Source organism: Larkinella humicola, assembly GCF_008727875.1.
Taxonomy (GTDB): domain Bacteria; phylum Bacteroidota; class Bacteroidia; order Cytophagales; family Spirosomataceae; genus Larkinella; species Larkinella humicola.
Window position 1 is genome coordinate 173,014 of record NZ_VTWS01000007.1, and the last position, 115,343, is coordinate 288,356.

Annotated in this window: 97 protein-coding genes (1 of these 97 running past the window's edge); 55 read left to right on the forward strand and 42 right to left on the reverse strand. The window is 51.6% G+C overall.

All coding sequences use genetic code 11. The annotated features are described in order from the left end of the window. Window positions 1-146 precede the first annotated feature (146 nt). The 3 genes from F0P93_RS24775 to F0P93_RS24785 all read left to right on the forward strand — a co-directional run bounded on the left by F0P93_RS24775 (window position 147) and on the right by F0P93_RS24785 (window position 4,955). Complete coding sequence (locus F0P93_RS24775; RefSeq protein WP_150880423.1) at window positions 147-1,469, forward strand: cryptochrome/photolyase family protein; 1,323 nt, start codon at window positions 147-149, stop codon at window positions 1,467-1,469. Window positions 1,470-1,560: 91 nt separating this feature from the next. Continuing rightward, window positions 1,561-3,918, forward strand: a complete 2,358-nt coding sequence (locus F0P93_RS24780; RefSeq protein ID WP_225309629.1) for a TonB-dependent receptor — start codon at window positions 1,561-1,563, stop codon at window positions 3,916-3,918. Next, window positions 3,918-4,955, forward strand: coding sequence for a DUF4249 domain-containing protein (locus F0P93_RS24785; protein ID WP_150880424.1), 1,038 nt, complete (start codon window positions 3,918-3,920; stop codon window positions 4,953-4,955). The genes F0P93_RS24780 and F0P93_RS24785 overlap by 1 nt, the downstream gene beginning before the upstream one ends. Here the strand turns inward: F0P93_RS24785 and F0P93_RS24790 are convergent, their stop codons facing one another. Further along, window positions 4,956-6,200, reverse strand: a complete 1,245-nt coding sequence (locus F0P93_RS24790; RefSeq protein ID WP_225309630.1) for a lytic transglycosylase domain-containing protein — start codon at window positions 6,198-6,200, stop codon at window positions 4,956-4,958. Between the two features lie 461 nt (window positions 6,201-6,661). Then, window positions 6,662-6,871 carry an alkylphosphonate utilization protein gene (locus F0P93_RS24795; protein WP_150880425.1) on the reverse strand — a complete coding sequence of 70 codons (210 nt, stop codon included), beginning with the start codon at window positions 6,869-6,871 and terminating at the stop codon, window positions 6,662-6,664. Window positions 6,872-7,036: 165 nt separating this feature from the next. On the opposite strand from F0P93_RS24795, the gene F0P93_RS24800 reads away from it, so the two are divergent. The 3 genes from F0P93_RS24800 to F0P93_RS24810 all read left to right on the forward strand — a co-directional run bounded on the left by F0P93_RS24800 (window position 7,037) and on the right by F0P93_RS24810 (window position 11,018). Beyond that, window positions 7,037-9,532, forward strand: a complete 2,496-nt coding sequence (locus F0P93_RS24800) for a glutaminase family protein (protein ID WP_150880426.1) — start codon at window positions 7,037-7,039, stop codon at window positions 9,530-9,532. A 20-nt stretch (window positions 9,533-9,552) separates the two neighbouring features. Continuing rightward, on the forward strand, window positions 9,553-10,410 hold the full coding sequence (locus F0P93_RS24805; protein WP_150880427.1) for a sugar phosphate isomerase/epimerase family protein: 858 nt from the start codon (window positions 9,553-9,555) through the stop codon (window positions 10,408-10,410). A gap of 383 nt (window positions 10,411-10,793) precedes the next feature. After that, window positions 10,794-11,018: a hypothetical protein gene (locus tag F0P93_RS24810; protein WP_150880428.1), complete on the forward strand. Its 225-nt coding sequence runs from the start codon at window positions 10,794-10,796 to the stop codon at window positions 11,016-11,018. 48 nt (window positions 11,019-11,066) lie between these two features. Here the strand turns inward: F0P93_RS24810 and F0P93_RS24815 are convergent, their stop codons facing one another. Both F0P93_RS24815 and F0P93_RS24820 read right to left on the reverse strand, forming a co-directional pair. Next, window positions 11,067-13,049, reverse strand: coding sequence for an adenylate/guanylate cyclase domain-containing protein (locus tag F0P93_RS24815; protein WP_150880429.1), 1,983 nt, complete (start codon window positions 13,047-13,049; stop codon window positions 11,067-11,069). An 18-nt stretch (window positions 13,050-13,067) separates the two neighbouring features. Beyond that, entirely contained in the window at window positions 13,068-15,044 is a 1,977-nt protein-coding gene (locus F0P93_RS24820; protein ID WP_150880430.1) for a DUF5995 family protein, read from the reverse strand. Window positions 15,045-15,187: 143 nt separating this feature from the next. On the opposite strand from F0P93_RS24820, the gene F0P93_RS24825 reads away from it, so the two are divergent. Together F0P93_RS24825 and F0P93_RS24830 are read left to right on the forward strand one after the other, a co-directional pair. Further along, the gene (locus F0P93_RS24825) at window positions 15,188-16,246 is read left to right on the forward strand and encodes a sensor histidine kinase (protein ID WP_150880431.1); all 1,059 of its coding nucleotides are present in this window, start codon (window positions 15,188-15,190) and stop codon (window positions 16,244-16,246) included. Continuing rightward, window positions 16,243-16,953 carry a LytR/AlgR family response regulator transcription factor gene (locus F0P93_RS24830; protein WP_150880432.1) on the forward strand — a complete coding sequence of 237 codons (711 nt, stop codon included), beginning with the start codon at window positions 16,243-16,245 and terminating at the stop codon, window positions 16,951-16,953. Before F0P93_RS24825 ends, F0P93_RS24830 begins: the two co-directional genes overlap by 4 nt. Before the next feature lies 1 nt (window position 16,954). Here F0P93_RS24830 and F0P93_RS24835 read toward each other — a convergent pair whose 3' ends face one another. Continuing rightward, the gene (locus F0P93_RS24835) at window positions 16,955-19,996 is read right to left on the reverse strand and encodes a caspase family protein (RefSeq protein ID WP_150880433.1); all 3,042 of its coding nucleotides are present in this window, start codon (window positions 19,994-19,996) and stop codon (window positions 16,955-16,957) included. Window positions 19,997-20,196: 200 nt separating this feature from the next. Continuing rightward, window positions 20,197-21,399, reverse strand: a complete 1,203-nt coding sequence (locus F0P93_RS24840; protein WP_225309640.1) for a PQQ-dependent sugar dehydrogenase — start codon at window positions 21,397-21,399, stop codon at window positions 20,197-20,199. Between the two features lie 534 nt (window positions 21,400-21,933). Between F0P93_RS24840 and F0P93_RS24845 the strand changes: the two genes are divergently transcribed. The 4 genes from F0P93_RS24845 to F0P93_RS24860 all read left to right on the forward strand — a co-directional run bounded on the left by F0P93_RS24845 (window position 21,934) and on the right by F0P93_RS24860 (window position 26,177). Further along, window positions 21,934-22,236 carry a nuclear transport factor 2 family protein gene (locus tag F0P93_RS24845; RefSeq protein WP_445482308.1) on the forward strand — a complete coding sequence of 101 codons (303 nt, stop codon included), beginning with the start codon at window positions 21,934-21,936 and terminating at the stop codon, window positions 22,234-22,236. 73 nt (window positions 22,237-22,309) lie between these two features. Continuing rightward, on the forward strand, window positions 22,310-23,296 hold the full coding sequence (locus F0P93_RS24850; protein WP_150880557.1) for an aldo/keto reductase: 987 nt from the start codon (window positions 22,310-22,312) through the stop codon (window positions 23,294-23,296). Window positions 23,297-23,432: 136 nt separating this feature from the next. Next, window positions 23,433-23,888, forward strand: coding sequence for a (2Fe-2S)-binding protein (locus F0P93_RS24855; protein ID WP_150880435.1), 456 nt, complete (start codon window positions 23,433-23,435; stop codon window positions 23,886-23,888). A 36-nt stretch (window positions 23,889-23,924) separates the two neighbouring features. Next, window positions 23,925-26,177, forward strand: a complete 2,253-nt coding sequence (locus F0P93_RS24860) for a xanthine dehydrogenase family protein molybdopterin-binding subunit (RefSeq protein WP_150880436.1) — start codon at window positions 23,925-23,927, stop codon at window positions 26,175-26,177. A gap of 13 nt (window positions 26,178-26,190) precedes the next feature. Here F0P93_RS24860 and F0P93_RS24865 read toward each other — a convergent pair whose 3' ends face one another. After that, complete coding sequence (locus F0P93_RS24865; RefSeq protein WP_150880437.1) at window positions 26,191-27,093, reverse strand: helix-turn-helix domain-containing protein; 903 nt, start codon at window positions 27,091-27,093, stop codon at window positions 26,191-26,193. A 130-nt stretch (window positions 27,094-27,223) separates the two neighbouring features. On the opposite strand from F0P93_RS24865, the gene F0P93_RS24870 reads away from it, so the two are divergent. Together F0P93_RS24870 and mnmA are read left to right on the forward strand one after the other, a co-directional pair. Next, window positions 27,224-27,670 (forward strand): putative quinol monooxygenase, encoded by a 447-nt coding sequence (locus F0P93_RS24870; protein ID WP_150880438.1) that lies wholly within the window; start codon window positions 27,224-27,226, stop codon window positions 27,668-27,670. 192 nt (window positions 27,671-27,862) lie between these two features. Then, on the forward strand, window positions 27,863-29,044 hold the full coding sequence (gene mnmA / locus F0P93_RS24875) for a tRNA 2-thiouridine(34) synthase MnmA (protein WP_150880439.1): 1,182 nt from the start codon (window positions 27,863-27,865) through the stop codon (window positions 29,042-29,044). 64 nt (window positions 29,045-29,108) lie between these two features. Here the strand turns inward: mnmA and F0P93_RS24880 are convergent, their stop codons facing one another. Further along, on the reverse strand, window positions 29,109-30,179 hold the full coding sequence (locus F0P93_RS24880) for a hypothetical protein (RefSeq protein WP_150880440.1): 1,071 nt from the start codon (window positions 30,177-30,179) through the stop codon (window positions 29,109-29,111). 362 nt (window positions 30,180-30,541) lie between these two features. Between F0P93_RS24880 and F0P93_RS24885 the strand changes: the two genes are divergently transcribed. From F0P93_RS24885 to F0P93_RS24895, 3 genes are read left to right on the forward strand one after another with little or no spacing between them, the layout of a single operon-like run. Further along, complete coding sequence (locus tag F0P93_RS24885; RefSeq protein ID WP_150880441.1) at window positions 30,542-31,066, forward strand: hypothetical protein; 525 nt, start codon at window positions 30,542-30,544, stop codon at window positions 31,064-31,066. Window positions 31,067-31,124: 58 nt separating this feature from the next. Beyond that, window positions 31,125-32,747, forward strand: coding sequence for a S8 family serine peptidase (locus F0P93_RS24890; protein ID WP_150880442.1), 1,623 nt, complete (start codon window positions 31,125-31,127; stop codon window positions 32,745-32,747). Window positions 32,748-32,750: 3 nt separating this feature from the next. Continuing rightward, on the forward strand, window positions 32,751-33,251 hold the full coding sequence (locus F0P93_RS24895; protein ID WP_150880443.1) for an O-acetyl-ADP-ribose deacetylase: 501 nt from the start codon (window positions 32,751-32,753) through the stop codon (window positions 33,249-33,251). 3 nt (window positions 33,252-33,254) lie between these two features. Here the strand turns inward: F0P93_RS24895 and F0P93_RS24900 are convergent, their stop codons facing one another. The 3 genes from F0P93_RS24900 to F0P93_RS24910 all read right to left on the reverse strand — a co-directional run bounded on the left by F0P93_RS24900 (window position 33,255) and on the right by F0P93_RS24910 (window position 35,602). Further along, window positions 33,255-34,457 (reverse strand): NAD(P)/FAD-dependent oxidoreductase, encoded by a 1,203-nt coding sequence (locus F0P93_RS24900; protein ID WP_150880444.1) that lies wholly within the window; start codon window positions 34,455-34,457, stop codon window positions 33,255-33,257. Between the two features lie 154 nt (window positions 34,458-34,611). Continuing rightward, on the reverse strand, window positions 34,612-34,992 hold the full coding sequence (locus tag F0P93_RS24905) for a hypothetical protein (RefSeq protein ID WP_150880445.1): 381 nt from the start codon (window positions 34,990-34,992) through the stop codon (window positions 34,612-34,614). A 91-nt stretch (window positions 34,993-35,083) separates the two neighbouring features. Beyond that, window positions 35,084-35,602: an NUDIX hydrolase gene (locus F0P93_RS24910; protein WP_310588016.1), complete on the reverse strand. Its 519-nt coding sequence runs from the start codon at window positions 35,600-35,602 to the stop codon at window positions 35,084-35,086. A gap of 96 nt (window positions 35,603-35,698) precedes the next feature. Between F0P93_RS24910 and F0P93_RS24915 the strand changes: the two genes are divergently transcribed. After that, window positions 35,699-36,616, forward strand: a complete 918-nt coding sequence (locus F0P93_RS24915; protein ID WP_150880447.1) for a DUF2911 domain-containing protein — start codon at window positions 35,699-35,701, stop codon at window positions 36,614-36,616. A gap of 280 nt (window positions 36,617-36,896) precedes the next feature. Next, on the forward strand, window positions 36,897-37,052 hold the full coding sequence (locus F0P93_RS31590; protein WP_191908914.1) for a hypothetical protein: 156 nt from the start codon (window positions 36,897-36,899) through the stop codon (window positions 37,050-37,052). A 9-nt stretch (window positions 37,053-37,061) separates the two neighbouring features. On the opposite strand, the gene F0P93_RS24920 is transcribed toward F0P93_RS31590, so the two are convergent. Beyond that, on the reverse strand, window positions 37,062-38,765 hold the full coding sequence (locus F0P93_RS24920) for a sodium:solute symporter family protein (protein ID WP_150880448.1): 1,704 nt from the start codon (window positions 38,763-38,765) through the stop codon (window positions 37,062-37,064). After that, window positions 38,762-38,887, reverse strand: coding sequence for a hypothetical protein (locus tag F0P93_RS31915; RefSeq protein ID WP_255472417.1), 126 nt, complete (start codon window positions 38,885-38,887; stop codon window positions 38,762-38,764). The genes F0P93_RS24920 and F0P93_RS31915 overlap by 4 nt, the downstream gene beginning before the upstream one ends. A 173-nt stretch (window positions 38,888-39,060) precedes the next feature. Between F0P93_RS31915 and F0P93_RS24925 the strand changes: the two genes are divergently transcribed. Then, window positions 39,061-39,849 (forward strand): SDR family NAD(P)-dependent oxidoreductase, encoded by a 789-nt coding sequence (locus tag F0P93_RS24925; protein WP_150880449.1) that lies wholly within the window; start codon window positions 39,061-39,063, stop codon window positions 39,847-39,849. Between the two features lie 66 nt (window positions 39,850-39,915). On the opposite strand, the gene F0P93_RS24930 is transcribed toward F0P93_RS24925, so the two are convergent. Next, entirely contained in the window at window positions 39,916-42,195 is a 2,280-nt protein-coding gene (locus F0P93_RS24930) for an OmpA family protein (RefSeq protein WP_150880450.1), read from the reverse strand. A 143-nt stretch (window positions 42,196-42,338) separates the two neighbouring features. Then, window positions 42,339-43,706, reverse strand: a complete 1,368-nt coding sequence (tilS, locus tag F0P93_RS24935) for a tRNA lysidine(34) synthetase TilS (protein WP_150880451.1) — start codon at window positions 43,704-43,706, stop codon at window positions 42,339-42,341. Between the two features lie 130 nt (window positions 43,707-43,836). Between tilS and F0P93_RS24940 the strand changes: the two genes are divergently transcribed. The 11 genes from F0P93_RS24940 (at window position 43,837) to F0P93_RS24990 (ending at window position 53,990) form a co-directional block, all read left to right on the forward strand. Further along, window positions 43,837-45,957 carry an OstA-like protein gene (locus F0P93_RS24940; RefSeq protein ID WP_225309631.1) on the forward strand — a complete coding sequence of 707 codons (2,121 nt, stop codon included), beginning with the start codon at window positions 43,837-43,839 and terminating at the stop codon, window positions 45,955-45,957. 188 nt (window positions 45,958-46,145) lie between these two features. Further along, the gene (locus F0P93_RS24945; protein WP_150880453.1) at window positions 46,146-46,787 is read left to right on the forward strand and encodes a T9SS type A sorting domain-containing protein; all 642 of its coding nucleotides are present in this window, start codon (window positions 46,146-46,148) and stop codon (window positions 46,785-46,787) included. Window positions 46,788-46,929: 142 nt separating this feature from the next. Continuing rightward, window positions 46,930-47,814, forward strand: a complete 885-nt coding sequence (locus F0P93_RS24950) for an outer membrane protein assembly factor BamD (RefSeq protein WP_150880454.1) — start codon at window positions 46,930-46,932, stop codon at window positions 47,812-47,814. 69 nt (window positions 47,815-47,883) lie between these two features. Then, entirely contained in the window at window positions 47,884-48,204 is a 321-nt protein-coding gene (locus F0P93_RS24955) for a DNA-directed RNA polymerase subunit omega (protein WP_150880455.1), read from the forward strand. A gap of 124 nt (window positions 48,205-48,328) precedes the next feature. Continuing rightward, window positions 48,329-49,549: a bifunctional phosphopantothenoylcysteine decarboxylase/phosphopantothenate--cysteine ligase CoaBC gene (coaBC, locus tag F0P93_RS24960; RefSeq protein WP_150880456.1), complete on the forward strand. Its 1,221-nt coding sequence runs from the start codon at window positions 48,329-48,331 to the stop codon at window positions 49,547-49,549. After that, window positions 49,546-50,466 carry a type IX secretion system protein PorD gene (gene porD / locus F0P93_RS24965; RefSeq protein ID WP_150880457.1) on the forward strand — a complete coding sequence of 307 codons (921 nt, stop codon included), beginning with the start codon at window positions 49,546-49,548 and terminating at the stop codon, window positions 50,464-50,466. Before coaBC ends, porD begins: the two co-directional genes overlap by 4 nt. A gap of 3 nt (window positions 50,467-50,469) precedes the next feature. Next, the gene (locus tag F0P93_RS24970; RefSeq protein WP_150880458.1) at window positions 50,470-50,712 is read left to right on the forward strand and encodes a hypothetical protein; all 243 of its coding nucleotides are present in this window, start codon (window positions 50,470-50,472) and stop codon (window positions 50,710-50,712) included. A gap of 9 nt (window positions 50,713-50,721) precedes the next feature. Then, window positions 50,722-52,386: a DNA repair protein RecN gene (gene recN / locus F0P93_RS24975; protein ID WP_150880459.1), complete on the forward strand. Its 1,665-nt coding sequence runs from the start codon at window positions 50,722-50,724 to the stop codon at window positions 52,384-52,386. A 37-nt stretch (window positions 52,387-52,423) separates the two neighbouring features. Next, window positions 52,424-52,846, forward strand: a complete 423-nt coding sequence (locus F0P93_RS24980; protein WP_150880460.1) for a viral A-type inclusion protein — start codon at window positions 52,424-52,426, stop codon at window positions 52,844-52,846. A gap of 71 nt (window positions 52,847-52,917) precedes the next feature. Continuing rightward, a complete protein-coding gene (locus tag F0P93_RS24985) occupies window positions 52,918-53,565 on the forward strand; it encodes an SCO family protein (RefSeq protein WP_150880461.1) in 648 nt (215 codons plus the stop codon). Beyond that, complete coding sequence (locus F0P93_RS24990) at window positions 53,562-53,990, forward strand: c-type cytochrome (protein WP_150880462.1); 429 nt, start codon at window positions 53,562-53,564, stop codon at window positions 53,988-53,990. Before F0P93_RS24985 ends, F0P93_RS24990 begins: the two co-directional genes overlap by 4 nt. Before the next feature lie 15 nt (window positions 53,991-54,005). Here F0P93_RS24990 and lptC read toward each other — a convergent pair whose 3' ends face one another. From lptC to F0P93_RS25005, 3 genes are all read right to left on the reverse strand, one after another. After that, window positions 54,006-54,560, reverse strand: coding sequence for an LPS export ABC transporter periplasmic protein LptC (lptC, locus tag F0P93_RS24995; protein WP_225309632.1), 555 nt, complete (start codon window positions 54,558-54,560; stop codon window positions 54,006-54,008). Window positions 54,561-54,661: 101 nt separating this feature from the next. After that, window positions 54,662-55,948: a BamG family beta-barrel-assembly machinery protein gene (gene bamG / locus F0P93_RS25000; protein ID WP_225309633.1), complete on the reverse strand. Its 1,287-nt coding sequence runs from the start codon at window positions 55,946-55,948 to the stop codon at window positions 54,662-54,664. After that, complete coding sequence (locus tag F0P93_RS25005; protein WP_150880463.1) at window positions 55,932-56,663, reverse strand: type III pantothenate kinase; 732 nt, start codon at window positions 56,661-56,663, stop codon at window positions 55,932-55,934. The genes bamG and F0P93_RS25005 overlap by 17 nt, the downstream gene beginning before the upstream one ends. A gap of 68 nt (window positions 56,664-56,731) precedes the next feature. Between F0P93_RS25005 and F0P93_RS25010 the strand changes: the two genes are divergently transcribed. The 5 genes from F0P93_RS25010 (at window position 56,732) to F0P93_RS25030 (ending at window position 62,606) form a co-directional block, all read left to right on the forward strand. After that, window positions 56,732-57,877 (forward strand): mechanosensitive ion channel family protein, encoded by a 1,146-nt coding sequence (locus F0P93_RS25010; RefSeq protein WP_150880464.1) that lies wholly within the window; start codon window positions 56,732-56,734, stop codon window positions 57,875-57,877. Window positions 57,878-58,267: 390 nt separating this feature from the next. Then, the gene (rho, locus tag F0P93_RS25015) at window positions 58,268-60,319 is read left to right on the forward strand and encodes a transcription termination factor Rho (RefSeq protein WP_150880465.1); all 2,052 of its coding nucleotides are present in this window, start codon (window positions 58,268-58,270) and stop codon (window positions 60,317-60,319) included. A 214-nt stretch (window positions 60,320-60,533) separates the two neighbouring features. Continuing rightward, on the forward strand, window positions 60,534-61,466 hold the full coding sequence (locus F0P93_RS25020) for an OmpA family protein (RefSeq protein ID WP_150880466.1): 933 nt from the start codon (window positions 60,534-60,536) through the stop codon (window positions 61,464-61,466). A gap of 31 nt (window positions 61,467-61,497) precedes the next feature. Continuing rightward, entirely contained in the window at window positions 61,498-61,983 is a 486-nt protein-coding gene (locus F0P93_RS25025; protein WP_150880467.1) for a helix-hairpin-helix domain-containing protein, read from the forward strand. A 35-nt stretch (window positions 61,984-62,018) separates the two neighbouring features. Then, entirely contained in the window at window positions 62,019-62,606 is a 588-nt protein-coding gene (locus F0P93_RS25030; protein ID WP_150880468.1) for a helix-hairpin-helix domain-containing protein, read from the forward strand. Between the two features lie 107 nt (window positions 62,607-62,713). Here the strand turns inward: F0P93_RS25030 and htpG are convergent, their stop codons facing one another. After that, complete coding sequence (gene htpG, locus F0P93_RS25035; RefSeq protein WP_150880469.1) at window positions 62,714-64,543, reverse strand: molecular chaperone HtpG; 1,830 nt, start codon at window positions 64,541-64,543, stop codon at window positions 62,714-62,716. Window positions 64,544-64,770: 227 nt separating this feature from the next. Here htpG and F0P93_RS25040 point away from each other — a divergent pair, with 227 nt between their 5' ends. Further along, window positions 64,771-65,079 (forward strand): rhodanese-like domain-containing protein, encoded by a 309-nt coding sequence (locus F0P93_RS25040; protein ID WP_138992170.1) that lies wholly within the window; start codon window positions 64,771-64,773, stop codon window positions 65,077-65,079. A 4-nt stretch (window positions 65,080-65,083) separates the two neighbouring features. Here F0P93_RS25040 and dapF read toward each other — a convergent pair whose 3' ends face one another. After that, window positions 65,084-65,854 carry a diaminopimelate epimerase gene (gene dapF, locus F0P93_RS25045; RefSeq protein WP_150880560.1) on the reverse strand — a complete coding sequence of 257 codons (771 nt, stop codon included), beginning with the start codon at window positions 65,852-65,854 and terminating at the stop codon, window positions 65,084-65,086. 167 nt (window positions 65,855-66,021) lie between these two features. Next, entirely contained in the window at window positions 66,022-66,399 is a 378-nt protein-coding gene (rplS, locus tag F0P93_RS25050; RefSeq protein ID WP_150880470.1) for a 50S ribosomal protein L19, read from the reverse strand. 185 nt (window positions 66,400-66,584) lie between these two features. Between rplS and F0P93_RS25055 the strand changes: the two genes are divergently transcribed. Continuing rightward, entirely contained in the window at window positions 66,585-68,084 is a 1,500-nt protein-coding gene (locus tag F0P93_RS25055; protein WP_150880471.1) for an NAD(P)H-hydrate dehydratase, read from the forward strand. Between the two features lie 700 nt (window positions 68,085-68,784). Here F0P93_RS25055 and feoB read toward each other — a convergent pair. Both feoB and F0P93_RS25065 read right to left on the reverse strand, forming a co-directional pair. Continuing rightward, window positions 68,785-70,923 (reverse strand): ferrous iron transport protein B, encoded by a 2,139-nt coding sequence (gene feoB, locus F0P93_RS25060; protein WP_150880472.1) that lies wholly within the window; start codon window positions 70,921-70,923, stop codon window positions 68,785-68,787. Window positions 70,924-70,982: 59 nt separating this feature from the next. Then, on the reverse strand, window positions 70,983-71,210 hold the full coding sequence (locus F0P93_RS25065; RefSeq protein ID WP_150880561.1) for a FeoA family protein: 228 nt from the start codon (window positions 71,208-71,210) through the stop codon (window positions 70,983-70,985). 325 nt (window positions 71,211-71,535) lie between these two features. Here F0P93_RS25065 and F0P93_RS25070 point away from each other — a divergent pair, with 325 nt between their 5' ends. The 7 genes from F0P93_RS25070 to F0P93_RS25100 all read left to right on the forward strand — a co-directional run bounded on the left by F0P93_RS25070 (window position 71,536) and on the right by F0P93_RS25100 (window position 78,098). Further along, window positions 71,536-72,204 (forward strand): heme exporter protein CcmB, encoded by a 669-nt coding sequence (locus F0P93_RS25070; RefSeq protein WP_150880473.1) that lies wholly within the window; start codon window positions 71,536-71,538, stop codon window positions 72,202-72,204. Window position 72,205: 1 nt separating this feature from the next. Further along, the gene (gene ccsA / locus F0P93_RS25075) at window positions 72,206-72,910 is read left to right on the forward strand and encodes a cytochrome c biogenesis protein CcsA (RefSeq protein WP_510186274.1); all 705 of its coding nucleotides are present in this window, start codon (window positions 72,206-72,208) and stop codon (window positions 72,908-72,910) included. Between the two features lie 42 nt (window positions 72,911-72,952). Next, window positions 72,953-73,162 (forward strand): CcmD family protein, encoded by a 210-nt coding sequence (locus tag F0P93_RS25080; protein WP_150880475.1) that lies wholly within the window; start codon window positions 72,953-72,955, stop codon window positions 73,160-73,162. Between the two features lie 84 nt (window positions 73,163-73,246). Then, on the forward strand, window positions 73,247-73,687 hold the full coding sequence (locus F0P93_RS25085; protein ID WP_138992176.1) for a cytochrome c maturation protein CcmE domain-containing protein: 441 nt from the start codon (window positions 73,247-73,249) through the stop codon (window positions 73,685-73,687). Between the two features lie 162 nt (window positions 73,688-73,849). Then, window positions 73,850-76,486 (forward strand): cytochrome c biogenesis protein CcsA, encoded by a 2,637-nt coding sequence (ccsA, locus tag F0P93_RS25090; protein WP_150880476.1) that lies wholly within the window; start codon window positions 73,850-73,852, stop codon window positions 76,484-76,486. Between the two features lie 7 nt (window positions 76,487-76,493). Further along, window positions 76,494-76,721, forward strand: a complete 228-nt coding sequence (locus F0P93_RS25095; protein WP_114406247.1) for a hypothetical protein — start codon at window positions 76,494-76,496, stop codon at window positions 76,719-76,721. An 81-nt stretch (window positions 76,722-76,802) separates the two neighbouring features. Next, window positions 76,803-78,098, forward strand: coding sequence for a hemolysin family protein (locus F0P93_RS25100; protein WP_150880477.1), 1,296 nt, complete (start codon window positions 76,803-76,805; stop codon window positions 78,096-78,098). Between the two features lie 184 nt (window positions 78,099-78,282). On the opposite strand, the gene F0P93_RS25105 is transcribed toward F0P93_RS25100, so the two are convergent. Beyond that, complete coding sequence (locus F0P93_RS25105; RefSeq protein WP_150880478.1) at window positions 78,283-79,068, reverse strand: LytR/AlgR family response regulator transcription factor; 786 nt, start codon at window positions 79,066-79,068, stop codon at window positions 78,283-78,285. Window positions 79,069-79,155: 87 nt separating this feature from the next. Between F0P93_RS25105 and F0P93_RS25110 the strand changes: the two genes are divergently transcribed. Further along, window positions 79,156-79,608, forward strand: coding sequence for a ferritin-like domain-containing protein (locus F0P93_RS25110; protein WP_310588017.1), 453 nt, complete (start codon window positions 79,156-79,158; stop codon window positions 79,606-79,608). 102 nt (window positions 79,609-79,710) lie between these two features. Here the strand turns inward: F0P93_RS25110 and F0P93_RS25115 are convergent, their stop codons facing one another. The 7 genes from F0P93_RS25115 to F0P93_RS25145 all read right to left on the reverse strand — a co-directional run bounded on the left by F0P93_RS25115 (window position 79,711) and on the right by F0P93_RS25145 (window position 86,638). Continuing rightward, on the reverse strand, window positions 79,711-80,073 hold the full coding sequence (locus tag F0P93_RS25115) for a hypothetical protein (RefSeq protein ID WP_150880480.1): 363 nt from the start codon (window positions 80,071-80,073) through the stop codon (window positions 79,711-79,713). 79 nt (window positions 80,074-80,152) lie between these two features. After that, window positions 80,153-81,178, reverse strand: a complete 1,026-nt coding sequence (locus F0P93_RS25120) for a sensor histidine kinase (protein ID WP_150880481.1) — start codon at window positions 81,176-81,178, stop codon at window positions 80,153-80,155. Further along, on the reverse strand, window positions 81,162-81,854 hold the full coding sequence (locus F0P93_RS25125; protein WP_150880482.1) for an ABC transporter ATP-binding protein: 693 nt from the start codon (window positions 81,852-81,854) through the stop codon (window positions 81,162-81,164). Before F0P93_RS25125 ends, F0P93_RS25120 begins: the two co-directional genes overlap by 17 nt. Window positions 81,855-81,856: 2 nt before the next feature. After that, window positions 81,857-83,113: an ABC transporter permease gene (locus F0P93_RS25130; protein ID WP_150880483.1), complete on the reverse strand. Its 1,257-nt coding sequence runs from the start codon at window positions 83,111-83,113 to the stop codon at window positions 81,857-81,859. A 120-nt stretch (window positions 83,114-83,233) separates the two neighbouring features. Further along, a complete protein-coding gene (locus tag F0P93_RS25135) occupies window positions 83,234-84,385 on the reverse strand; it encodes an efflux RND transporter periplasmic adaptor subunit (RefSeq protein WP_374756785.1) in 1,152 nt (383 codons plus the stop codon). Beyond that, on the reverse strand, window positions 84,375-85,688 hold the full coding sequence (locus F0P93_RS25140) for a TolC family protein (protein ID WP_150880484.1): 1,314 nt from the start codon (window positions 85,686-85,688) through the stop codon (window positions 84,375-84,377). The genes F0P93_RS25135 and F0P93_RS25140 overlap by 11 nt, the downstream gene beginning before the upstream one ends. A 173-nt stretch (window positions 85,689-85,861) precedes the next feature. Next, a complete protein-coding gene (locus F0P93_RS25145; protein WP_150880485.1) occupies window positions 85,862-86,638 on the reverse strand; it encodes a hypothetical protein in 777 nt (258 codons plus the stop codon). A 332-nt stretch (window positions 86,639-86,970) separates the two neighbouring features. Here F0P93_RS25145 and F0P93_RS25150 point away from each other — a divergent pair, with 332 nt between their 5' ends. Then, a complete protein-coding gene (locus F0P93_RS25150; protein ID WP_191908915.1) occupies window positions 86,971-88,215 on the forward strand; it encodes a GTPase family protein in 1,245 nt (414 codons plus the stop codon). 81 nt (window positions 88,216-88,296) lie between these two features. Here the strand turns inward: F0P93_RS25150 and F0P93_RS25155 are convergent, their stop codons facing one another. The 9 genes from F0P93_RS25155 to F0P93_RS25195 all read right to left on the reverse strand — a co-directional run bounded on the left by F0P93_RS25155 (window position 88,297) and on the right by F0P93_RS25195 (window position 103,724). Then, window positions 88,297-89,154 carry a prephenate dehydrogenase gene (locus F0P93_RS25155; RefSeq protein WP_150880487.1) on the reverse strand — a complete coding sequence of 286 codons (858 nt, stop codon included), beginning with the start codon at window positions 89,152-89,154 and terminating at the stop codon, window positions 88,297-88,299. A gap of 106 nt (window positions 89,155-89,260) precedes the next feature. Next, window positions 89,261-90,418, reverse strand: coding sequence for a pyridoxal phosphate-dependent aminotransferase (locus F0P93_RS25160; protein ID WP_150880488.1), 1,158 nt, complete (start codon window positions 90,416-90,418; stop codon window positions 89,261-89,263). A 77-nt stretch (window positions 90,419-90,495) separates the two neighbouring features. Then, window positions 90,496-93,168 (reverse strand): permease prefix domain 2-containing transporter, encoded by a 2,673-nt coding sequence (locus F0P93_RS25165; protein ID WP_150880489.1) that lies wholly within the window; start codon window positions 93,166-93,168, stop codon window positions 90,496-90,498. Window positions 93,169-93,279: 111 nt separating this feature from the next. Continuing rightward, window positions 93,280-95,889 carry an ABC transporter permease gene (locus F0P93_RS25170; protein WP_225309634.1) on the reverse strand — a complete coding sequence of 870 codons (2,610 nt, stop codon included), beginning with the start codon at window positions 95,887-95,889 and terminating at the stop codon, window positions 93,280-93,282. A gap of 109 nt (window positions 95,890-95,998) precedes the next feature. Further along, window positions 95,999-98,629: an ABC transporter permease gene (locus F0P93_RS25175; protein ID WP_225309635.1), complete on the reverse strand. Its 2,631-nt coding sequence runs from the start codon at window positions 98,627-98,629 to the stop codon at window positions 95,999-96,001. Window positions 98,630-98,740: 111 nt separating this feature from the next. Continuing rightward, entirely contained in the window at window positions 98,741-101,323 is a 2,583-nt protein-coding gene (locus F0P93_RS25180) for an ABC transporter permease (RefSeq protein ID WP_225309636.1), read from the reverse strand. Window positions 101,324-101,455: 132 nt separating this feature from the next. After that, entirely contained in the window at window positions 101,456-101,794 is a 339-nt protein-coding gene (locus F0P93_RS25185; RefSeq protein WP_114407927.1) for a PadR family transcriptional regulator, read from the reverse strand. A gap of 231 nt (window positions 101,795-102,025) precedes the next feature. After that, window positions 102,026-102,724 (reverse strand): hypothetical protein, encoded by a 699-nt coding sequence (locus F0P93_RS25190; RefSeq protein WP_150880490.1) that lies wholly within the window; start codon window positions 102,722-102,724, stop codon window positions 102,026-102,028. Between the two features lie 286 nt (window positions 102,725-103,010). Continuing rightward, window positions 103,011-103,724, reverse strand: coding sequence for a hypothetical protein (locus tag F0P93_RS25195; protein WP_150880491.1), 714 nt, complete (start codon window positions 103,722-103,724; stop codon window positions 103,011-103,013). A 293-nt stretch (window positions 103,725-104,017) separates the two neighbouring features. Between F0P93_RS25195 and F0P93_RS25200 the strand changes: the two genes are divergently transcribed. Next, entirely contained in the window at window positions 104,018-104,884 is an 867-nt protein-coding gene (locus tag F0P93_RS25200) for a GNAT family N-acetyltransferase (RefSeq protein ID WP_150880492.1), read from the forward strand. 112 nt (window positions 104,885-104,996) lie between these two features. Here F0P93_RS25200 and F0P93_RS25205 read toward each other — a convergent pair whose 3' ends face one another. Then, a complete protein-coding gene (locus F0P93_RS25205) occupies window positions 104,997-106,109 on the reverse strand; it encodes a DUF2911 domain-containing protein (protein ID WP_150880493.1) in 1,113 nt (370 codons plus the stop codon). 200 nt (window positions 106,110-106,309) lie between these two features. Beyond that, window positions 106,310-107,047 (reverse strand): hypothetical protein, encoded by a 738-nt coding sequence (locus tag F0P93_RS25210; protein WP_150880494.1) that lies wholly within the window; start codon window positions 107,045-107,047, stop codon window positions 106,310-106,312. Between the two features lie 277 nt (window positions 107,048-107,324). Here F0P93_RS25210 and F0P93_RS25215 point away from each other — a divergent pair, with 277 nt between their 5' ends. From F0P93_RS25215 to F0P93_RS25245, 7 genes are all read left to right on the forward strand, one after another. Further along, a complete protein-coding gene (locus F0P93_RS25215) occupies window positions 107,325-107,618 on the forward strand; it encodes a co-chaperone GroES (RefSeq protein ID WP_114407921.1) in 294 nt (97 codons plus the stop codon). Between the two features lie 95 nt (window positions 107,619-107,713). After that, complete coding sequence (groL, locus tag F0P93_RS25220) at window positions 107,714-109,348, forward strand: chaperonin GroEL (RefSeq protein ID WP_114407920.1); 1,635 nt, start codon at window positions 107,714-107,716, stop codon at window positions 109,346-109,348. Between the two features lie 306 nt (window positions 109,349-109,654). Continuing rightward, window positions 109,655-111,073 (forward strand): L-fucose/L-arabinose isomerase family protein, encoded by a 1,419-nt coding sequence (locus F0P93_RS25225; protein ID WP_150880495.1) that lies wholly within the window; start codon window positions 109,655-109,657, stop codon window positions 111,071-111,073. A 6-nt stretch (window positions 111,074-111,079) separates the two neighbouring features. Continuing rightward, window positions 111,080-111,907 carry a transketolase gene (locus tag F0P93_RS25230; protein WP_150880496.1) on the forward strand — a complete coding sequence of 276 codons (828 nt, stop codon included), beginning with the start codon at window positions 111,080-111,082 and terminating at the stop codon, window positions 111,905-111,907. A gap of 21 nt (window positions 111,908-111,928) precedes the next feature. Then, window positions 111,929-112,903, forward strand: a complete 975-nt coding sequence (locus tag F0P93_RS25235; RefSeq protein ID WP_150880497.1) for a transketolase family protein — start codon at window positions 111,929-111,931, stop codon at window positions 112,901-112,903. 12 nt (window positions 112,904-112,915) lie between these two features. Further along, window positions 112,916-114,325, forward strand: a complete 1,410-nt coding sequence (locus F0P93_RS25240; RefSeq protein ID WP_150880498.1) for a DUF1593 domain-containing protein — start codon at window positions 112,916-112,918, stop codon at window positions 114,323-114,325. 81 nt (window positions 114,326-114,406) lie between these two features. Continuing rightward, window positions 114,407-115,343: the 5' portion of a D-ribose ABC transporter substrate-binding protein gene (locus F0P93_RS25245; protein WP_150880499.1), read on the forward strand. Its footprint extends 35 nt past the window's final position; only the first 937 of its 972 coding nucleotides appear in the window; its start codon is at window positions 114,407-114,409; its stop codon lies beyond the right edge, outside the window.

Below are 115,343 nucleotides of genomic sequence, written 5' to 3' on the forward strand. Positions count from 1 at the left end.
CTGAGCATTAAAGATTACTCCGTTTGAAGTCGGAAAACCGTATTAATTTTCAAATATAGGCATGACTGGGTTATTATTCCCGGCTAAATTCCGCGGCTCCGGTAAACATTTCCGTTCAACCGACCGTTGCCAAAAAAAACCATCGTATGTCAAAACCTTCTTCTGAACCCGTCGCCCTGTTCTGGTACCGCCGGGATTTGCGCCTGAACGACAATGCCGGCCTCTATCACGCCCTCCGCAGCGGTTTTCCGGTTTTGCCCGTTTTCATTTTCGACCAAACCATTCTGGACGCGCTCGACGACAAGCACGATCGCAGGCTTGAATTCATTCACAATGCTGTTCTGGAAATGCAGCGGGAGTTTCGCGAAATCGGGACGTCACTGCTGGTTCGGTACGGAAAACCGCTGGACGTCTACCGCGATTTGCTGAAAGAATTTGACATTCAGGCGGTCTATACCAATTATGATTACGAAGTCTACGCGAAGGACCGCGACAAAGCCGTGACCGATCTGCTCTCTGAAAACGGGGCGGAGTTCCATGCCTATAAGGACCAGACCATCTTCGACCGCGACGAGATACTAACCGGCAGCGGGTCGCCCTACACGGTTTTTACGCCCTACAGCCGCAACTGGCACCACAAACTGACCGACTTTTACCTCAAATCGTATCCTACCAAAAAATACTACGCCAACTTCCTGAAAACCGCTGCGCTGCCCATCCCGACACTGGAAGAACTGGGGTTCAAACCGGTGAATGAGCCCTTTCCGGGGAAAACCGTGCGAGCCTTCCTGCTGGACCACTACAAGGAAACCCGCGATTTTCCGGCCCTAAAGGGAACCAGCGAGTTGAGCATTCACCTCCGGTTTGGCACCATCAGCATCCGCGAACTGGCCCGGAAAGCGAAAGAACACAACTTCACGTTTTTGAACGAACTGGTCTGGCGGGATTTCTATTTTCAGGTGCTCGACCATTTTCCGCACGTCGAAAAACACTCGTTTCGCCGGGAATATGACCGTATTCCGTGGCGTAATCATGAAGACGAATTTCAACGGTGGTGCGAGGGCCGAACGGGCTACCCGATTGTGGATGCCGGGATGCGCCAACTGAACGAAATTGGCTGGATGCACAACCGCGTCCGGATGATTACGGCCAGTTTTCTGTGTAAACACCTGCTAATCGACTGGCGGTGGGGTGAAGCCTATTTTGCCAAAAAACTGCGGGATTACGACCTGTCGGCCAACAACGGCGGCTGGCAATGGGCCGCCGGATCGGGAACGGATGCCGCGCCGTATTTCCGAGTTTTCAATCCCACACTCCAGGCCCAGAAGTTCGACCCGAAAGGCGAATACATCCGCCGGTGGGTGCCCGAATTCAATTCACTGGACTATGTCGAACCGATGGTGGAGCACACGATGGCGCGAAACCGGGCCATTGAAAGCTATAAAAAAGGGTTGGCGGCTGCGAAATAGCGCGAAAATTGCATTTACAAAATTGTATCTTGGATGATTACAACCTAATACGTGGTTTTGGTGTCTATACGACTACAACTTTTTGCTGTGCATGCCGAACCGTTTTCTTTTCAGTTTCGCGTTCTTTCTGCTTGTTTTTCAGGAACTTATTGCTCAACGGGTGTTGCTCAATGCCACCGTCATGCGAGCCGATACGGCGCTGCCCATTGTGGGAGTCAGTGTGTTCGTGACCGAATCCGGTGCAGGAACGACCACGGATGAGCAGGGCCGGTTTTCCGTTTCTTTACGACCCGGTTCCTACCACATCAGCCTTTCTGCCGTCGGTTTTAAATCGGATCGTCCGTTCATCGTCGTCAATGCGAACCGGACGGCGGTTTTCCGGCTGATTTCCCAAACGTTTGAACTCGATGAAGTGGAAGTCCGCGACCGGCGCGCCGATCAGAACGTAAAAGACGTCCGCATGAGCCAGATTCAACTGGATGTCCGGCAATTGAAGAAAATGCCGGTGGTGCTGGGCGAACCGGACATCCTGAAAGCCCTGACCCTGCAAGCCGGTGTTTCAACGGCGGGCGAAGGCGCGGGCGGTTTCAACGTGCGCGGGGGTCGAACCGATCAGAATCTGGTGCTGCTCGACGGTGCGCCGATGTACAACACTTCCCATTTGCTCGGTTTTTACGCCAACGTCAGTTCGGATGTGGTGCAGGACGTGAATCTCTACAAAGGCAGTTTTTCATCGCAGTACGGCGGTCGAATTTCGTCCCTGCTGCTCGTCAACACCAGAGCCGGCAACAGCGAACGCTGGCGGCTTTCGGGCGGCATCAGTCCCATCAGCGGACGCGTGGTGATCGACGGGCCGATTGCCAAAGGGCTGACGCTGATGGCCGCCGGGCGCGTGGCCTATCCCAACTGGATTCTGCAATCATTTCCGGAACGCAGTGCAGCCAAAGAAAGCCGGGCTTTTTTTTACGATGGAAACCTGAAACTCAACTACGCGCCCAATGCCGCCAATACGGTTTCGCTGTCGGCCTACCGCAGTGCGGATCGCTTCAAATTTCCGGGCGACACCACCTACGGCTGGCAGTCGAACGTGGTGTCGGGCCGCTGGAGCAGCTTGCTGCGCCGGAACCTGCAACTGAATATCAATGCGTTATACAGCGGTTATCAATACCATGTCGATGGCGATACCGAGGGCTACACCTTTCGGCTGACGTCCTACATCCAGCACCGTGAAGCCAAAGCCGATCTGTTTTACACCCTCTTCGATAAACACAAGTTGCAGGTAGGCGCGAACGGAATTCTGTACCGGATTCAAAAAGGCGACCTGGAGCCGACCGGCACTTCTTCGAGCATTAACCCGAAAACGCTGGAACCCGAAAACGCCCGCGAACTGGGTGTTTATGCCAACAGTGAATGGATTCTGACACCGGCGATCACGCTCCAGGCCGGTTTGCGATATTCATCGTTCAGCCAACTAGGCCAGCAAACGGTGTATCGTTATGCCGAACAGACTCCCCGAACGCCCGAAACCGTGGTTGATTCGACGGTTTTTGCCGGTGGAAAGCCCATTCAGACCTACGGGGGTTTTGAACCCCGTCTGGGTTTGCGGGTGCAACTTTCGTCCAGCATGTCTCTGAAGCTTAATTACAGCCGAAACCGCCAGTACATCCACCTGATTTCGAATACCACCGCCATCACACCCTCGGATTTCTGGAAAGTCAGTGATTCATACGTACCCGCTCAGGTCGCCGATCAACTGGCCATAGGCTTATTTAAAAACCTGAACGACGACGCCATCGAACTGGCCCTGGAAGGCTATTACAAAACCATCGACAACCTGGTGGAATACCGCAACGGGGCTACCCTCCTGCTGAACGAACGGCTGGAAACCGATCTGCTGCAGGCCCGGGGTAAGGCGTATGGTGTAGAGGTAAGCATTGCCAAAAACAAGGGAAAACTGACGGGCCAGTTCAACTATTCCTACGCCCGGTCACTCGTAGCGGTTCAGACAGCGTTCAGCGAGTTGCAGGTCAATCAGGGAAGCTACTATCCGTCGAATTTTGATAAACCGCACAACCTGAACGTACAAACCCGGCTGGCGATGCGTTACAACTGGACGTTTACGACCAATTTCGTTTACAGTACCGGCGTTCCGGCGACCTACCCCGACGGACAATACGTGTTTGCCAATCAGCCGACACTCAATTATTCGAAACGCAACGCCGACCGGATTCAGGATTACCACCGGCTGGATGTTGCCTTCTCGAAAGACACCCGGTTGAGCAACCGCCAGACCCGTTACAGCATCTGGACCATCGGAATTTACAACGTGTACGCCCGCAAAAATCCGTATTCGGTGTATTTCAACCGTTCCAATTCCCGGACGGACGCCTACCGGCTGGCCGTGTTTGGCACCCTGATTCCGTCGATCACCTATAATTTCAATTTCTGATGAAACGGTTGGCCTTTGTGTTGGTGATTTTGAGCGGGTTGTGGTCCTGCATCGATCAGGTTTCGTTGCCCATCCGCAATGAACCTCCGCAACTGGTGGTCGATGGGCTGATTACCAATGAAAAACCGCCTTACAGTGTCCGGCTGTCGTATTCGGGCAGCTTTGCATTCGATCAGGAAAATCCGCAGGACCAAAAAGTGACGGATGCGGTCGTGACGCTCAACGATGATGCCGGGCATTCGACCCCGATGGCACACGATGTACTGAATGCGGGTTTTTACCGAACAACCGACGCTGCCTTTGTGGGGCAACCGGGCCGCAGTTACACCCTGACGATTCGGCTGTCAAACGGAAAAACGTTCGTTTCGGCTCCCGAAAAAATGCCTGCCGTTCCCGGTATCGACAGCGTTTACGCCCGGTTTACGCCCACCGAAAGCATTGCGTTGCCTTATCAATATTATTTCTACCTCGACGCCACCGATCCGTCGGCACAGAAAAATTACTACCGCTGGACGGCTTATGCCTATACCGCCCGGCGGTCGACCGGGGTACCGTGTTGCCTGGGGTGTCCAAGCATTTGTTATGATCGCTGCTGGGTGTCGTATTCCAGTCAAGATATTAACATTCTGGCCGACAATGGCATCGACGGAAACCGCCTGCGTCAACAACTCGTCATGCGCACCCCCATCTACACGCCCGGCCCTACGCTGGTCGAAGTGCAGCAATACAGCCTGACGCCGGCGGCTTTTCAGTTCTGGAAACTGTTCAGAGAGCAGCAATCCCGAACCGGCACCATTTTCGATCCATTACCCGCTTCGGTAATCGGTAACATTTCCAATGCCAGCCATTCTGAAGAGAAGGCGCTGGGCTATTTTGGCGCGTCGGCAGTGGTTCGGAAGCGGTTTCGGGAGCGCGGGGATGCGACCTACGGCACGGCCATTTACGGGTATATCAGTTCCGTTATCGTTCCGCAGGGCGATTGCCGCCAAACCTACGGCTGGCTTTCCCCCGTGACGGAACCCACTGGCTGGCAATAATTACAGGACTTTCCAGCTTACCGCCCAGGTGCGGCCACCCGGTTTGAGCTGGTCGGCTTTCGGGAGCGGCACCCCCGCCAGGCCGGTTTGCGGGTTAAGGCAAATCAGTGTGAGTTTATAGCTTTTTTTGTCAACATCAGCCACCAGTTTGGTCGAGCGCAGGAAAATCTGGCCCGACTGGCGGTCCACATCATCCACTGTCGCATAGAGCACATCGTTTTTGCCCAGTTTCTGATCACCGATCACCACGTCTTTTGTCAGTTTAAATTCCCAGGTTTGCCCGACCGCTACTTTGCCCGGTTTGATCAGTTCTGCTTCAACTTCGCCCTTGAACAAAACCGCATTGGACGCCTTCAACTTTGACAAAGTTCCCAGCAAACTATCGACCGAAGCGGTTTCAAACCGCAATTCCAGGCTTTCTTTCGGCTCGATGGCCAGCCCAACCGGTTCCGGTTCTTCGGCCGGAATCAATCCTTTCGCGATGGCTTCGGCCCGCTCCCGTTCGTACGAATTGCCCGTTGATGCCATCAGATTATTGGTCAGGTATTGACCCGGGAACTGAAAAAACTCCTTGACGGCCACGATTTTGTAGAGGTAATCGCTCGTCTCGGCGTTCATCGACAGAAAATAGTAATTACTCTGCTGCTGTTTTTTCATGTGCGATTGCATCCGGCCAATTCCGCCGTTGTAGGCAGCCGCCACCATCGTCCACGAGCCCAGATTTCGGTACAGAATCCGCAAATAGCGACAAGCCGCGTCGGTCGATTTGAGCAGGTCTTTGCGCTCATCCACCTTGTCGTTCCGTTTCAAACCCAGTTCATCGGCGGTTTCGGGCATGAGTTGCCAGTAGCCCGTCGCGCCCTTGTGGGAAACCGCATCGGCTTTGAGGCCACTTTCCACCACGGCCAGGTATTTGAAATCGTCGGGAATGCGGTGTTTTTTCAGAATCGGCTCGATGATCGGGAAATACTGGGCAATGGCCCGACGGCGGAAATTGATCAGGTGATTTTGCGACGCCACATTCCGCATCAGCGCCATCGACAGGTTGTGCGCCACGGCTCCGCTTTCCACCGGAACCGGCTCCCCGCAAAAGTTTACGCCCATCGGTTTGGGTACGGCCACCGACCGGGCGGGCAATTTACGAGCCATTTTGCGGGAAGACCGTTGGGCAAAAACCGTCGTGGCAACGGTGATGCTGAAGAGACTAATCAGGGTAATCGAAAAAAAGAATCGTTGTTGATGCACGCCTATAACCTTGGTTGTCAATGAGTAAAACGATCACACAGGCTTTTGTGTTCATTTTAGACGCGGTTTTTAGGAAAAGGTTACGGTCTGCTGCTCGAGATTTGCAATTGCCGGGCGACTGATGCTGGTCGAGACCGGGCGGCCGGCGCCGTTGCAATCCCGACCCACTCTGTTGCGGATTATTTGATTTAAACAAAATAACTACTGTACTGAATGTTGATCAGCCCACTGCTTTAGCTGTGGGATATTGAAACGAAATCGAATCCGTTCCGGAACCGTTTTAACGGTTTTATAGGCCAGAAAACCGTTAAAACGGTTCCGGAAGCGAGGGGGACTTTTCGCTTTACCCACTGCTAAAGCAGTGGGCTGATAAGCCAAATATGAATCCGGCGGTTATTTTACCCGCAGCGCACGGAGGCCATTTCAACCGGAATAAGGTCAATGTCTCAACCCATCGCTCATCACACCTTCTGCAAAAACTGCGTTTTCAATACCATCACCGTCCGATCCACTTTCCCTTCAATTTCCTTCGCATCGTCCGTAAGCCGGATGTTTTTCACGACCGTTCCTCGTTTTAGCGTCGTTGAACTGCCCTTCACTTTGAGATCTTTGATCAACTTCACCGAATCGCCTTCGGCGAGCGTTGTGCCATTGCTGTCTTTTACGTCCATTTCGTTTCCGTTTTGAATTGTGGCCGCGAAGATAGGACTTCTCCTTTTCAATCATTTCCCAACCAAGTAGAAAAAGACCATCCAATGATTTTTAATACATTCGTGCGTTCCCGCAGTTTTGAACGTTTTCACGCCGGAATCGCACTCAACCAATCCTTCGTTCTAATGAAGAATCGATTTACCGCTCTTTTTTTTCTCAGCCTGTTTCTTTCCATTGCCAAATATTCGGTACTGGCTCAACGACCTCCCGCCTACCCGTTGGTCAGCATCGATCCGTATACGAGTATCTGGGCATTTGCCGACAAGCTCAATGAATCGCCGACCCGCCACTGGACGGGCAAAAACCAGCCGCTCGACGGTCTGGTCCGCGTCGATGGCCGAGCCTACCGGTTTATGGGTGCCGAAATGACTACGCTCAAAACCGTTGTTCCCACGGCCCAAACGATGGGCTACGAATTGCTGTATACTTTTCAAAAACCGGGTGACGGCTGGGAAAAGCCGGGTTTCAAACCTTCCGGTGACTGGAAAACCGGACAGGCACCCATCGGCGATGGAGCCTCCAGCAACCCCGTCAAACCCGCTACGCTCTGGAAAACCAAAGAGGTGTGGTACCGCCGAACGGTGTCGGTGTCGGATCTGAACTTCGAAAACCTGGTTCTGTATTTGAGTCATGACAACGATGTGGTCGTGTCCATCAATGGCGTGAAGGCGTTTGAAAGTGGTCCTGGCTACATCGGTGATTACAAGACCTTCCCCCTGTCTCCGGCGGCCAAAGCAGCGTTGAAAAAAGGTGACAACCTGTTGGCGGTAAGTTGCATCAACCCCGTGGGCGGTGGGTATGTCGATGTGGGTTTGGTGGATCAGCGGAAAGTGAATCTGGGCGCGCCGGTCGTGCTCGCTCAGCAACAGAACGTGACGGTTCGGGCGACCCAAACGGAATACCGGTTTGCCGCCGGGCCCGTCAGCCTTACCGTCAACTTTACAACGCCCTTGTTGCTGGACGACCTGGAAGTGGCCACCCGCCCGGCTTCGTACCTGACCTACACCGCCCAATCAACCGACGGGAAACCGCATACCGTCGAAGTCTACACGGCGGCTTCGGGCCTGTTGAGTGTAAACCAGCCCCATCAGGAAGTGGTCGGCAAACGTTCATCGGCCGAAGGGCTGACGGTTTTGTCGATCGGCACGACGGAGCAGAACATTCTGGGGCGCAAAGGCGATGATGTCCGGATCGACTGGGGCTATGCGCTTCTGGCGACTCCAACGGGGTCAACCGCGCAAACCGGCATCGGCCAACCGGCGGCCCTGTTCCGCAGTTTTGTCCGTACCGGAAAAGTGATTGATGAAGCCAACCAGCCGACCGCAGCCGACAACCGATCGCTGGCGGTTTCGCAATCGCTGGGAACCGTGACGCAAACGCCCAAAACCGCTCACGTGATTTTGGGGTACGACGACCTCTATTCCGTTCAATACTTTGGCAAAAATCTGCGGGCATGGTGGCGCTGGGACGAAACCATGACGGCCGAAAAAATGCTGGCTGCGGTGGAGAAGAATTATGCCCAACTCACCGAAAAATGCCGCCAGTTTGATCTGAAATTGCACGCCGAAGCTGAAAAATCGGGCGGAAAGCCGTATGCCGATCTGTGCCAGTTAGCCTACCGTCAGGCGATTGCGGCCCACAAAACCGTAGCGGGTCCGAAAGGTGAAGTGCTGTTTCTGTCCAAAGAAAATTTCAGCAACGGCTCCATCGGAACCGTAGACGTGACCTATCCATCGGCTCCGCTTTTCCTGATTTATAATCCAACCTTGCTGAAAGGCATGATGGAACCGATTTTCCAGTATTCGGAAAGTGGGAAATGGACCAAGCCGTTTGCCGCCCACGATGTAGGGACGTATCCGCTCGCCAACGGCCAGACCTACGGCGAGGACATGCCGGTGGAAGAAAGTGGCAACATGCTGATTCTGACGGCCGCCATTGCCGCAGCCGAAAAAAATGCCGACTATGCCAAGCAACACTGGCAAACGCTGACCACCTGGGTCGATTACCTGAAAAAAGACGGTTTCGATCCCGCCAACCAGCTTTGTACTGACGATTTTGCCGGACACCTCGCCCGCAACGCCAACCTGAGCATCAAAGCCATCATGGGCATTGCGTCCTACGGGCATCTGGCGAAGCAACTGGGGCAGGCAGAAGTCGGCGAACAACACCTGAAGCTGGCCCGCGAGCTGGCGCAAAAATGGGTTCAAATGGCGCAGGATGGCGATCATTACGCCCTGACATTCGATAAGCCGCAGGGAAGCTGGAGTCAGAAATACAACCTGGTATGGGATAAACTCCTGGATCTGAACATCTTCCCGAAGGACGTGGCCGAAAAAGAAATCCGGTATTACCTGACCAAACAGCAGCCTTTCGGCTTGCCGTTGGACAGCCGCAAAACCTACACCAAATCCGACTGGATCATCTGGACGGCCACCATCGCCGACAAACCGCAGGATTTCCAGCAACTGGTGCTGCCGGTTTTCAAGTATGCCGACCAGACCCCCAGCCGGGTGCCGCTGGGCGACTGGCATGAAACCACCAACGGTAAGCAGGTCGGGTTTCAGGCCCGTTCGGTGGTGGGCGGTTATTTCATTAAACTGTTACACGATAAACTCCATTAATTCACTTTTCAACCAGACCCATGATGAAAACCCGATTATCCCTCGTCCTGAGTACGGCCCTGCTGCTACATTTCAGCAGTGGTTTTGCCCAAAAGAAAGTGTATACCTTCCCGATTGGTATTCAGTCGTATACGTACCGGAACAGCTTCCCGAAAGGTGTGGCCGCCACCTTGGACACGATTCAGTCGCTAGGCATTACGGAGATGGAAGGCGGCACTCCGAAAGGCGTGACTACCGAAGAGTTCAAGAAGATGTTGAAAGACCGGAATATTTCGATTCCGGGCACCGGCGCGGGCTACGAACTTCTGGTGAAAGATCCGATGGCGGTGGTTCAGAGCGCCAAAGAACTGGGTTCCCAGTTCGTTATGTGCGCCTGGATTCCACATCAAAAAGGGAATTTTACGCTGGAAAACGCGAAGAAAGCGGTAGAAGATTTTAACCGGGTGGGCAAAGTACTGAAAGAAAACGGCCTGACGTTCTGTTACCACAACCACGGTTTTGAATTTCAGCCGTATGAAGACGGAACGCTGTTCGATTACATGGTGAAAAACACCGACCCCCGGTATGTTTCGTTCGAGATGGACATTTTGTGGGCTACCCACGGCGGTGCCGATCCGGTCAAATTACTGAACAAATACGGCAATCGCTGGAAACTCATGCACTTAAAAGACCTCAAAAAAGGTGTAAAAGGCGATTTCACCGGCAACACCCCTCAGGAAAACGACGTGATTCTGGGAACGGGCCAGATCGATATGCCGATGGTGCTGAAAACCGCTAAAAAAGTCGGTATCAAGCATTATTTTATCGAAGACGAAAGCAACATCTGGAGTTATCAGGTTCCAAAAAGCATTGCGTATTTGAAAAACCTGACGGAGTAACGTTTTTTGGAAGAGCGAAATTTGAAGGACAGGACGAGGTGGCGCAGGCGACTTCATCCTGTCCTTTTTTTAGCCTTTCATCCCACTTCCTGGCACTCACCTATTTACTGACCGGTAACCGCTTGTTATTTATTGGTGACAATAACATCAGAATTGCCTTTACTTTTGCCTTCGGCATCGACTATATCAATCAGAGGTTGTTCAATAGAAAGAGCCCTAAACCGCCCAAACAGGCATGTAACAGCCCTGACCCCACTTTGAGCACGGGAACGCAGGCAAGATATGTTACTAAAATCGGAAGGCCGGGAAACAAATGGCACAAAGTTTGAGATTAACTGGCTATCAGTCTATAGAACGGTATAATCTATAACGGGAACGATTTTATGATTACGAAAGCTGTTTTCAACGAAGCCTTTAACCAAATCGGGGTAAACCGAGTTGACGCTATACCGGGTACTCATAAAATGGCAAAATACCGTAAAAAAACGCCTTATAGACTCAACATTCAGAAAGCAGCCCTCTGGTTTGTGATTCTTTCTGTTGCCGTGGGTTTTGCGTTTTTGTGGTATAAATTGATTGCTAAGCTGATTATGGCAATTTTGGAATAAACTGACGTTTCTGGCCTGAATCTTGCTAGGCCGCATGGATCTGTCGGTTCAGTCGATTTCACGCAAAGTCTCCCGTTCTTCTTCTCCCACCAGTTCCTCCGCGTAATACATATCCAACGCTTCTTTATTCTTCACCGCAATTTTCCCGCGGTAACTGCACCGAATCTGCTCTTTCACCAGCCGAAACGTAGTTTCGGAAATGTTGACTCTCCCCGCTTCCCCGTATTGCTCCATTCGGGCCGCGGTATTGACCGTGTCACCCCAGATGTCGTAGGCAAACTTGCGGTCGCCCACAATGCCCGCCACTACCGGACCAGTGTGAACCCCGATCCTAAATTCGAAATGCTGCTGTCCGTTGGTTTGCCGCTCGCGCTGGTTTCGGAGCAGGAACGTCCGCATTTCCAGAGCCGCCCGAACCACCTCGACCGGATTTTCGGGATACACCACCGGCAATCCCCCGGCGCATAAATAGGCATCCCCGATGGTCTTGATTTTTTCGATGCGGTACTGGTTCAGAATCGCATCGAATGAGCGGTAGTAATAGTCGATCTCGTTGACCAGTTCTTCCGGGGAAAGCCGCTCGCCCATGCTCGTAAAATTGACGATGTCGGTGAACAACACGGTTACCCGCTCAAACCGGCGCGGCTTCGAACGTCCGGTTTGTTTCAACTCTTCGACCACCTCCGCCGGCAAAATGTTGAGCAACAGCTCTTCCGACCGCTGTTTGGCCACCTGGAGTTCTTCGGTGCGCTGCTGCACTTTTTGCTCCAGCATCGCATTTTGCTCACTCACGAGCCGTTTGTTTTCGACCAGCAACCGGATTTGCTCCTGTTCGGCTTCCTGACGTCGTTTTTTCAGCAGATTCACTTTGTAGGTAAGCGCCACTGCGAAGAACAGTATTTCGACCCCAACGCCCAGGTGAATGCTTTCGTAGGTCCAGAAACTGAACGGGAGCTGACCGTAGGTATACATCAGGAAAACGAAGATGCCGATGTAGAAAAACAGGTTGCCGGCGATGTAAAACAAGGCCGGTCGAAAACCCTTGCGCAGCGTCACAAGACCGGCCACGATACTGAACGTCCCCTCCAGCAGGACCACCACCGGTACGATGTCGATCTGACGCCCCAGTTGATAATTCAGACTGACGTTCACTACGTTCAGAACGAAACTAAGCAAGTAAAGAACCACGATGCCAATACCGATTTTATAAAACCGGGGGGCCTGCAAACGCAGCCGGAGAAAGGTCAGCGTGAAAAGAATATGCAGAACACCGGTGACGGAAGACAGGGCGGCCGAATACCGTTCGATGGACGGATTGGCAGGCCAGAAAAACTCGCTGGTATGTCCCCGGAACAGGGCCATCAGGAGTCCGATAAAAAACACCCAGATCGCATACCTTAAATTCCCCTGTTCGCGCAGACGCATGTAAAGCACCAGGCTGTAAACGATGATAATCAGAATGAATCCGTAATAAATTCCGTAAAATAGATCGGAATAGTGCTGGCTTTCAATCAGCCGGGTAGTCGATAGGGCATAGATCGGCAAAACGCCCGTATAAACCCCTTCCATGTAGACATAGAAGGTGTGGGTCTGACCATTACGGGCCTGAATCGGGCAGAACTGAATGCTTTTGCGAAAGGGAGCAGCCGGTTCGGGCTGAAGCGATCCCAGCTTATGAAGGGTCAGAATCCGGTTATCCACCGTTTCATACACGCGGATGAATTCGGTCCCGGCATAGATAAACTGCATGAACACCTCGCGATCCGTTTCGTTCGTAATCTGAAACCGGAACCAGTAGCCAAACTGGTGGTCATAGGGCTTGATCAGGCGGTTTTCGGTGGGAACAAACCGGTATCGACCCGGGTTCTGGAGTAATTCATCGATGGAAACACGACCGGCCCTGACCTCCAGCAGCTCACTGGCCTTATACAAATCGTAGGGCTCGGTCAGGTCGCTGATGCGAATGGGTCCGGCTCCCGCCCGACCGCCAACCAACAGACTTATCAGCAAAATCAGTACAAGTCGGTTCATAGAATGGGGGTTTACCGTTTATGAAATCGTCGGAAGCAGGGCCGTTCGCAGCATCACGTCGACCTTGTGAGCCGTTGTACCAAATTCTTTTCGGGCTACATAGGCCAATGGCAGCCGCAAAAGCCAGGGAGGACGGGCCACCAGACTGCCCATTTTAGCCGAACTGGCTTCTAATAAAGCCAATCGCTCTTTCCATTCGGTTTCGGACCGAGACTGGTGAAATCCGACGGTGTTGGCCCAGGCCTGTTCGCGCCCCATCTTCATCACCGCCTTCTCAACGTTTTTAATTTTGTCCGAGAAATAGGTTACAAACGTTCCAAAGGGCCGAAAAATCCGGCCAATGTCGTCGTTCATCTGGTCGTACATATCTTCAAATAACCCATTCATTTTATCAAAGTCATTCTTAAATAACTCCAGGTCTTTTCCTTTATAAACTTCCGCCACCACAATCGGCAGATCGTAGGAAATGTGGGCGTTAGCTGCCGAAAAAATGTACTGGTTGGTGGTGATCACCGTTTTGGCAGCATCGAACGACAACTGCCAGGGAGCAGACGCCGGTTTGCCATCGAAATACTGATTGAGAGCCTCAAAATACCGGTTGCCAAAACCGACATCAACCTGCTCCATTTCTACCAGATTTTCGAAGATACCCGCCTTCAAACCGTCCTGGACGCGCAGCGTTACCAGTTTATAAACGGCAGCAAACAACCCGATCGGATTGTTCTGTGACCGCAGGTGCCGGGCTACTTTATCCAAGTAAAAAATCACTTCTTCAATGGTCTGTGCGGGCGGGATCCGGAAGTCCGGAGCCTCAGACTGCCAGGTGTCGGTGAGGGCCGAGGGCAGGTAAAACTGCTCGCTTTTGGCCCCGTTGTGATACGACATCACGAGATCGATCATCTGGTTGCTGAACGCCCGGCCCACCGCACCCATCAGCAAATGACGGTCGCCGACGGAGCGAAACCCTTTGTCGAGCCACTGAATGGCGTTCATCACCGGCGAATCATCCTTGTCGTCGTCTTTGGGAACCTCCAGCAGATCGGCGTATTGATCACCAATAAAAAACCGTACAAACAGGGGTGACAGATTTTTGAGCGGCCCGAACGACAGCCGGGAGTTCATGAGGTCGATGCAGGCATCGGTCAGTTCGGCACCTTCCCGACCGCCATCGGGCGACCGGCCGGCCTGCTGCTCCAGAATGGCGTTCATCAGATGCCGACAGTCGTCTTCGTTTTCCGAATTCAGGTCATCATCGACGCCGATCATGAACCCCACCACTTTCCAGAGGTGCAGATAGGCCTCCCGTTCCTCGGGCGTCAGTTCGATGTCCATCTGCTTCAGCCCGTCGATGATCACGACGCCAAACGACAGCAAGGTGCCAACCAGATCCTGCTGATTGATCGGAATGCCAAAATTCTCAACGTCCCAGCGGTGTTGCTGGGCGTGATACCGGATCACGGCGTGAATCAGCCGAACTTTCTGGATGGAAACAACGGCCAGGCCATCGTGTTCAAAACTATTCAGGGTCAGGATGTTGACTACAAACTGGGCGGTTTCCATCAGCCGCCGGGTAAACGAATCGAGCGAACCATCGTGAACGCGCAGACGGCCGGTTCGGTACAACACCTTGGCCCCCCGCCAACAGGTGTAGCACAGTGGCAGCGATTTACAAAGCAGCAGCAGCAGAATTTTGGGGCCATATTGCTTGAAAACATCGGCCGCCACCATGAGTTTAAACGGTTCGGCACAGTCGGGAAGCTGGCGGGTTTTGACAAAATACTCTTCCACAATCTGCTTCAACCGATCCGGCAACACGTCGAAAGCCGGGTTGGGGAAGTTGCGGTTTTGCACCAGCATCTGGAAAATCTGATCGACCTCCCCTTTCTGATTGTCCAGCAAAATGGCGGCAATGGTTCCGTCGGCGAGCGGGTCGCCCATCCGTCGTTTGCTCCACAGAAAATCATCAGTCCAGGTAGCAAGGGAAGGGGTATTCATCGGGAGGAAGGACAAACGTTAACGTTACCACAAATAACTATTTTAGTAACTCATTTCCAATTTCTCCGGCACATTCGCGCTTTCTACCGCAATCGTTTTCACCGGGTTACGGCATTTTGTAGTTTACGGTGAAAATCAATTCTATGAAACGAACCATTCCGCCCATCCTGATTCATATTCTGCTTAGTCTGGCCTTTTTGTCTCTTCCTTATCTTTTTGCGCCCGACGGTTTTTCGGGCCTCACCAAACTGACCAGCAACCCGCACGAACGAACTAATTTTCTGTCGTACCTCTTCATGCTGGTTTTCTTTTACGCCAACTATTATTACCTGATTCCAAAATTGTATTTAGAAGGAAAGTATATCCTTTATGTTACCAGCCTTGCGGGGAGTTTTTTGCTTCTGATCGGGGCCGTTGTGCTGGTCGATCGCGGGGATCTGGTTGCTGTTCCCATACCTGCGTTGCCCCATCCTCCCCGCCCCCAGGGGCCGGTTCCGGGCGGTCCGCAGGCCAAACCGCCTTTTGGGTTTGAGTTGAGTCATGCGCTGTTCCTGTATCTGGTAGGCATTTTCGTTTCCCTGTATCTCCAGATCAAAAACCGCTGGCGACAAACCGAACAGGAAAAACTATCGACCGAATTGTCGTACCTGAAAGCCCAGATTAATCCGCATTTTCTGTTCAACACGCTCAACAGCATCTATTCGCTGGCCATTGAAAAATCGGACAAAACCGCCGACGCTGTCGTAAAGCTCTCGTCGTTAATGCGTTACGTCATTCGGGATGCCGGAAGCCACGAGGTTCCTCTGGCGAAAGAAGTGGCCTACATCAGCGATTACATCGCCTTGCAGCAGTTGCGGCTGGACGATACGGTTCAGATTGAGTACGCCGTCAGCGGCTTCTTTAATGGGAAACAGATTGCACCCCTCATTTTGATTTCGTTTATTGAAAACGCGTTCAAGTACGGCGTCAATCCGGAAGAAAAATCGATCATTCACATCACGATTTCGCTGAATGAGAACACCTTGCGGTTGTATGTGTTTAACAAAAAAGTGCGGTTGTATCACAATGACGAAGCGTCGGGCGGTATTGGCATCGACAACACCAAAGCCCGGTTGAAACTGGTGTATCCCAACCAACATGTCCTGACCATCAACGACAACCCCACCGGGTTCGCCGTTGACCTAACCCTGAACCTGGCATGATCCGAGCCATTGCATTAGACGATGAACCCCCTGCGCTGCGGGTACTGACCCATTTTTGCCGCCAGCTCAACACCATCGACTTGCAAAAGACGTTTTTGCGACCCGACGAAGCCCTTTCGCACCTGCACAAAGTACCCACCGATCTGCTTTTTCTCGACATCAATATGCCGTCGGTATCCGGCATTGAATTTCACAAAGCGATTCCGGAACCCATACTGGTGATTTTCACCACGGCCTACGCCGAATACGCCGTGGAAGGCTTCACGCTCAATGCAGTCGATTACCTGTTGAAACCGTTTACCTTCGAGCGGTTTCAGCAAGCGGTTCAAAAAGCAAACACACAGCACAAATTCCGGCAGACAACCGATCCGGCGATGGAAGCGTACCTCTATATCCGCGCCGATTATACGCTGCACAAAATTGCGTTGTCGGACATTCTGTTCATCGAAGGGTTGGACGACTACCTTAAGATTCACATCCACCAGGTCAACCGCCCGATTGTGGCCCGCATGACGATGAAAACCATGTTGCAAAAACTCCGGGAAGCCGACGGGGGAAGCGAGCGGTTTATTCGCGTTCATCGCTCCTACATCGTGGCTTTCAACCGGATCGAGACCGTTCGAAACCGGATGATCACCCTCGCCGGGGAGGAAATACCGGTCGGCATGAGCTACGAAGCCGAGTTTTTCAAGCGGTTTCAGGGCTAACTCAGACGCGTTCCTTTTCCATTTTTCCGATCAGTTGGGCGTATTTGGTGGCAATGCTCAGAAACCCTTTGTCGTTCGGGTGAAATTCATCGTACCAGTATTTCAACTGGCTGGTGGCCGGTCGGATACTCCCCCGCAAGTCGATGTAAATCACGTTGTCATACGCCGATGCGGCCCGTTGCAGTCGCTCGTTAAACCCGTCGATCATAAACCGGATCAGATTTTTCCGTTCCACAGCATCTGTTATTCCCTTCTCGGTCAGGCATTTTTCCAAATTCCCCGGCTTCCCGGATTGCGTTTCGCTGGCGTCGGGCAGGAGGTAATCGTAGCCGTGGACCAGCACCCGGACTTTGGCATTTTGCAACCGGATCAGGCGAAAAAGGCGTTGAAAATCCGTTTCCAGTTCGTCCAGCGCAGCCGTGAATCCATCGGCTACATACCGCTGTGGCGCGGGCAGGCTTTCCGCTGTTTGATCCCGGATATAGGTCGGAAATTCATCCCCAAAAAAATGCGTTCCTCCGCCACTCAGCAAAAAATAACGCGGACTGACCTGCGCAAGGATTTCCAGAAACTTCGATTTCTCGATGTAATTCTTCAGTGATTTCCCCACCGCCGGGGTGCTATTTACGGAGTAGACCCGCGCCAGGTAATCTACAATATCGCTCAGCAAGGGGTATTGAAACCACGAATCCCCACCCGCCACCAGCCGAACCCGATCCGGGTATTTGATCAGATTTTGCATGTACTGCCGGTTTCGGATCTGGTAGGCGATCTGGTTGCTCACGAACGTTTTCACATCGCCCCACAGCCCGCGCTGTTCTTCGCCCGTCACGGCCAGATCGTCCCGCAGCACCAGCTCCGCATCGATCGGGTCCGGCTGAAAATATAGCCCGAGCGCAAAATCAGCCATCGGATTGGCCACCGGCACGCCCTCGACCAGCACCGGTTCCAGCATCCGGTTCAGTTCGCCCAGATCGACCCGGTTGAAAACCGGATTCGGAATGCGGAGCGTGACCAGTTGCGTACTCCAGTCCGGAAACTCCTCCTCGTCTTCTTCGGTGTCGAAGGCCGACGCGCGGTTCTCGTCAGCGTCCAATTTCTCATCCAGCGTGTGGGGCGATGGCAAGACATCCAGTGCCAGCATCGCCAGCGTCGATTCGGAGAGGGGATTCACGGAAACGATCACTTTAAAGTATTCCGTCACTTCCGGCCAGTTGTATTGCCGGACGGTTTCTTCCAGGCTCATCCGCACAAAATCATTCCGCCCCGTCAGCGATTTCCGGCTGGGCAATCCCAGCAGTTCCGATTTTCCGGGTTCGAGTCGGTAGTTTCCCGCCTGAAGACGCTCGTTCACCGGCAGAAAATCCTTCATTGCTATGAAATCCCGGGAAAGGTATAACACCGTGCAATACAGCACCTGAGCCGTTGGATTGATCAGTTGGATGCTGACTTTATTGGCCCAGACGGTTTTGCCGGACGGCGTTGTGCTCTCCTGCAACGGGATCGTGACCGGCGTCGGTTGCGCGCCTTTCAAGACTACCGTTGGTGCGACTTCGGGCGTAACGGCAATGGTCAGAATCGGCTCCGGGGCTTCGGGATTGCGCAGTTCCTTGAGGTATTGCCAGGCAGCCAGATGCCGCAGATACTGGGTCAACTGCTCATACGCCCGCTCCAGATTGTCTGCCGGTACGGTGCGGATAAGTGGACGGTTTTCGTCACCGGGCCGGGAAAAGTACAACAGACCGTTGCGAACGTGCAGTGTGTAATCCGCCGTTTGTTCGTCTTCTTCCGGGATGAAAAACGCCCCAGCTTTTTCGGTCAGGGTTTTCAACAAGAGCGCCTGTTCGGCCACATCGCCGTTGTGGTTGATGAAATGGAGTTTGATGGGTTCGGTGAGCAGGCCCTCCACTTCGGCCCGGTAGGCCTTGCCCCGGTCGAGTCCGGCTTCCTGCTCCGCCCCGATTTTCAACAGCGTGTAATCGGCCCCGATTTTCAGCGGTGTCACCGAAAAAGACGGTTTTCCGCTATCGTCCAGTAATTGAATGGATTTCGTCGTCCGCCCTACCCCGTGAATGGCTCCGACATCGAGCAGCCACTGCCGTTTGTTCGGATTGAAGTTAATTTCGGCAACGGCGGTTTGGGTGTCGATCGGCCGGTTTAAAAAACCGGTCAGCAAGAGCTTGTCGGAAGCGTCGCCCGCTGCCGAAATGCGGGGGCGTTGTTCGTAGGCAAACCGCATGTATTGCCGCACACGGTTGTGCAGGGCCTGGTACGAAATGGCGGAGTTGGCCGCTTTCAAAACCGCTACCAGATTTTTGGTAAAAACGCCCTCCTTGTTCTCCCGGTCTTCCACAGCCGCTTCGTCCGATTCGCAGGCCGCCAGCTGGATGTGGGTTCCCAGCGGAATGAGCTGATCGAGTCCCTGCTGCCGAAAATCGTCTTCCGTAAACTGTTCCTGAAAAATAAAACCGGCGTACGGCCGCATGGGAGCCGATTGCGACAACCGACGCTCCTGCATTTTCTGCCCTTCGGGTGTTGCCGCGAGCAGATCAAAAAACCGGGTGTTATCCCCGGAATGGCAACAATCGAAGATCGTAACAACGTGCGCCCCGGTCTGGCTCAGTTCCGCAATCAGGCACCTTAACTCCTTGTCGGTCAGCAAATAATCCCAGGTATGGACCGCGTCGCCATCGAAACAGACGATGCTTTCGAGTTTGCCGTCGGCTTCGGTCGGCCAGAGCGTAGGGTCGGCGGCTTCCTGAGCACCGTGGCCCGCGAAATAGAACAAGGCCGTATCGTTCGGTCCGGCCTGTTTCAGGTGCGTTCGGAAGCCCGCGACGATGGCGGTTTTGGTAGCTTCCCGGTCGCTGAGGTGGAGCGAATGGTGCTCCACATCGGTCAGGCTTTCGAGATAATGTTCGATCGTGGCCGCGTCCTGCACGGCTCCGTTCAACGAGCGTACCTGCTGATAGGCGTTGATGCCTACCACAAAGGAATATAGTTTCGGAAGAGTTGCGGGAGGCACAGAGGTTGAAGGGTTCATCGTCAGAGTTTGGAGGAATTTCGTGGTACCACGGCCTAAACCGGTGATCGCCAGAAATATAGGAAAATAATCACAAATCCCGTCTTCCCTGAAAAAACCGGCTGGTATTCAAGCGGTTTTTCAGGAAAAACGGGATTCGGCCAAACGATGCCTTCCGTTTTAAAGGCAGGATGCTCGGGTCAAAAGCAGAACCTGGAAGCTTATTTTTTGTCGATCCGGTACAGCTTTCCCTGGTCGGTAATCGCGTACAAAGCACCATCTTTGCCCTGCGTCACATCCCGAAAACGCTGAGATTCGCCCGAGAGCAGCCGTTCTTCGCCCACAACTTTGTTGTTCTCAATCTTTAACCGGACGATGTGCATGCCACTCAGCGAACCCACAAAAAGGTTGTTCTTCCATTCCGGAATGCGATCACTGCTGTAGAACGTCATCCCGCTTGGCGACACGGACGGGTCCCAGTAATACACCGGTTGTTGCAGGCCGTCTTTCTGTTGAATGGCCTCACCGACTTGCTTTCCACTGTACTCGATGCCGTAGGTGATGGTTGGCCAGCCGTAGTTTTTGCCGGGCTCAATCCGGTTGATTTCATCCCCTCCTCTGGGGCCGAATTCAGCCTCCCACAGATCGCCGGTAACCGGATGGAAAGCCAGCCCCTGCACGTTGCGGTGTCCGTAGGAATACAATTCGGGCCGGGCATCGGCCTGTTTTGCAAACGGATTGCCGGCAGCGGGTTTGCCGTCTTTCGTGATGCGAATGACTTTTCCCAATCCCGAATTGACCGACTGGGCCTGCGGGCGGGTTACCAGATCCGACCGTTCGCCGGTGCTGATCACCAGATTACCGGCTTTATCGATCAAAATCCGGCCACCGTAGTGCAGATTTCCTTTGTAAGCGGGAGTGGCGCGGTAAATAACCGTTGCTCCCTCCACCGTTTTTTCATCGGCAGAGAGTTTCCCCTTGCCAACCGCTGTCAAATTCCCCTCGTCCAACGGTTCGGCAAATACCCAGTAGATCATGCGGTTGGTCGCAAAGGCGGGATCGACCCGAATGCCCAGCAGCCCACCCTGGCCCGCAGAATTTACCTTCGGCAGACCCGTGATCGGTTCGCTCAGCTTTCCGTCGACGGTGGCGATGCGCAACGTACCTTTCTTTTCCGTGATGAGCAGCCTTCCATCGGGCAGGCTGGTAATTCCCCAGGGGCTCTTAAGGTCTTCCGTCAAGACCTTGCCTTCATAAGGGGTAGCGGATTTGATCCCGGCAACCCGGGTTTGTCCGGCAAAAGCCGATTTGTAGGCCGAATTGGGTTCTTTGGTTTCTACCGGCGCCTGTGCAGACGATGCGGTTTGAGCGGATACACTTGGACCACCCGCTAAAAAAGCGAGTGAAGTACCCGTCAGGATCATGATAAATCGATTGCTCATGTTGGTTCAGCCCCAAGGCTTCTTTCAGTTCGAATGTAATTTACTACAATATTAAACCTGGTAACGCTAAACACCTAATTTGGTTTCTTTCCGCTGAAATACTTCCTACAGACTTGGGCTCACAGGCGTTAAAAATTCTATTTGGTAATCACAGTGGCGGCTTATGTAAACCCAAATCAATCCGAGTGGAGCATCCGGTATTCGTGGGGTGATTGCCCAACCCGCTGTTTGAACAAGCGGTTAAATTGCACGAGAATTGTTGAACAACGATGGCCTTAAACCGGCGCAGCGTATCCATTTCATGATTGGTTTCGTTACCAAAATTACCGCGTTATTCACCCTTACCCAATCGATATCTCCTTATCAGGAATATTGGTAGACAAAACCGTAATCTGTATACCATCCGATAGAAGAAATGCAGAGACCTTTGCAAGACCACCTTCGTTGCAAACGATGCAAAAGGCTCGATTGACGAATGGATGACTTACCCGTTAAATCACGAAAACGATGAACGCAATGAACAACTCTAAACGGATCAATACCGGCATGAAAGCGTCAATTTTCGGACTGTTTTTCTGTGGCATTGGCCTCCTGTCGTCCTTCGCTCAAATTAGTAAAGCCACTTCTTCAACAACAAAGACCTCAAAAGCTGAGCAGGAAATCATTGACCTCTCGAAGCAAAAGTGGCAATGGATGGCCGACAAGAATGTGGACAAACTGGCTGTTCTCTTCCACGATGAGTCAAAATTCGTCCACATGAGTGGTACCTGGAAAAAGGACGAAGAACTCGATATCATTAAAACCGGAAGAAATGGTTGAATTTCGTTGTTTACCAATCGATCGATTCGGTAGTTTAACCCTGTAATTCACGCACAGAATGATGAGCACAATCATGCAAAAACGCCAACTGGGAAACAATGGACTTACTGTGTCAGCCCTCGGGCTGGGCTGTATGGGCATGAACTTTGGCTACGGCCCCGCCCGGGACAAGCAGGAAATGATTACGCTGATTCGGGCGGCTGTCGAACAAGGCGTCACGTTCTTTGACACCGCCGAAGTCTATGGCCCCTTCACCAACGAAGAACTGGTCGGCGAAGCGCTGGAACCGTTTCGGGGCGAAGTCGTTATCGCCACCAAATTCGGGTTCAACATCGAGGATGGTAAAATGAATGGCGTCAACAGCCGCCCGGAGAACATTCGACGGGTAGTCGAAGCCTCGCTGAAACGCCTGCGACTGGAAGTGATTGACCTGCTTTACCAACACCGGGTTGACCCCAACGTTCCCATTGAAGACGTGGCGGGAACGGTAAAAGAACTGATTCAGGAAGGCAAGGTGACGCATTTCGGCCTCTCGGAAGCCGGGGCGCAGACGATCCGCCGGGCGCACGTCGTTCAGCCGGTCACCGCCCTGCAGAGTGAATATTCGCTCTGGACCCGGCAGCACGAAATCGAAATCATTCCGACCATCGAGGAATTGGGCATCGGTCTGGTGGCGTTTAGCCCGCTGGGAAAGGGGTTTCTGGCTGGTAAGATCGATGAAACCACCCGATTTGCCGAAGGAGACATTCGGAATATTCTGCCGAGATACACCGAAGAAGCCCGGATTGCCAACAAAGCCCTGCTCGATTTGCTGCATCAGTTTGCCGACCAACGCGGGGCCACACCCGCCCAGATTGCGCTAGCCTGGGTGCTGGCGCAGAAGCCCTGGATTGTGCCGATCCCCGGTACGACGAAATTACACCGCCTGGCCGAAAACAACGGAGCCACAGCAATTCAGCTCACGGCGGAAGAACTGCAAAAGATCGAGGATGCCTCGGCACAAATTGAAGTGGTCGGCAACCGATACACCGAACAGATGGAAAAGTCGACGGGCTTGTGAGGTAACCGCAACAAATCAGTGAAAATGGTAGGAAAATCCGTAATTTGTATATCGATCTTTTCCAGCGTAAACGAGACCTTTGCAGGGATACGATCCCTGCTTAAGCGTTTACTGTCATCCCTGAATCCCATTCACTGTGGCCACCTATAACCTAAAAATCAACGGAAAAATCAGGCAGGTGAACGTCGACCCTTCGACGCCCCTGCTTTGGGTACTACGCGATCACCTGGACTTGCCCGGAACCAAATACGGATGCGGTGTCGCCCAGTGCGGGGCCTGCACCGTGCATTTGGATGGAACGGCAGTTCGCTCCTGTCAACTGCCTGCTTCGGCGATTGGTAAACAGGCCGTCACCACGATTGAAGGGTTGTCGGCCAAAGGCGACCATCCCGTCCAGAAGGCGTGGCTGGAACACGACGTGGCCCAGTGCGGTTACTGTCAGGCCGGGCAAATGATGAGTGCGGCCTCCCTGCTGAAAACCAATCCGAAACCCACCGACGAGGAGATTGATGCGTACATGAGCGGAAACATCTGCCGCTGCGGCACCTACCTGCGCATCAAAGAAGCTATCAAATCAACGGCGAAGAAGTAATCCCGTTGCTCTCCACGCGTTAACCAGACCTTGACCATGAACACGACCAAAACAACCCATAACCGGCGTTCTTTCTTAAAAACTTCCCTGCTTTCGGGTGGCGGCATGATGCTCAGTGTTAGCTGGTTATCCAGCTTCAAGTCCGCGGACAAACGACAGGTCCTGAACCTGCCGGAGCAATGGGCCATGCTCAATGGCTATATTCAGATTACCGCCGACAACGTGGTCAAACTCCTGTGCCCCAATCCTGAATTCGGGCAGAATGTGATGACGGCGCTGCCCATGATTGTCGCCGAGGAGTTGGATGTGGACTGGAAAAACGTGGTCGTTGAAATGGGTCCGCACGACAACACGAAGTTAGGTCCCCAGTTTACGGGAGGCAGTAATTCGATCCGCATGTACTGGAAACCGCTCCGGGAGGCCGGGGCAGCCGCCCGACACCTATTGCGACAGGCAGCCGCCCAAACGTGGAACGTGCCGGTGGAAGAGGTCGCGACCAAAGCAGGTGTGTTGAGTCATGCGAACGGAAAATCGGCGAACTACGGCGAAATGGCCGACAAAGCCGCTACCCTGGAGGTGCCGAAAGACCTGAAACTGAAGGCCCCGAAGGATTTTGCGATCGTTAGAAAATCGAAGAAAAATGTTGAGGGCCAAAAAATAATAACCGGCAAGCCGCTCTTCGGATTGGATTATCGGGTCGACGGAATGTTGATTGCCATGATTCAGCATCCGCCGGCCTTCGGCATGAAACTGAAATCGTTCGATGCGTCGCAAACCCTCAAAATGCCGGGCATCAAAGAGGTTTTCAGCCTGAAGTTATACGAAGACGGTTTTGAGCAGGGCGGTTTTGATACGCGGACGTTTAACGATTTGCTGGTCGTCGTGGGCAAAACGACCTGGGAGGTGATGAATGCCCGCAAAAAGTTACTTGCCCAGTGGGAACCGGTGGGCGACACCAAAGATACGATGAGTGGTCGGGGTGGAAAACGGGAGGTTGTGGTTCCGGGCGGGTTGGAAAGCACCAGCACCCAGCTTGAAAAAATGCAGGAACTGTCCCAAAAACCGGCACAGCAATTACGAAAAGACGGCGACCCCGAAACGGCTTTCCAGCATGCGGCTCAGGTGATCGAACGTACCTACAATGCGCCTTTTCTGGCCCATAACTGCATGGAGCCGATGAATTTCTTTGCCCATGTGACGGACGAAAAAGCGGTATTGGCAGGCCCTTTGCAGGCTCCCGGCTGGATCGAACCGACGCTCTCAAAAATCTTAAATCTGCCTGCCGACAAGATTGAAATCCAGATGACACGGATGGGTGGGGGCTTTGGTCGCCGGGCGTATGGCCATTACCTGACCGAAGCGGCCCTGATCTCTAAAAAAGCGAAAGCACCCGTTAAGCTCATCTACACCCGCGAGGATGACATGACCTACGGCATCTATCGCCCGATGTACACGGCAACGTATCGCGCGGCTCTGGATGCCAATAAAAACCTGATTGCGTTTCATGTGAAAGGGGGCGGCATCCCGGAACATGCGATCCATGCCAACCGGTTTCCGGCCGGGGCCGTGGAGAACTACCTGGCCGAAGGCTGGCAGATTCCGTCCAATATCACCATTGGGGCTTTCCGGGCTCCCCGCTCCAACTTTAACGCAGCCGCCGAACAATCCTTTCTGGACGAAGTGGCTGAGGTCATGGGCAAAGACCCCATTGCGTTCAGGCTGGAACTTTTGAAGCGTGCCAAGGAAAATCCGGTTGGCAAAAACAACGAGTATGACCCCGACCGGTATGCGGGCGTGCTCACGTTGGTACGGGACAAGTCGGGCTGGAACAAGCCGGGAAATGAGAAGTACAACCGGGGCGTGGCCGCTTATTTCTGCCATAATTCCTACGCGGCCCATGTGGTCGACATCGTTACCAGGGATGGCCAGCCGTATGTCGAGCGGGTCTTCAGTGCGATGGACTGTGGCATTGTCATCAACCCCGATGCCGCCACCAACATGGTGCAGGGAGCGGTGGTTGACGGAATTGGCAATGCGTTTTATGGGGCTTTAACCCATAAAAACGGGGCCGCCGAGCAAAGCAATTTCCACAATTACCGCCTGATTCGCCATAACGAAGCACCGAAATCAATTGACGTTCACTTTGTCGAAAATGACCTCGACCCGACCGGCCTGGGCGAACCGCCCTTCCCACCGGTGTTTGGTGCCGTGGCAAATGCGTTGTATAAAAACAAGGGAAAACGGTTTTACAACCAACCCTTTCAGAATGAGATGGATAAACGGATGTAGCACCACACCGCAATCAATTGTAATGGAGCATCCGGTATTCGTTGGGTGATTGACCAACACGCTGTTTGAACAAGCGGTTGAAGTGCTGGGGATATTTGAAGCCTAGTTCATAGGCAATTTGACAAATGGATTTGGTAGGGTCAAAGACGCGTTCTTTGGCCACATCGATCACCTTCGACTGGATGTATTCCTGCGCGGTTTTGCCGGTTTCTTTCTTGATTAAATCGCCAAAATAGTTGGCCGACAAATTTAATTCACTGGCACAATAGGCGACCGAAGGCAAGCCAATGGTCTGGGGTTTGTCGGACTGGTAATAGGCATTCAGCAAATTCTCAAACCGTTCGAAAACGCCTTTGTGCGCATAGTCCCGGGTAATGAACTGGCGTTCGTAAAAACGGACGCAATAGTTCAGAAACAGCTCAATATTGGATACAATCAACCGCTTGCTGTGTTTGTCGATGGCATGCTCCAATTCGTAGTCGATTTTGGAAAAGCAATCCAGCACAATTTCCCGTTCCCGTTTCGATAAATGCAGGGCTTCGTAGGATTGGTAGCCAAAGAAGGTATACTCCTGAATGTGTCGTCCCAGGGCCGTGCCGTGGATGATATCCGGGTGAAAAACCAGCGCATAGCCTTTTGGCTGATACATTTCGCCATTGCTGTTCACCCCGGCGACCTGTCCCGGTGCCAGAAAAACCAGCGTTCCTTCCTGGTAATCATACGTATGCCGTCCATACACCAGATCACCGCATTTGACATCTTTCAGGAAAATGGTGTAAAAACCAAAAAACATCCGGGAACCTGGTCGGGGATCGGCCTTGGACAAGTCAACCACACTCACCAGCGGATGACGGGTTTCATTGTTATTGAAGACATTGTAGTCATTGATGGTTTCAAACCGGCGCAGCGTGTCCATATCACGATTGGTTTAGTTACCCTAAAATTACCGCTTTATTCACCCTTCACCAATGGGCATACCTCAATCAGGAATTTTGGTACATAAAACCGTAATCTGTATACTAGACCTGAATTTACCTGAAAAAACCATGGACAAGCAAAAAACCGGTTTAAGAGCCAAAGCTCCAAAGTCAGTCATCTCTTTTTTAGTCGCTGTATTCGTGTTGGTTAGCTACCATACCGCTTTTGCGCAGCAACAGGAAAGGATGGTACGGATTTCAGAAATTGAAATAGATCCGGCTTTTCTGGAAGCGTATAAAACCATCCTGGCCGAAGAATCGGCGGCATCGGTGAAATTGGAGCCGGGAGTCATTGCCATCTTTCCGATGTACCAGAAAGAAAATCCCACATCGGTACGGATTTTGGAACTGTATGCCAGCAAAACCGCCTACGAGCAACACTTGAAAACAGCACACTTCCTAAAGTACAAAACCGCGACACTTAACATGGTAAAATCATTAAAGTTGGTGGATATGGGCGTGATCGACGTGGCAACCATGCCCCTGTTGTTCAGAAAACTGAAGGAAGATAAATGATGAAGATCCATTAACCCATCGTAACCCGATACGACAGCCTCGTTGAGCGTAATTCCCGCAAAAGTGGTCAGAACCGGGTAAGGCCGTCTCCAATGAATGGAATGGATTTCAATAAAACCGTGTTAAGCTGTATCTTTGCAGTCAACCAATAAAACCAGTTATCGCAAGGCTTTGAACCTTGTCAGATACATCATGAGCAAACACGGACGCATTTTAGTCGCCATGAGTGGCGGCATCGACTCCTCCCTGGCAGCGGTTCTGCTGCACGAAGAAGGCTACGAAGTCATCGGCATGACCATGAAAACATGGGATTATGCCTCTTCCGGCGGCAGTAAAAAAGAAACCGGCTGTTGCAGCCTCGATTCCATCAACGACGCCCGCAACATCGCCGTCAACCTCGGCTTTCCGCATTACATTCTCGACATCCGGGCCGAATTCGGCGATTCCGTCATCGACCACTTTACGGGTGAATACCTGGAAGGCCGGACGCCCAATCCCTGTGTTCTCTGCAACACCCACATCAAATGGGACGCGCTGCTGCGCCGGGCTGATCGCCTTGATTGTGAATCTATTGCCACCGGCCATTATGCCAACATCCGGCAAATCAACGACGACAGTTCCGCCAACGGGCGGTTTGTCATCTCCCGCGGCATCGACACCCTGAAAGACCAGTCTTACGTGCTGTGGGGCGTTTCGCAGGATAGCCTGAGCCGGACCAAATTACCGTTGGGCCACCTCCGGAAATCCGAAATCTACGCGATGGCGACCGAACGCGGTTTTACGGAACTGGTCACCAAGTCCGAATCCTACGAAATCTGTTTCGTGCCCGATAACGATTACCGGGGCTTCCTGAAACGGCGCGTTCCGGGACTCGAACAGGAAGTGGCCGGTGGCAATTTCATTCTCGAAGACTCCTCAACCGGCACCCGGAAAGTGGTGGGCAAACACGAAGGCTATCCGTTTTATACCATCGGCCAACGGAAAGGGCTGGGCATTGCCTTCGGCTACCCGGTTTTTGTTACCGACATTCGGAAAGATACCAACGAAGTCATTCTCGGAATCGACAAGGATTTGTACCGCGACGGCATGATGGTCAGCCGGTTGAATCTCCAAAAATATACCTCGATCGAAAAACCACTCGAAACCGTTACCAAAGTTCGGTATAAAGACCCCGGCACCCCGGCGCTTATTTCGCAGGACGGTGACAAAATCAAGGTGCTGTTCGAGCAGGGCGTTTCGGCCATTGCGCCGGGCCAGGCTGCGGTTTTTTACGAAGGCGACGACGTCATCGGCGGGGGCTGGATCATGAAAAGTTTCCGCCAATCCGACGCCAATCAGGAAACGGCGGAGGTGGCTTTCCCATTGTTTGCCTAAGCCATTTCTCTTCTTAAAACCGGAAAGTCATTCCTGATCAGGAGCGGCTTGCCGGTTTTATTTCTTACCAGTTCAGTTGAATGTAGCAATCGGACCGGGGAGCGGCCGGGGCCTGCGTCTTAACAGGAAATTTTGTTTTCGTCACATCATTTTCCAGTAACAACTCCCGCATACTCCCCGCAAAACCGCCGGTTGTGGAGGCCCGCATGAGTTCAACCGGAATGGTAAATTCCTTGCCCACGGTTTCGTCGAGTTGCAGACCCGTTACCATTGGAGGTCGCGAATCGACTTCAGCGTTAAAATCAGATCCCGACTGCCCCCACATCACCTGGTAGCCATCCTTAACCGGATAATTCGGTTTGTGGATTCGTTTGACAATCCATCTGGCGTCAAAAAACACATTGGGTCCTACGGTTTTCTTGGCTTCCTGATCGGCAATCTTGATCGGTGCGCCTTTAACTTCGCTGGTCTCGTACAGCACGTTTCCATTTTTTCCCAGAATCTGGAACCTGACGGTTTGAAACTCGCACGGAATCGGTCTGATGACCTGAAATTTTACCGAACAGGTGTTTGCCAAAATCGCCGACATGGGAATCGCGACCCGGACCGCATCGTGTGGATACACTTCGGTCGTGCTTATTTTTGGCGTTTTTTCGCCGGGTTTGAGCTTGCCAATCACCTTTTCGGTTCGCCCGATCCGGTATTCGACGTGGGTTGCATTGATCGAAATCGGCAAATCAGCCAGACTGGTGGCGGCAGCATTTTTGTTGATCGCCAGGTTTGTCGTTTGCAACACGTCAGTTTTTCCATCTTTGACCCGGAGAACCTGCCGACGGACAAACCAGTTTCCCTGCGTGGGTGGTTTGGTAATCGGATTGGCAGGCTTGAACGTTGGGTTGACCAGCACAACTTCCTGATAGAAAATATTTTGGCCTTCTATTTTCTTCGGATATACCAGAGACGGCATCGCAAGGTTGGTAACGCCAACGGGAACCGGGGATGTGCTGGTTTGCTTATCAAAACCGATCCAGGTGATGGTCGTCATTCCCGTGAAGGGTGCTTTGGGGGCAATTTCAGGTTTTCTGGCAAAACCGAGGAGGCTGCATAAAAGCAAGCCACAGAACAGTACGTTCATGTACGAAGCAGGATTTAGATTTTCAGGATACCCGCAAGAAAGCATACCGTTCCTATATACGTTCAGAAAGGATTATTTAACGGTTATGGTGCTGGTAAATCGGAAACTCCCCTCCTGTTTTCGGCTGATTTGTTTTCCTTGAAACCATTTATATCTTGCAATACCAGGATCTCTTTTGCCGTTCTGAATCAGGCGGTTGTCCGATTGTCCGTACTTTTTCAACAAAATGGATTCAGTCTGGTTAATCAGAAGAAAGAGGAAAAATCAGTTGAGCGTGGATGAGATTAAAAAACCGTGCAACTTTGTACGTCAAACCAAACACGTCGATAGCCGAAAAGCTGTTGCCGTGATCCACCCAGCCTATGTTGTACCTGATTTGGACTTTACTGAATATTGCGTTAGGCGTTTATTTCATTATCCTGTGTTTTCAGGCCGCTCGCTTACTAAAAGAACGAATTGGACTGTACGCTGCCGTTATTTTCACGTTTGGGCTTTTATCTTTTACCACTAATTCAGGCAAAAAAAGTGTGGGTATCCGTGAAAATCCGGATGTAAAAAAGTGGACTTACGTTCCGAGAGATAGTATTATACCAGGCGGTTTAAAATTCGCCCATGCCAGGATTGATAAAACCTGGATTTCCCGAATCGAATTGACGGTTTCGTACGGGGTCAAAAAATCGTCAAACCAAACCGTACCTGTTGAAGCCAATTCGGTGTGGTATGGTTCAGTTACTGGTTTCAATTGGGAGCCCATTTCAATTTCGGCTCATGCAACAACAGACCAGGAATACGCGTATACGGTAATAGGGACTTTGCAGTGGAAATTGCTGGGAATCTCCCTGTATTCGCAACCCAAAACGTACGAGGGCTCTATTGAATTAAAGTAAGTGGCAGCTTGTCCTTCCTGAAAAAAGGTGGGATGAAAATTATATCCTGAATCGACGTATGAAAAAAACCGTACTTTCCCTGCTTATTCTGGTTATCAGTGGCTTGTCGGCTCAGGCCCAAACCCGCAAATACCTGATTCTGCTGAAGGATAAAGCCAACACGCCTTACTCGATCAGCCGACCGGAGCAATTCCTTTCTCAACGAGCCATTCAGCGACGGAGCAAACAGGGCATTTTGGTGCAGGAAAAAGACCTGCCCGTCAATCCGGCTTACGTTTCCGCCCTTCAGCAAACCGGGGCTAAAATCTGGTTCAGTTCGCGTTGGGCCAATGCCGTTTTGGTCGAAACGACCGAGGCCAATCTGGCCACGATTCGGGCGCTGGCCTTTGTGCAGGGCGTCGAGAGCAACCGTTCCATCGGCAACGCCCGGGTTGGCTATGCCCAGTTAACCTCCAATCCCCAAAAGAACAAACTCGAACAGGCCGATCCGAGCGTCTACGGTATTTCGAGCGAGCAGTTGATCCAGATTGGCGTCGATAAAATGCACGCGCAGGGCTACCACGGCGAAGGCATGCTGGTCGCCATTCTGGATGCCGGTTTTCGGAATGCCAACCAGGTACCGTTTCTAAGCCCATTATTCCAGCAAAACCGCGTTGTTGGTACCTACGATTTTGTCCGGAAAGAAACCAGCGTTTACGAAGATGACTCCCACGGCCTGAATGTGTTATCGATCATGGCCGGGTATCAGGCCAATCAGTTGGTAGGCCCGGCCTATCAGGCCTCTTACCTCCTGCTCCGAACCGAGGATGCTGCCAGCGAAACGCCGGTTGAAGAAGCCAACTGGCTGTTCGGGGCCGAGTATGCCGACAGTACCGGGGTCGATGTCATCAACTCCTCCCTGGGCTACACCACCTTTGACGATCCGACGCAAAGTCATACCTACAATGATCTAAACGGCCAAACGACGCTCGTCAGCCGGGCCGCCCGCTGGGCCGCTGAAGCCGGTATGCTGGTGGTTAATTCCGCTGGAAATGAGGGCAATGACGCCTGGCGCTACATTGGCGCCCCCGCCGATGTGCCAACGGTTCTGGCCATTGGCTCCGTGGACCGGAATGGCGTCAAATCATCGTTCAGTTCATTTGGTCCCACCGCCGACGGTCGCGTCAAACCGGATTTGGTTGCCCTGGGATCCGGTACGGTTTTGGGTTCGCCGGTCGGTGTTGTTTCCACCGGAAGCGGAACGTCCTACTCCGCTCCCCTCGTCGCGGCTTTAGCAACCGGTTTCTGGCAAGCCAACCCCCGGTTGACCGCCCAACAGGTGATTGCCTGCCTGCGCCAGTCGGGCAGTCAGTTTAGCCAGCCCAATAATGAATTAGGGTACGGTATTCCCAACTTTGAACGGGCTTCGGCCATTGCTGCCAATGAGTATTCACTGCTGATTTACCCCAATCCGTTCACCAACGCCGACCGGCTGATGGTGCAGTGGAATGAAATCCCGTTGAATCAGACCATTGATGCGATGGTGACCAATTCGGCGGGTCAGGTGGTGTGGCAACATAAATATTCGTCCGATCGGATTGCCAACTTTTCATTGCAGTCACTGAGCTTATCGCCCGGGCTGTATTTCCTAACGCTTTCAAGCGAAAGTGCCAAACGAACCGTGAAGTTGATGAAATACTGAGGTATGAAAGTTGTTCAGGGTGATATTACAAAATGCACCGTCGATGCCATCGTCAATGCCGCCAACTCGAGTCTGCTGGGTGGAGGAGGTGTCGATGGAGCGATTCACCGGGCGGCCGGACCGGAGCTTCTGGCCGAATGCCGCACGCTAAACGGTTGCCAAACCGGCGATGCGAAACTGACCAAAGGTTACCGCTTGCCAGCCCGCTACGTCATTCACACGGTTGGCCCGGTCTGGCAGGGTGGCACCAACGGTGAACCGGAGTTGCTGGCTAGTTGTTACCGCCGATCGCTGGAAATTGCGACGGAACACGGTTTGCATTCCATCGCCTTTCCCAACATCAGCACCGGAATCTACGGTTTCCCGAAAGAGTTGGCCAGCCCAATTGCCATCGAAACCGTACGGAATTTTCTTGCGCAACGGGAAACGTCGATCCGGGAAATTCAGTTTGTTTGCTTCGATGACGACAATTTCCGGCTTTATTATCAAAAAGTAATGCACTGAGCGTTAACGGCCAAACCGATACCACTGCAATTCATCGGCTTTTTTGCCCTGTAACACATCCCGAATCAGTTCAGCCGCCGTCACACTGAAGGTGATGCCGTTGCCGCCAAAGCCGAGCGCAAAATAACTGTGCGGAAAAGCCGGGTGTTCGCCAATGTAGGGAAGACCGTCCTTGGTTTCACCGAAGGTACCCGCCCACGCCAGATCCGGAATAAACGGCAGATCCGGGTATAATTGCCGCACTTTTTCGGTCAGCATTTCGCGTTTCCGGTCAATCAGTTTATCGCGCAGCAACGCGTTTTTGAACGGTTCGTCTCCCCCGCCGACCAATACTCGGTTGTCGTCGGTAGTCCGCAAATAGAGGTAGGGACTTTGCGTGTCCCAGAGCAAAACCGACCGCAGTTCCGGAGGAAGTTCGGCCAGCTGTTCGCTCACAACGGCGAAGGTGCTTTTCAATTTGACCACTTTTTCCGGCAGCATTTCCTGCGCTTCGTACCCGGTGCAATACACCACTTTCCGGGTTTCGATCAACGCCAGATCGGTGGTCAACACCCGAACGCCGTTGGGTTCATAATCCGTGGCCTTGATTTCAACGTGATCAAAAACCCGTAAGCCTTTGGCAACGGAAGCCCGTAGCAGATCATGGGCGAAATGATAGGCGTCGATCTCGGCGGCATCAGACGAACAAATGGCCGCAACGGCCGCCAGTCCAAACCGTTTCCGCAGACTGGCCCGGTTGAGCCACTCCACCTTAAAACCGTGTTTCCGGCGGGATTCATATTCTTTCCGCAGAAATTCTTCGTCGTCCGGGATGGCCGCGAGATAAATGCTCTTCTTTTGTTTGAAACCCGACCGGCTTTTGAGTTTCCTGACCAATTGGTCAATTTTACCGATGGCATCCCGGCACGATTCGTAAGCCCGAATGGCCCCCTCCTCGCCAATCATTGGAATCAGCTCGTGCAAAGCAGTGTCGATTTCGTATTGCAGCATGGCCGTGCTGGCCGAAGTGCTGCCCGTTGCCACATCCCGTTTGTCGATCACAACGGTATCGAAACCCGCCTGAACGAGGGAATAGGCCATGAGCGAACCCGTGATGCCGCCCCCCACAATGAGTACATCGCAGGAAATGGGTTGGCGTAGAGATGGATACGTGTGTAATAAGCCGTTTTTCAACAGCCAAAAAGGTTCCTGAGAGTGAACGTCCATAAAAGGGAGAAATGAGAAAATAGACAAGAGAAATAAGACAACGTCTGTATTCATTTCCCGTTTCTCCTGTTACAAGCATAACCGCTTGAGCAGGCTCAGGGTTTAAAGAAAAAGCCACCCCGTTTCGGAGGTGGCCTGGATCGGACGGTTCATTCTAATTCCCAACGCTTTCTTCGGTTTCAGCCCGGTTGGCAACTTCGGGTTTGTTGGCCGGTGGAGGGCTGACCATTAAATTCTGCTGCTTATAATTTCGGTTAGCCATCGAGGGTTTCGCCGGAATGGCAATGGCCGGGTCTCCAAGGCCGCCCCGGCGTTGCTGTTCGCGGTAGCTGGCAATGTTCTGCGGCTGGCGTTTCCGAATTCGGAAGGTAATCCCCGACTCGGGTTCCCATTCGCGGGCTGCTTTTGCCTTATTTGGATGTTTGTAATTCGCTGTCGAATACGTAGGGTCTCGTTTCACTTTATCCTGTGAAGTCGCCGGCATAGCCAAAGCTATCGCCAGCAGACCCAGACAGGTCTTCCATATCGTCTTCATGGGAGCTGTGGTTTTGTTGTACCGGGAAAACAATAAAGTTGTTTCCGTTGCCAATATAACACCACAAATAATAACTACACTTTTCGTTATTCTATTTTTTCTTTGTATTCATCCGAATTATCGATTTTTCAGTCGTCAATTTGCCAATTTCACGCACATCTACCCAACGAACCTCCTTCGTTTCTGCTGTCTGTACAAATGGTTGGTCTGTTGTGGCTTCCAGTAAAAACCGAATATCGTAATGAAGGTGTTCAGGCTCTGAAACTCGCGCGGGAATCGTATGAACATCCACATCAAAAATAGCCCGGTTCACCACTTTCAGATCCCGAAGACCGGTTTCTTCCTCGGCTTCCCGCAGTGCCACCCCGAGAAGATCCGGATCACCGTCGGCGTGTCCGCCGGGTTGAAACCAGCGGTCGAGTTTGGCGTGATGGAGAAGAACCACCTGCCAGCGGTCGGGGCTGACGATCCAGGCCGAACCGGTCACATGGCCGATGGTCAGTTGCCGCTCGAAGCAGTTGGGATGGTTCCTGACGAATTGAATACTGTGTTCCAGCATGGTCCTTTCATCTTCGTCGAAAGGCTGGTGGTGCTTTAACAAGTCTAGCAAGGGTTGACGGTGCATATTTGATATTCAAGTTGGCAATGAAGAGAAAAAACTGCAATTTCGTCCTGATTTTACTACGACATACAATTAACTGAAACTATGAAAAAAATTTCCATTCTAGCCACACTGACGCTGGTTGCCCAGCTTGCCATCGCCCAGATTAAATTGCCGCAAGCCAGCCCGGGTGCAACAGTAATCCAGACGGTTGGAACCACTGATTTTACCATAACCTATTCCCGGCCCAGCCTGAAAGGACGCGCAGCCCTGGGTGCACAAACACCCCTGGCGCCATTCGGCCAGCTCTGGCGGACCGGTGCCAATAGCGCAACCACTTTTAAAACGACTACCGATGTCATGGTGCAGGGCCAGAAATTGCCTGCCGGTACTTATTCGGTATTTACCATCCCGAACCAGAACGACTGGACCCTGATCTTTAATAAAAACCAGACCGCCAGTGCGGAAGAAGGCATTCCGAACGGATACAAAAAAGAAGAAGATGCCATTCGGGTGCAAATAAAAGCAGAAAAAGTCTCCCGCCCCCGCGAAACGTTCACCATCGACATCAGCGACCTGACCGATAGCACCGCCAATTTAAACTTCTACTGGGCAGATACGCGGGCCATCGCCAACCTCAAAGTCGACGTGCTGGCCAATGCGCAGGCTAACGTCGAGAAAGCCGTTGCCGACAAACCCGAGGATGCCGGTATTCTGCAAGCGGCCGCCAACTGGAACCTTTCCAAAAACCGCAATCTGGACCAGGCGCTGGCGTGGGCCGATAAGTCGATCGGGCTGAAACAAACCTATTCGAACCTGTGGATTAAAGCCCAAATCCTGTCAAAAATGGGCAAGGTAGCCGAGGCATTACCGCTGGCTCAAAAGGCATTGACGGTAGGTGAAGCGTCCAATGACCCGGTTTTCCGATTCTACAAAGACGGCATTCAAAAAGGGGTTTCCGATTACCAGGCACTGATTCCAGTGGACACTAAAGCCCTGAAAGGCAAGAAGAAAAAAGCATAAGCTTTTGACAAACAATACTCATAAAAACCGCTTTCAATCATTGAAATTGAAAGCGGTTTTTATTTTTACATACAACTATACACCCCAAGGATAGTTTTCAGCATATTTGGATATGCCAACTGAACGCGTCCGTATTCAACAACTAGAACATCTCGCCATTGAGCAGGGACAAGCCATCGAGAGTGTGGCCCGGGGTTTAGCCAATCTGACCGTCACGGTCAAGTAGGAATTTGCCCAGGTTAACAACCGGCTTAATAGAATAGAAGGTGATGTGGCCGAAATGAAAACCGACGTCGCTGGACTGAAAACCGACGTTGCCGAAATCAAAACCGATGTCGCCGGATTGAAAACCGATGTGGCTAGTTTAAAAGTCGGACAGGGTCGTATGCAACTGACACTCGATATGCTCTTGGCGTATCTCAGAGAGCGTCTTTAGCCCTAAAAATCAGGAGGGAGTTACCGTTTTCTGCGTAGGCACAACCTGTTCCAGTAACCAGGCAATTCCGATTAACAGGACGCAACCGATGACATTCAGCCACAGAAATGCGGTCAGTTCAGCCAGCCAGCACCAGACGACAAGCCCCTCGGTAATCACGGCGGCCCAGAAGGTGGCCTTCCCTCCTATGGATTTGAAATAAAAAGCCACCAAAAATATCCCCAGAATAACGCCGTAAAAAAGTGACCCCAGGATGTTGACGGCTTCGATCATGCTCCCCAGCTTGCTGGCAAATTGGGCCACAATGATGCAGAACACCCCCCAAATGATGGTCGCCACCTTTGACGCCTTCAAATAATGCCCATCGGAATAGTCTTTGCAAAAAAGTCGCTTGTAAATGTCGACCACGGTGGTGGAAGCCAGCGAACTGTAGGCCGCGGCAATCGACCCCATCGACGCACTGAAAATAACGGCAATCAGTAATCCAATCAACCCGTGGGGCAGAAAGTCGAGAACGAAACGGAGAAAAACATAATTGACATCACTCGTATCGCCCACCGGGTTGTTCTTTTTAATCAGATTGACCACCTGCCCCTTCACCGCTTTGGCTTCTTCATCGGTTTTCAGGATTACCGCCTTGGTTTGTTCAACAGAAGCGTCGTTTTTTTCGGAAAGGGCCTTGTTTAAAGTCAAAACCGCCTTCTGGCGACGGGCCGCAATAGTTTGGTGTTCCGTTTCCAACTGCCGGTATTGATCCGCATACGGGCTTTTCAGCAGTTGATCGGTCTCTACTTTATTAAAAAAAACCGGGGAAGGGTTGAACTGGTAAAATACAAATACCAGCACACCCACCAGAAGGATCAAAAATTGCATCGGAACCTTCAACATTCCGTTGGCCAGCAACCCCAACCGGCTTTGCCCAATCGATTGACCCGTCAGATACCGCCCCACCTGCGACTGATCGGTACCGAAATAAGACAGTTGAAGGAAAAAACCGCCAATCAGTCCGGACCAAAGATTGTAGCGGCTGTCGGGGTCAAATTTGAGGTCGATGGTATTGAGCCGCCCGGCTTTTCCGGCCACTTCCAGCGCATCCATAAAACCGACATCCGCCGGAAGCAGATGCACCGTCATCCAGCCCGCAATAAACATGGCCACGGTAACAATCAGCATTTGCTGGAGGTGTGTATAGGAAATGGCTTTGGCGCCACCCGTCACGGTATACACCAGCACAATGCCGCCCATGATGATGTTGGTCCAGAAGATGTTCCACCCCAGAATGGTCGACAAAATGATGGATGGTGCGTAGATGGAAAGGCCCGTCGATAATCCGCGTTGCAGCAGGAAGAGCAAAGCCGTAAAGACGCGAACCCGGGCGTCGAACCGGGATTCGAGGTACTCGTAGGCGGTAAAAACTTTCAGCCGGTGGAAAATGGGAACGAACGTGACGGCAAGCACCACCATCGCCAGCGGCAGGCCAAAATAAAACTGAACAAACCGCATCCCGTCCGTAAAAGCCTGCCCAGGCGTGGAGAGAAACGTAATGGCACTGGCCTGGGTGGCCATCACAGACAGGCAAACGTGGTACCACGGCAATGACTGGTTGGCCAGCAGGTAATCGCCCATATTGCGGTTTCCCCGGCTGCGAACCACCCCATAAACAATGATGATCGCCAGTGTGCCAGCCAGGATGAGCCAATCGAGACTGCTCATGAAAAATACCGCATAAATCCGTAAAACAAGATAATTTCGAGCAGCAAACTGCCAATGACAATGCTGTATAACTGGCGCCAGGAACGCGCAAAAGGAGGCAAATCCGTAGATTTTTGGGTCATCGCAGAACGGTGGTTGGTTCTTTCTTCTTTATGGCAACGAAAATAGGCAAATCTCTCGTATACAATTTACCTTTCCCGTCATTAAAACTATCCTACCTTATTTTTGAATTGTTCAATTTTAAAGATAGTTTGCAGGCAGGCTTTTCCCGATCCCCCACAAGATACGGTCAAATATGGCAAAACTACCCGGAAATGACGCGGAGAAATCCGTTTTTGGTTTGGACGGCAAAGTGGCACTGATCACGGGAGCCAGCAAAGGCATTGGCGAGGACATTGCCCGCATCTTTGCCCGTTTCGGTGCCAGAGTCGTGATTAGCAGCCGTCGGCAAAGTTCCCTCGACGGCGTCGTTGCCGAAATCCGGAAAGACGGTGGAGAAGCCTGCGGCATTGCCGCCCATGCCGGCGACCACGACCAGCTCCGGCACCTGGTCGATAAAACCGTGGAGGTATATGGCGGAATCGACATTTTGGTCAACAACGCAGCTACCAACCCCATTTTCGGACCGACGATTGACTGCGATCTGGCCGCTTTCGATAAAATCATGCAGGTGAACGTCAAGGCCCCTTTTGAGCTCAGTAAAATGGTATATCCGATAATGAAAGCCCGGGGCGGTGGCAGCATCATCATGATGAGCAGCATTGCCGGCGAAACGCCCGACCCCGGTTTGGGCATGTACAGCGTTAGCAAAGCGGGTCTGAACATGCTGACCAAAGTTCTGGCCAAAGAATGGGGGCCCGACAACATCCGCGTCAACGCCATCTGCCCCGGCCTGATCAAAACCAAATTTAGTCAGGCGCTCTGGCAGGATGAAGCGATTCTGGCTCATTTTACGCACCGCTTGCCCATCGCCCGCATGGGTACCACCGACGAAATCAGCCCACTAGCCCTGTTTCTTGCCTCCAACGCATCGGCGTATTGTACAGGCAGTTTGTTTCACGCGGACGGCGGAACGTTGATTTGAGTCCTGACCACTGTACGTGTCAAAAGAATCTGACGGAATGTTCAGGAACGTTTTTTTTGAGTTTCTTCACTGAACCGATACAATTTTAAACTCTGTTCGTCGGTTTTTTTGGTGTTTACTTTCGGGACAGGCAACTTCGTCGGTACAGCCATTCAGGATTTCAGTCTCACCATACCCCTGAGCATCCAGCCTTGAAGGGTCGATCCCATGGTTAACCAGATAATCGACCGTGGCTCTGGCCCGGTAGGTCGACAGTTGCAGGTTGTAGGCATCGTTGGCGCGGCTATCGGTGTGCGACCGGAGTTCAATTTTCATTTCCGGGTATTTTTTCAAAAGAACGGCTAAATGATCCAGTTCCCGGGCGGCATCCGGGCGAATGAAAAACTTGTTGTAGTCATAATAGATGTTTTTCAGCTCAAATACATCGCCCTCACCATAGATCCCCTGCTGTTTTTCAATCAGCTTGGGATTTTTTCCAGCCTTCATTTTCGGGATTTGTTCACTGTTGGCTGTATAGCGGTTTTTCTGCGTGGTCAGCGTGTAGGGAGCCCCTGGTTTCATTTCGAATTCATATTTGCCATCCGTTCCGGTCACGACTTGCTGTTCCGATTTGTCTTTATCATTCCGCAAGGTCACCGTCACGCCCGGTGCGGGCTGCTGGTTTACTTCGGTTTTCACCGTTCCTTTCACCAGCGTATTTTCACTTTTTTCCAGGTAGATCGACACCGTCATCACCGGCCTTTCCGATTGCGTCATCGTCGAAAACCGGATGCTGTTGGGAGAGTACCCTTCCTTAATGGCCTTAAACTCGTAATCGACATTGGCATCGACACAAAAACCGGTTTTCCCATCAACCCCGGTAAAGCGCAAATCCTGATTCACCCCGGCTTTGATCACCCGAACATCGGCCACGGCGATGGGTTCACTGGTTTTGGCATCATAAACAAAAATGTTCAGTTGCTTGCAGGTTCGCCGGAAACTGTAAATATTGTCGTCACTGACACCCCGTTTCCGGTTGCTGCTGAAATACCCGGACGTCCGGTTTTTGGTGGTAATGAGGCCAAAGTCGTCTTTTTCCGAATTAATGGGATACCCCATATTCTGAACACCTTTAAAAGCGATTCCTTCCCGCAGTTCAGCATAAAACAGGTCGAGCCCCCCCAACCCTTCATGACCGTCCGAGGAGAAGTAGAGGTTGCTGTTTTCGTCAACAAACGGAAACATCTCGTTGCCTTCCGTATTGATTTCCTTGCCCATGTTCACCGGCGACGACCACTGCCCGTCCTTGAACTCGACCACATAAATATCGGTTCCGCCAAAACCGCCCGGCATATCCGACACAAAATACAGTTTGGTATCATCCGGTGATAAAGCCGGATGTCCGACCGAATAATCGTTGCTGCAAAACGGAAGTTCCTCGACCTTCTGCCAACTCCCTTTGGCATTTTCAGCGATGTATAATTTCAGTTTCCGAATGCCATCGTTACTTTTTCCGCCTTTCCCTTTGGCGGTGTTGTTACGGGTGAAAATGATCCGGCTCTGGTCTTTGAAAAAAGTCATCGGCCCCTCGTGGTATTTCGTGTTGAGCGTCCGGCTGAACAATTCGGTTTTGGAAAGCGACTTTTCTTCCACGGGTGCTAGCTCAACCGCGTCAGCCGTCGCATTACTTCCACCCAGCGAAGCCGCCCGGGCCGCGAGTTCTGCATTATTTTGCAGTTCAGCCGTATCAGGATAAAAATACAAGTCCAGAAACGGGGTTTGATTCCAGCCAAAAACCCGTTTGACCGGTCCCGTTTCGTCGCGCGCTGATACAAAAGCCAAACCGTTCTGGTAATACATCGGGCTAAAATCGGCCTGGCGGGAGTTGACCGGCAGAAATTCCACTTTATAGGAAGAGGAATCCTGAAAAAACCGGTTCATGTCCATGTAGGAAACCGTAAATTTCCGGCCCCGCAAGTCTTCATTCTGTTTTTCTCCATATTTGCTGTATAGTTTTTGCGAATCGCGGTATTTGCCATTGGCGGCCAGTGCCTGGGCGTAGTAAAGGTAATTTTTGGAGTCGGTTTCGGGAAATTCCCGGATCAAATCGGCGTAGATTCGTTCGGCATTTTTAGTATCCTGCAACGCGCGGTAACTATAGCCCAGTTTGGTGTAAGCCTCCTGCACTTCAGCGGGATCTTTCTTTTTGTCGAGTCGCAAAAAATCCTCATACGCCCGGGCCGCATTCACATAAGCCAGATTCTCAAACTGTTTGTTAGCCGCCTTCAGTCGCGCACTTTGCGCCTGAACGGCCAACGCCACAATACTCAGGATGGCACTCAGCAGGAACAATCGTACGTATTTCATAGTGAATTGAAAGGGTTACTCATCCAAAGCATCAAAATGAATGCCAAAAATTGTTTGTACATCACATTTATACGTATTGAAATCGTATCTTTTAGCAACCGTTGACAAAAAAAGAAAACGGTTTTTAAAAAATAAAGGGATTGTTATCCGACAAGGAGACGCTCAATTTTCAGAATTTTTCGGGTCTGATCGGTCACGCGATACCGGTCGTCGGGCCGGTATCCGATGAGCCAGGCGATGGCATCACCCGCCACGACGACCCAGGCAGAACGCCGGTCGGTCAGGGAGACTTTCCGATTGGTCAGAAAATTGCCAACCGACAGCTTGCCTTTCATGCCGAGCGGCTGGAAGCGATCTCCGGTTTGCCACCGCCGAATGGTCAACGGCCCGGAAATCCGGTCTGCATCCAGGCAGGCGATATCCGGATTGGGTGGGATCTGGAAACCGGCTAACGACTCAATGATTTCGAATCGTAAACAAAAGTGATCAAAAATAGACACAACGCCAGACGGCACGTTATTGAACCAAATCTCCTGATTCGCAACGGATTGTAATGCTGAAATGACTAGATAGTCACGATCGCGAAGCAATTGATGAGTCGCCGATGCAAATTTTTGCCCAAAACCGTCCCCCCGAACGGCTTCAGCAAGGGCATCCATCTGAACATACTGAAAACCGTACGGTTTCAGCCATTCGGACAACCGAAAAGCCCACTCCCGCTGGTTGAGAAGTTGTTGAATCGAAAGAAAAACGCCTTCCGGACGGTTTTCGGCCATGATTTCCCACGACCGGCGCATTTCCTCATCAATCAGTTCATCCGCCGATTGCAAGCGCGCAACGGTGGTTGGGAGGGTTTGCAACAGGCTGGGGTTCATCTCTTTCAAAACGGGAATCACCTGATGGCGAAGGCGGTTTCGGCGGTATTTGTCGGACGCATTGGAACTGTCGTCGCGCCAAACCAATTCCATTTCCCGCGCATAGTCGCCAATGGTTTCACGATCGGCAAACCAGAGTGGCCGGATGATGCGCCCCTGCCGAATGGGAATGCCCCGCAATCCGGTCAGGCCCGTACCGCGTACGAGGTTGATCAGGATCGTTTCCAAAACATCATCCTGGTGGTGAGCCGTTGCAATACCGGCATAGCCGTTCTCCTCCGCCAGGTGCTCAAACCACGCATACCGCAGGTGCCGGGCCGCCATCTGCGTCGAAATCCCCTGCTCTTCGGCCTGCTGCTTTGCCGGTAAACGGGTCGTATGAAACCGGACGCTATGCCGCTCCGCGAGGGCTCTCACAAAGGCCTCATCTTCATCGGATTCGGCCCCGCGCAACTGAAAATTGACGTGGGCGATCCCGTACTGAAACCCTGCCATTCGAAACAACTCTGCCATGACCACCGAATCCAGCCCACCACTAACCGTCAGCAGGATGCAATCAGTTTGGTTAAAAAGTTGTTCTCTGTTAATAAAGCTTAAAAACTGGTGTTCTATCGCCCGGTTTCGCGTTAAAGCCATAATTTTGTACCCGAAATGGTCTGAAATCCGTTGCGTCGGTTCAGTAGAAAAGTATTCCTAGTTAATCATTTAATCGGCGTAATCCCAGTTTCGATTCGTTAGAAAATTTTTTTCCATGCATCGCAACCCTTTGAATAAAACAAGCGTCTATAGCAATAAAGTGGTCCACAAACTCCTTGTCCTGCTCCTGGTTTTGCTGGTCAGTACGGCAAACGCCCAGATTAGCAATCCGGCAGCGGGGGGCGCAACCGATATTGTGATTCTGAAACGGGCCGACCAACTGGAAGGCCTGCAATCGGGAACCGAAGAGATTCGTAAACTGACCGGTAACGTTGAGCTTCTGCACAATAATACGCTGATGTTTTGCGACCGGGCGGTTCAGAATCTGACCACCAACGTCATTGAAGCTTACGGCAATGTACGGATGATTCAGGGCGACACACTGAGTGTCAAGGGAGATACTTTGTTCTATTACGGGGCCAGTCGGCAAGCCAACGTCACAGGGCGAACGGTGGTACTGAAAGACCGGAAAATGACACTGACCACGCGTCGGCTGGATTACGACATGGCCAACGGAATCGCTCATTATCCGGTGAAAGGCCGGATTGTTGATCGGGAGAATATTCTGACGAGCCGGGAAGGTTATTACGACACGCGGACGAAACTGTTTACGTTTCATGAGAATGTCAAACTGGTCAACCCGCAGTATACGCTGACCGCTGATTCGTTGCTTTACAACTCGTTGAGTAAAATCGCCACGTTTCAGGGGCCAACCAAAATTGTGAGCAAGGAAGGAACGCTGCTTGCCAAAGACGGTGATTACAATACCGTCTCGCGCCTGTCGAACTTCCAGCGCCGGGCCACCATTGAAACGGAGAAATATACGCTGACGGGCGATACGTTGTTTGGGAATAACGCCAACGATTTTTATACCGCCCGTGGCAATGTGGTTCTTTTTGCGAAGGGAGATCAAACCATTCTGACGGGCGATTTTGGTCGATACAACCGAAAAGCCGGTGTAGCCCGCATGATTGGACACGCCCTGGTCAAGAGCATTTCACGTTCGGATACGCTGTTTATGCGGGCAGATACCCTCTGGTCGTTTGAACTCCCCAATCCGAAATACAAAAAGGGGAAGACCAACACGGATTCGACGTACCGGCGGTTGATCGGCCAGCGAAATGTGCTGGTTTTCAAGAATGATTTGCAGAGCAAATGTGACTCGATCGTGTATGAAACAGCAGACTCTACCATCTACTTTTTCAAGGATCCCATAGTCTGGAGCACGAATTATCAGATGGAAGGTGACTCGATAACGGCATTGATGAAAAATAATCGCATCCATAAAATGTTACTTCGGGGCCATTCTTTCGTCATATCACAAGATACATTGCTCAATTTTAACCAGGTGAAAGGCCGGACACTAACCAGCTATTTTGCGTATGACCGGAAAAGTGACCGATCTGACATCGATCATGTGGTGGTTGAAGGCAACGGGGAGAGTCTGTATTTTGCCGTCGATGACAAGAATAAAATGGTGGGTATGAACCGGGTGTTGTGCAGTAAAATGACGATCCGATTTGCGGACCGTAAGGTCAACAAAATTAGTTTTTATGGCCAGCCGGACTCCAAATTGGTTCCTCCGCAGGAATTGAAAGACGCTGACAAACAACTGGATGGTTTTAACTGGCGGATGGCCGAAAAACCAACCAAAGCCCGCATCCTGGGTTTACCGGAAACAGCACCCGCACCGACGACGGTTTTAAGTGCAACATCGGTAAAAAAAGCGGCAACAGCCGTTCTGCCCGAAGCATCAGCTACCACCAAACGGGAAGTTCCGGTAAACGAGTCAAAAATGAAAGGGTTGATTCGGAAAACGTCCGGAAACACCGTGGAATCCACAACTGTCAAAGAAGCGGTTTCGGTGAACAAGCCCGCCCCCGTTCCGACGGTTGAACCGAAAAAGGAAATTGAAAAAGTGAAAACGGCCGCCGTTCAGCCCGTTGATAGTGCTACCACTGCGGCCGTAAAAAGTGTACCGCTGAAAAAAACATCTGAGGCACCGAAAATCACGAAAAACCCGACCGTTGCCAGCCCGGAGAAGAAAGTGAAACCATTGGACAGCTTATCGACCGAAAACTCGAAAAATACCATTACAAAACCAGCGCTCCGTACCACGCCAGCGCCGGTAGAAGAAAGCGATCTGGAAAGAGAACTTAATAAAAAACCGGTCCGGAAAACCGGTAACTGATTAGGTGTCCAGCGGTTTACAAAATAAATTTTTGAATCTGTTTTAAACCTTTGGGGTACCATTCGGTTCTAACTGACAAAAAAGGGATTGAATTGCAATTTTTTGAGGAAGTGGTCGTTGACTTTCTCATTTTTTTAAATATGTTTGTGATGGGGTATTATATCCACCCAGTTACCGAATGAAATTATATGAAACAACCTGTACGTTTATATGCCTGGTTAACTGGATTGGCACTTCTGGTATCGCAGAGCCTACTGGCTCAGAGCGATAGCAGCAAGCCCAAAAGTCGGTTGGAGTTGGGGCAAAAACCCGCACCGACAAGCCGTGTCATTCATTCCCGCAACTTCCCATTCCTGAAGCATCCCAGCGTTTCCAGTCTGGATCGTGGTGTCACCGCTCAGAAAAATACGGCCATCAACCAATTTTATCGCAATCAACTTCTGCACACCTCGGCGGGTAAAACCCCGGCTCGCACAGCCAGTTCGGATACCGGCAACTTGCCTGCACCGGAAGCCCGGGTGTCGGCGGAAGAAACCCGGAAAATTGAAGATTGGATGTACGCCAGTGACCGGATCACGGTATCGAATATTTACCCGAATCCGGCCAATGAAAGAGCTGAAATCGATTACCAGATATTCGGTGGGGTAAAAGACGCGAAACTCATCTTTTACAATGTGTTAGGTGCTCAGGTGAAAGAGTATGTTCTGGATCGGAATGAGCGAAAAATCCGGATTGCAACCAGCGAAATGAATTCCGGGATGTACTTTTATCAACTGTCTTTGGAAGGACAGAAAATCGCAACCAAAAAGTTAATGGTCAGTCATCAATGACGATCGATATAAAGTTTGATAGGCAGTAGGCAGTTTTTCTGTTTACTGCTTATTTTTTTGCCTGCCAGCCCCCTCAACGTCAGCACTATTTACAGGGAATGATCGTTAGTCTTACAGAGATTTTTATTAATTTTGCATCCTTATGCAGCATTGTTTGAAAGCAGGTACATTAGCGGTTGTGTTGTTGGTGTTGATTACGTCATGCAGCCCATTTCAGAAATTACAGAAAACGGGAACCGATGATCAAAAATATCAGGCGGCCGTCACGTACTTTAAAAAAGGAGAATTTTACCGGGCGGGCCTGTTGTTTGAAGAATTGATCCCTATTCTGAAAGGAAGCACGGAATCGGAAATGGCTCAGTTTTACCGGGCTCACTGCGAATACCAGCAGCAGAACTATCAGTTGTCGTCGTTTCACTTCAAGCAATTTTACGAAACCTTTGCCCGAAGCGATTACGCCCACGAAGCGATGTATTTCTACGCGCTTTCGCTGTACAAAGATTCGCCGAACTACAATTTGGATCAATCCAATACGCTGACAGCCATGGCCGCTTTGCAGGACTTTATCAATGCCCACCCGCAGAGCCCTTTTCGGCAGGAATGTACCCAGTATATCGCCGTTCTGCGCGACAAGCTGGAACTGAAGGCCTACGATAAAGCCAAGCAATACTACAAGACCAGTGCCGCCAACATTGCCAATTACCGGTCGTCGGTGGTTTCCATTACCAATTTTCTCCGCGAATACCCGGATTCGAAATACAACGAAGAACTGGCCTATCTGCGCGTCGATGCGCAATACAACCTGGCAAAAAACAGCTTTGCCGACAAGCTGAAAGAACGGCATCAGGAAGTGGTGACCTATTACCTGGCACTGGTAGACAAGTTCCCGAAAAGCCCGGATCTAAAAAAAGCCGAGCGGATGTATGAAGACAGCCGCAAGGAACTGGAAACCATCGCCAATCAGGAAAAAGAAAAATTGAATCAGCAACAGAAACCGGCCAAAGTCACTGCGACGACGGCCAATTAATCACTAAACAGTTGTCCGAATTTACCAGCATTCGGCGGCTGAAAACCGAGTTGAGAAAACCAAAAAACTATGGCAAATAATCCTTCGATCATCACCCGCGATACCGATAAAATTGCGGCCGCAACAGGTAATCTGTACGAATCAGTATCGATCATTTCAAAACGGGCGCGGCAGATTTCGAGCAAAATGAAAGAAGAACTGAGCAACAAACTTTCAGAATTTGCGTCGGCCGTCGACAACCTGGAAGAAGTGTTCGAAAACCGGGAGCAGATTGAAATTTCAAAATACTACGAACGTCTTCCCAAACCGACTACGGTGGCAACGGATGAGTTTCTGGAAGGGAAACTGCAATGGCGCACGGTTGAAGAAGACACGAGCAACTCGCTGTAATTCTTTACGTTAGATCCAAAACGAACCGGGAAAGCACCGAGACCACGGAGAAAATCGCACCGGCGACCTCTCTCTGTGTCCTTTGTGCTTCTTCGGTTCGTTTTGCATGTTTATCCTGCTTATCATGTCCAAATTGACCGGAAAAAAGATACTGCTGGGCGTAACGGGTAGTATCGCTGCGTATAAATCAGCCCTGCTGATCCGGCTTTTGATCAAGTCGGGAGCCGAAGTGCAGGTGATCATGACACCCGCAGCCAAAGATTTCATTACGCCCCTGACGCTGGCTACGCTGTCGAAACGCCCCGTTTTTTCGGAGTTCATCCACTCTGGCGGACAGGGCGAAGGGCAGTGGAACAACCACGTCGAGCTGGCTCTTTGGGCCGATTTGCTGGTCATTGCGCCGGTGTCGGCTCATACGTTGGCGAAATTGGCCCACGGATTTTGTGACGATTTACTGTCGGCGGTTTATCTATCAGCGAAATGCCCGGTTTTTCTGGCACCCGCCATGGATCTGGACATGTACCGCCACCCCACGACTCTGGAAAACCTTCGGCGGCTGGAATCTTTTGGCAATCACCTCATTCAGGCCGAACACGGCGAACTGGCGAGCGGGCTGGTGGGCGAAGGACGGCTGGCAGAGCCAGAACACATTGTGAATGACCTGGAACGGCATTTTGCCCACCGCCCGGTTTTTAGACACAAACGAATATTGATTACCGCAGGCCCTACGCAAGAGCCCATCGATCCGGTTCGCTTTATCAGCAACCACTCGAGCGGCAAGATGGGCTATGCCATTGCCCGCGCTTTTGCCCAGGCCGGAGCCGACGTTACGCTCGTCAGCGGCCCCACGGTGCAACCCCTCCCCGATCCGGCCATCCGGCGCATTGCGGTGCGCTCGGCCCGGGAAATGTTTGAAGCAACGGCGGAAGAGTTTTCGAAAGCCCACGTAGTTGTGTTGGCGGCCGCCGTGGCTGATTACACCCCATTGCAACCCGCCGATCAGAAAATAAAGAAAAAGGAAACGGTTTTTGGTTTGGAAATGACCAAAACCGTCGATATTGCCGCTACCCTGGGGCAGCAGAAACGCCCCGATCAGATCACGGTCGGTTTTGCACTGGAAACCAACGATGAACTGGCCAATGCACTGGGAAAACTCCGGACCAAAAATTTCGATTTGATCGTTCTGAATTCTTTGCGCGATCCGGGTGCCGGTTTTGGACACGATACCAACAAAATTACCGTTATTGACAAAGACGAGCGGATGTATGAATTTGATCTGAAATCGAAGGACAAAGTGGCCGAAGATTTGCTCAATCTCATTCAGGAACAGTTATCGATGGTATGAAATTTCAATCCTTATTGCGAAGCGCTGCGGTATTCATTGGCCTGTCGACCCAACCCGGTCTGGCCCAGGAGCTCAATTGCCAGGTAACGGTAAATTTCAACCAGGCCCAGTCGACGCAGGTCACCGACCGTCAGGTTTTTCCCCAGCTTCAGAGTTTCATTACGGATTTTATCAACACCCGCCGGTGGACTACCGATGCGTTCAATCCGGAAGAACGCATCAACTGCAAACTGATTATTGACATTCTGAAGGTTCCCGCTCAGAACTACTACGAGGGCCGTGCCCAGATCATTGTTACCCGACCGGTGTATGGGACTAATTATGAAACCGTTACGCTGCGCTACATCGACAATTCGTTTGATTTCCCCTACCGCCCGAACGATGCGATGTTTTTCAACGAAAATACCAATTCCAGTGAATTAACGTCTTTGCTTGCTTTTCACGCGCTCATCATGTTGGGTGTCGATTACAATACATTTAGCAAGCAGGGCGGAAAACCGTTTTTTCAACGGGCCTATAACGTGATGACCCTGGCGAATCAACGGGCCGATGCCGGTGGGGCGTGGGCTGCCAAAGGTGACATCCGCAACCGGTACTGGCTGATCGAAAATCTGCAAAGCCAGCAGTTTATTCCCTATCACGAAGCCTTGTATACCTACCACCGCCAGGCCTTAGATACCTTTACAACCAATCCCGCAGGGGCGCGCCAGCAGGTCTTAGGCGTTTTGTCGACCCTCCAGCAGGTCAGTCAGCAGCGGCTCAATTCCGTGGTGATCAACACATTTTTTGACGCCAAGGGCGAGGAACTTTTTAACATCATGAACGAAGGCCCGCGCGATGAACGGCAAAAGGCCTTCACGCTTCTTTCCACCCTCGACCCGGCTAAAACAGAAGTTTACCGGAAGTTACTCAGATAATTCATGGGTAAACGTTTAATTCGCATTCGGGCTATGGAGCTTCTCAACCAGTGGACATCCGCATCGGCCGCCAGACTCGTAAATGCTGAAGTCAATGTGGTTTTCCTTGACGGACGGACCTTGCACGGTCGGCTGGTCGGCATTCAGGGTTCAGAATTATCGATTCGTGATAACATTGGTCACAATCATACGGTTCTGATCCAAACCGTTGACGAAGTCATCCTGGATGAAAAAGCTCCTTTTTAGAATTTTGCCATGCTTTCGCATTTACTGATCAAGAATTACGCCCTGATTGAACATCTGGAAATGGATCCCGATACTGCCCTGAACACCATTACGGGTGAAACGGGGGCGGGGAAATCCATCATGCTGGGTGCCATTGGTTTACTGATGGGCAATCGGGCCGATACCAAAGCACTCTACAATCCGGACGAAAAATGCGTGATCGAGGGTTTTTTCAAGGTATCAGGCTACCTCATCGAGAATTTATTCGAAGAGGCTGACCTCGATTACGACTCAACCTGCATGGTTCGGCGGGAGATCAGCCCCAGTGGAAAGTCCCGCGCTTTCGTGAACGACACACCGGTGACCCTCGATATTCTCCGGCGGGTGACGAGCCATTTAATGGACATTCATTCGCAGCATGACTCCGTTTTGCTGGGGTCCAATGAATACCAACTGGAAATTGTCGATACCTACGCCCAAAACGACGCCCTGTTGCGTCAATACCGCACCGATTACCGCACGTACCGACTCAAACAGGAAGCCTACGAACAACTGTTGACTGAAACAGCAACGATGAAAAAGGAGTTCGATTACAATAGTTTCCTGTATGAAGAACTTCACAAACTGGAGTTGCAAACCGACGAACAGGAATTGCTGGAACAGGAACTCACGATTCTGGAAAACGCCGAAGACATCAAAGAGCGGCTTCAGCTCTCGTCGGATTACCTCGACAATGCGGAGCAATCGGTGGTGGTGTACCTCAAAAATGTGGTCAATAACCTGAACTACGTTACCCGTCTGACGGATCGGTTCAGCCAGCTCAGGGATCGGGCTCAAAGCGCACTGATCGAGCTGCGTGACCTGGCCAATGAAATTAACACTGAAGAAGATAACATTGAGACCAGTGATGCGCGGGTCGAGGTCATTCGGGAACGGCTGAATCTGATTTATCAGTTGCAAACCAAACACGCCGTAAAAACCATCGCCGAACTGCTGGATATTCAGGCGGATCTGGAGAAGAAAGTAAGTAAAATCCTGAATTCCGACGCCGAACTGGCTTTGGCCAAAGCCGAGAATGAAGCCGCTTTTCAACAACTCATGACAAGCGCCGATGCCCTTTCTGCTTCACGCCGGGAAGCGAGTCCGGAAATTGAGGAGCGGGTGGGCAGTTTGCTGGCCGATCTGGGCATGCCCAATGCTTCGTTAAAGATCAACATGGAAACCGGCAAGCCGACCTATACGGGCGTCGATACGGTTTCTTTCCTGTTCAGTGCCAACAAAGGCATTAAGAACCAGCAATTGAAAAATGTCGCTTCAGGGGGTGAGTTTTCCCGGTTAATGATGGCGATCAAGTACATTCTGGCCAGCAAACGTTCGCTGCCGACGATTATCTTTGACGAAATTGATACGGGCGTCTCCGGCGAAATCGCGATCAAGATGGGAAACATGATGCGTGACATGGCGCACAGCCACCAGATCATCGCCATTACGCACCTGCACCAGATTGCTGCGCAGGGAAAAGCCCATTATTTTGTGTACAAAGACAATTCAGGAAACCGCACCGTGAGCCGGGTGAAAAAACTCACTTTTAACGAACGGGTTCAGGAAATCGCCCAGATGATCGGCGGGAATAACCCCTCCGCCAGTGTTCTGAAAAATGCGAAAGAATTGCTGTCGCAGAAAGCGTCGTCCTGAATAAAAACCTACTGCTTGAACTTCCTCCATCAATACCATGAAAAAATTACTGATTTGCCTTGTTACACTGGCGGGTTGCCAGTCATCCGGTGACAAAAAAAGCATTGAACAGATTCAGGATCAGGTTATGGTCGTACATGACGAGATCATGCCCCGCACCGGTGAGCTGATGGATCTTAAGGAAAAGATAAGTCACCAGATTGATAGTTTGTCCAAAATTACGCCGGTTTCAGCCGGCATCCAGGCCCGTCAGGAAGAAGGCCTAAAAATCAATAAAAGCCTGACCGAAACCGACAGCCTGATGTATGCCTGGATGAACCATTACAACGCCGATTCGGTCAAAGGTCTAGACGAAACGCAGGCGAAGGCATATCTGGATCAGGAATTGAAGAAAATCAGTGAGGTGAAAGCGAAAATAAATGGCGGAATTACGCAGGCGAAAGAATTCCTGCGTAACTAATTCCGAACGTGGGCTGTTGAACCAGTAGGCGGTTTCGCGATCCCGGTTTTCCAATTAAACTAATTTTCAGAATGTATTCAGTGCTAAAAAGCAGTATTTCGCTGGCCGTCTTCCTTTTTTTAGCGGCTTGCTCATCAACAGAAAACCGGTTACCCATCATGGGCGAACGGGATGTCATCACGAAAGAAGTCGACGGTAAAACCGTTACGGATACGGCCTATTATCAGATTCCGGGTTTTCGGTTTACCAACCAGGACAGCCTGCCGGTAACGGACAAAACCTTTGATGGAAAGATCTACGTGGCCGATTTCTTTTTCATCACCTGCCCGACCATTTGTCCAAAGATGAAAACCCAGATGAAGCGGGTTTACGACCAATTCAAGAACAATCCGGACGTGATGTTGCTGTCGTATACCATCGATCCGAAACACGACACACCGGCGGTGCTGAAAGAGTTTGCGACCAGTCTGGGAATTACCGGCTCGCAATGGCAATTTGCCACCGGCCCGAAAGAAGAGATTTTTAAAACCGGCAAGAGTTACATGGTGGTGGCTCAGGAAGACGCCGGAGCGCCGGGCGGTCTTCTCCACAGCGGTCATTTCGTATTGGTAGACAAAGAAAAGCACGTTCGGGGCATGTATGACGGCACCACGGAAGAAGGCGCGGACAAACTGATGGCTGACATGGACCGGTTACTCGCCGAATATAAAACGAAATGAGAAGACGAACGCTGGGATGGCTGCTCGTACCGTTTCTCCTCCAAACCGCTTGCCAGAGCCAGGAGGAGTTAAAGCAGGAAAAATATTTTGTGGAGGGCTACCAGCTTTATACCGAACATTGTGCCAATTGCCACCAAACCGACGGCAAGGGTCTTGAGGCACTGTATCCGCCCATCAACGGGTCTGATTACCTGAAAAACAAAGAAAAAGTCATCTGCCTGATTCGGTACGGCCAAAACGAACCCATTGTGGTGAATGGCCGGCGATTCAACCGGCCAATGCCCTCCAATCCGCAATTAACCGACATTGATGTGGCGGAAATCACGACTTATATTTACAACAAGTGGGGCGGAGAAACCGTGATTACGGATGTGAAAGAAGCCAGCAAAGTGCTGGATACGTGTCGGGTGCAACGTCAACGCTAAGCGGGCAATTCAGCGTTAATTTCCGCTACCCGACATCCGGAAGATCCCCGACGTTTTTCGAATAAAGTAGTGCGAGAACGTTTGATCCGTGTCTAATCCCACTCCTTCCAGTCGTTCATTCGAGTTTTTACTCAGAATTTTGACCTTTTTTTCGGTATACACCTTCTTGGTGGTCGGGTTCCAGTTGAGTTCCGGCGTGTAGAGTTCCTGATTTTTTTTCTTGTTGACCACCACCACGTTCCCCATAACGCGGTAATAATTCTGGGCTTGCACGTAGCGGCCCGAATCCGCCCGCAAGGTGGTCTCGACCTGTTGGTCAGGGCCGTAGAACTCGATGTTGACGGTTTTGGGATAAACGCGGTCGTTGGATTGGTACTTGTACTGCAAGGGCGTTTTCATCTTGACCTTCAACAACCCCATCTCGCTGTACAGAATCTGAACGTCGTTGATTTCTTCCAGCGGGCCGGTATACGGTTTTGATTTTTTCGCAGCCGGTTCTTCCGTACAATTCATCAAAGCACTCCCAAACAGGCCCAAAAAGATGGCCCGAAAAATATACTTACTCATCATGGTTTTCAGTGTGCATCATTCCAATCCTTAGAACGAAAGTCTGAGCGCCCTGGTTCGCAGCTTTGACTGAACGGCAACGGCTTCGTTGGGACTTTCATCGGTTAATCAACCTTCTGACGCACAAACCAGGGCTGATTGAGCGACAGACCCAGGCCAATTTTGAAATACCGCTCCTGAATCTGACCGTTCGTAACCGTCCCCCGCTGACCACCGATCAACGAGATCGAAACTGAGTTTACATATTGACCCACGGGCAGGGAAACGCCTAAACTGACGTTCACATCGTTGGGTTGTTTCCCTCCTATCGAATACGGCAGCTTGGAATAATTGAACCCTAACCGGTACGGAATGAGATCCAGATAGCGCGTCGACCGGGTTTTCGGCGTGTATTCCAGCCCGGCACCGATCGAATAACTGTCTTTCAAACTCCCCGAATTGCCCTCCAGATCCGAAAATTTTGACCAGGGCTGGTACCCAAATTCAACCCCAACGGCTAATTTCTGCGATTTTTCTAACACGATCCCCCCTCTAAATTGAGTAGGCAGCGTAACCGAACCGCCATTCCGGGTGCTAACCGTATCCGGATTCGAAATCTGCGTCCCACTGGCGTCGATTTGCTGGTACGTATCGATCGACTTCCCGCTCAGTTTTGTCATCGGATCAATGGTCGCACCGACATTCAGGAACCAGTCGTTTTTCAGCTTTGGTCGCCAGGCAGCTCCAAACCGCCATACCACATCGCTGTAACTCGTTTGTGTTGAACGTTTTACAGTAATGTCATCTCCCCCAATCAGCAAGCGGGAGTCGGAATCTTTGGTGGTGTTTCCAAAGAGAAAAGCCGCTTCAAAGCCGAAGAAGAGGCTCTTGGTCAGGCTAAAACCGTTGGTAAATGTTGCCTTGTTGAGCCCACCCCGTCCCCGGTAAATGTATTCGGATTCGTAGATGGTGCCCGGCACTTTCTGGTATTGTGTGGTTTGGTAGTCCACATAGCTGTAGGGCCGCAAGCCGATTCCCGTCGACCAATACCGGGTGACGGGAAACGTAAACGTCAGGTAGCTGAGGTTGGCCCCAAAATCCTGCTGTTTTTGTCCACGACTATCAGAAAGTCCTTTGCTTTGCCCCAGTAAACCCACTTCAAACAAGGTGTAACGGTTCCGAACCAGCAAAGCCGGGTTGACACTATTCAGAAAAAAACTGTTGGCGTATGCGGTTCCCATGCCGCCCATGCCCAGGTTGGTGACGTTGCTGTTGCCGTAGATTTCACCAATACCCAGCGAAGAATAAGGAGAATTGCCTAAACCTTGTGCCTGAGCGGTCAATTGAGCCGTTCCAAACAGGAGAAGGCCGGTAAATAAGACGGAATACCATCCGTTACGAGAGGTCGACATTATGTTGTAAAATACGATTCAATCCGATCAGTACCAGTTCCGGTACTGCAAAGATGGGTGGTTTCAGGCTACTTTCAAAAAACGGGGCATCTCCTCCGCAGATTAGTACCTTCACATCCGGGTGTTCCCGTCGATGTGCGTCGATAATGCCGTTCAATTCGGCGAGCAATCCATTGACCACACCGGCCTGCATGGCCTGCCGGGTATTTTTTCCCAACAGCGAGGGTCTCAACTCATCCGGCTCGACCATAGGCAACCTTTCTGTAAACGAATGCATCGCCCGGAATCGCATACGGAAGCCGGGAGAAATCATTCCGCCGTGAAAGACCGAAGCCGCATCGACATAGTCATACGTGATGCAGGTACCCATGTCAATCACCAGACAGGCATCGTCCGGAAACCGGACTTTGGCCCCAACAGCCGACGCAATCCGGTCGGTGCCCAGCGTGTTGGGCGTATCATACCGCTTTTCCATCGGCACCGGCGTATAGCCATCGACCGCCAGCCAGAACGTTCCCGGTTTTAACGGAAGCTGGTCCCGCAACTGGTCGGCCGGGCGGTTGGTCGACGAAACGACGACCGCATCGGGCGGAGCATTCTGAATCAGGGTTTGCAGGTTCTCGACCGATAACTGCGAATAGACTTCCATGGACTTTCCATGCTCGAAAATTCCGGCTTTGATGGCACTGTTCCCCCAGTCGATGGCGATGTTCATTGCTGCAAAAATTGCAAATAGAGACCAGATTCCTCACTCTTATGTGTTAAAAATGCTTAAAATGCGGCATGGAATCGGTAAAAACGTGGTTTGAGCAGCAGTTGATGGGCAATTCCGTCGGCAATCTGGTCCTGTTCGCTCTCCTTATTCTGTTGGGTTTGTGGCTGAAACGCATTCTATCGATGCTGCTGAGCCGATTTTTCTACCGGCTCGTCAAGCCCGAATCCAATGCCATTCCGATCAGCGATTTTCTTCGGTTGATGCGCCAACCGATTGAATTCCTCATTCTGCTGATCATGCTTTTCCTGGCCTTCGATCGACTGGCCATTCCCGATCAGTGGGGATTTGTTCCCCGCACCGAGTTCGGCTACCGCCTGGTGGTGATCCGGCTGTACCAAACGACACTGATGATTACGCTGGCCTGGATTGCCATCCGGTTTGTGAAGTTCGTGGGCCTGATTTTTCAGAAACGGGCCGAACAAACGGAAACCAAGCTGGACGACCAACTGGTGCCGTTTGTGCGCGATCTGATGATTCTAACCGTTTCAGCGATTGCGTTTTTCTCGATTCTAAGTGTCGTTTTCGATGTCAATGTCATTGCGCTCGTAACCAGTCTGGGCATCGGTGGCCTGGCCATTGCGCTGGCTGCCCGCGAAACGCTCGAAAATTTATTTGCTTCCTTTGCCATTCTGCTCGATCGTCCTTTTGTTACGGGTGACACCGTGACCGCCGGAACCGGTCCCAATCAGGTTACCGGCACCGTGGAGAAAATCGGTTTCCGAAGTACCAGACTCCGTACGGACGACGGCAGCCGCATCGCCGTTCCCAACCGCCTGATGATTTCGCAATCCCTCGATAACCTGACCCAGCGGAGCCAGCGCCGGGCTAAGTTCTATCTTCGTCTTGCCCTCGATACGCCGGCCGAGACGTTGCGGGGAATCGTTGACGACACACGTCAATGGCTTGAAAACCAGCCCAAAACCAATCAATCCCCTCCCCTCATTCAATTTGACACCTTCGGTGAAAGTTCGCTCGATATTCTGATTCAGTACTACGTGGCTACCAGCGATTACCGGGAATTTAACGCCATAAAGGAAGAAGTGAACTATCAGTTGATGGCCATTGTTAAGAAACATAGCGGCCGGTTTGCATTTCCATCCAGAAACATTTATCTTCGGTCACAGGCCGGTTTCCCGCTCGAAAGTGAAAAATAATTCCTGACTACTTTTGAATACTTTCTAAAACATTTGCATCTTTTGGTCGTTCTTGTTGACAAAGCGGGATTAAACTATTAACATTGTGGTCATATAGGTTCTGACCCGATATCACAGGTGTTCTGCCTTTATCCATGTAATCTGAGGCCGCAAGCCAAATCCACCTGAACAAACTGTCCCTGTTGAACCCTCCACGCACCAGCGTAGTTGTGTTATTACACTGAAACAGTTGCTGCAAGTGCATAGGTCAAGCAAATATCTGACTTGTAATCAATCGTACCATTAAAGCACTACTTTTCCTCATTTGGATTCATTCATCCACGGCTTGCCGTAGCGACAATTATCTCACACATTATCAAGTAAAGCCCTCTTTGCTTACTCTGGCTTTTTATGTACAATAAGGAAGAACTCGATCTGAAACTCTTATCAGAATTAAAAGCGATTGCTGAATCATTCAGTATTCGTGACATTAGTAAATTCAACAAAAAGGAATTGGTTTATAAAATTTTAGACCAGCAATCCTTACTCCCTGACCCCGTTCCGGCAGCCACTGAAAATGGGAAAAGTGCGGAAGCCACCCCGGCTGCTGTTGCCGAAGCCCCGCGCCGGGGTCGCCGTCCGCGCCCGGAACCCTCACCGGTAGCCGAGGCTGTTCCCGCTGCTCAGCCCACTCCTGATGCCCCGGAAACGCCGGTTTCGGTTTCGGCTCCGGAACCTGTTCAGTCTGAAGTAGTAGCGCCAGCGCCGGAAGTCCGGACGGAAGAACCACGCGTTCCGGTGGTGCGCCCCAATCGGGACAATACGATCCGAAATGGCCGACCCGATGCGGCAGCTACCCGTCCTCAAAACCGGCGTGGTCCGGAACAAACCGGCCCCATTCGCCCCACCCGAAACGAAAACTCCGATTCCCATGATCCCCGGCGGGTGCGTCAGCGGATTCGCAAAGACGAGGAAATTGGCGAAGATATTATCCCTGCAGCCCCCTCTGCAGAGAAATCCAGTGAAAAAAAGGGACTTCCCAACCAGCCCCAGCGCCCGGAGCAACTTCGGAACCGCAAAGGAGAATTGGAACAACCCGCACTGGATCTATCGATTGAAACCGACTCCGACGACTTTTATACCGCCCCCGCCGAGACTGAAGGCGAGCCATCAGAGGGAACTGCTCCAAGCCCGGAAACACCGGAAACACCGGTTCAGGCTGATCAACCCGAAGCAACCAGTCAAACACCCGCACAGCAACCCGAACGCCAGCAGCGTGACGTAGTGCGCCCGGATGAATATACCAACCGCATTCGCCGGCAGTATAATCAGCATGTGCGGGAATTCGACGGGATCATTGAAAACGAGGGCGTTCTGGAAATCATGTCCGATGGTGGCTATGGCTTCCTGCGCTCAGCCGATTACAATTATCTGGCCAGCCCCGACGACATATATGTATCACCGTCACAAATCAAGCTCTTTGGTCTGAAAACCGGGGACACTGTACGTGGCCAGATCCGCCCACCTAAAGAAGGTGAAAAATATTTCGCCCTGCTGCGTGTTTCATCGGTCAATGGCAAAACGACTGAGGAAATCCGCGACCGGATCCCGTTTGAATACCTGACTCCGCTTTTTCCGGAAGAAAAACTGAACCTGAGCTACCGTTCCGATCAGTATTCAACCCGGATCGTGGACCTCTTTGCGCCGATTGGGAAAGGCCAGCGGGGGATGATCGTGGCCCAGCCTAAAACCGGTAAAACCGTGTTGCTGAAAGACATCGCCAACGCCATCACGAAAAACCACCCGGAAGTTTATCTCATCATTCTGCTCATCGACGAACGCCCGGAAGAGGTGACGGACATGGCCCGGAGCGTGAACGCCGAAGTTATTTCATCAACTTTTGACGAACAGGCTGAGCGGCACGTTAAAGTAGCCTCGATGGTACTGGAAAAAGCGAAACGGATGGTCGAGTGCGGTCATGATGTGGTTATTCTGCTCGATTCGATCACGCGTCTGGCGCGGGCCTACAACACGGTGGTGCCTTCGTCCGGTAAGATTCTGTCGGGTGGTGTCGATGCCAACGCTCTCCACAAACCGAAACGCTTTTTTGGGGCTGCCCGAAACGTTGAATTTGGCGGCTCGTTAACCATCATCGCCACGGCGCTGATCGACACCGGTTCGAAGATGGACGAAGTAATTTTTGAAGAATTTAAAGGGACCGGTAACATGGAACTCCAGCTCGACCGGAAACTGTCCAACAAACGCGTTTATCCGGCAGTTGACGTTCTGTCGTCCGGTACGCGTCGGGAAGACCTGCTGCTTGACAAAGAAACTTTGCAACGCATCTGGATTCTTCGCAAGCACATGGCTGATATGAACGCCATGGAGTCAATGGACTTCCTGCTCGACCGCATGCGCGGAACCCGCAACAACGAAGAATTTCTGGTGTCGATGAACCGTTAACGTTCACCTTCCCTCCGTCTTTTTATTCAGCAAAACCGTGTTGCAGCCCGAAAGGATCGCGACACGGTTTTTTGGTTACCAGACAAACCCACCCTGTTTGGAAAGGCGTTGCGACGGACGGAGTTTATCAAAAAATAATTTCGGGTTTGCATGACTTCACGGCCCTTTCCGAGTCTCAATGAAGGAATACAAACTTCAAACCCGTCGTTATTTCATGTTCACCAATAAAACTCCCTGGGTTGTGCTGCTCCTTGTCTGGATGGGCGGTTCAACCTATTGGCACGTCTGCCACATCAAACAATTGTGCGCCGATGATACTACCCCCCATTCCGGTGTTTCTGCCGGCACAAAAACGGCTCCCGCCTTTACAGTTCCCGGTTTGCAGATTGCGGATGGAGCAAACGCATCCTTCCAGTCGGCGGGTCATCTGGCCTTTGCCAAATCCGGAGCCGAAGTCAACCCGGCTGGCGTTCAGTCTTTGCTGGATTCTCTGGCTCTCTATCTGAAAGCGAACCCCGGCAAACGCGTGCAACTGACGGGTTTCTATGATCCGAATGAGCAAAATCCATCGACTGACGCCAATCTGGGGCTGGCCCGCGCCAACAGCGTCCGCGCTTATCTGAAAACGCTGGGTGTAGCGGATACGCTCTTCACACTACAAGGCGAATCAACAGGCGATCTGGCCTTCACGCCGGCCGGTGATTCGCTCTATGGCGGCATTCGGTTTGCGTTTTTGGAAGAAGTACTGGTGAAAGCACCCAAACCGGCCGAAGAAAAATTAGCTGACAGTCAGAAGTTTGCATCCATTTTCGAACCCATGGACTTGTACTTCAACACCGGCAAGATCGACTACATCAAAACCGCCGGTACCCGTGAATTTCTGGAGAAGACCCGGACCTACCTGAAAGAACATCCGGATCAGAAACTGGTCATTACCGGCCATACCGATAATGTTGGTCCCGATGCGCTCAATCTGGCCCTGTCCAAGAAGCGGGCCACCGCCGTGAAAATGCAATTGGTGAACGAGGGTATTCCGGCCCGTCAGGTGGAAGTTCAGGGCAAAGGCGAAATCCAGCCCGTCGGCACCAATGAAACTGAAGACGGTCGCCGGGCCAACCGCCGGGCCTCGATCGTTGTGAAACCCTAATGTCCTCCGCTCCCAAAAACGCATTACCACTATGTTTGAAATGAATCCCCATCAGTTGCCTGACGCCGTCCTGCAACACTGGATTATGTTACTGGTTTGTGGAACCCTGGGTTTCATCATTGGCTACATCGGGCGAAAGGTTACGATTCGCCAGCTCGAAAGCCAGCTCAATGCCACCGAAAGCCAGGTGGAAGAGTGCCTGAAATCGAGCCAGGCGCAGCAGGAAGACATCGTTCTCCAACGCATCTCCTCCCGGGCGAATGAACTGAATTTCACACGGATCGGCCATTCCTCGCTCGCGAAAGCCGATGACCTGAAGGAAATCAACGGGATTGGTCCGTTTTTCGAGAAAAAACTGCACAGCCTCCGAATCTATACATTTCAGCAGTTGGCCAATTGCACCACGGAAGACACCAACCAGATTGCCAATATCATTGAGTTCTTCCCCGACCGCATCGAGCGGGAGGACTGGATCGGTCAGGCAAAAAAGTTACACCGCAAAAAATACGGCGTTTAGAATCCACCTGTTTGACCTAATAAAGCACTCATACTATGTTCAATTTTGATCCGTTTAGCCGGGGCGTTGCCATTACTGAAATCCTGATCTTGCTGGCCTTTGCCGCCCTGGTGGGTTATGTCCTCGCCCGGTTGATCACCAACAGCCGCATCAACGAATTACGAGCCGCTCTGGCCGATCAGGAAGCGGCCCTGGATGACTGCCATCGCAAGCGGAAAGCGACGGTAGCAATGGCTTCCTCCCCCGCAACCAAAACCGTCGAGTATACAAACACCAAAACAATTGCATCGACAAGCAACATCAGCGCAACATCCGAAAGCGAAGAAGAAACGGTTTTCCGTAAAATTGCGTCACGCGCTTCGGAATTAAATTTTAGTCGCATTGGCTACGCCACCCTGAATGACGCGGACGACCTGAAGGAAATCGTGGGCGTTGGTCCGTTTTTTGAACGGAAACTGCACACACTCGGCATCTTCAGCTTCCGCCAGCTGGCCAACTTTACGACCGAAGATGTGGAAAAAGTGAGTGATATTATTGAATTTTTCCCCGACCGCATCGAGCGCGAAGACTGGGTTGGGCAAGCCAAACAACTGTATAAGGATAAGTACGGGCGGGAGGTATAAAGACGGTTTATGATATTCGGTTTTCCGTATACGGTTTACGGTGGCTGACGCGTGCATCTGAATGCGTCAGCCACCGTAAACCGTATACGGAAAACCGTAAAACCATTTTACAACGTCTCGACCGTCCGGCGGATGAACGCGGTCAGGTCAGAGCCGGAAAGCATGCCCTGTGCCAGTTTGGCCAGATCCAGACTTTGTTTGACCAGTACCTTTTGCTCCTCCGTATCGCTTAATTTCAAAATGCGGTCGGCCAATGGGTGGTTGGCGTTCACGGCAATGTTATAACTGTCCGGCATCGCACCGAACATGCCGCGCTCCCCACTCAACGCAGACATATCTTTCATCCGACGGAAAAACTCAGGCAGGGTAATGATCACCGGCAATTCGTCCGTCGGCATTGCTTCGACGGAAACCGTGCCGGTTTTTGAATCCAACGCTTCCTCGAACAACGTTTTCAGTTTCGTTCTGTCGTCTTCCGACAGCACACTTTCGTTGTTGATTCCCTTGTCGATCAGCTTATCGAAGGTATCAGCATCGACGCGTTTCAGACTGGTTTTTTCGAGTTTGTATTCCAGTTGGTTGATGAAGTGGCTGTCGATCACCGTGTCGAACAGCAAAACCTCGTACCCGCGTTTCCGGGCCGATTCGATGAAACCGTCCTGTTTTTGCAGATCGTTCGTATACAACCAGACAACCGAGCCGTTTTTATCCGTCTGGTTTTCTTTAACGGCCGCGCTGAACTCCTCAAACGTGAAGTATTTCCCGTCTACGTTTTTCACCAGACAGAAGTCTTTGGCTTTTTCGTAGAACTTCTCGTCGCTGATGATACCGTATTTGACAAACAGACCGATGTCATCGAATTTCTGTTCAAAACCGGCGCGGTCGTTGCGGAACAGTTCTCCTAGTTTATCAGCGACTTTACGCGTGATGTACCCATTGATTTTCTTGACATTGCTGTCGGCTTGCAGAAAACTCCGAGACACGTTGAGCGGAATATCCGGCGAGTCGATCACGCCGTGCAGCATCATCAGGAAGTCCGGTACAATGTCTTTGACCTCGTCGGTGATGAACACCTGGCGGCTGTACAATTGAATTTTTTCGCGCCGGATCTGAAAATCGTTTTTAACCCTTGGGAAATAGAGCACACCCGTCAGGTTAAACGGATAATCGACATTCAGATGAATCCAGAACAGGGGCTCTTCCGACATTGGATAGAGTTCCTTGTAAAAATTCAGGTAATCTTCGTCGGTCAGATCGGAAGGCGACTTGGTCCAGATCGGGGCCGTATTGTTGATGATAGCACCATCAAACTCGATGTCGATGGGCAGAAAACGGCCGTATTTCTCCAGAATCGACCGAAGGCGGTCTTTATCGAGAAACTCTTCCGAATCAGCGGCAATGTGCAAAATGATGTCCGTTCCGTGTTCCGCGCGCTCGGCTTCCGTAATTTCAAACTCGGTCGAACCATCACAAATCCAGCGGGCTGCTTCTGAGCCTTCCCGATACGATTTGGTGATAATTTCTACATGATCCGAAACCATGAAGGCCGAATAGAAACCCAGGCCAAAATGACCGATAATGGCGCCTTTTTCATCCAGCTTGTCTTTGTACTTTTCCAGAAATTCCGACGCACCGGAAAACGCGATCTGGTTGATGTACTTCTTGATTTCTTCCGCCGTCATCCCGATGCCCCGGTCGCTGACGGTAATGGTTTTGGCTTCTTCGTCGAGGGTGACGGTCACTTTCAAATCGCCCAGCTCACCGTTGAATTCGCCGAATCCAGCCAGTTTTTTCAGTTTCTGTGATGCATCGACGGCATTTGAAACCAGTTCCCGTAAAAAAATCTCGTGATCGGAATAGAGAAATTTTTTGATGATCGGAAAGATGTTTTCCGTATGAATCGAAATTTGACCTTTTTCCTGAATGGTCGAGCTCATGACAATAAAAATTAGAGTATGATTGACGCAATAAACTGATGCCCAGACGGCACCAACAACTGTTCCAGAGCGTCAAAATGTGACAAGTTGGCAGTAAAAAGCCGACGGAAAATAAAAGATCGCGGATCCTCCACTATTTTCCGGACTGAGAAAACACCCTTTCCTATTTTCGTGTTTCGTATGCAATGACACCGATTGAACCACCCATCTACACCGCCCTATCGCCTGTGAACCCAAAAACATATACCGACATCACAACGGAAGAAATGGAGTCACTGGTGATGGAACCGGAAACCGTCATTGTCGACGTGCGCGACGAATGGGAATTTGAAGAATTTAACATCGGTGGCCTGAACATTCCACTAGCCGAAATCCGCAGCAAACGGCATTATCTTTTGCCGTATGACAACGTGATTGTGGTCTGCACCAATGGCGTCCGAAGCCGGGTGGCGGTGAAGGATTTCTGCCGCCATCCCGAAATGGAAGAAAAACAGTTGTATCACCTCAAAGGTGGTATTCTGGGGGCTGAAGAGTAAACGTTTAAACCGCTATCGAACCGGTGAATACCCGAATCGCAGGACCGATCAAATACAGATCGCTAAAACCGCCGTCGGCCCTGGCAATGAAAGATACCCGCAAAGTACCGCCCAGCGTCTGAATCGAAACCGGGCTGCTCATGCCCAGTTGCCGGTGCGCGACCAAAGCCGAAGCCGTTACGCCCGTACCGCAGGAATACGTTTCATCCTCAACACCCCGCTCGTAGGTCCTGACAAACAAGGCATTTGCGCCGGTGGGCTGCATAAAATTGGCATTGGTTCCGCCGGGGGCAAACCGGCTGTCGTAACGAACCGGCCGACCTTCCGCAACAACATCCATCGATTCGACGTCTTCTACCACTTTCACGTAATGCGGAGAACCGGTATTTAGAAAAGCGTAATCCGCGTGCTGTTCGATACCGGCAATCTCATTCATTTTGAGCGAAACTTCCGCGTCGTTCACCGATGCCTGGTGTTCGCCATCAACGGCCAGAAAGCGGGTTTCTGTTTCAAACAAGCCTAAATCGTGCGCAAACCGAACGATGCAGCGTCCGCCATTGCCACACATGCTGCCTTCGGCACCATCCGCGTTGAAATACACCATCTGAAAGTCATACTCCGGGTGATTACGGAGCAAAATCAGGCCGTCGGCACCAATTCCGAACCGACGGTGACAAAGCCGGGCAATGCGTTCCTGCGAAACCGGGAAGGTTTCGGCGCGGTCATCGATCAGAATGAAATCGTTGCCGGTTCCCTGGTATTTGAAGAAATCGATCATTTTATGAGTTAAGAGTTAAGAGTTAAAAATTAAGAGTTGGCTGACGCATACAGAACTCTTAACTCTTAACTCTTAATTCTTAATTAATCATTCTTAACTCTTTTTTGGGGATACAAAAAAAGCCGTCCGGACAGACAGCTTTCTTACTGATACGATGGAAAGTACTACGCCTGTGGCTGTTTTACTTTTACCTTGCGTTCCTTAATCCGTGCTGCTTTACCCTGACGACCACGCAGATAGAACAAACGTGCCCGACGAACGCGGCCCAGACGAACCAATTCAACTTTGTCGATATTCGGCGACAGAATCGGGAAAATCCGCTCAACACCGATACCATTTGAGATCTTGCGTACTGTAAACGTTTCTCCGTTGGTGTTCGGATTCCGGCGCTGGATTACCGTTCCCGAGTAAACCTGAATCCGCTCTTTGTTTCCTTCACGGATCTTAACATGTACATTGACTGTGTCGCCTGAATGGAAGTCCGGAAAATTGTTCCGCCGACCAGCATTTTCAGCTTCGACCAGTTTAATTAATTCACTCATGACCGTAGATATCTTCGGGGGTATGAAATTTCCTAATAAGCCGCAAATATAACCAAAAGATTCCGTTTTATAAATAGTTGTCCTCAAAATAAATTGATTGACCCGCGAACCGTTGAAAGTTAACGGGTTTTTAGCTAATTCGCCATCGAAGACCCAAACCAGCTCGTCCCATTTGATCCATCCTGATGAAGATTCTGACCGTTGAACAAACCCGAACCCTCGATCAATATACCATCGAACATGAACCCATTGCGCCCATCAACCTCATGGAACGGGCGGCACAGGCGTTTACCGACTGGTATACAGCCCGGTTTGACAAAAGCCGCCCCGTTCGGGTTTTCTGCGGATTGGGCAACAACGGCGGTGACGGGTTGGCGATTGCGCGTTTGCTAACCCAGTTGGAATATTCCGTGCAGACGTACGTGGTCCGCTACGCTCCCCGCGAATCCGATGACTTCATGCACAACCACCGGCGGCTGAAGCTCATTTCTTCCATCAATTACATTGAAAATGAACGCGATATTCCGGTGATCCGAAACCGGGAAGTGGTGATCGACGCCATTCTGGGCTCGGGGCTCTCCCGAACTACCGAGGGCATTGTTCAGGCGGTGATCGACGCCATCAACCACAGTCCGGCCACGGTGGTTGCGGTCGATATCGCCAGCGGTCTCTTTACCGACACGGCCAACGGCCCCAATTCCACGATTATTCAGCCGGATTATACCGTCGCCTTTCACCTGCCGAAACTGGCTTTTCTGCAACCGACCCTGGGGCTTTACGTGGGCGAATGGCATTGGGTCGATATTGGGCTGAGCCGGGTCTTTATCGAACGAACGCCGACGACGTATTTTTACACCACCGAACAGGAAGCCCGCCATTTGCTACGCCCACGAAACCGGTTTTCACACAAAGGGTCGTTCGGGCATGCCCTGCTGCTGGTCGGTAGTTACGGAAAAATTGGGGCTGGTGTTCTCTCGGCTAGAGCGTGTTTGCGGTCGGGGGTTGGGCTGCTGACCGTACAAATGCCCCGCTGTGGCTATGAAATACTCCAAACCACGGTCCCGGAAGCCATGTGCCTGCCCGATGGCCATTTGCACATCCTGTCTGGACAGTCGGAACTGGAAGCCCCCGAGCTAAGCAGCTACTCCGCCATCGGTGTTGGCCCCGGCATTGGCACCGCCCCCGAAACGCTGGCGATGTTGCGCAAACTGCTGTCGGAAGCCAAAAAACCGATGGTGATCGACGCCGATGCGCTTAACTTAATTGCCCGGAATCGCGATCTGATCGATAAGATCCCGAAGAACAGCATTTTAACACCGCACCCCAAAGAATTTGAGCGCCTGACGCGACGCTGGTCGAGTGATTATGATAAGTTGGGCATCCTGCGGGATTTTGCCCAGCGCAACCAGTTTGTCGTCGTTTTGAAAGGTGCTCATACGGCGATTGCAACACCGGACGGTACTACCCATTTTAACTCGACCGGCAATCCGGGGATGAGTACCGGCGGAACCGGCGACGTTCTGACGGGCATTCTGACGGCTTTGATTGCCCAGGGTTATGACCCGGTGGAAGCGGCTGTGCTGGGTGTTTTTGAACACGGGCGGGCGGGCGACCGGGCCGCCGAACATCATGGTCCGATTGGCCTGACGGCTTCCGACATCATCGAAGCCCTGCGTTGGGATTAATGCCAATGCGGGGCGTTTCAGGCGATCGTTCGGTCGTAATAATACCCGCCTTTAAAAAAGATTTCTTCTTCTCCATCTATTTTCTTACAACCATCGTAGATACAAGCGGGTCTAACGCTGTGTAATACGTTCCCAACCGGTGTAGAAAAAAGTCCACAACTACTCGTTTTTTCGCGGTTCACAGGAAGGTCAGAATTGCTTTTTAGAACTTTTTAATCGGATAACCGTCTGTAAATCAGGCGGCATTTTCTATTAATCAGTCAGACCCAAAAAACGGTTCTCACTGGAATAGTATTTGATTAAATGGTAGGTAATTAAGCCGATTTGAAAGGCGAAAACTACCTGTTTTGAAAATCGCGTAGTTGTACGCATTCCAAAATCGCCCGGATTGCCGAATTTTGTAGCCTATATCCAGCATATCCTATATCAACACCATAATTGAACGTTACCATGAGAAATGTTGTCCCGAAAGAATGGAGAGCGAATCGTACAGGAGGCCGCCGTGCTCGATTTGAAATTGACCAGATTTCACTCTTAGGCGTCTTGACCGTAATGATTTTTGCTTATATTCTTTTCCACTTCGTTTACCCGATCATTTCGAAAGGGCTCTTCTGGTAACTTATACCAAGCAAACCACACCAGATAGATTTCATCAGGAAAAGCGGATTTCAAAACCGGCGGCTCCTGATGAAATCTTTTTTTATTTCATCAGTTGGTAAACCAGGAAAGCGGAACCATACGCCAGAATGCTCATGTAGGCTAACTGAATCATGGGCCACTTCCACCCTTTCGTCTCGCGGTAAACGGTCGCAATCGTGCTCATGCACATCATCGCAAATACGTAGAACACCAGTAACGAAAAGGCTACTGCGGGAGTATACATCGGTCCGCCCGTCTCCGGGTTGATTTCTGCTGCCAGTTTTTCCCGAATCGTACTGTCGTTCCCTTCATCAGCACTCCCGATGCTGTAGATGGTCGCAATGGTTCCGACGAATACTTCGCGGGCCGCAAACGAACTGATGAGGGCAATTCCGATTTTCCAGTCGTAGCCCAGCGGTTTGATCACGGGCTCCAGAATTTTACCGAACCGACCGGCATACGAGGCTTCCAGTTTCTCTGAAGCGACCCGGTTTTCCACCTGTTCAGCCGACTGGTTGGCATATTCACTCCGTACCCGGTTTTCGGCCTGCTCCAGCGAATCGCCGGGGCCATAGGACGCCAGCACCCACAGCACAATGGAGATCGCGACGATGACCCGACCGGCCTGCCAGACGAACGACGTGACACTGTCCCAAACCGTGATCCCGACGTGGTTCCAGCGTGGCCATTTATAGGTCGGCAGTTCCATCACAAACAGGCTCCGTTCTTTGGCTTTGATAATAAGTTTAAACACATAGGCCGCCACCAGAGCCGCCACCAGCCCGAGGAGATACAACCCCATCATCACAACGCCTTGCAAGTTTAGAAAGCCCAATACGGTTTTTTCCGGGACCACCAGCGCGATCAGAATGGTGTAAATCGGCAAGCGGGCGGAACAACTCATCAGGGGCGTTACCAGAATAGTAATCAGTCGCTCGCGCCAGGAACCGATGCTGCGGGTGGCCATGATGGCCGGAACGGCACAGGCCACACCCGAAATCAGCGGCACCACACTCCGGCCGTTTAACCCGAATTGCCGCATGATGCGATCCATCAGCACCATCACGCGCGACATGTAGCCGGATTCTTCGAGCAACGAAACCAGCAGAAACAGAAAGGCAATCTGCGGAATGAAAACGACGACGCCACCCACCCCGGCAATGATTCCGTCCGTTAGCAAATCAGTTAGGGGACTGTCGGGAAGTTGTTCGTGCAAAGTGCCGTTGAGCCAGGCCACGCCCGCGTCGATGCCATCGACAAACGGCTGGGCCCAGGCAAAAATCGCCTGAAAGATCAGGAGCAGAACCGTGGCAAAAATGGCATACCCCCAGACCGGGTGCAGCAGAATCCGATCGATTCGCTGGCTCCAGGTCGACTGGTTGAGCGGCCGTTTGTCTGTTACAACGGTTTTGACCACTTCGCCGATCCGTTGGTAACGACCGATGGTTTCCTTTGCCTGAAAATCAATTTCGTCGAACTGGTATTTTTCAATCAGGCCATCCAGTTTAACCCGTTGCGGTCGCCCGAGAAACGAAAAACCGTCGTGTTGAATGAGGTATTGCAGCGCGAGGTAGTTGTTGGTGAGCTGGTACTGCTGCCGAACATCGGAAATCAGCCCTTTCATGTCGTGGCCCGCTAAAACCGTCTGCTGGCCGGGATCGAAAAAAAGCGTTTCCGAAACCGTCGGCTGGCCGATTTGCTGCTCGATAGCCACCTTCAACAGCTCCAGCCCCTCCCCGATCCGTGCATTGATTTTCACCACCGGCACGCCCAGTTGCATCGACAGCCGAACGGCGTTGATTTCCAGGTGCTGCTGCCTGGCGATGTCCAGCATATTGAGGGCCATGATAACCGGCACGCCCAAATCCTGAATCTGACTGAACAACAACAGGTTGCGGTTCAGATTGGAGGCATCGACCACCACCACAGCCACATCCGGGTAATCAGGGTGCTGCGGATTGGCCAGAATATCCGTTACGACCTGCTCGTCGACAGACTTGGGATAAATGCTATAAACGCCCGGCAAATCGATAATTGAAATTTCGGTGGTTTCATTTAGAAAAGCCGTTCCCGATTTTTTATCGACGGTTACACCGGGAAAGTTGCCCACTTTCTGGCGAAGGCCGGTTAATTGATTAAACAGCGATGATTTTCCGGAATTCGGATTGCCCACAAGGGCGATGACAGGTTTTGATTTCAAGGGTACTATAGAATGAAAAAGCCGGGAACTGTCTTACAACCCCCGGCCCCCTGGCGATATTATGGTTCGATTAATATGGTAGCCGCTTCAGATTTCCGCATCGATAAACAATATCCGGAAACATTCAGACAAATGGGATCTCCCAAGGGTGCCTTGCAGTGCAGACACACTTCCGTGCCGGGTAAACATCCCATCTCAAGCAACTTCAGCGACATCCATTGGTCACTAAATGACTCGATTACCGCTTTTTCGCCAACCTTTAAATCGGCGACACTGCGCTTCTGTATTTTTCGGTGGGGCATGCGCGTACGATATTTAGACTTATTACAAATTAATGCAAGTTAACGGATATCCGTTCGCTTTTACAAGAAATGTTTCAAAAAAACCGGGGTTTTCCGGCAGGGCGCGTAAACGAAATAATTAGTTAAAACAGATAGATCCCACAAACCGGATTAATTCCGGGGATCCCTCTCTCCTGCCCGTGAAAAAACCGCCCTGGTATCAAGCTGAACTGGGGTTTGTGTTGTAATTTTGTAGAATCTGGTACAAACAGTCGAAATTCATACATTTTGGCCGGATAACGGAGGGTAAAATCCCTCAGGCGACAGCGCGATGCAACAGATCAGAGTATTAATCGGCAAAGAATTTCGGTTGGAATGGCGGCAGCGCTATGCCCTGAATGGGATGCTGCTGTACATCGTCAGCACGGTTTTCGTTTGTTTTCTGAGCTTCAGCCTGCGCCGGAACCAACTGACGCCGATGGTCTGGAACGCCTTGTTCTGGATTATCCTGTTGTTTACGGCCATCAATGCCATTGCCAAAAGTTTTGTGCAGGAACGCGCCGGGCGGCTTCTGTACTATTACACGCTGGTCAGTCCGCAGAAAATCATCCTGTCCAAAATTGTGTATAACACCCTGCTGATGTTGGTGTTGGCCGGTTTGGGGTTCGGGATTTACACGCTGGTGATGGGCGTTCCCGGGGAGGGGATGGACATGCCGCTGTTTGTGGTCAATCTGCTGCTGGGTGCCATCGGCTTTGCGGCTTCGCTGACGCTGGTTGCGGGCATTGCCTCCAAAGCCGAAAATAGTGCGACACTCATGGCGGTTTTGAGTTTTCCGGTGGTGCTTCCTTTGCTGCTTATGCTGATTCGGGTGTCAAAAAATGCACTTGATGGCTTGGACCGTAGCGTTAGTCTGGACGAAATCGGAACTTTGCTGGCCATCGATGCCATTGTGCTGGTGTTGTCGGTGTTGTTATTTCCCTATTTGTGGAGAAGTTAATATGACTATGAAAAAAAACTGGTGGAAAGCCCTGGCCGTCGTCATCATGACGTATGTGATCTGGGTCGGTCTTCTGGGAACGGTTCCCCGTCAACCCATTCTGAATGAGAGCATTCGCAACGTCTATTTTCACGTTCCTTTGTGGTTTTCGATGATCATCCTGATGCTGACGTCCATGATCTACTCGATCCGGTATCTGCGAAAAGGGCGCATGGACGACGATCATATTTCCGTAGAATTTGCCAACAGCGCCATTCTCTACGGTATTTTGGGGTGCGCCACCGGCTCACTCTGGGCCAGCGTCACCTGGGGAGATCCGTGGCCCAACGACCCCAAACTGAATAGCGTTGCGGTCGGAATGCTGATGTATTTTGCCTACCTGATTCTGCGAAACTCGTTTGACGACGAATTGCGTCGGGCCCGGATTTCGGCAATCTACAACATTTTTGCCTTTGCGGTTTTTGTGCCGCTCATCTTTATCCTGCCCCGGCTCACCGATTCGCTGCATCCGGGCAACGGCGGCAACCCGGCTTTTGGCAAATACGACATGGACAGCGGCATGCGGCTGGTGCTGTATCCGTCCGTGATCGGGATGACGTTACTGGGCGTCTGGATTACCCAACTGCGGGTGCGGCTGCGTCGGCTGCGCGACCGGCTGGATCATGTCAACGATGCCCTGCCCAAAGCCCATTCCACTGCGGAATGATTAGCCGACCAAACTTGTTACCACTTTACACTACTCACTATTATGATACCTAAATTCCTAGTCCTTTGCTTTTTGGTATTGCTGTCGTTCAGCAGTCAGGCTCAGGAAATTGAGATGGCTGACCGGCTTCGGGCCGATGGTAAAATCTGGGTCGTTGTGGCCGTTTTCCTGGTTACCTTTGCGGGGGTCATTGCTTATCTCATCCGACTGGATACGAAAATTAGTAAACTGGAAAAAGAGATTTCTAAATAGACAAGAGAGGTTAGACAAAAGAGTAAAGACTAAAATGCATCCTGCATTTCTTTATTCTCTTGTCTCACTTCTTTCCTCTCAATCATGAAAAAAACACATATTCTCGGTATTGTCGTGATTGCCCTGGCAATCGGTATCATCATCTCCACCGCAGGGGATGCCAGTTCCTACGTGACTTTCACCCAGGCGGCTGAACTGGCTAAAAGTGGTGAATCCGACGGCGTTCACGTTGTGGGTACGCTGACAAAAGACGCGCAGGGCAAGATCATCAACATGGTGTATCAACCCCAGGTCGACCCCAACCGTTTCGAATTCACGCTGGTCGACACCGAAAACCACCTCCAGAAAGTGGTCTACAACTCGCCCAAACCCCAGGATTTCGACCGTTCCGAACAGGTGGTGGTCATCGGCAGTATGCAGGGCGATCATTTCCGCGCCGATAAAATCCTGCTGAAATGCCCGTCGAAATACCAGGATAACAAGCTGGAAACGAAGGAATACGAAGCGAAAACGGCAAAGTTATAAATACATGGTTTTGATGGTTGGATAGGGTTGAATGGTTTTGATGGTTAAAATGGTTAGGTGATCGAACGCTTTCAATCATGACCAATCCATTCAACCATTTTCAACCATTAGAACCATTTTTAACCATAAAACCACCCCTTTAGCCATTCGAACCATTCAATCATGATTCATACAACCGTCGGTAATATCGGCCACCTTTTTGTTATTATATCCTTTGTTACGGCCCTGATGTCCACGTTCGCCTACCTGCGGATTTCGCTGGCGGGTAACGAGCTGTTGCAAAACAAACGGGAAATTACGCAGTGGCGCTGGCTGGCCCGGGGTGCTTTTTATCTCCACGGCGTCGCCATTTTCGGTATCGTCGCCTGTTTGTTCTACATCATTTCCAATCATTATTACGAATACCATTACGCCTGGAGTTACTCGTCGCGCGCGTTGCCAGCTGAATACATCATCTCAAGTTTCTGGCACGGACAGGAAGGCAGTTTTCTGCTCTGGCTGTTCTGGAACGTAATTTTGGGCATCGTCCTGATTCAAACCAACCGCGACGACCGCTCGAAAAGCCTGAGTTCGCGCCAGTGGGAAGCGCCCATGATGACGGTTTTTGCGTTAGTTCAGGCGTTTCTGGCATCGATGATTCTGGGTGTGGTGTTTGGCGACACCTTCAAAGTGGGCAGTTCGCCGTTCCTGTTGCTGCGGGATGCGATGGCCGATGCGCCGATTTTCACCAGCAATCCCAATTACATTCCGGAAGACGGCAAGGGCATGAACCCCCTGCTGCAAAATTACTGGATGGTCATTCACCCACCGACCCTGTTTCTGGGCTACGCTACGACGTTGATTCCGTTTGCTTTTTGCATCGCCGGTTTGTGGAAAAACGAGCCGAAAGAATGGATGCGTCCCGCCCTTCCCTGGGCGTTGTTCTCGGCCATGGTGCTGGGCGTCGGGATTCTGATGGGGGGTTACTGGGCTTACGAAACCCTTAATTTCGGGGGGTACTGGAACTGGGATCCGGTCGAAAACTCGGTGTTGGTGCCCTGGATGGTTCTGATTGCGTCTATTCACGCCATGCTGATTGCCAAAAAGAGTTCGACCGGGTTGAAAACCGCCATCATTCTTTCCGTAGCCACGTTCCTGCTGATTCTCTATTCGACCTTCCTGACCCGCAGCGGTATTCTGGGCAATGCCTCGGTTCACTCCTTTACGGATTTAGGACTTTCCGGCCAGTTGCTGATTTACATGCTGGTTTTCGTGGCCATGGCTGTGGTGCTAATCAGTTTCAAATGGAAATTGATCGAGAAAGACGAAGAAGAAACTTCCGTGTATTCCAAAGAATTCTGGCTGTTCATCGGTGCCATCGTGCTCTGTCTGGCCGGTTTTCAGGTTCTGAACACCACCTCGTTTCCGGTGTACAACAAAATTGGCGAAGCCTTCGGATTTAGCCCCAACATCGCCATGCCCGCCGATCAGGTGGCGCACTACAACAAATTCCAGATCTGGTTTTTCTCGGCCATTGCGCTGTTGACGGGGATCGGGCAATTCATCTGGTGGCGGAAAGTGGGCAAAGGCAACCTGAATTCCCTCATAACTTCCGGCATCATTACAATGTTCATCAGTGGCGGTTTGATTGCCTACGGTGATATTACGAAACCGGCTTTTATGGTGCTGCTTACGACATCGGTTTTTGCCATTGTTGCGAACGCCAGCATTCTGTGGGGTGTCATTCGGGGGAATTACAAGCTGTCGGGTGGCGCGGTGGCCCACATTGGTGTGGCCCTGATGCTGATCGGGATTTTGTTTTCATCGGGCTATTCCAAAATTGTCTCCCTGAACAACACCGGTTTGCTGATTTCGAAAGGGGAAGATTTCACGAAAAACGACAACAAGGAAAACAAGGAAAACGTCATCCTGTGGCTGAATCAGCCGCAGAAAATGAGTGGTTATTTGCTGACCTACCGGGGCCAGCGGATCGAGATTCGGGATGTGCCGGATTACGTTCCCCGCAACTGGGTCGAGCCGATTGTGGGCGCCACGCCGGAGCTGAGTTTTCACGGCATTGCGACCCGGGATATTGAACAGAACGGCAAGCTGTATCACAAAAAAGGCGATACCGTTGCCCTGCATCCCGAAAACACCTACTACGAAGTGGAATACCGCGAACCGGGTGGCAAAATTTTCACCTTGTATCCGCGCGGTCAGATCAACGAGCAAATGGGTGCGGGCGGTTTTCTGCCCTCGCCGGATATTCGCCGGATGCCGGGCAAAGACCTCTATACCTACGTTGCGACGGTTCCCGACCCCAGCAGCGAAGGCACCTGGAGCCCGACGGAAACGTACCGGATTGCGCCCAAAGACACCTTCTTTGTGAACGATTACGTAGCGGTTTTTGACAATGTCATTCAAACCCGCGAAATCGAAGGAACACCCCTCGGACCAAACGATGCGGCTGTCAAAGCCGTGGTTCGCGTGCTGGACAAGGAGCGGGAATATACCCTGTCACCGGCCTTCATCATTAAAGACCGCATGGTGGGCCGCAAAGCCGAAACCAACGAAGAACTCGGCTTACGGCTTCAGTTGAACGAAATTGATCCGCGAACCGGCCTGTTTACCTTCACGGCCAACACGACCCAGCGCGATTACATCGTGATGAAAGCCAAGGAGATGCCGCTCATCAATCTGCTCTGGATCGGGACGTTTGTGCTTGTCATCGGTTTTTCAATGGCTGCAATCCGTCGCTACCGGGAATTCACCAAGATGCGGGACAAAAAGAAGCCGACGCTGGTGGGCAGTTCACAGTAGGCATTTTATGAAAATCAGAGAAACCGTTCTTATTTCCCTTTCCATTGGCTGCCTCATTCTCTGGGTTCTGGAGTTCCGGCGGACGCGTACGTTTGGCGAACATTACTGGCTAATTATGCTGTGTCTGGCGTTTTTGCTGGCTTTTATGTATGTTCGTGGCGTACACCTGAATTCGGTCAAACAAAAACCGGCGGTTCCGGTGAAACCAACCCGAAAAAAGAAGAAAAAGTCTTGAACTCGGATTACACAGATTAAAGGATTAACCAGGATCGCTGACACGGTCTTTTAATCCGCGTAATCCGAGTTCAGAAACCCTATGGAATCCTACAGTATTCTCCTCGGAGCATTCGTGGCACTGGTGCTGGCCGGTTTTTTCTCGGCGGTCGAGATGGCCTACCAATCGGTGAACCGGCTTTATTTTGAACTGCACAGTAAACAGGGGCCCCTAGGCGAGAAGCTGGTATCGGCCTTTCTGAAACAACCCATTCTGTTTGTCGGCACAACCCTCACGGGTAACACGCTCTTTCTGGTGTTATACGGTGTGTTGGGCGTGACGGCCCTCAACCCGTTTCTGTCGGCCTACGTCCCGGATGCGTTCAACCACCCCGTTACGCTGATCGTCATCGAAACGCTGATTCTGACGATTGTCTTCATGCCGTTCGCGGATTATGTTCCTAAAAGCCTGGCGCTGATTCATCCCGATGCCTTCATGGAAAGGCTGGCCATCCCGATTTGGGTCATCTACAAGGCCATTGCCCCCATCGTCCGGCTGATGGTCTGGCTCACCAAAGGCATCGTCAAGATTATTCCGGGAAGTCAGTACTCCGAAGTCCGGCCGGTTTTTGGGCTGATCGACCTGAACCACTACCTCCAGCAATTCAACCAGCAAAAACAGCAGGTCGATTCGAGCCAGGAAGAAATCGATATCGATACCGAAATCCTGAACAATGCCATCGATTTCCGCCACGTAGCTGTGCGGGATTGCATGATTCCGCGGACGGAAATCACGGCGGTGGATGTGGAAGACAGCATTGAGGAACTGAAGAACTGTTTTCAGGACAGCGGCCACTCAAAAATTATTGTCTACCGTGACAACATCGACGACGTCATTGGCTATTGCCACGCCCTCGCCTTGTTTCAAAAACCGCAAACCATCGAGAGCATCCTGACGCCCATTCGGGTGGTGCCGGACAGTATGCCCGCCCGGTTGTTGCTTGAAAAGTTTCTGGCCGAACGCAAAAGTCTCGCTTTGGTGGTCGATGAATTCGGGGGAACATCGGGTTTGGTCAGCGTCGAGGATTTGGTCGAACAGATCTTTGGCGAGATTCAGGACGAATACGATACCAACGAAGACTGGGACGAACGGCAACTGGACGACAACACCTGGCTCCTGAGCGCCCGGCACGAGATCGAGAATCTGAATGAAAAATACGGCTGGGCCATCCCCGAGGGCGACTATGACACGCTGGGCGGCTTGATTTTATCGATCAACGGCGAAATTCCGAACGTAAACGATGTGATCGAAATGCCGCCGTTCACGTTTACGATTCTGTCGATGACGGAAGCCCGGATCGATCTGGTGCGGGTTCAGATTGTTCAAAAAGAAGACTAGACAAGAGAGCAGAGACAAGAGAGTAAAGACATCCTCTGAAATACCGTTACCACTCACTTCTCTAAAACCTTCGCATTTGCCCCTAAATCCCCTAAAGGGGACTTTTGGAATCCGGATTGATCGTGTCCAAGTCCCCTTTAGGGGATTTAGGGGCAAATGCAAAAACCTATTCTCTATTCTAAAATCACCCCTGCTCAAACCACTCCCGAAACACGGCGGCTTTTTCCTTGCTGATGGTCAGTTCCGTCGTAGCCGGTTTTCGAAGGGTGACAATCAGCTTGCCGCTGTAATGCGATTGATAGCCGGCAATGGCGCTCAGATTGACCAGACACTGGCGGTTCGCGCGGATGAAAACACCCGGGTCGGTCAGTTCCTCCAGTTCGTCCAGCGATCCGTAATCCGTCACCAGTTTCTGTCCGTCCATCGTATAGAGGTAAATCAACTCATCCCGACAGAAATACCCTACGTTTTCTTCCAGAACCGGCACAATGTTACGGAGGTAATGCGCCATAAACCGGTGTTTGTACTTTTTGCTCGGTGCCGAAACGTCCGCCAGTAAATCCCGAAGCTGATCCCGAAAATCGGCCGACGTACCGCCCTGCCGCCAACGGTGGTATTTGTCGAAGGCGGTTTTCAACTCATCCGGTTCAACTGGTTTCAGCAGGTAATCGATGCTGTTGAGTTTGAAAGCCCGAATGGCATACTCGTCGTAGGCTGTCGTAAAAATGATGGGACACTTCGGATTGATGGCGCGATAGATGTCGAAACTGACCCCGTCGGAGAGCTGAATGTCCGACAAAATCAGATCCGGCTCCGGAAGTTCGGTGGCACGGTGGCGATCAAACCACTCCATCGCCATCTGCACACTCTCCAGCGGGCCTTCGAGATGAGCCTCCGGCTCCAGTTGCCGAACCAGCCGGGCCAACGTTTTGGCAACCAGCGGTTCATCTTCGATCAGTAAAATGGTCATGCCTTATCTACGCTCAAAATCGTTTTTTTTATTGAACATTCGCCGGATGTTCCAGTTAGAAAGGGTATATCATTACACCATACTATCATGACTAACGACGAAATAGTTGACTCCCTGAACGATCTGGTCAAGATCAACAACGACCGCATCAATGGTTTTGAAAAAGCCGCCGAAGACATCGAAGATGCCGAACTGGCTTCCCTGTTCAAGAATCTGACCTCACAAAGCCGGAAGTTCCGGAGCGAACTGGCCGACAACATCGTTCGCATTGGCGGAGAAGTTCCCGGGGTTGATGAAACCAGTGCCGGCAGCAAAATTCACCGCGCCTGGATTGATATCAAATCGGCTTTCACGGGCAAAGATCGCCATACCGTGCTCGAATCCTGTGTTTTTGGCGAAAATGCGGCTGTTGAAGAATACGAAGAAACGCTGGAAGATGAAAGCCTTCCATCGCACATCCGTCAAACCCTCAGCACCCAGCTCGACGAACTCCGCCAGACCCGCGATCAAATCGCGACGCTGCGGGATGTTACGGAGTAAAATCTGAAATAATATCGAATAATGAATGTTGAATAGCGAATAACGAAAGAGAGCTATTTTTTTGCTTTGGCTCTGACTTCGTTATTCGCTATTCAACATTCATTATTCAATATTCTCTTTTTGTTTTCCTTTCCTCCCCAATCCCGTCGAAACCTCATCCAGCGTAGTCGCCAACTCCTGAAGTTTTCCTTTCATTTCTTCTTCCGCATTCTCCAGACTTTTCCGGGTCAGCTTCGCCAGGGAATGCAACGACTCGGCAATTAACAGGCTTTTTCCGGTGGCCAGTGCCGCCTTCAGTTGCTCCAGTTCATCCGAAATATCGTCCAGAACCAGGTGACCTGATCCGAGCGCCCGGACCCATTGATCAATGAAGCTGTTTGCCATCGGTTGCAAATGAACCGGATCGGTGGTCAACTCCCGGAGCGTAATGTCCAGCAGTTGGTCGGCATTGTGTGCGTGCGTCATAGTTTTCTATAAAATGATGATTGCGCACAATGTACGACGATTGGCCATGCATTTGTTATTTTTCAGAGTTCATTTTTCATTAAACCAAGGGAATGCTCACCCGGAACCGGTCATTGTATTCTTCCACTTTCACTTCCTTCTCGCTCAAAAAGTGGTATAAAGCTTTCAAATTCGTCAACCCTTGCCCATTCGACGTTTCAACCCGCGGTTTTCGTTGCAGGTTATTTTCGACAGAGACGTAGTCTTCATCCGCTACGATTTGAATGGTCAGCGGCTGCCCGGCATTGGCAACATTGTGCTTGATGGCATTTTCAACCAGAATTTGTAAAGTTACCGGTACAATGGCTTTATCGGAGTAGGCCGGTGGGATTTTCACCTGAATATCAAGCGAGCCATTAAAGCGGGTTTTTAGGAGCAGAATGTAGTTATTTATAAATTCGGTTTCGGTGGTTAAGCTCACCAGGTCCTTGTCTTTATGCTGGATGACATACCGGAATACTTTCGATAGTTGCCGCAAAAACTGCGATGCTAAATCTGGATTTTCGTGAATTAATCCGTCCAGAGACGACAAACTATTGAAGAGGAAATGCGGGCTAATCTGATTTTTTAAACTATCGAGCTGCACCTGAACTTTCTCCTTTTCGAGTTGGGTCGCCCGGATGGCATTCTCCTGCCATTGTTTCAGAAAATGGCTGGCGATAAAACCCAGGCACACCACCGTATTTGCTAGAAAAACCGTCATTCCAATGATGATCACACTAAAACGATTGAGCAGGGGAATACTCATGACTTGAGCCGATAAAAACTCCGTATAGACAAAATACGTGATGCCTAAATACACGGTCTTTACCACGCCCCACCCGCCAATAATCTGAATCACAACGCGTAATTTGATATTTTTCTCAAAGGGTAATTGGCGATTCAGATAGTCGTTGAACCAGTAGTGGAAGAGCCAGATGGCATTCAAAACAAAAAAGGACAGAAAAAACAATTCAACCTGAACCTGCCAGGTAATATCGGGCATCAACCACTGGCGACCCACCACGCCACCCAGCGCTCCCCACAGCAATAGCAACTCGACGTATTTGTTAAATTTGATTTTCATGACTGGAAATGATCATGCCATCCGACATCTCGATAACCCGGTCGCAGCCAGCGGCAAAGTCGGGGTCGTGGGTAACGGCAATAATGGTTTGGTGGTTTTCCTGCGCAATTTCGCGGAAAATATCGAAGACAATCCCAGTATTGGTCTTGTCCAGGTTCCCCGTTGGTTCGTCGCCCATCACAATGGTCGGATCGTTGATCAGGGCGCGGGCGATGGCCACGCGTTGCTGCTGTCCGCCCGATAATTTGCTCGATAGTTTGCGGGCGTGGTCCTCCATCCCGATCATTTTCAGCTTTTCGTAGGCCCGGTGTTCCACTTCTTTTTCCGAATACCTCCCTAGTTTTAAAGCCGGAAGCATCACGTTTTGTAAGGTGGTGAATTCCGGCAACAAAAAGTGAAACTGAAACACAAAACCAAGGTGTTCATTGCGAAACTTCGACAGATAATCCTGACTGCGACCCGTTAATGTCTGCCCATTAATTTCCAGCGTGCCTTCATACTCCGTATCCATCGTTGACAGCAAATACAACAGCGTCGATTTGCCGCAACCTGACTTGCCAACGATCGCCAGAAATTCGCCTTTATTGACCTCGAACGTCACATCTTTCAGCACCTGAAATCGATCAGGTTCGGTGAAGTACTTGTTGAAATGCGATGCTTTTAATACCTTTTCCATCGTTATCCTCTTAATATCGAAACCGGGTCTACTTTCGAGGCTTTTCGAGAAGGAAAATAACCGGCTAAAACCGTCGTAATCAATCCGAAGAGAAGGCCCATTCCGTAGTATTTCGGATCAAAAATAACCGGGAACGTTTTGATGCTTAAAAAATCCCCGGCGTTGAACGGCGTTATCGACAATAAATAACTGAGAATAAAGCCAATCAACAGCCCCAGTAATCCACCCAATACGCCGATAAAAACCGCCTGGAGCAGAAAAATCAGAACGATATCTTTCCCTTCAAAACCGGTCGCTTTCAAAATGGCAATGTCCTTTATTTTATTGATGACATTCATGTTCATGATGTTGTAAATGCCAAAACCGGCCACTACCAGCAGCGTCATCGACACCACAAACGTCATGACATTCCGGATTTTTTCGCCCGCCAGGATGGCCGAGTTTGCTGTCGCCCAGTCTTCCGTATAATATCCGTACATGGCCCGCAGTTTTTTACCCAGTGGCAGCGCCAGTAACGGATCGAACATTTTGATGTGAATATCGGTCACATAGCTCGCATCTTTCTGCAAAATTTCCTGCACTGTCGATAAATTGGCGTAACTCTTGGTGTTGTCGACCGTTCCGATGCCGAATCCGAAGGTGCCGACCACCCGCAGAATCATCGTCCCCCCCGTCGGCGTCGTCACACTTACCTTGTCACCTTCGCGAACGTTGAGCTTACGGGCCAGCACATTACCCATAATCAGTCCGTTCGGGTTGGACCGCAAGGCTTCAATCGTCCCGGATTTTAACCGGCTTTTCAGGTTATACAGACGGTTTTCGCGATCGATGTCAACCCCGGCGATGGTTCCTGAAATTTGAATGGGACCGTTGTTATAGAATGCCTGCGTGCTGAGTTGGGGCGAAACGCCCAGCACGCCCGGTTCCTGCTCGATCCGCCGGGCGATCAGAAAACCGTTTTTCAGCCGCGACAATTGTTCCTTCGGTTTCTGGTGATAGATGACGTTGAAAGCCGAGTCGCTCCGGTTCAATTGGTCGATCAGGGCGGGGCGCTGCGTGTTCACCTCGTTGTACATCCGCACGTGCGGACTGGCGTCCAGCGCCGAGTCTTCCAGAAACTGGTTGACGCCCTGCATGAACGAAATCATGGTGATGAACATGGCAATCCCGAACGTCACGCCCAGCATGGCAACGAGGGTTTGCCGCTTCTTCGACAGCAGGTGCGTTTTGGCAATTTGGGTGGTGATGCTGAGATTCATGAGTTTTTGATCGTTATTTCGCGGAGCTGAGCGGAGTTTAAAAGAGTTAAGCGGAGAAAATTAATAACTCTGCTTAACTCTTTTAAACTCCGCTCAGCTCCGCGAAATAACTTTGTAAATTCATTCTGGATAAATCAAAATCGACTTCTCATTCAAACCGCCTTTCACCTGGACCAGATCGAAATTCTCGGCACCCTTTACAATTCGCACCTTCTTTTTTCCACCGTTCTCACTGACCCAAACACTGTCATTTCCAACCACATACGACTTCGGAATCGTCAGCACCCGCTTGTTCTGGCTGATGATGATGTTGGCTTCGACCGTCAATCCGTAATACGCGTCGGGTCGTTCGCCGACAAATTCTGCATCGACCCGGAACGACTGATCGACCCGGTTCAGCTTCGGATAAATCTTCCGCACCCGGGCTTTGAACACTTTATTGGGATAGACATCCGCTTTGACGACAACGTCCTGCCCTTCCCGAATCTTCCCGAAATCGCTTTCATCGACCGCCAGTTTCACAAACACATCATGTCCACTCCCAATCAGCGCAAGCTGGTCATTCCGCCGAATTACTTCGCCCGGTTCTTTCAAAATCTCGTACACCTTTCCATCCACAAAACTCCGGACGCGGGTGTTGCCCTGCTCCTGCCCACTGGCCACATACTGACTTCGTGAGTTTTGCAAGTCGACATACAACTGATTCCGGGTGCGTTGCAATGAACTGCGCCGGGCAATGTAGTCGTTTCGGGACGTCTGGTAGGCCAGTTGAACCCGCTCCAGTTCGGATTTGGAGGTCGCATTTTGCTGGTACAAATCCCGGTAGCGGGCATAATTAACCGAGTCGTTGGCCAGACGGGTTTGCGCCGTGCGAACCTGCGCTTCGAGTTCGGCTAAAACCGGTGAGTTGTCGCTCAGGTTGGCCTGCGACTGTCGGTAAATGTTGGCCGTAGCCTGTTCGCGCGCACCCTGCGTAATGCCTTCCAGCACAAACAACAATTGACTGCGTTTGACTGAATCGCCCTCACTAATCAGCTTCTGCTGCAAAATACCGTCGGCATTGGCCAGCACTTTGTACTCATTCCGGGGGTAAATACCGCCCGATGCATAAACCGCTTCCGTCAGGTCTTTATAGGTCGGCGAAGTGCCTTCTTCTTTCCGGTTACAGCCGGACAAAACCGCTATAGCCAGCAGAATGAGGCCCTTTCGCATTCCCGCCCCCGTCGGAAGCAGGAACTCGTAATTCAATTCGGGGTGTGCTTTATTGTCCATTTCTGATCTGCAAAATCGTCTGATTGATAAATACGTTCGACAACGTATTCAGGTAGCGGTTCTGGACGTTCAACGACTCATTGAATACGTTCAGATACTGGTCGTACGCAAAGATTCCCGCCCGGTATTTCACCAGGGCAATCTGCGTATTCTGCTCGTTCAATTCGAAATTCTGCTGGTTAAAAACCAGCGAACGAACGGCCTGGTTATACGCATTCAGAATATCCTGATTGTCGACTTCCGCGCGCGTTTGTTCATACGCCAGTTCGGTCTGGGCCTGCTCGATTCGCAGCCGGGCACGGTTCAGGTTGGCCGTTCGCAAGCCGCCCGTATACAGGGGGATATTCAGTTGTAATCCGGCTACGCCAATGGGAAACCACTTTTCGCTAAAATCCAGAAAGTCGAACTGTTTCCGTTGCGCCTGGGCCGAATACCGGGCATACACCGACAAAGTTGGCCACCGTAAGGCATTTTCCCGGTTCAACTGCTGTTGAAATAATGTCAGTTGCGAACGGCGAACGGTGATCTGTGGCCGTTCGACGGATCCATTCAGAGCCGAAAATCCGTTTTGCGCAGACGACCCAACAAGATTCTGCTCCAGCACCAGCGAATCCCGCACGGTAAGCCCCAGCAATATCTTCATATGGTTTTGGTTGCGGACATAACTCAGTTCATTTTGCCGCAGCACATCCTCCGCCGTTAGCCGGATGGATTGCAGGCGGTTGTATTCCAGCGGTTCGATCTGGCCTTTTTCCAGTCGATACCGGGCAATGGTCGCGATGGTATCGGCATTGGCCACGTTCCGGCGGGCAATGTCGATGGCCGAGCGGGTCAGCAGGGTGGCGTGGTACACCCGCGCAACCTGCGTCGACACCTCGTCCTGCAACACCAGATTCTGGTCGTCGATGATCCGTAAATTCTGGTTGGTCAATCCAACATCCAGGCGGTTTGGCCGACTCAGCAACGGCATCGAAACCTCCACACCCGCCGTCAGGTTGAACGGAACGCCAAATTGCAGCGACCGGAATTCGCCGGGCTGCCCACCCAGAAACTCCGCCGGTATCAACTGCGTCGGCAGGGCATAATTATAATCGAGGTTCGTAAACGCCCGGGCCGTTGGCATCAGACCGGCGCGAGTGGCGGCCCGTTGCTGCTCCTGCGTGATGCGGTTTTGCCGGGCAATTTGCAGATCGGGATTTTGCTGCCGGGCGAGTTGGATGGCGTCCTGCACCGTCCGAACGACGGTTTGCGCCCCTCCTTCATGGCTGACCATCAACAGGAAAACGATGAACACCTTTTTCATACACGAATCGAAATTCATGTACAAAGCAAAAAAAAGGGATTCGCTTTGTCTTTTTTACCTCCCCGAACCGGAAGAATCAAGCTCCAAACCGGACATTTTGACGAGCGAATGAATAGAAAAGGCAACCCACTACGGATTGCCTTACTACATGAACCGGTTAGCTTGGCCGGTTTTCAATACGTATACCGAATAATTCCCGCCACCATTGCGCAAAGAAGCGGGTTGTTCACTTTCGTTTCCTCGGTCAATAGTCGCCCCTGTTTGTCGTAGGTCTTTTCAATGAGCGCAATCTGATCGCTGCTGTTGGGCAAATGTTCGCTGATTTGCCGGCGGTTTCCGGCGAAAGTATGGGTAAATAAGCGGGTAACCTTGTCCGTATCCGAATACCAGGATTCGCGGGTCAACACATTGTCTTTGTATTCGTTGACCACCCGCCGATACAGTTTTTTGTTGGCGTCGAACCACTTTTGCTCTGTTATCTTCCCACCTTGGTAAATGTATTCCACCAGACCGGTCAGAACGCGTTGCTCCGGATTGCGCTGGTTAAAATAATTCCGCTCGGTTTTCAGTACACCGTCGGCATACTCGTATTCAGATTCATCGTAAGCGACCCACTCCGAACCGGTACCATATTTGCCAAACCGGGTTTTTCCAGCTAACTGACCATTCGGATTGTAACGGTATTCATGGTATGAATATGTCTCCGTTTTCCCGCTGGGAACCCGTCCAATGTAATCGATCCGAATTAATTTTCCAGCCGAATTGTAAGAATACGTTTCCAGGTTGTTGGGATTATCACAATTGGTGCCGTTGCAAAACAGCTTTTGGGTCGGCGACGCTTCGTCGTTGTAGGTATTGCCGCCGGGTTCGATGCCAAATTCAGAAGAGTCACCGGGCTGGCAGGCCAGCCACAGGGATGCAGACAGCAGCAGAAGTAGTCGATTTTTCATAGAAGAACGGGGTTTGGTCATTTGGAGGATAGACCCGGTAGTCGCCTGAACCGTTGGAAGTTATCCTCAAAATTATTTACGGCATAGCCCCTCAACACCAGCCTGAAGGGCTATCATCACTAGCCCCGGACACTGTCCGGGGAACTCGGGGTGGCCGGAATGCGGGATAATCGGAATACGGGATGATCGGAAATCCGGAGATGGTCAGAGAATTCTCATCCGTTTTACGCAAAAAAGCCTCCAAACAAAAAAAGCGCAACTGGTGTATAGTATTACACCGATGCTGTAATTTCCGGAACGAATACCGGTCAATTTGCCTATACTTGACTCCTATGAACCAACCCCTGCAATCCCAAATCAGTGAGGTTTTACAAAAACTGGAAACCTTACTCGATCGTGTCCCGGAGTCTGTCGCGAAGGACGTTCGTCAGGAAATCCGCGAATTTCGCCAGTTGCTCGTTGAAACGCGTTCTCCCCGGTTTGCTCTCGTCGGCCGACGGGGCAGCGGCAAGTCGTCCCTGATCAACGCGATTTTCGGGCGAAAGGTCGCGGAAGTGGGTCACGAAAAAGCCCAAACCGGAGAGGCCACCTGGTGGCCGTATTCGAGCGACATGGGAACCCTCGACATTCTGGACACCCGTGGCTTGCAGGAGGGTTCGCGCCCCGACGAAGCCGATGCCGCCACCTCTCCCATCGAGTCGATCCTCAACGCCTTAAAGGAAAAAGCACCGGATTTAATCCTGTTTCTGATCAAAGCCACCGAAGCCGATTCCGGAATCAACCCCGACCTCGAAGCACTCACAGAAATCAGTAAAACCGTTGAGAAAGTCCACAACTACCGCCCGCCCATTCTGGTCGTTGCCACCCATTGCGATACGCTCGAACCCAAAAATGTGCGGTTGCACCAGCCGGAGGACGAAGACCCGGAAGACCTGAACGAAAAACTGGAGCGGGTCAAGGTCATTGAAAACCTGCTCAAAACGAAATTTGAAGCCGACCCGTATTTAAAAGAATCGCTGATTACGGTCTTGGGGGTCTCATCGTACCAGTCCTGGAAAAATGACAGGCTTCGCTCCGACGAGCGCTGGCGCATTGACGAACTGCTGGATTATATTTTCAACGAACTGCCGAAAGAAAGCAAGCTGGCTTTTGCCCGGCTGAGTCAGGTTCGCACACTCCAGGAATCGATTGCCAACCGGCTCACCAAAGTGGTGGCGGCCATTTGTGGTGGTATTGCCGCCGTTCCGATTCCTTTGGGCGATATTATTCCGATCACCTCGTTGCAAATCACACTGATCATCGCCATTGCCTACGTGGCCGGTCGTCAACTGAGTCAGGATACCGCGAAGGAGTTCCTAACTGCCATCGGTGCCACGATCAGTGCCGGTCTGGTGCTGCGCGAGTTGGCCCGGGCTTCCGTCAAAATCTTCTTTCCGGGAGTGGGCAGTGCGGTTTCCGCTGGTATTGCGACCACCGCAACCCTGGGCATCGGCAGAGCGGCAACGGCTCACTTCATTCAAAAGAAAAGTATTGAGAACGCGAAAGCGGTTTTTGAAGGAGAACGAAGCAGGCCGTAAGCCCCTAAATCCCCTGAAGGGGACTTTTTGCATCCCAAAGGTGGCGAGTCCAAGTCCCCTTCAGGGGATTTAGGGGCTTTTTCACTTCCGGTCAATTCCCTCCAACACCCGCCGGATCTGGTTGGCTTTGGCCATAAATTCAAATGAATCGTCCAGGTTCTGATCGTCGATGATGGCTTTGAACTGCTGCAAAAATTCGATGTAATCAGACAAAGCCTGGGAGACATTCGCCCGGTTTTGGTCGAAAATGGGCGCCCACATTTGCGGAGAACTTTTTGCCAGCCGAACCGTGGAGCTAAAACCGGTGCTGGCCATGTCAAAAATCGCCTGCTCGTCTTTTTCTTTCTCTAAAACCGTCAGTCCCAGCGCAAACGCACTGATGTGGCTCAAGTGCGAAACGTAGGCCAGGTGCAAATCATGCTCCTGTGGGTTCATGTAAAAGAGCTTCATGCCGATGTCGCTGAACAGCGCTTCCACCAGTTTCAGACTGTCATAGTCGCTTTTCTCCCGGTCGCAGATGATGAGGTTTTTACCGGGCAGCAACTCCCGAAAAGCAGCCCCCGGACCCGAGTTTTCAGTCCCCGCCATCGGGTGAACAGGCACAAACTGCGCCCGTTTCGGGTGGCTATCAACCAATTGGCAAATCAGTTCTTTCGTTGAACCCAGGTCGGTGACGGTAGCGCCTTCTGGCAACTGATTCAGAATTTGCGGCAGTAACTCCAGAATGCTGTTGACGGGCGTTGCCAACACCACCAGATCGCTGACGACCACGGCCTCGGCCAACGGTTTCATTTCGTCGACGATGCCTTTGGCCAAGGCCAGTTTGCCATGCACGGAGGACGCATCCACCCCGATAAATTTCGCCTTCGGGTATTTCTCCCGAACCGCCAGCGCAAACGACCCGCCCAGTAAACCTACTCCAATGATTGTGACTACCATATTATTTTGCTCCGCTCACCTCTGATTTTCTCTGCTTAACTCTGCGAAACAATTTTTAAAACTATTTCGCAGAGTTAAGCAGAGAAAATCAGAGGTGAGCGGAGGTTTATTTAGAGATTCTTTGAACAGCTTCCCAGATTCGCTCTTTGGGCATACACAGCGACACCCGGATGTACCGGTTTCCTTTGGGGCCGAAGATAAAACCGGGGGCAATGAAAACGTGCTTGTTGTAGAGCAGGTCATCCACGAGCGTTGCGGCCGATGCAATGGAATCCGGCAATTTGGCCCACAGAAACATGCCCTCCTGGTCGTTGGTATAGGTGCAGTTTAAGGCATCCAGAAAAGCCGTAGCGGCTTCCAGACGGCCTTCATACACCGCGTTTCGTTCCGCGTGCCAGGCGTCCGAATTGGTCAGGGCTTCGGCGGCCGCGTCCATAACCGGTTTGAACATTCCCGAATCGACGTTGCTTTTGATCGATAGAACCGCATCGATGTACGGTTTTGAGGAAGCCATCCAGCCAACCCGCCAGCCCGCCATGTTGTGCGACTTGCTCATCGAGTTCATTTCAATTACCACCTCCTTGGCCCCGTCGATGGAAAGCAAGCTGATGGGCGGTTTTTTATTTAGAACCAGGCTATACGGATTGTCGTGGCAAAGCAACAGGCTATAATCATAGGCAAACCGGACGGCCTGCTCGAAGAGTTTTTGCGTCGCCGGAGCGCCCGTCGGCATGTGCGGGTAATTGAGCCAGAGGATCTTGGCATTGTCAGACACCAGTTCTTCCATCGCTTCCCAATCCGGTTGCCAGCCCTGATTTTCCAAAAGCGGGTAGTTCCGCACGTGGGCACCCACCATTTTGCTCACGGCGTTGTAGGCCGGATAGCCCAGTTCCGGCACCAGCACTTCGTCCCCTTCATTCAGGAAAGTCAGCGAAATATGCGTAATGCCTTCTTTTGAACCCAGAAGCGGCAGAATTTCCGTTTCGGGATCGAGCGAAACCTGGTACGTATGGGCGTAATAACCGGCAATGGCGTTCCGAAAACCGGGTGTCCCCTTGTAAGACTGATACCCGTGCGCATTCGGTTGCTGTGCCGATTGAGTCAGGGCCTGAATTGTAGTATCGGACGGCATCATATCGGGATTACCGATGCCGATGTTGATCACATCGTGCCCGGCAGCCAGTAGTTTACGAACTTCGGCCAACTTGACCGAGAAGTAATATTCCTGCGTTTGTCCGGCACGGTGGGCTAATGGAATAATCATTGGTTAATTCGGGTCGCCAAAGCGATCATTACACGGATAAAATGACGAAACCGCAAAAGTACGGTATTTCCGTGTAATTACTCGCTCCGCAACGACTTCACCGGGTTCATTAAGGCGGCCCGGATGCTTTGGAAACTGATCGTCAACAGGGCGATGAAAACCGCCAGGAGTCCGGCCAGGGCGAAGACCCACCATTCGATGTCCACTTTGTAGGCGAAATCTTTCAGCCACTCGTTCATGGCCCACCACGCCACGGGCGCGGCCAGAAGCAGGGCAATGAACACCAGTTTGAGGAAGTCTCTCGACAAAAGGGCGACAATCCCGGCCACCGAAGCCCCCAGCACTTTCCGGATGCTGATTTCTTTGGTACGCTGCTCGGCCGTAAAGGTGGCCAGCCCAAACAACCCCATGCAGGAAATCAGAATGGCGATGGCCGTGGCGGTGTTGACCAGCCGACTGGTTTTCTGTTCCTTTTCGTACAGCCGCGCAATCCGGTCGTCCAGGAATTCGTATTCGAATTTTTTATCGGGATGAATGGCGTTCCACTGTTCTTCGATGCTGGCCAGCGTAGCTTTCACATCGTTCATGGTTCTGCCGTTGCTGGTCAGTCTGACGCCCAGATTCCGGGACTGCTGTGGCAGATACCCGATGAACGTCGCATCAATTTTGTCGTGAAACGACTGCTCATGAAAATCGGCCACGACCCCAACGATCGGGATTTTCTTGCCATTGAAATCCAGAAACTGGTTCAGGGCTTCCGCCGGTTTTTCGAAACCCAGCCGTTTGGCAAACGTGGCATTGATAACCAGTTCCCGGAGCGAATCGCTTTTCAGGTAGTTTCGCCCGGCCAACAGGCGAATACCGTATAAAGGAATAAAATTCTCGTCCCCCACTTTGGCCGAAACGTCCATCTCGATTTCCTGCTTGCCAGTGTATTTCATTTTGGTCATCATGTAACTCATGCCCATCGGCGGAAACCACTGCATCGACACCCGCTCCACCCCCGACAAGGGCCGGATTCGCTGCGCCAGCACATCGGCTTTGCCCGCCCGGCCCGCATCGATGGAAATGATGGCGTCGGTCGAAAAGCCCAGTTCCTTGTTGCGGATGTAACTGAGTTGCCGGTCAACGATCAGCGTGGCGATGATGAACACCAGCGAAACCGTAAACTGAAAAACGATCAGTCCTTTGCGGAAATATCCTTTCTGACCGCTCTTCAAGGCCGTCTGGCCTTTGAGCGTCAGGGCCGGACGGAACGACGACAGCACCAGCGAAGGGTAGAAACCGGCCAGCAGCGAGGTCGTTACGGTGACGAACAACAAAAACAGCAGGGTTTCCAGACTGAATAACTCAAACGTCAGCCCTTTGGGGGTGAGGGATTGAAAAGCGGAGAGAATGGGGCCAACCAACACCAGTGCCATACTGACCGCAGCGAGTGTCAGCAAGGTGGTTTCGCTCAAAAACTGAAAAATCAGGCTTTTCCGACTGCTTCCCAACACCTTCCGGACCCCAATTTCTTTGGCACGCTGCACCGATTGGGCCGTCGACAGATTGACGAAATTGATGGCGGCAATCAGCAGGATAAAAACCGCAACGCCCATCATGCCGTAGAGCGTCGGCAGGTGCGCTTTTCGGGAATAATTATCAACGTAATCCGCATTAAAATGCAGGTCGGCCAGCGGTTGCAAACCGGGTATAAACTTAAATTCCTTCTGGAAATGCCTTTTGGAAAACTGTTGAAAAGACGCCGTGAGTTGCTCCGGTTTTGTTCCTTCCGGCAGCTTTACAAAAGCCTGCGACGACGACCAGATGTCATTCCAGTCGTCAAGATTGATGCTTTTGCTCATCCGGCTGCTGCGAATGGTGGCGAAAGAAATGAAATCCGTAAACGTAAAATCGGTCGGTTTATCCCATTCCTTTACAATCCCGGCAACGCTGACCCGAACCGAATCCCAGTAAATCACCTCTTTGCCCAGCATCTGTTCAAGCGGCAAATCGCCAAAGTATTTGCGGGCTTTTTGCTCCGATAACACGAGTTGAAACGGTTCGGTCAGGGCGGTTTTCGGATTGCCCGCCAGCCACTGGTAGTTGAAAATGGTAAAGTATTGCGGCTCAACGACCACAATTTCCTGATTATCGACGCCGTGTTTCCCCTGCTCAAACCGCTTCGGTTTTTCCGTGCCGCCGGGAATCAGCACCGCCGACGTAATGTTGTGAAAAGCCGCTACGGTTTCCAGCCCCGTCACTTCCTTCCGAATCGCCAGCGGAACCGGGTTGGGAACAAAACCCGCCGGATGGGTTTCGGCGTTGGGGCCAAATTTCTCGGTACCAATCAGGCGATAAATCCGTCCGCGGTCGGCGTGGAAGGTATCGTAGCTGAGTTCGTAGTTGGTAATCAGGTAAATCACCAGACAGGCGGTGACACCCAGGCTCAGCCCGAAGAGGTTGATCAGCGCACTGACCCGGTTTTTGGTCAGATTGCGAAAGGAGGTTTTGAGGTAATTGCGAATCATGACAGGATGCAGAAAAGAAGGTGACGGATACGCAGAGTTCTGACGTTTCAGCGCAAAAGGCTTAATAAATTTCAACACATTAGCTGCATACCGGCGGTTGGCTTTTCGGACGCCCACTTCCGCCAGATCCCGCCCGTAGCGTTCGTACAAATCGCCCTGCACCTCCTCCAGCAAGTGGGGAGCGCAGAAGACTTCCAGCAGTCGGTCGGCCCAGCGGGGCGGTTGGGGGTATTTCATGCCGGTTAATTTTAAATAGTAAATGAAAAATGTTGAATGATAAAGTGACACGGTCGGATGTCCATTTACTTTTACATTCAGTATTTATCATTTTACATTTATTTTTCTTTTTTATTCACTTCGCAGACTCTTCACCGGATTCATCAACGCGGCTTTGATGCTCTGGAAACTGATGGTGAGCAGCGCAACGCCGACCGCCAGCAAGCCCGCCAACGCAAAAACCCACCATTCGATCTCGACTTTGTAGGCATAATCCTGCAACCACCGGTTCATGGCATACCAGGCCACCGGCGAGGAAAGGACGATGGCAACGCCCACGAGTTTGAGAAAATCCTGCGAAAGGAGACTGACAATGCTGGTCACCGAAGCACCAAGCACTTTCCGGACGCCAATTTCTTTCGTACGCTGTTCGGCCATGAAAGCCGCCAAACCAAACAAGCCTAAACAGGAGATAAAAATGGCGAGAAAAGCGAAGTAGTTGGCCAGCGTGCCGACCACGGTTTCGCTGCGGTACAATCGCTGAAAGGCCTCATCCGCAAACTGGTAGGTGAACGGAAACTTCGGATTCAGTTGCTGCCACATCGTTTCCAGACTCGCCAGGGCCTGCTTCGTTTGGCCCGGCTGGGTGCGAATGATGATGTTTTTTCCATCGGCCGCCGGACTTAATTTGGCAATGAACGGTTCGATGGCCACATGCAGGGAATTCTGGTGGAAGTCGTCCACCACCCCAATGATCAAACCCGGTTTGCCCCACAAAGTCAGCGGTTTTCCGATCGGGTCCCGGTAGCCAATCCGACGGGCTGCGGTTTTGTTGATCAGATAGCTGACCGAGTCGGTGGCAAAATCGCGTGAAAAATCGCGCCCCGCTACCTTGACTTTCAGGGTCTTCGTGAAATCATAGTCGACTTGTGAAAACTGAAACTGAACGCTGGTGGCGGGGTCTTTCCCCGGCCATTGGACGTTGCCCGTTGTGCCAAAACTGGTGGTTGGCGTTCCGTTCATGAACGTTACGGTCTGGATGCCGGGCATCCGGAGCAGTTCCTGCTTGAACGTTTCGTATTTGGCGGCCAAATCCCCTTCAGCCTGGAGATAAATCATCCCCTCCCGGTCGTAGCCCAGGTTTTTGGTCTGGATAAAATCGATTTGCCGGTAGACAATGATGGTTCCGATGATCAGCAGCATCGACAGGGCGAACTGAAAAACCACCAGGCTCTGCCGGAAAAGCCGCGCCCCGGAACCAAACCGGATGCTTCCTTTCAAGATCCGAACCGGATTCAGTGATGATAAAAAGAGGGCGGGATAACTGCCCGCAATCAGAGCCGTGACCAGTGTCATGACCAGCAACGTTACCCAAAACGACGCGTTTGCAAACTGGAACGTAATGTGCTTTTCGGTCAGTGTGTTGAAGACCGGCAGCAGCATCCAGACCACGCCCACGGCCACCACCAGGGCCAACGCCGTCAGCACCAGGGCTTCGCCAATGAACTGCCCGATCAGCCAGCCCCGACCGGCACCAACGACCTTCCGAACGCCCACCTCCCGCGACCGCTTCACCGACCGGGCCGTGGCCAGATTCATGAAATTGATGCAGGCAATCAGCAGAATAAAAACCGCCACGATGCCAAACAACCGGACGTATTCGATGCGTCCGCCATCCTGATAGCCGTTTTTGAAATTGGAATAGAGATACGCTTCCGGGTACGGTTGCAGAAAAAGCTGGATATCCAACCCCTTCGTAGCCATTTTCGGATTGTATTTTTTCAGAAACGCCTTCATCTTGGCTTCCAGCCGGCCGGGATCAGCCGGTACACCGTTGCGGTCGGTCCGGAGTTGGATGCGGGTCTGAAGCGCGTTGGTACCCCAGTCTTTTATCCATTCATTGTGCCGCATAAAATCGGCCCAGCTCAGTACAAAGTCGTAGGTTTCCGAGCTATTTTTTGGCATTTCATAAACCGCACTAACCTGATAATCATCTTTGTTACCGAGCCGAATGCTCTTTCCCATAGCCGCCTGTGGGCTACCAAAATAATTCTCCGCGAGCTGCCGCGAAATGACAATGTTCGTCGGCCCGTTCAAGGCGGTTTCGGCGGTTCCGGCTAACAAGGGAAGACTGTACATTTTAAACCAGTCGGCACCGGCAGCGCGCCCTTTTTCCTTGTTCAGCTTTTCACCCACCGAAAACGTCAGTTCCTGCTCCCAGGAAAGGCCGGACGCGTAGGCAATTTCCGGGAATTCTTTTTTCAGTTCGTCGGCCAGCAAAGCGGGCGTTCCCGGGCTTGCTTCCACCTTACCGTCGTAGAACTGGCGTTCCATGACGTTGTAAAGCTGCGGGCCATTGGCGTGATAGGCATCGACGCTAAATTCGTCCTGAATCCAGAGCAAAATGAGCAGACTACATGCCATGCCGAGCGCCAGGCCCAGAATGTTGATGGCCGAAAAGGATTTGTTGTGGGCGATGTTCCGCCAGGCGATTTTCAGATAATTGCGAATCATACCAGGATTCAGGAAAGAGATGGATGGATGTTCATTAGCTTGTCGTTTGAAGAAAAAGGGCTTTAGAAAACTCAGCACTTCCCGGACATATTGCCGCCGGGCGTAGGGGAGTCCAAATAGCTTCGTATTGCGCAAAAACCGCTCGTATAAATCCCCCTGAATCTCCTCAAAAAGATGAGGAGCGCAGAAGATATTCAAAAACCGTTCGGCCCAACGGGGAGGCTTCATGAGAGTGATGAGTTAAGAATTAAGAGTGAAGAGTTTAATGAATCGGAGCTGGAAGCCATAGCGAACAGGTTAAGTTATTTTTAACTCTTAATTCTTAACTCCTAATTCTTCATTCCGAACGCAGTGACTTCACCGGATTCATCAACGCGGCTTTGATACTTTGGAAACTAACCGTCAGCAGGGCGATGGCCAGTGCCAGCAAACCCGCTGTGGCAAACACCCACCCGTTCATATCGATCCGGTACGCAAACCCTTCGAGCCATTGGTCCATCGCATACCAGGCTACCGGAACCGCCACAACGATGGCGATCAACACCAGCTTCACGAAATCTTTGGCCAGTAATCCGATGATACCCGGCACGGTGGCTCCCAGCACCTTGCGAACCCCAATCTCACGGGTGCGGACCTGCGCCGTGTAGGCAACCAGACCGAATAAGCCCAGGCAGGAAATCACGATGGCAATGGTGGCAAACACGTTGAAGAGTGTGCCGGTGCGCTGCTCGGTTTTGTAGAGGTCATCGAAGGTTTGGTCCAGAAAAGCGTAGTTGAAGGGAAACTCGGCATTGTATTGCTTCCACAAACGCTCGGTCGCGGCCAGGGCTCCGGCGGCTTCTTTACCCGTCGTTTTGACGTAAATTCGATCTTCATTTTTTGGGCTGTAATAAAAAATCGCCGGTTCGATTTTCTGTTTGAGGGACGCAAAATGAAAATCTTTCACCACGCCAATAATCGTTCCTTCCCGATTCCAGAGTTTAAACCGCTTGCCGATGGGTTCTTTCAGACGGGCGACTTTGACGGCGGTTTCGTTCAAAATAAAATGCGTGGAATCGGAAACCGCACCTGTAAAATTTTTGCCCTGTTCCAGTTTTATGTTGAAGAAGGGTATAAAATCCTTGTCAATGGCCATCGGACTCACCATCATGGTCTCCCCAACTTCCTTCCCTTCCCATTCGCTGCTCCCGGTTTGCTGGTTCAGCGATACAATATGGGCGTTGGAACGGGTAACGTCCGTCACACCCGGCTGGCTCAGCAAGCTGGCTTTAACGACCTCATAATGAGAAGACATACTGCGCATGTGCAGGGAAAAAACGTGACTTTTATCATAGCCTAACTCCTTCGAGCGGATGTATTCCAACTGATTGCCGATGATCAAAGTCCCGGAAATCAGAATGACAGTGAACGCAAACTGAACGACGACCAGTATTTTCCGAAAAACCGCATCGGTCAACCGCGCCGAGACTTTCCCTTTTAAGGCTTTCAGGGGTTCGAACGATGAGAGCAACAGGGCCGGGTAAATACTCGACACCAGCAGGGTGGCCGTAATGGTCAACCCGATCACCAGCCACATCCGACCGTCTGTTAAGTCGATGACGAGCTGTTTTCCCGAAAGCGCGTTGTAGAAGGGCATCAACACCCTCATCAACCCAATTGCCAGCAGCGCCGAAAGCGTGAAAAGCAGGGCGGTTTCAATGATAAACTGCAAAAACAACTGCCCTTTTGCCGCGCCCACGATTTTCCGCATACTCACTTCTTTGGACCGCAGCATGGAACGGGCGGTGGAGAGATTAACGTAGTTGATGCAGGCAATGACCAGAATCAGCAGCGCAATGATGGTAAACATGCGAACGGTTTCGATACCGCCATCGCTGCCGTCCGACTTGTACAAATGCATGTCGGGCAGGGCTTGTAGCAGATACGTCAGATCGGTATCATCCGCTTTGTTCCGCAGGTGAATGTTCCGCAGTTTGGTCGCCAAATCCGCCGTCGAAATGCCCGGTTCGAGCAGAAAAAACGTGATGTAATTGAACTCATGAAAGTCGTTATCCTGGTTTCGGCCATCCTTCCGTTCCGCATAGATGGTTTTAAACCAGAGCGAAATCGGTAGCAGCAGATCAAGTTCTCCGTTAAAAGTGGTGTTTTTTGGAAAATTCCGGATCACGCCGGTGACTGTGAAGCGGTTTTTCCCATCAGCTGTAATCACTTTTCCGATGGGTTCGGCATCGCCAAAATACCGCTGGGCGGTAGCTTCCGTCAGCACAACCGACTGGTCGTTCGGGAACGGATTCGCCGGATTTCCCTTGATAAGCCCAAAATCAAAAATTGAAAACAGGGAAGGATCGACGAAGGCCGAGTGTTCGTCGGTGAAGGTTTTCCCCTTGTATTTGTAGAGGCTGTAGAGATTGCTTTGGGTGATGCGAACGGCATCTTTGATTTCGGGCAGTTCCCTTTTTCCCATTTCAGCAATGGGCGCAACCGTGGCCTGCCAGATTTGCTGACTGCTGCCAGTGCCAACACGGTTTTCGAGCCGGAAAATCTGGTCGGCTTTGGTATGAAACCGGTCGAAGCTCAGTTCGTCCTGCACCCACAGCAGGATCAGCATCCCAACGGCCAGCCCGACCGTCAGACCGGTCATGTTGATGAGGGAGTAAAACCGGTTTTTCAGCAAATTACGCCAGGCGGTTTTGAAATAGTTACGGATCATAGCCGGTTGAAATAGATACACTTGTGAAGATTCTGTTGAGAATTGTTTCCGGATTACCACCGACGTTCGGCCCGGTCGCCGTCGCACGAACCCCAGCACCTCCCGGACATACTGCCGCCGGGCGTACGGTTCTCCGAACAGCCGGGCATTCCGCAAAAACCGCTCGTACAAATCACCTTCCATCTCCTCCAGCAAAGGGGGAGCGCAGGTCATTTCCAGCAGTCGGGTAGCCCAGCGGGGCGGTTGGGGGTATTTCATGCCGGTTAATTTTAAATAGTAAATGAAAAATGTTGAATGATAAAGTGACACGGTCGGATGTCCGTTTACTTTTAAATTCAGTATTTATCATTTTACATTTATTATTCTTCTTTATTCACTTCGTAAACTCTTCACCGGATTCACCAAGGCGGCTTTGATCGACTGGTAACTCACCGTGAGAGCGGCAACGACAAACGTGACCAGCATCGCAACCAGGAAAATCGACGGCCCAATCTGAATGTGGTAGGCGTATTCCTGCAGCCAGGCATTCATGCCATACCAGGCCAGCGGAGCGGCCATGACGAAGGCCATCAGCATCAGCCACACAAATTCCCGTGAGAACAACACGACAATGCTGCCCACCGACGCGCCCAGTACTTTCCGGACACCAACTTCCTTGGTCCGCTGAACGGCCATCAGCGAAACCAGCCCGAACAGCCCCAGTCCGCCGATGACGATGGCAATTCCCGCAAACAGCCGGAAAGCGTTGTACAGGGTTTCTTCCTGCTTGTATAATTTCGCAATGTGCTCATCCACAAACTCATACCGGAATACTGATTCCGGATTCAATTCGCTCCAGTCTCTCTCGATTGCCGCCAGCGTTTCACGCAGGTTCTGCGGACGCAGCTTGACGCTCACCTGCCAGAACGCCCGTGAATTGTAGGTGAGAACACAGGCGCGGATTTTTTTATGCTTGGATTCGCTCTGAAAATCCCGGACTACCCCCCGAATAAGAGCCGGTTCGCCTGCGAGCCGAAACCGCTTCCCAATGGCCTCGTTTTCGTTCTGAAAACCCAGTCGGCGAATCAGCGTCTGGTTGACAATCACATTACGGGCCGTATCCCCCTCCGCCGTTTTGATGATGGGTTCGCCCGCCAGCAACGCCAGATGATACATCGGAATGTAGTTTTCATCCACCATTTTGAACTCGACCACATCGTTTTCGGGCATCCCGAGTTCCGGCGCCGAAAAAGGAGCGAAATTAACGTTGTAGGCCGGACCCGCCGACGCAAAACTGATTTGCTCAACGCCGGGATTGTTCTGCAATTTCTGCCGGAGAACATCGGCTTTCTCACCCGTACCGAAGGACACAATGGCCTCTTTTTCAAAACCCATGTCCTGATTCTGGAAAAAATCCATCTGGCTGGCCACCACCAGGGTCCCGATAATCATCACCTGGGTGATGGCAAATTGCAGGATTACCAGGCCTTTGCGGACGGTCATTCCGCCAAAAGATGCTTCCGTAGAGCGGGCTTTCAGAGCTTTGATGGGCTGAAAACCGGATTGGACAAAAGCCGGATACAAACCGGCCAGCAAAATGGTAGACAGAACAATACCGGCAATAACCACCAGCACCAGCGGCTCGGTCAGTTGGTCCGCGTCGATCCGGATGTTCAGCAAGTGTTTGGTGAGGGGCAAAAACGCCCAAACCGTGGCCAGCCCCAGCACTGTTGCCAAACCCACCAGCAAGGTTGTTTCGGCCAGCACCTGACCCACCAGTTGCCGCCGGTATGCACCCAGGGCTTTCCGGACCCCGACTTCTTTGGAACGCCGAACAGCCTGGGCCGTCGCCAGATTGACAAAATTGATGCAGGCCGTCAGAATAATCACCAGGGCGACACCCGCCAGACCGTAGATGGTTTCTTTGGAGCGCGGCATGGTGATCTGGGTCAGGTAGCGCTGGTCGAAATGTATTTCCCGCAACGGTTGCAGCAGCAGCGCGGCATCTTTGGCAATGTCATTGCCCCAGTTCTTCCGGATAAAGCCCGGAATCCGCGCTTCCACACGCTTGGGCAGTAGTTTTTCCGGCAGCACCACGTAGAGATACCCTCCCGATATTGACCAGAACTGGGGCGTATCGAGCTTTTTCCGGACGGTTTCCCACGACACCAGAAAATTGAAAACCAGGTGCGTGTTCGACGGCAGATCTTTCATGACGCCGGTTACACGCAGATCGTACTCGTTATCCAGCCGAAAGGTTTGACCGAGAGCATCGTGGTCACCAAAATATTTTCGGGCTATACTTTCCGTTAAAACGACCGTATTTGGTTCCTGCAACGCGGTTTTGGGGTTTCCGGCCAGCCAGTCAAAATCGAACACCTGCGGAAAACGCCCATCGGCGTAGGCATAACTTTCTTCCAGATACCGCTGGTTGCCAACCTGAGTCTGGCCTTCCCGCTGGTAATAATATTGCGAAACCTGCTCTGCTTCCGGGAAATCGGTGCGGAAAGCCGGCGCAATGGCAAATGAAACGCTCGGATTGTAGTCTAAACCATGAACCGTTACGCGGTAAGTCCGGTCGGCTTTCCGGTTAAACGCATCGTAGGTCAGTTCATTCCGAACGACCAGAAAAATGACAATGCAGGCCGACAACCCCAGGGCCAACCCCATCACGTTGATGAACGCATAACTTTTCTGCTGAAGAATGGTCCGGTAGGCAATCGTAAAATAGTTGCGTAGCATAGCAATCGTTTGCGGTTTTGGAGAATAATCCGGTTTCCTTTTCAAAAATTGGGGTTTCACAAACTTCAGCACCTCCCAGCAATACTGTCTGCGGGCATCCTGCGCTCCGAACAGCCTGGCCCGGTGAACAAACCGCTCCTGCAAATCCCCCTGGATTTCTTCGAGCAGGTGCGGAGCGCAAAACCAGGCCAGAAGTCGGCTGGCCCATTGGGGCGGTTTTTGGGTTTTCATGATTGCGGGAATATCGAACACTGAATAGTGAATAACGAATATTGAAAGGTGACCCGATTACTTCGATATTCGTTATTCAGTATTCGGCGTTCGATATTCCTTTTCATTAGTTTTTCATTCTACAGTATTCATTCACAAACTCACTGCTGGCAGTCCCTGCGGAGAAATCGAATCCCAGAGCTGGTCGCGGACGGCGCGAATGTCGTGCAGCGTCCGGCTCCCCAACACCGTGACTGAAAACAGGCGCTTGCGTCGCCCGCCCCGTTCGGCAGTGGCCTCACCGAGGTGTGATTTCAACATGCCTTTTTCCTCCAGCCGGTGCAAAGCCGCGTGAACGGCGCTGATGCTGACGGCCCGGCCCGTTTGCCGGTCCAGTTCGTCGGTGATGGCCACGCCATAGGCACCGGTTCCTAAAACCGCTACCGTCAGCAAAACCACCTCTTCAAACTCGCCTAAATACGATCGTCTCATGGAAAAGAGATATAATTAACTTCTGTAGAACAAATCTGCTGCCAGAAACAAAAAATGGCCTAATCAGGCCATTTAAGGAGTTTTCGGAAAGGAACCTGTCCGAATTCGTACAGTCCGGTTGTCCGAACCCGAACAGGTTTTAGGTATACGGTTTGCAGTTTTCGGTGGAAGACCGCGTCAGCCAGTGTGCGCCAGCAACCGTAAACCGTATACCGAAAACCGAAAACCGCTCTACTTCTCCGCTTTTAGCTCGTAGCGATGATACGGTTTGTCGATCGTCAGCCAGTAATTCATGGTCTCACCGGCTCCTTTGACCTGAAGCCGGTATTTCCCACTCAGCAAGTGGGTTACATCAAAATACCGGTTGTAGCCCGCCTGACGGTTCAGTTCGCGGTAATGAATCAGGTTGGTCGACTCGTCGGTCAGTTCAATGATGACCTGCTTCCGGTCGGGATTTGCAAAGTTGATGCGGAGTTTGCCGTACGAATTCACCAGCGGATTGACCAGAAATTTCGCATTGAATTCCGGCACAACCGACGGTGAATGGTCTTCGTAGGCATACACCCCGGAGGTTTTCGATAATCCGGGTTCATTGGAAGCCAGTAACTCCGACGATCGGACCTGCGAGGCCAACAATTGACTGTTGACCACCCGATCCAGCATTTCGTCGAACAACCGCATATTCCGTCTGGTCAATTTGACATACTGGCCCCGCAGTGTTTCCTGATAGACGGGCTCGTGCCGGGCATTGAAAAACCGGATGACGGTGCTGCGGGTGTTGTAATCGGTCTGAATCTTCCAGTATCCTTTCGTCACCTCAGGACCGGTGCGATAATCCGGTTGGGCGCTTCCAACAAGGGTGCTGAACAGGAGAAGCAGAACCAGGAGGGTTTTAAACCGGTAGGCGTTTTTTTCTTGAACGGTTTTCATGGGAATTGTGCGTGTTGTTTACAGGTTGTTAAATTGGTCGGTATTTATTCAATCTTTGCAAAACAAATCTCTTACCAGAATCAAAAACACCTTTCTAAGCCAATGGAGGGCATTTTTCAAAAATTGTACTGTCCGAAACCGTACAAAGCCTGTCCGGTTTTGCGTGCAGGAGATTTCCTGTCACAAAGCAGCGAAATTGCCCGCAAACGTTTCAATGCAAGTGACGAATGAGCAGGAAAATGGGACAGAAAGGCCGTGGGGCCTTACCAAGCTTTTTGACGAGCCCTCAGGGAATAGCCCGAAGCTGATACGACTGCGGATTGGCCTGAATGAGTAAACGGTATGCGTACCGCTTCGGTCTCCCATCTACCTCTAACCGGAATTTTCCTTCCGGCAAACGGGTCAGGTTCAACGTCCGGTTGTAGGTAGGCACCGCGTTTTTTTCCTTGAACACATACCGCCCCTGATCGTCCAGCAACGTAACCAACACAGGCTCTTCCTGGAGATTCACAATGTGTATTCTTAGTCGTCCGGAACTGCTGATGGCGACGTCGGAACGCAACGGGTTGACATCCAGAGTTTCTTTAGGAGAAGCCAGCACGTAAGACGTAGAAACGGGATCAGACAGCGGTGCCGAAACAACGTGGGAAGGCCCATTGGCACTGGTGGCCACTAACTCGTGGCTTTTGACTTCGGCCGACAGCAACTGGTTGGTCGACAGCCGCTCCAGCATCGTGTCGAACAAGCGGATGTTCCGGTTCGTCAGTTTTACATACCGGTTCGATAGTGACTCCTCGTAAATCGGTTCGTGCCAGCGGTTAAAAAAACGGATTTTGGTCTGCTGGGTCGTGTAGTCGGTCTGGATTTTCCAGTACCCTTTGGTCGAGTCGGTTCTCGCATAATAATCGGACTGGGCGGTCGCTGTCAAACCGTACAGGAAGAGACTCACGACTAGCCAATGCTGGCATCTGCGGACTGTTTTTTGGAGGAGGGTTTTCATGATTTGTGCATTTGTTGTTTACAGGAAATAGAAAGAGCAATGTATTATTTCAATGTTTGCAGAACAAATCTGTTGCCAAACCGGATCAAGGCTGCTTAATCGATCAAAATGACGGTATTTACGTTTAGGTTGAAGGCACTGCGTCCATTTGTGGACACTTTTTGTCCCGGAATGGACAGTAGAAAGGGGTCCGTTGAGCCAGTGTTAATGCGTGTACCCAAAAGATGGCTAAAAAGCGGTCACCGTTGCACGAGCAGCATCCGGCCTTTCTGTTTTTAGCGTAAGTTTGTAAAATGAAAATTCTCTCACTAACCGAGTTAAATCAGGAACAATATCTGGCCGCTCAGGCTCTCGAACTAAAATGCAAAGCCGATGATGGGCTGATGGGCCATATTCACTGGGACAAATCCATGAATTATTTCCAGTCGATGTGCCACTGGTTTCTGCTTTACAAAAGTGACGTTTTGATTGGTGTCTTGTCGGCCTTCGCTCCAACGACCAGCGTGGTTGAATTTTGCGGTTATACGCTCCCCAAAGCCCGGCGGAAAGGCTGCTTTTCGACCCTGCTTGAAGTGGCAGCGGAAGAAGCCCGAAACTACGGCTACGAGCACATGCTGTTGATAACGGAACGGGCCTCTGAGCCAGGTCAGGCCTTTGTCAGTCAGTTGGGAGCCACGTATTCCAATACCGAGTATCAACTGCGCTGGGAACCGCTGCCGTCGGAGGCACTGCCGGTTTCCACACCGGCGATCCATCTCGTCAAGGCCGGTATGGCAGACCTGGAACCGTTGTCGAAATTGAGTCAGACGATCTTTGGGGGCACCCTTAACGAAGCCCGTAAGCTCCTGGAAACCACCATGGCGACGCCCCACCTCACGCAGTATATTGCCACGCTGGATGGAAAAACGGTCGGCATGGTGGCAATCAATTTTGTGCAGAACGATGCCTGGATTATCGGACTGGGCGTTTGCCCGGCGTTTCAGGGGCGCGGAATCGGCAAAACCATCTTGTTCCGTATTTTGGACATTCTACAGGAGTCCATGGCCGAAACCATTCTAATCGAAGTAGACTCCGGCAACGAACCGGCCCTGAATTTGTACCAGAAATCCGGTTTCACGATTCAGATGGGCCAGGATTATTTCCGGTTGCCGTTAAAATGAGTTATTTCGCGGAGTTGAGCGGAGTTAAAGGGAGTTAAGCGAAGAAAATTAAAAACTCTGCTTAACTTCCTTTAACTCCGTTCAACTCCGCGAAATAACTCCTCTCTAAAACTCACTGATTCGCGTCTTTCCCCTCTTCCAGTTTCTTGATCATCGCCGTGACGCCATTCTTATTCAGCTCGTTCGGTGCCTGGGGCAGAGCCGCTTTCAGGTAGGGCAACGCTTTTTTGAAATCGCCGAGGGCCGACAACCCCCTGCCCATTCCGACGTTGGTCGTAAACTGGTTCGGGTTCTTGTCGTAGTTCACCTTAAAAACCGCATACGCGTCTTTCATCCGTTTCTGCTGGAGTAAGGTGCGGGCATACTGATGGAGTTCGTTCAGGTTGCCCATCGGAACGGCTTCCTTCATCACCGCATCGGCATCGGCCTGCTTATTGAGTGCCGACAAAACCATCGCCTTCATACTGAGCGTCTGGAAGTTTTTCTGACCAATGAACGGCAAACCAACGGCTTGATCGGCCCAAACCAGTGCCTGATCGAGATCGGTTTTGTTTTGAAGGCAATACGTAGCCGCCTGAACGTAGGACTGCCACGTAAAACCCTGCGAATTGCGCAATTCGTTTTTAAAAGAAGCCAACTGAATCTTCACCACATCGGCCTCAATCGTAAACGGGATCTGGCGTTTTTCCCACGAAAGTGCCACCGTTGCCGCGTTGTCCGTTTGGTTGATAAACTCGTATTTGAGCCACTCCACGCTCTTGTCGAGAGGCTGGTTTTTGACCGTCACGCGCAACGCATCTTCCGACGGTTCGTAGAAAAAGCTGCCCCAGGACGTCGCGTTTTTGGAGAAAATAACCGTTGTTTCGGCCTCGCCCAACAGCATGTGCAGCCCGTACGTTCCGGCGGGGAGATCTTTGCCCTCGACTTTAACATCATTCGAAAACGAAATGACGGTATTTTCGTTGGCACCTGCCCGCCAGGGGGCAGCTTTGCTGGTGCCGAAACCGAGGTCCACCAGTCCGTAATGGGCCACCGGTGTTCCCCAAATCGCTCCCTCCCGCCCCTTCACACCGGGGCGGCTGTAGTGAATGGCAATTTTTGTCAGGCCGATTTGCTCCGAAACGAAGGCCTTTTTGTTGCCGCCGTCGGGGATGGCGGTGAGGTGCTGGGCGGAAGCCAGCCTTGCATTGAGAACCAGCAGAAATAGGATAAACCGTGCTTTCATGGTGTTGTCGATAAAGTGTTTACCGTCAAAATAAACACATGAAAACCGCGTGCAGCTCCCGCACTCTGGGGGATTTGGCGAGGAAGGGTAATTAATTGTTTCGCGGAGTTGAGCGGAGGAAAAGGGATGTAAGCAGAGTAAATAAAAAACTCTGCGTAACTCCTTTTTTTTCTCCGCTCAACTCCGCGAAATAACTCTTTTTACTCTGACACCTCCCGTTCCACCAACCGCTCAGCCATGGGCAGCAACGTTTCCTCCAGCGGCAGACGGCGTTTTGATTCCACCATGAACGTGGCCGGGTTGGGCAGGAACGGCCGACGGCGGATCAGTTCCAGTTTCAGGGTTTCGTAGGTCCGCCCGACGCCTTTCCGCACGGAGTCGATGTAGCGCGTCCGGATTGGCTGGCGGCCGGTTTGCGTCGTCGACAGGGCCAATCCCGGCAGGGGCAGGCCCGTCCAGGTCAGGTTGAAATAATAGATATGGGTCTGGGAATGCGACGACCAATGGAGAAAAATATAGCCTTCATCCCGGCGCAGCGGCAGCATACCGATGGGAGTCAGCGTCAGGTTTGCGGCCAGTTCGTCGGCCATTTGCTGCCCTTTCGTCAGGGTTTGCCCGAATCGCGGCAGGGCAAAATTGATGATGGAGTCGATTTCGGACATATATTCATCATCATCCTGCCGGGATTGGTACCGTACCGTAAGACTTTCGGGGTCAATTCCGGTGGCGTCCTTGGGGAATGAGGCAGAAAGCGTACCTTTGCGGTTCCGAAAACGGAGGCCGGTCTCGTAATGATCCCGCAATTCCGTCAGGTCTGGGTATAACTTTTTGTCAGAGAAGTGTTGCTGAACGTTTTGCAGATAGGCCAGAACGACAAATTTTTTGTACTCTAAATCAATCAGTCCTTGCGTCAACCAGTCTTTCTGAAGTTTTTTCATAGTGAAAACGAATGAAGAACAGACAGTCTTGTTGCTAAGTAAGTTAACGAAAATTCGCATTCTGCCAAATAGTGTTTGGCGTTTTTTTTCTCCGACCAAAAAGGCTTTGCCCTAACCCATTGATTACCAAACTGACATCATAAATCGGAAATTTTGTCAGTATTACCAGAAAAAAGTGGTCTGGCACAATAAGTGACCAAAATCGACCGTCAGTTCGACAGTATGTCGGGCCCTAGTTAAGCACAAAACAATTTAACTTCTAAAACACAAGCCCATTATGGAAGCACTAACGGAAAGTAAAGTAAACGTAAGACCGTTGGCTGACCGGGTGCTGGTTGAACCAGCTCCTGCTGAAGAAAAAACCGCATTTGGTATCATCATCCCCGACACCGCCAAAGAAAAGCCACAACGTGGAACGATTGTCGCCGTTGGCACGGGCAAGAAAGATGAGCCTCTGACCGTTCAGGTTGGCGATACCGTTTTGTACGGTAAGTATGCCGGTACCGAAATCACCGTTGAGGGAAAAGAATACCTCATCATGCGTGAGTCGGACATTTTTGCCATTATCTAAGGTTATCCCGCCAGCCCCGGTTCAGTTTAAACTGACACTGGCTGCCCGGAAACCCGTTTGCATTACTCGTTAAAACCATTAATTCCTTTTCACTCATGTCTAAGAAAATATTTTTTGATATCGACGCCCGCGATCGGATCAAGAAGGGTGTTGATACCCTCGCCGACGCTGTTAAAGTAACGTTGGGACCAAAAGGCCGGAACGTTATTCTGGATAAGAAATTCGGCTCACCGGCGATCACTAAAGATGGTGTTACCGTTGCCAAAGAAATTGAACTGAAAGACGCCATCGAAAACATGGGCGCTCAATTGGTGAAAGAAGTCGCTTCCAAAACCGCTGATTCAGCCGGTGACGGAACCACGACGGCTACCGTTCTGGCCCAGGCGATCTACTCGATCGGGGTGAAAAACGTAGCGGCCGGTGCCAATCCGATGGACCTGAAACGCGGTATCGACAAAGCGGTTATTGCCGTTGTCGACAACCTGCGTTCACAGTCACGCGCCATCGAAACGTCGAAAGAAATTGCTCAGGTAGCAACAATCTCGGCGAACAGCGATGAGGAAATCGGCCAGATGATTGCCGATGCCATGGAAAAAGTTGGTAAAGAAGGTGTGATCACCGTTGAAGAAGCGCGTGGTACGGAAACGGAAGTAAAAACCGTTGAAGGGATGCAGTTTGACCGCGGTTATCTGTCGGCTTACTTCGTGACCAATACCGACAAAATGGAAGTTGAACTGGACCGTCCGTTCATTCTGATCTCGGAGAAAAAAGTTTCTTCGATGAAAGAATTGCTGCCGGTTCTGGAGCAAGTTGCTCAAACCGGTCGTCCGTTGCTGATCATCGCCGAAGATGTCGATGGTGAAGCACTGGCTACGCTGGTTGTCAACAAAATCCGTGGTGCCCTCAAAGTGGCCGCTGTGAAAGCTCCGGGCTTTGGCGATCGCCGGAAAGCCATGCTGGAAGACATTGCGATCCTGACGGGTGGCCAGGTCATTGCCGAAGAGCGTGGTTTCAAACTGGAAAACACTTCTATTGAATTTTTAGGCACTGCCGAAAAAATCATCATCGACAAGGATAACACAACTGTTATCAATGGTGCAGGTGAAAAAGAAGATATTACGGGCCGTGTCAACCAGATCAAATCACAGATCGAAAACACGACTTCCGATTACGACAAGGAAAAACTACAGGAACGTCTGGCGAAACTGTCGGGCGGTGTAGCGATTCTGTACATCGGTGCTGCTACCGAAGTAGAAATGAAAGAAAAGAAAGACCGCGTTGATGATGCCCTGCACGCAACCCGCGCTGCTGTTGAAGAAGGCATCGTTGCCGGTGGTGGTGTTGCGTTCATCCGGACGATCAAGTCATTGGATGCGGTTGAAACCCGCAACGAAGACGAAAAAACCGGTGTAAACATCATCCGCGTTGCGCTGGAATCTCCGCTGCGGACGATTGTAGCCAACGCTGGTGGCGAAAGCTCGGTGGTTGTGAACGCGGTGAAAGCCGGCGAAGGCGACTACGGTTACAACGCCCGCGAAGATCGTTACGAAAACATGGTAGAAGCCGGTATCATCGACCCGACGAAAGTAACCCGTCTGGCCCTGGAAAATGCCGCTTCGATCGCTGGCTTGTTGTTGACCACCGAGTGTGTGATTGCCGACGAACCGGAAGAAGCACCGGCTGGTGGTGGCGGACACGGTCACCCAGGTGGCATGGGCGGCATGATGTAAACATCCCCTCCCCTTACGCATCCAAAAGCCCCCGGCAGTCTGTCGGGGGCTTTTTTGGTTTTTATCTCTTGCCAATACCCGTTCAGGCAGTTGGATGGTACATTTTAAACGAAAGAATACAAAAATTTATAGAGCCAAAAACCGTAAAACGATATAATTTTCCTACTATTAAGTTTTAAAATGCCGATCTATTTTTACGTTTACTATTTTTTACTTTCGTTTATTTTGTAAATTGCTTCGATTTATCGGATTTCGGGTAGCACGAAACCGGCCAATCCTTCTACGACCATTGCCCCTTACCTCACGATGAGCAAGAAAGAAAGCGCTCCCATTAGTTTGGGTGTCATTATTGGAAACCGTGATTTTTTCCCGGATCGGCTGGTGGCCGAGTCGCAGGTCGAAATCATCGACATTTTGAAAAGCCAGAACGTCAATCCGATTTTACTGGAAACGGAAGAAACCAAACTGGGCGGAGTCGAAACGTTTCAGGATGCCCGGAAATGTGCGGATTTGTTCAAAAAGCACCGCGACCAAATCAGTGGTATTCTGGTGATTCTGCCCAACTTTGGCGATGAACGGGGCGTCGCCGAAACCCTGAAACTGGCCGGCTTGAACGTTCCGGTGCTGATTCAGGCCTACCCCGACGATCTGAACAAACTGGATGTGGCCCGCCGACGGGATTCGTGGTGCGGAAAAATTTCGGTTTGTAATAACCTCTACCAATTCGGGATCAAATACACCCTGACGACCAAACATGTCGTGCATCCAACCGACCCAAGCTTTACGCAGGATTTGCAGAATTTTATCGGTGTCTGCCGGGTCGTGCGGGGATTGCAGAACGTCCGGATCGGTGCCGTTGGTGCCCGGCCGGGCGGATTCAATACGGTTCGCTACAGCGAAAAAATTCTTCAGCGCAACGGCATTTCAGTGGTGACCGTCGATTTGTCCGAAATTCTGGGGAATGCCAACAAGCTGACCAAAGACGACATCAGCGTCAAAAACCGCCTGGACGCCATCAAAGCCTACACGCCAACGGGCCGCACCCCGGATGAGAAGCTGGTGCAGATTGCCAAACTGGATGTGGTGCTGAACGACTTCGTGGAACAGAATTCCCTCGACGCCACCGCCATCCAGTGCTGGACCTCCATTCAGCAGAACTATGGCTGCAACGTCTGTACGAGCATGAGCATGATGAGCGAAAACATGCTGCCAAGTGCCTGCGAGGTCGACGTGACGGGAACGCTGAGCATGTACGCCATGCAACTGGCCTCCGGTTCGCCCAGCGCGCTGGTCGACTGGAACAACAATTACGCCGACGACGAGAACAAGTGCGTGCTGTTTCATTGTGGCAACTGGGCCAAGTCGTTTTTACCGGACATTGAAATTAGCACCGCCCCGATTCTGGGAACCAGCGTCGGCGAAGAAAATACGTACGGAGCCCTTTCGGGTCGCACCCCGGCCTCCCCCCTCACCTTCGGCCGCATCAGCACCGACGATTCCAAAGGCATCATCAAAGCCTACATCGGCGAAGGCCGTCTGACCGACGATGTCCTCAACACGTTTGGAAACCGGGCAGTGGCTCAAATCCCGAATTTGCAAGGGCTCATGCAGTACGTCTGCCGCAACGGTTTTGAACACCATGTGGTGATGAATGCGTCCAAAACCGCCGGTATTTTGAAAGAAGCGTTTGAAAACTACATGGGTTGGGACGTGTACGAACATTAAGAAACCATGACTGAGCAGGAACTAGCCCGCAAGTCCGTCGACTATCGCCGGAAGATTCTCAAGTACATTGTCGAAGCGAAAGCCGGGCATACCGGAGGAAGTCTGTCGTGCGTGGACATTCTGAATGTGCTGTATAACCACGTTCTGAACGTTGGTCCGGACAACTTCAAGTCGCCCCTCCGCGACCGCTACATTCAGAGCAAGGGCCATACGGTGGAAGCCTTGTACGTCGTATTGGCAGACAAAGGTTTTTTTCCGGAAGCGGATTTGATGACCCTGTGCAAATACGGTTCGCATTACATTGGTCACCCGACCCGCAAAGTCAACGGCATCGAGCAGAATACCGGTTCGCTGGGACACGGCCTGTCGCTCAGCGTCGGAACCGCTCTGGCCGCCAAACTGGACGGACTCTCCTACCGGGTTTTCACAATGCTCGGCGACGGCGAATTACCCGAAGGTTCCAACTGGGAAGGGGCGTTGTTAGCGTCTCACTACAAGCTCGATAACCTTTGCGCCATCATCGACAACAACGGTTTGCAAATCTCAGGAGCGACAACCGACGTCTGCAATACGGACCCGATCGACCGGAAATTTGAAGCATTCGGCTGGGAAGTCCGCCACGTCGACGGACACGATTTTGGAGCGTTGAAGGAAACCTTTGCGGCTTTGCCTTTTACGGTCGGCAAACCCAGCCTCGTGATTGCGCACACGGTCAAAGGCCGGGGCATCAGTTACATGGAAAACCAGTTGAAATGGCACCACGGTGTGCCGAATCCCGATCAATATACCCACGCGCTGGCAGAGTTGGCGGAGGCCGAGGCCGTTCTCCGCTGAGAAACGAACGATTGATAGATCATGGCAGAAATCACGCAAAACGAACTTGTTACGTATAAAGCCAACCTCGACGTTTTTTCGGGAACGCTTCAGGAACTGGCCAGCACCGACAAAACGATTCTGGTCGTAACCAGCGACTCGCGGGGCTCGGGAAAGCTGGTGCCTTTTGGGCAAAAGTTTCCGGCGCAAATGGTCGAAATCGGGATTGCCGAGCAAAATCTGGTGGGCGTCGCGGCCGGTTTGGCTTCGACCGGGAAAAAAGTGTTTGCGGTTTCTCCCGCCTGTTTTCTGACAGCCCGTTCGTTTGAACAGATCAAAACCGACGTCGCGTATTCCGATAACCCGGTCAAACTCATTGGCATCAGCGCCGGCGTGAGCTACGGTGCCTTGGGCTCGACCCACCACAGTTTGCACGATTTTGCGGCTTTGCGGGCGGTCCACAACCTGATTATTGTCGTTCCGGCGGATAATTTTGAAACCGAGCGCGCCATTCGATTAGCGGCCCAAACCGAGCATCCGATTTACATCCGGTTCGGCAAAAAGCCGATGCCCTTGTTGACCGAAGACCCGAACCGCCGGTTTGAATTCGGGAAAGGCAGTGTTGTCCGGGAAGGGAATGACCTGGTCATTATCGGAACGGGCGAAACCGTCTATCCGGCCATTCAGGCGGCCCGACGGCTGGAAACCCTGTACGGTATTCGGTCGACGGTGGTCAGTATGCACACCATCAAACCGCTGGATTACGAGTTGCTGGCACAGCTCGCTTCAAGCGGTGTTCCGATTGTCACGGTGGAAGAACACAGTGTTTACGGGGGCCTGGGCGAAGCCTGCGCTTCGTTCCTGATGCAGAACGGTTTTCGTAATTCGTTTAAAATCATGGGTATCCCGGATGAATATACCGTTACGGGTTCCCAGATCGAGATCTTCCATCATTACGGTTTGTCCGAAGAAGGCATTGCCGAAACCGGGCTGAACCTGGTTCGGAAAACGGCTTAATCTTTCCTTTCCATGAAAAAAGTATTCCTACCCTTCCTCTCCTTCATCGTATTGCTATCGTCAGGCATTTGTCAGGCGCAAGAAGCCAGAAAACTCCGGGTGCTGGTATTAACCGATATTGAAAATGAACCCGATGACGCCCAGTCAATGGTGCGGTTTCTGACCTATTCCAATCAATGGGATGTGGAAGGGCTGATCGCTACAACCTCGGTGCATCAACGAAACCGGGTGGCACCCGAGCGGATTCAGCGGATTGTTCAGGCCTACGGAAAAGTGCGGAACAACCTGCTGCTCCACGAAAAAGGCTATCCCGAAACCGACTACCTGCTCAGTCGCATCAAACCGGCGATTCCCAAATACGGTATGGATGCCGTTGGGCCGGGCAACGACTCGGAAGGCTCGGAACACATAATCGCCGTGGTGGACCGGAAAGACGACCGCCCGGTCTGGATTCCAATCTGGGGCGGAGCCAATTGCCTGGGACAGGCCCTCTGGAAAGTCAGGCAAACCCGCACCCCCGAAGAAGTGGAGCAGTTTGTGTCCAAAATCCGGGTCTATACCATTTCCGATCAGGATGACGCCGGGCCGTGGATTCGCAAGACCTTCCCAACCCTTTTTTACATTATTAGTCCCGGTTTTCACGCCCGGGGCGGCTACCATTATTCCACCTGGCGCGGCATCAGTGGCGATGGCTTCACGCGGGGTTTTGATGGCGCGGATTCCAACCTCGTCAATAACCGCTGGCTGGACGAAAACATCCGGAAAAACCACGGGCCGCTCGGTGCAGAACACCCGCACACGGATTTCATCATGGAAGGGGACACACCCAGCTTTCTTGGCCTGATTACCAACGGCTTGAGCGATCCCGAACACCCCAACTACGGTAGTTGGGGCGGCCGTTACGAGTTGTATACCCCCCGCACCCGCAAGTGGTTTCTGGAACCCGAAACCCGCCCCATCTGGACCGACACCGAAGACGAGGTGGTGGGCATCGACGGAGCCTGGCACAACAGCAACAAAGCGACCATCTGGCGCTGGCGGCAGGCCTACCAACACGACTTTGCCGCCCGCATCGACTGGACCGTCAAACCGTACAAGGAAGCCAACCACCCGCCGGTGGCGGTTTTGAAACACGCCAATCAATTGCGGGTAAAAAGTGGGGAGAAAGTGGTTTTAAGTGCGGACGGATCAACCGATCCCGATGGAAATTCGCTCTCCTACGAATGGATTTATTACCGCGAACCAGGGACTTTCGAAAGCAACCGGCCGCTCGAAATTCAGGATAACCGGCAAAAGTCGGCTTCTCTGACGGCCCCGAAAGTGACCCAACCAGAGACACTGCATGTCATTCTGGCCGTAACCGATAACGGCAAACCGGCTCTGACGCGCTACCAACGGGTGATTGTGACGGTATTTCCGTAAAAATGGGGCCTTTACCGCTGTTAGCGTGTTTCCAACACGCTAACAGCGGCTACTTACTTTAATCGATTGTGCAACAACACCATGAACCAGGCATTCTTTCCTAAAAAAATACCGCTATTCGCCTTGATCATCACGCTCCTGATTTTCGGTGGATGCCAGAAAACGTCCAGCGAAAACCAGCCTAAACAGGTTGCGGTCATTATTTCGACGCTGAACAATCCCTGGTTTGTGGTGCTGGCCGAAACGGCAGCCGCCCAGGCGAAATCACTGGGTTACGAAGCCAAAATCTTTGACTCCCAGAACAATACGGCGCTGGAAACCGATCATTTCGAAAACGCCATTGTCTCCGGTTTCGACGCCATCCTGTTCAATCCAACGGATGCCGACGGTTCGGTCGTGAATGTTCTGAAAGCCAAAGAAGCGGGTATTCCGGTGTTTTGTATGGACCGTGAAGTCAATTCGAGCGGGGCGGCAACCTCCCAGATTCTGTCCGACAACTACGCGGGCTGCGTGGCCATCGGGAAATATTTTGTTCAGACGATCCCGAAAAAACCGTCAGGCGACGCGATCAAATATGTCGAAATCCTGGGTCTGGTGGGCGACAACAACACCTGGAACCGGTCGAAGGGATTCCACAGCGTCGTGGATTCGTACCCGGCTTTCAAGATGGTAGCCCAGCAAAGTGCCGATTTCGACCGGAACAAAGCGCTGGAAGTGGTCGAATCCATCTTACAGGCCCACCCCGACATCGACGGGATTTTCTGCGGGAACGATGCCATGGCGATGGGCGCTTACCAGGCCGTGATGGCGGCTGGAAAAACCCGCGAAATCAAGGTATACGGTTTCGACGGAGCACTGGATGTCATCGAGTCGATCAGCAACGGAAAAATCATGGCGACCGGCCTGCAATCACCCGAGACGATGGCGAAAACCGCTGCGCTGTATGCCGACGACTATTTCAAGGGGAAACGGGATTTCCCGCAAAAAATGCCGGTAGCCGTTGAACTTGTTTCGCAGG

What these genes read in the sequence shown, in the direction of transcription:
- F0P93_RS25230 (WP_150880496.1), top strand. Translation starts at nt 111,080, where the DNA reads ATGACTGAGCAGGAACTAGCCCGCAAGTCCGTCGACTATCGCCGGAAG.
- tilS (WP_150880451.1), bottom strand. Translation starts at nt 43,706, where the DNA reads ATGGCTTTAACGCGAAACCGGGCGATAGAACACCAGTTTTTAAGCTTT.
- F0P93_RS25170 (WP_225309634.1), bottom strand. Translation starts at nt 95,889, where the DNA reads ATGAAGCCTCCCCGTTGGGCCGAACGGTTTTTGAATATCTTCTGCGCT.
- rplS (WP_150880470.1), bottom strand. Translation starts at nt 66,399, where the DNA reads ATGAGTGAATTAATTAAACTGGTCGAAGCTGAAAATGCTGGTCGGCGG.
- F0P93_RS24990 (WP_150880462.1), top strand. Translation starts at nt 53,562, where the DNA reads ATGAGAAGACGAACGCTGGGATGGCTGCTCGTACCGTTTCTCCTCCAA.
- F0P93_RS25145 (WP_150880485.1), bottom strand. Translation starts at nt 86,638, where the DNA reads ATGAAAAATCGACTACTTCTGCTGCTGTCTGCATCCCTGTGGCTGGCC.
- F0P93_RS24815 (WP_150880429.1), bottom strand. Translation starts at nt 13,049, where the DNA reads ATGAACCGACTTGTACTGATTTTGCTGATAAGTCTGTTGGTTGGCGGT.
- F0P93_RS24955 (WP_150880455.1), top strand. Translation starts at nt 47,884, where the DNA reads ATGGCAAATAATCCTTCGATCATCACCCGCGATACCGATAAAATTGCG.
- F0P93_RS25160 (WP_150880488.1), bottom strand. Translation starts at nt 90,418, where the DNA reads ATGATTATTCCATTAGCCCACCGTGCCGGACAAACGCAGGAATATTAC.
- coaBC (WP_150880456.1), top strand. Translation starts at nt 48,329, where the DNA reads ATGTCCAAATTGACCGGAAAAAAGATACTGCTGGGCGTAACGGGTAGT.
- F0P93_RS25210 (WP_150880494.1), bottom strand. Translation starts at nt 107,047, where the DNA reads ATGAAAAAACTTCAGAAAGACTGGTTGACGCAAGGACTGATTGATTTA.
- F0P93_RS24980 (WP_150880460.1), top strand. Translation starts at nt 52,424, where the DNA reads ATGAAAAAATTACTGATTTGCCTTGTTACACTGGCGGGTTGCCAGTCA.
- F0P93_RS24985 (WP_150880461.1), top strand. Translation starts at nt 52,918, where the DNA reads ATGTATTCAGTGCTAAAAAGCAGTATTTCGCTGGCCGTCTTCCTTTTT.
- F0P93_RS25150 (WP_191908915.1), top strand. Translation starts at nt 86,971, where the DNA reads ATGAACCAACCCCTGCAATCCCAAATCAGTGAGGTTTTACAAAAACTG.
- F0P93_RS25165 (WP_150880489.1), bottom strand. Translation starts at nt 93,168, where the DNA reads ATGAAATACCCCCAACCGCCCCGCTGGGCCGACCGACTGCTGGAAGTC.
- F0P93_RS25010 (WP_150880464.1), top strand. Translation starts at nt 56,732, where the DNA reads ATGGAATCGGTAAAAACGTGGTTTGAGCAGCAGTTGATGGGCAATTCC.
- htpG (WP_150880469.1), bottom strand. Translation starts at nt 64,543, where the DNA reads ATGAGCTCGACCATTCAGGAAAAAGGTCAAATTTCGATTCATACGGAA.
- F0P93_RS25195 (WP_150880491.1), bottom strand. Translation starts at nt 103,724, where the DNA reads ATGAAAACCCTCCTCCAAAAAACAGTCCGCAGATGCCAGCATTGGCTA.
- F0P93_RS24890 (WP_150880442.1), top strand. Translation starts at nt 31,125, where the DNA reads ATGAAAAAAACCGTACTTTCCCTGCTTATTCTGGTTATCAGTGGCTTG.
- F0P93_RS25180 (WP_225309636.1), bottom strand. Translation starts at nt 101,323, where the DNA reads ATGAAAACCCAAAAACCGCCCCAATGGGCCAGCCGACTTCTGGCCTGG.
- F0P93_RS24825 (WP_150880431.1), top strand. Translation starts at nt 15,188, where the DNA reads ATGAAACGAACCATTCCGCCCATCCTGATTCATATTCTGCTTAGTCTG.
- F0P93_RS25095 (WP_114406247.1), top strand. Translation starts at nt 76,494, where the DNA reads ATGAAAATCAGAGAAACCGTTCTTATTTCCCTTTCCATTGGCTGCCTC.
- F0P93_RS25135 (WP_374756785.1), bottom strand. Translation starts at nt 84,385, where the DNA reads ATGGACAATAAAGCACACCCCGAATTGAATTACGAGTTCCTGCTTCCG.
- lptC (WP_225309632.1), bottom strand. Translation starts at nt 54,560, where the DNA reads ATGATGAGTAAGTATATTTTTCGGGCCATCTTTTTGGGCCTGTTTGGG.
- F0P93_RS24895 (WP_150880443.1), top strand. Translation starts at nt 32,751, where the DNA reads ATGAAAGTTGTTCAGGGTGATATTACAAAATGCACCGTCGATGCCATC.
- recN (WP_150880459.1), top strand. Translation starts at nt 50,722, where the DNA reads ATGCTTTCGCATTTACTGATCAAGAATTACGCCCTGATTGAACATCTG.
- F0P93_RS24945 (WP_150880453.1), top strand. Translation starts at nt 46,146, where the DNA reads ATGAAACAACCTGTACGTTTATATGCCTGGTTAACTGGATTGGCACTT.
- F0P93_RS25120 (WP_150880481.1), bottom strand. Translation starts at nt 81,178, where the DNA reads ATGAAAATCAAATTTAACAAATACGTCGAGTTGCTATTGCTGTGGGGA.
- F0P93_RS31590 (WP_191908914.1), top strand. Translation starts at nt 36,897, where the DNA reads ATGAAAACCGACGTCGCTGGACTGAAAACCGACGTTGCCGAAATCAAA.
- F0P93_RS24820 (WP_150880430.1), bottom strand. Translation starts at nt 15,044, where the DNA reads ATGAATACCCCTTCCCTTGCTACCTGGACTGATGATTTTCTGTGGAGC.
- rho (WP_150880465.1), top strand. Translation starts at nt 58,268, where the DNA reads ATGTACAATAAGGAAGAACTCGATCTGAAACTCTTATCAGAATTAAAA.
- F0P93_RS24900 (WP_150880444.1), bottom strand. Translation starts at nt 34,457, where the DNA reads ATGGACGTTCACTCTCAGGAACCTTTTTGGCTGTTGAAAAACGGCTTA.
- F0P93_RS24830 (WP_150880432.1), top strand. Translation starts at nt 16,243, where the DNA reads ATGATCCGAGCCATTGCATTAGACGATGAACCCCCTGCGCTGCGGGTA.
- F0P93_RS25055 (WP_150880471.1), top strand. Translation starts at nt 66,585, where the DNA reads ATGAAGATTCTGACCGTTGAACAAACCCGAACCCTCGATCAATATACC.
- F0P93_RS24880 (WP_150880440.1), bottom strand. Translation starts at nt 30,179, where the DNA reads ATGAACGTACTGTTCTGTGGCTTGCTTTTATGCAGCCTCCTCGGTTTT.
- F0P93_RS25115 (WP_150880480.1), bottom strand. Translation starts at nt 80,073, where the DNA reads ATGACGCACGCACACAATGCCGACCAACTGCTGGACATTACGCTCCGG.
- F0P93_RS24795 (WP_150880425.1), bottom strand. Translation starts at nt 6,871, where the DNA reads ATGGACGTAAAAGACAGCAATGGCACAACGCTCGCCGAAGGCGATTCG.
- F0P93_RS25190 (WP_150880490.1), bottom strand. Translation starts at nt 102,724, where the DNA reads ATGAAAACCGTTCAAGAAAAAAACGCCTACCGGTTTAAAACCCTCCTG.
- F0P93_RS25025 (WP_150880467.1), top strand. Translation starts at nt 61,498, where the DNA reads ATGTTTGAAATGAATCCCCATCAGTTGCCTGACGCCGTCCTGCAACAC.
- ccsA (WP_510186274.1), top strand. Translation starts at nt 72,206, where the DNA reads ATGACTATGAAAAAAAACTGGTGGAAAGCCCTGGCCGTCGTCATCATG.
- F0P93_RS24840 (WP_225309640.1), bottom strand. Translation starts at nt 21,399, where the DNA reads ATGATCCTGACGGGTACTTCACTCGCTTTTTTAGCGGGTGGTCCAAGT.
- F0P93_RS24800 (WP_150880426.1), top strand. Translation starts at nt 7,037, where the DNA reads ATGAAGAATCGATTTACCGCTCTTTTTTTTCTCAGCCTGTTTCTTTCC.
- mnmA (WP_150880439.1), top strand. Translation starts at nt 27,863, where the DNA reads ATGAGCAAACACGGACGCATTTTAGTCGCCATGAGTGGCGGCATCGAC.
- F0P93_RS25205 (WP_150880493.1), bottom strand. Translation starts at nt 106,109, where the DNA reads ATGAAAGCACGGTTTATCCTATTTCTGCTGGTTCTCAATGCAAGGCTG.
- F0P93_RS25240 (WP_150880498.1), top strand. Translation starts at nt 112,916, where the DNA reads ATGAAAAAAGTATTCCTACCCTTCCTCTCCTTCATCGTATTGCTATCG.
- F0P93_RS25080 (WP_150880475.1), top strand. Translation starts at nt 72,953, where the DNA reads ATGATACCTAAATTCCTAGTCCTTTGCTTTTTGGTATTGCTGTCGTTC.
- F0P93_RS24885 (WP_150880441.1), top strand. Translation starts at nt 30,542, where the DNA reads ATGTTGTACCTGATTTGGACTTTACTGAATATTGCGTTAGGCGTTTAT.
- bamG (WP_225309633.1), bottom strand. Translation starts at nt 55,948, where the DNA reads ATGTCGACCTCTCGTAACGGATGGTATTCCGTCTTATTTACCGGCCTT.
- F0P93_RS25020 (WP_150880466.1), top strand. Translation starts at nt 60,534, where the DNA reads ATGTTCACCAATAAAACTCCCTGGGTTGTGCTGCTCCTTGTCTGGATG.
- F0P93_RS25155 (WP_150880487.1), bottom strand. Translation starts at nt 89,154, where the DNA reads ATGGTAGTCACAATCATTGGAGTAGGTTTACTGGGCGGGTCGTTTGCG.
- F0P93_RS24810 (WP_150880428.1), top strand. Translation starts at nt 10,794, where the DNA reads ATGATTACGAAAGCTGTTTTCAACGAAGCCTTTAACCAAATCGGGGTA.
- F0P93_RS24920 (WP_150880448.1), bottom strand. Translation starts at nt 38,765, where the DNA reads ATGAGCAGTCTCGATTGGCTCATCCTGGCTGGCACACTGGCGATCATC.
- F0P93_RS25030 (WP_150880468.1), top strand. Translation starts at nt 62,019, where the DNA reads ATGTTCAATTTTGATCCGTTTAGCCGGGGCGTTGCCATTACTGAAATC.
- F0P93_RS25110 (WP_310588017.1), top strand. Translation starts at nt 79,156, where the DNA reads ATGACTAACGACGAAATAGTTGACTCCCTGAACGATCTGGTCAAGATC.
- F0P93_RS24930 (WP_150880450.1), bottom strand. Translation starts at nt 42,195, where the DNA reads ATGAAATACGTACGATTGTTCCTGCTGAGTGCCATCCTGAGTATTGTG.
- F0P93_RS25070 (WP_150880473.1), top strand. Translation starts at nt 71,536, where the DNA reads ATGCAACAGATCAGAGTATTAATCGGCAAAGAATTTCGGTTGGAATGG.
- F0P93_RS24865 (WP_150880437.1), bottom strand. Translation starts at nt 27,093, where the DNA reads ATGGACACGCTGCGCCGGTTTGAAACCATCAATGACTACAATGTCTTC.
- F0P93_RS24860 (WP_150880436.1), top strand. Translation starts at nt 23,925, where the DNA reads ATGAACACGACCAAAACAACCCATAACCGGCGTTCTTTCTTAAAAACT.
- F0P93_RS25225 (WP_150880495.1), top strand. Translation starts at nt 109,655, where the DNA reads ATGAGCAAGAAAGAAAGCGCTCCCATTAGTTTGGGTGTCATTATTGGA.
- F0P93_RS25125 (WP_150880482.1), bottom strand. Translation starts at nt 81,854, where the DNA reads ATGGAAAAGGTATTAAAAGCATCGCATTTCAACAAGTACTTCACCGAA.
- F0P93_RS25085 (WP_138992176.1), top strand. Translation starts at nt 73,247, where the DNA reads ATGAAAAAAACACATATTCTCGGTATTGTCGTGATTGCCCTGGCAATC.
- F0P93_RS24835 (WP_150880433.1), bottom strand. Translation starts at nt 19,996, where the DNA reads ATGAACCCTTCAACCTCTGTGCCTCCCGCAACTCTTCCGAAACTATAT.
- F0P93_RS24785 (WP_150880424.1), top strand. Translation starts at nt 3,918, where the DNA reads ATGAAACGGTTGGCCTTTGTGTTGGTGATTTTGAGCGGGTTGTGGTCC.
- F0P93_RS24970 (WP_150880458.1), top strand. Translation starts at nt 50,470, where the DNA reads ATGGGTAAACGTTTAATTCGCATTCGGGCTATGGAGCTTCTCAACCAG.
- F0P93_RS24870 (WP_150880438.1), top strand. Translation starts at nt 27,224, where the DNA reads ATGGACAAGCAAAAAACCGGTTTAAGAGCCAAAGCTCCAAAGTCAGTC.
- F0P93_RS25005 (WP_150880463.1), bottom strand. Translation starts at nt 56,663, where the DNA reads ATGAACATCGCCATCGACTGGGGGAACAGTGCCATCAAAGCCGGAATT.
- F0P93_RS25215 (WP_114407921.1), top strand. Translation starts at nt 107,325, where the DNA reads ATGGAAGCACTAACGGAAAGTAAAGTAAACGTAAGACCGTTGGCTGAC.
- F0P93_RS24905 (WP_150880445.1), bottom strand. Translation starts at nt 34,992, where the DNA reads ATGAAGACGATATGGAAGACCTGTCTGGGTCTGCTGGCGATAGCTTTG.
- groL (WP_114407920.1), top strand. Translation starts at nt 107,714, where the DNA reads ATGTCTAAGAAAATATTTTTTGATATCGACGCCCGCGATCGGATCAAG.
- F0P93_RS24775 (WP_150880423.1), top strand. Translation starts at nt 147, where the DNA reads ATGTCAAAACCTTCTTCTGAACCCGTCGCCCTGTTCTGGTACCGCCGG.
- F0P93_RS25130 (WP_150880483.1), bottom strand. Translation starts at nt 83,113, where the DNA reads ATGAATCTCAGCATCACCACCCAAATTGCCAAAACGCACCTGCTGTCG.
- F0P93_RS24950 (WP_150880454.1), top strand. Translation starts at nt 46,930, where the DNA reads ATGCAGCATTGTTTGAAAGCAGGTACATTAGCGGTTGTGTTGTTGGTG.
- F0P93_RS24915 (WP_150880447.1), top strand. Translation starts at nt 35,699, where the DNA reads ATGAAAAAAATTTCCATTCTAGCCACACTGACGCTGGTTGCCCAGCTT.
- F0P93_RS25175 (WP_225309635.1), bottom strand. Translation starts at nt 98,629, where the DNA reads ATGAAATACCCCCAACCGCCCCGCTGGGCTACCCGACTGCTGGAAATG.
- F0P93_RS24780 (WP_225309629.1), top strand. Translation starts at nt 1,561, where the DNA reads ATGCCGAACCGTTTTCTTTTCAGTTTCGCGTTCTTTCTGCTTGTTTTT.
- porD (WP_150880457.1), top strand. Translation starts at nt 49,546, where the DNA reads ATGAAATTTCAATCCTTATTGCGAAGCGCTGCGGTATTCATTGGCCTG.
- F0P93_RS25105 (WP_150880478.1), bottom strand. Translation starts at nt 79,068, where the DNA reads ATGACCATTTTACTGATCGAAGATGAACCGCTGGTTGCCAAAACGTTG.
- F0P93_RS25200 (WP_150880492.1), top strand. Translation starts at nt 104,018, where the DNA reads ATGAAAATTCTCTCACTAACCGAGTTAAATCAGGAACAATATCTGGCC.
- F0P93_RS25140 (WP_150880484.1), bottom strand. Translation starts at nt 85,688, where the DNA reads ATGAAAAAGGTGTTCATCGTTTTCCTGTTGATGGTCAGCCATGAAGGA.
- F0P93_RS25235 (WP_150880497.1), top strand. Translation starts at nt 111,929, where the DNA reads ATGGCAGAAATCACGCAAAACGAACTTGTTACGTATAAAGCCAACCTC.
- F0P93_RS24805 (WP_150880427.1), top strand. Translation starts at nt 9,553, where the DNA reads ATGATGAAAACCCGATTATCCCTCGTCCTGAGTACGGCCCTGCTGCTA.
- F0P93_RS25100 (WP_150880477.1), top strand. Translation starts at nt 76,803, where the DNA reads ATGGAATCCTACAGTATTCTCCTCGGAGCATTCGTGGCACTGGTGCTG.
- F0P93_RS24925 (WP_150880449.1), top strand. Translation starts at nt 39,061, where the DNA reads ATGGCAAAACTACCCGGAAATGACGCGGAGAAATCCGTTTTTGGTTTG.
- F0P93_RS24850 (WP_150880557.1), top strand. Translation starts at nt 22,310, where the DNA reads ATGCAAAAACGCCAACTGGGAAACAATGGACTTACTGTGTCAGCCCTC.
- F0P93_RS24845 (WP_445482308.1), top strand. Translation starts at nt 21,934, where the DNA reads ATGAACAACTCTAAACGGATCAATACCGGCATGAAAGCGTCAATTTTC.
- ccsA (WP_150880476.1), top strand. Translation starts at nt 73,850, where the DNA reads ATGATTCATACAACCGTCGGTAATATCGGCCACCTTTTTGTTATTATA.
- F0P93_RS25185 (WP_114407927.1), bottom strand. Translation starts at nt 101,794, where the DNA reads ATGAGACGATCGTATTTAGGCGAGTTTGAAGAGGTGGTTTTGCTGACG.
- F0P93_RS31915 (WP_255472417.1), bottom strand. Translation starts at nt 38,887, where the DNA reads ATGACCCAAAAATCTACGGATTTGCCTCCTTTTGCGCGTTCCTGGCGC.